Annotated in this window: 99 protein-coding genes and 1 tRNA gene (2 of these 100 only partly in view); 74 read left to right on the forward strand and 26 right to left on the reverse strand. The window is 66.2% G+C overall.

Translation table 11 applies throughout. From position 1 onward, the window contains the following. From guaB to F8O07_RS04110, 7 genes are all read left to right on the forward strand, one after another. On the forward strand, positions 1–1,234 hold the 3' portion of the coding sequence (gene guaB, locus F8O07_RS04080; RefSeq protein ID WP_158030860.1) for an IMP dehydrogenase. 269 nt of this gene lie to the left of the window's left edge; only the last 1,234 of its 1,503 coding nucleotides appear in the window; the start codon falls outside the window, past its left edge; it ends in the stop codon at positions 1,232–1,234. 48 nt (positions 1,235–1,282) lie between these two features. Further along, complete coding sequence (locus tag F8O07_RS04085; RefSeq protein WP_158030861.1) at positions 1,283–2,404, forward strand: GuaB3 family IMP dehydrogenase-related protein; 1,122 nt, start codon at positions 1,283–1,285, stop codon at positions 2,402–2,404. A gap of 7 nt (positions 2,405–2,411) precedes the next feature. Next, complete coding sequence (locus F8O07_RS04090; protein WP_158030862.1) at positions 2,412–3,473, forward strand: SURF1 family cytochrome oxidase biogenesis protein; 1,062 nt, start codon at positions 2,412–2,414, stop codon at positions 3,471–3,473. Between the two features lie 23 nt (positions 3,474–3,496). Continuing rightward, positions 3,497–4,162 carry a DUF3817 domain-containing protein gene (locus F8O07_RS04095; protein WP_158030863.1) on the forward strand — a complete coding sequence of 222 codons (666 nt, stop codon included), beginning with the start codon at positions 3,497–3,499 and terminating at the stop codon, positions 4,160–4,162. A gap of 65 nt (positions 4,163–4,227) precedes the next feature. Beyond that, positions 4,228–5,775 carry a glutamine-hydrolyzing GMP synthase gene (gene guaA, locus F8O07_RS04100; protein WP_225733249.1) on the forward strand — a complete coding sequence of 516 codons (1,548 nt, stop codon included), beginning with the start codon at positions 4,228–4,230 and terminating at the stop codon, positions 5,773–5,775. 1,052 nt (positions 5,776–6,827) lie between these two features. Continuing rightward, complete coding sequence (locus F8O07_RS04105; RefSeq protein ID WP_158030865.1) at positions 6,828–7,430, forward strand: hypothetical protein; 603 nt, start codon at positions 6,828–6,830, stop codon at positions 7,428–7,430. Between the two features lie 565 nt (positions 7,431–7,995). Next, positions 7,996–9,618, forward strand: coding sequence for an MFS transporter (locus F8O07_RS04110; protein ID WP_158030866.1), 1,623 nt, complete (start codon positions 7,996–7,998; stop codon positions 9,616–9,618). A 29-nt stretch (positions 9,619–9,647) separates the two neighbouring features. On the opposite strand, the gene F8O07_RS04115 is transcribed toward F8O07_RS04110, so the two are convergent. The 4 genes from F8O07_RS04115 to F8O07_RS04130 form a co-directional block, all read right to left on the reverse strand. Continuing rightward, positions 9,648–10,934, reverse strand: coding sequence for an MFS transporter (locus F8O07_RS04115; protein ID WP_158030867.1), 1,287 nt, complete (start codon positions 10,932–10,934; stop codon positions 9,648–9,650). Between the two features lie 210 nt (positions 10,935–11,144). Beyond that, entirely contained in the window at positions 11,145–11,774 is a 630-nt protein-coding gene (locus F8O07_RS04120) for a GntR family transcriptional regulator (RefSeq protein WP_192496628.1), read from the reverse strand. A gap of 112 nt (positions 11,775–11,886) precedes the next feature. Next, positions 11,887–12,753, reverse strand: a complete 867-nt coding sequence (locus tag F8O07_RS04125; protein WP_158031780.1) for a Bax inhibitor-1/YccA family membrane protein — start codon at positions 12,751–12,753, stop codon at positions 11,887–11,889. Positions 12,754–12,865: 112 nt separating this feature from the next. After that, a complete protein-coding gene (locus tag F8O07_RS04130; protein WP_158030869.1) occupies positions 12,866–13,777 on the reverse strand; it encodes a TIGR01777 family oxidoreductase in 912 nt (303 codons plus the stop codon). 108 nt (positions 13,778–13,885) lie between these two features. On the opposite strand from F8O07_RS04130, the gene F8O07_RS04135 reads away from it, so the two are divergent. Beyond that, positions 13,886–16,135, forward strand: a complete 2,250-nt coding sequence (locus F8O07_RS04135) for an MMPL family transporter (RefSeq protein ID WP_158030870.1) — start codon at positions 13,886–13,888, stop codon at positions 16,133–16,135. A 56-nt stretch (positions 16,136–16,191) separates the two neighbouring features. Beyond that, positions 16,192–16,479: a YciI family protein gene (locus tag F8O07_RS04140; protein ID WP_158030871.1), complete on the forward strand. Its 288-nt coding sequence runs from the start codon at positions 16,192–16,194 to the stop codon at positions 16,477–16,479. On the opposite strand, the gene F8O07_RS04145 is transcribed toward F8O07_RS04140, so the two are convergent. Then, positions 16,471–18,054, reverse strand: coding sequence for a PLP-dependent aminotransferase family protein (locus F8O07_RS04145; RefSeq protein ID WP_158030872.1), 1,584 nt, complete (start codon positions 18,052–18,054; stop codon positions 16,471–16,473). The two genes, F8O07_RS04140 and F8O07_RS04145, sit on opposite strands and share 9 nt — an antisense overlap. Positions 18,055–18,150: 96 nt before the next feature. On the opposite strand from F8O07_RS04145, the gene pdxS reads away from it, so the two are divergent. Together pdxS and pdxT are read left to right on the forward strand one after the other, a co-directional pair. After that, positions 18,151–19,098 carry a pyridoxal 5'-phosphate synthase lyase subunit PdxS gene (gene pdxS, locus F8O07_RS04150; RefSeq protein WP_158030873.1) on the forward strand — a complete coding sequence of 316 codons (948 nt, stop codon included), beginning with the start codon at positions 18,151–18,153 and terminating at the stop codon, positions 19,096–19,098. 2 nt (positions 19,099–19,100) lie between these two features. Further along, positions 19,101–19,808 (forward strand): pyridoxal 5'-phosphate synthase glutaminase subunit PdxT, encoded by a 708-nt coding sequence (pdxT, locus tag F8O07_RS04155; protein WP_158030874.1) that lies wholly within the window; start codon positions 19,101–19,103, stop codon positions 19,806–19,808. Between the two features lie 191 nt (positions 19,809–19,999). Here the strand turns inward: pdxT and F8O07_RS04165 are convergent, their stop codons facing one another. From F8O07_RS04165 to F8O07_RS04175, 3 genes are read right to left on the reverse strand one after another with little or no spacing between them, the layout of a single operon-like run. Continuing rightward, entirely contained in the window at positions 20,000–20,803 is an 804-nt protein-coding gene (locus F8O07_RS04165) for a hypothetical protein (RefSeq protein WP_225733171.1), read from the reverse strand. Positions 20,804–20,812: 9 nt separating this feature from the next. Continuing rightward, on the reverse strand, positions 20,813–21,748 hold the full coding sequence (locus tag F8O07_RS04170; protein ID WP_158030875.1) for an ABC transporter ATP-binding protein: 936 nt from the start codon (positions 21,746–21,748) through the stop codon (positions 20,813–20,815). After that, entirely contained in the window at positions 21,745–22,164 is a 420-nt protein-coding gene (locus F8O07_RS04175) for a GntR family transcriptional regulator (RefSeq protein WP_225733172.1), read from the reverse strand. Before F8O07_RS04175 ends, F8O07_RS04170 begins: the two co-directional genes overlap by 4 nt. Positions 22,165–22,474: 310 nt before the next feature. On the opposite strand from F8O07_RS04175, the gene pip reads away from it, so the two are divergent. Beyond that, positions 22,475–23,524: a prolyl aminopeptidase gene (pip, locus tag F8O07_RS04180; protein WP_158030876.1), complete on the forward strand. Its 1,050-nt coding sequence runs from the start codon at positions 22,475–22,477 to the stop codon at positions 23,522–23,524. Between the two features lie 17 nt (positions 23,525–23,541). Here pip and F8O07_RS04185 read toward each other — a convergent pair whose 3' ends face one another. The 4 genes from F8O07_RS04185 to F8O07_RS04200 form a co-directional block, all read right to left on the reverse strand. After that, positions 23,542–24,354, reverse strand: a complete 813-nt coding sequence (locus F8O07_RS04185) for an NAD(P)H-hydrate epimerase (protein ID WP_158030877.1) — start codon at positions 24,352–24,354, stop codon at positions 23,542–23,544. A gap of 146 nt (positions 24,355–24,500) precedes the next feature. After that, positions 24,501–25,112: a methylated-DNA--[protein]-cysteine S-methyltransferase gene (locus F8O07_RS04190; protein WP_225733173.1), complete on the reverse strand. Its 612-nt coding sequence runs from the start codon at positions 25,110–25,112 to the stop codon at positions 24,501–24,503. A 104-nt stretch (positions 25,113–25,216) separates the two neighbouring features. After that, positions 25,217–25,876 carry a DsbA family protein gene (locus tag F8O07_RS04195; RefSeq protein ID WP_225733174.1) on the reverse strand — a complete coding sequence of 220 codons (660 nt, stop codon included), beginning with the start codon at positions 25,874–25,876 and terminating at the stop codon, positions 25,217–25,219. A 71-nt stretch (positions 25,877–25,947) separates the two neighbouring features. Next, positions 25,948–26,505, reverse strand: coding sequence for a MarR family winged helix-turn-helix transcriptional regulator (locus F8O07_RS04200; protein ID WP_158030878.1), 558 nt, complete (start codon positions 26,503–26,505; stop codon positions 25,948–25,950). Between the two features lie 151 nt (positions 26,506–26,656). Between F8O07_RS04200 and F8O07_RS04205 the strand changes: the two genes are divergently transcribed. From F8O07_RS04205 to F8O07_RS04225, 5 genes are read left to right on the forward strand one after another with little or no spacing between them, the layout of a single operon-like run. Beyond that, on the forward strand, positions 26,657–27,910 hold the full coding sequence (locus tag F8O07_RS04205; protein ID WP_158030879.1) for a polyprenyl synthetase family protein: 1,254 nt from the start codon (positions 26,657–26,659) through the stop codon (positions 27,908–27,910). Then, positions 27,907–28,929 carry a phytoene/squalene synthase family protein gene (locus F8O07_RS04210; protein ID WP_158030880.1) on the forward strand — a complete coding sequence of 341 codons (1,023 nt, stop codon included), beginning with the start codon at positions 27,907–27,909 and terminating at the stop codon, positions 28,927–28,929. Before F8O07_RS04205 ends, F8O07_RS04210 begins: the two co-directional genes overlap by 4 nt. Continuing rightward, entirely contained in the window at positions 28,926–30,581 is a 1,656-nt protein-coding gene (crtI, locus tag F8O07_RS04215) for a phytoene desaturase family protein (protein WP_158030881.1), read from the forward strand. The genes F8O07_RS04210 and crtI overlap by 4 nt, the downstream gene beginning before the upstream one ends. Next, on the forward strand, positions 30,578–30,898 hold the full coding sequence (locus F8O07_RS04220; RefSeq protein ID WP_158030882.1) for a lycopene cyclase domain-containing protein: 321 nt from the start codon (positions 30,578–30,580) through the stop codon (positions 30,896–30,898). The genes crtI and F8O07_RS04220 overlap by 4 nt, the downstream gene beginning before the upstream one ends. Continuing rightward, positions 30,895–32,187, forward strand: coding sequence for a prenyltransferase (locus tag F8O07_RS04225; protein WP_318655790.1), 1,293 nt, complete (start codon positions 30,895–30,897; stop codon positions 32,185–32,187). The genes F8O07_RS04220 and F8O07_RS04225 overlap by 4 nt, the downstream gene beginning before the upstream one ends. A 12-nt stretch (positions 32,188–32,199) precedes the next feature. Here the strand turns inward: F8O07_RS04225 and F8O07_RS04230 are convergent, their stop codons facing one another. The 3 genes from F8O07_RS04230 to F8O07_RS04240 form a co-directional block, all read right to left on the reverse strand. Then, positions 32,200–33,075, reverse strand: a complete 876-nt coding sequence (locus F8O07_RS04230) for a ribonuclease H family protein (protein WP_158030883.1) — start codon at positions 33,073–33,075, stop codon at positions 32,200–32,202. 66 nt (positions 33,076–33,141) lie between these two features. After that, entirely contained in the window at positions 33,142–34,359 is a 1,218-nt protein-coding gene (locus F8O07_RS04235) for an MFS transporter (RefSeq protein WP_192496629.1), read from the reverse strand. Between the two features lie 199 nt (positions 34,360–34,558). Next, the gene (locus F8O07_RS04240) at positions 34,559–38,956 is read right to left on the reverse strand and encodes a non-ribosomal peptide synthetase (protein WP_192496630.1); all 4,398 of its coding nucleotides are present in this window, start codon (positions 38,954–38,956) and stop codon (positions 34,559–34,561) included. Between the two features lie 99 nt (positions 38,957–39,055). On the opposite strand from F8O07_RS04240, the gene F8O07_RS04245 reads away from it, so the two are divergent. Both F8O07_RS04245 and F8O07_RS04250 read left to right on the forward strand, forming a co-directional pair. Continuing rightward, positions 39,056–39,310 carry a phosphopantetheine-binding protein gene (locus tag F8O07_RS04245; protein ID WP_192496631.1) on the forward strand — a complete coding sequence of 85 codons (255 nt, stop codon included), beginning with the start codon at positions 39,056–39,058 and terminating at the stop codon, positions 39,308–39,310. A gap of 2 nt (positions 39,311–39,312) precedes the next feature. Beyond that, the gene (locus F8O07_RS04250) at positions 39,313–41,040 is read left to right on the forward strand and encodes a (2,3-dihydroxybenzoyl)adenylate synthase (protein WP_158030887.1); all 1,728 of its coding nucleotides are present in this window, start codon (positions 39,313–39,315) and stop codon (positions 41,038–41,040) included. Positions 41,041–41,158: 118 nt separating this feature from the next. On the opposite strand, the gene F8O07_RS04255 is transcribed toward F8O07_RS04250, so the two are convergent. Further along, positions 41,159–42,022: a 4'-phosphopantetheinyl transferase family protein gene (locus F8O07_RS04255; RefSeq protein WP_158030888.1), complete on the reverse strand. Its 864-nt coding sequence runs from the start codon at positions 42,020–42,022 to the stop codon at positions 41,159–41,161. Next, the gene (locus tag F8O07_RS04260) at positions 42,019–43,413 is read right to left on the reverse strand and encodes an Nramp family divalent metal transporter (RefSeq protein WP_158030889.1); all 1,395 of its coding nucleotides are present in this window, start codon (positions 43,411–43,413) and stop codon (positions 42,019–42,021) included. Before F8O07_RS04260 ends, F8O07_RS04255 begins: the two co-directional genes overlap by 4 nt. A gap of 220 nt (positions 43,414–43,633) precedes the next feature. Here F8O07_RS04260 and F8O07_RS04265 point away from each other — a divergent pair, with 220 nt between their 5' ends. The 4 genes from F8O07_RS04265 to nrdI all read left to right on the forward strand — a co-directional run bounded on the left by F8O07_RS04265 (position 43,634) and on the right by nrdI (position 47,003). Next, on the forward strand, positions 43,634–44,596 hold the full coding sequence (locus F8O07_RS04265; protein WP_158030890.1) for a metal ABC transporter substrate-binding protein: 963 nt from the start codon (positions 43,634–43,636) through the stop codon (positions 44,594–44,596). Then, the gene (locus F8O07_RS04270; RefSeq protein ID WP_225733175.1) at positions 44,593–45,351 is read left to right on the forward strand and encodes a metal ABC transporter ATP-binding protein; all 759 of its coding nucleotides are present in this window, start codon (positions 44,593–44,595) and stop codon (positions 45,349–45,351) included. The genes F8O07_RS04265 and F8O07_RS04270 overlap by 4 nt, the downstream gene beginning before the upstream one ends. After that, positions 45,348–46,262, forward strand: a complete 915-nt coding sequence (locus F8O07_RS04275) for a metal ABC transporter permease (protein WP_158030891.1) — start codon at positions 45,348–45,350, stop codon at positions 46,260–46,262. Before F8O07_RS04270 ends, F8O07_RS04275 begins: the two co-directional genes overlap by 4 nt. A gap of 228 nt (positions 46,263–46,490) precedes the next feature. Next, positions 46,491–47,003: a class Ib ribonucleoside-diphosphate reductase assembly flavoprotein NrdI gene (gene nrdI / locus F8O07_RS04280; protein ID WP_158030892.1), complete on the forward strand. Its 513-nt coding sequence runs from the start codon at positions 46,491–46,493 to the stop codon at positions 47,001–47,003. A gap of 1 nt (position 47,004) precedes the next feature. Here the strand turns inward: nrdI and F8O07_RS04285 are convergent, their stop codons facing one another. Further along, positions 47,005–47,763, reverse strand: a complete 759-nt coding sequence (locus tag F8O07_RS04285) for a MerR family transcriptional regulator (protein WP_158030893.1) — start codon at positions 47,761–47,763, stop codon at positions 47,005–47,007. A gap of 302 nt (positions 47,764–48,065) precedes the next feature. Between F8O07_RS04285 and F8O07_RS04290 the strand changes: the two genes are divergently transcribed. Next, a complete protein-coding gene (locus F8O07_RS04290; protein WP_158030894.1) occupies positions 48,066–49,376 on the forward strand; it encodes an alpha-hydroxy acid oxidase in 1,311 nt (436 codons plus the stop codon). Between the two features lie 306 nt (positions 49,377–49,682). Next, positions 49,683–50,603, forward strand: coding sequence for an FKBP-type peptidyl-prolyl cis-trans isomerase (locus F8O07_RS04295; RefSeq protein WP_192496632.1), 921 nt, complete (start codon positions 49,683–49,685; stop codon positions 50,601–50,603). A gap of 101 nt (positions 50,604–50,704) precedes the next feature. On the opposite strand, the gene F8O07_RS04300 is transcribed toward F8O07_RS04295, so the two are convergent. Next, a tRNA-Arg gene (locus F8O07_RS04300) sits at positions 50,705–50,778 on the reverse strand. A 107-nt stretch (positions 50,779–50,885) separates the two neighbouring features. Between F8O07_RS04300 and argS the strand changes: the two genes are divergently transcribed. The 19 genes from argS (at position 50,886) to F8O07_RS04395 (ending at position 72,081) form a co-directional block, all read left to right on the forward strand. Continuing rightward, positions 50,886–52,628, forward strand: coding sequence for an arginine--tRNA ligase (gene argS, locus F8O07_RS04305; RefSeq protein ID WP_158030896.1), 1,743 nt, complete (start codon positions 50,886–50,888; stop codon positions 52,626–52,628). Positions 52,629–53,175: 547 nt separating this feature from the next. Next, the gene (locus F8O07_RS04310) at positions 53,176–54,672 is read left to right on the forward strand and encodes a diaminopimelate decarboxylase family protein (RefSeq protein ID WP_412973606.1); all 1,497 of its coding nucleotides are present in this window, start codon (positions 53,176–53,178) and stop codon (positions 54,670–54,672) included. After that, positions 54,669–55,976: a homoserine dehydrogenase gene (locus F8O07_RS04315; RefSeq protein WP_158030898.1), complete on the forward strand. Its 1,308-nt coding sequence runs from the start codon at positions 54,669–54,671 to the stop codon at positions 55,974–55,976. The genes F8O07_RS04310 and F8O07_RS04315 overlap by 4 nt, the downstream gene beginning before the upstream one ends. A 1-nt stretch (position 55,977) precedes the next feature. Continuing rightward, positions 55,978–56,895 (forward strand): homoserine kinase, encoded by a 918-nt coding sequence (gene thrB, locus F8O07_RS04320; RefSeq protein ID WP_158030899.1) that lies wholly within the window; start codon positions 55,978–55,980, stop codon positions 56,893–56,895. Between the two features lie 93 nt (positions 56,896–56,988). Next, positions 56,989–59,235 carry a transcription termination factor Rho gene (gene rho / locus F8O07_RS04325; protein ID WP_158030900.1) on the forward strand — a complete coding sequence of 749 codons (2,247 nt, stop codon included), beginning with the start codon at positions 56,989–56,991 and terminating at the stop codon, positions 59,233–59,235. A gap of 23 nt (positions 59,236–59,258) precedes the next feature. Next, positions 59,259–60,332 (forward strand): peptide chain release factor 1, encoded by a 1,074-nt coding sequence (prfA, locus tag F8O07_RS04330; protein ID WP_158030901.1) that lies wholly within the window; start codon positions 59,259–59,261, stop codon positions 60,330–60,332. After that, positions 60,329–61,411, forward strand: a complete 1,083-nt coding sequence (locus F8O07_RS04335) for a N5-glutamine methyltransferase family protein (RefSeq protein ID WP_158030902.1) — start codon at positions 60,329–60,331, stop codon at positions 61,409–61,411. Before prfA ends, F8O07_RS04335 begins: the two co-directional genes overlap by 4 nt. Before the next feature lie 89 nt (positions 61,412–61,500). After that, positions 61,501–62,163, forward strand: a complete 663-nt coding sequence (locus F8O07_RS04340) for an L-threonylcarbamoyladenylate synthase (RefSeq protein ID WP_158030903.1) — start codon at positions 61,501–61,503, stop codon at positions 62,161–62,163. Next, the gene (locus F8O07_RS04345; RefSeq protein WP_158030904.1) at positions 62,160–63,311 is read left to right on the forward strand and encodes an MraY family glycosyltransferase; all 1,152 of its coding nucleotides are present in this window, start codon (positions 62,160–62,162) and stop codon (positions 63,309–63,311) included. Before F8O07_RS04340 ends, F8O07_RS04345 begins: the two co-directional genes overlap by 4 nt. Then, the gene (locus F8O07_RS04350) at positions 63,308–63,823 is read left to right on the forward strand and encodes a hypothetical protein (RefSeq protein WP_158030905.1); all 516 of its coding nucleotides are present in this window, start codon (positions 63,308–63,310) and stop codon (positions 63,821–63,823) included. Before F8O07_RS04345 ends, F8O07_RS04350 begins: the two co-directional genes overlap by 4 nt. A 117-nt stretch (positions 63,824–63,940) precedes the next feature. After that, complete coding sequence (gene atpB, locus F8O07_RS04355) at positions 63,941–64,792, forward strand: F0F1 ATP synthase subunit A (RefSeq protein ID WP_412973466.1); 852 nt, start codon at positions 63,941–63,943, stop codon at positions 64,790–64,792. A 45-nt stretch (positions 64,793–64,837) separates the two neighbouring features. Beyond that, positions 64,838–65,068 carry an ATP synthase F0 subunit C gene (gene atpE, locus F8O07_RS04360; protein WP_158030906.1) on the forward strand — a complete coding sequence of 77 codons (231 nt, stop codon included), beginning with the start codon at positions 64,838–64,840 and terminating at the stop codon, positions 65,066–65,068. A gap of 32 nt (positions 65,069–65,100) precedes the next feature. After that, complete coding sequence (locus F8O07_RS04365) at positions 65,101–65,652, forward strand: F0F1 ATP synthase subunit B (protein ID WP_158030907.1); 552 nt, start codon at positions 65,101–65,103, stop codon at positions 65,650–65,652. Between the two features lie 2 nt (positions 65,653–65,654). Next, a complete protein-coding gene (locus tag F8O07_RS04370; RefSeq protein WP_158030908.1) occupies positions 65,655–66,458 on the forward strand; it encodes a F0F1 ATP synthase subunit delta in 804 nt (267 codons plus the stop codon). Between the two features lie 67 nt (positions 66,459–66,525). Beyond that, positions 66,526–68,163, forward strand: a complete 1,638-nt coding sequence (gene atpA / locus F8O07_RS04375; protein ID WP_158030909.1) for a F0F1 ATP synthase subunit alpha — start codon at positions 66,526–66,528, stop codon at positions 68,161–68,163. Positions 68,164–68,185: 22 nt separating this feature from the next. After that, positions 68,186–69,082: a F0F1 ATP synthase subunit gamma gene (locus F8O07_RS04380; protein WP_158030910.1), complete on the forward strand. Its 897-nt coding sequence runs from the start codon at positions 68,186–68,188 to the stop codon at positions 69,080–69,082. 26 nt (positions 69,083–69,108) lie between these two features. Continuing rightward, positions 69,109–70,575 carry a F0F1 ATP synthase subunit beta gene (gene atpD, locus F8O07_RS04385; RefSeq protein ID WP_158030911.1) on the forward strand — a complete coding sequence of 489 codons (1,467 nt, stop codon included), beginning with the start codon at positions 69,109–69,111 and terminating at the stop codon, positions 70,573–70,575. Positions 70,576–70,578: 3 nt separating this feature from the next. Then, entirely contained in the window at positions 70,579–70,845 is a 267-nt protein-coding gene (locus F8O07_RS04390; protein ID WP_158030912.1) for a F0F1 ATP synthase subunit epsilon, read from the forward strand. A 345-nt stretch (positions 70,846–71,190) separates the two neighbouring features. Further along, positions 71,191–72,081, forward strand: a complete 891-nt coding sequence (locus F8O07_RS04395; protein WP_192496633.1) for a YaaA family protein — start codon at positions 71,191–71,193, stop codon at positions 72,079–72,081. A 90-nt stretch (positions 72,082–72,171) separates the two neighbouring features. Here the strand turns inward: F8O07_RS04395 and F8O07_RS04400 are convergent, their stop codons facing one another. Further along, on the reverse strand, positions 72,172–72,564 hold the full coding sequence (locus F8O07_RS04400; protein ID WP_158030914.1) for an SIP domain-containing protein: 393 nt from the start codon (positions 72,562–72,564) through the stop codon (positions 72,172–72,174). A 247-nt stretch (positions 72,565–72,811) separates the two neighbouring features. Here F8O07_RS04400 and F8O07_RS04405 point away from each other — a divergent pair, with 247 nt between their 5' ends. The 9 genes from F8O07_RS04405 (at position 72,812) to rbfA (ending at position 84,514) form a co-directional block, all read left to right on the forward strand. After that, positions 72,812–73,723 (forward strand): PP2C family protein-serine/threonine phosphatase, encoded by a 912-nt coding sequence (locus F8O07_RS04405; protein ID WP_158030915.1) that lies wholly within the window; start codon positions 72,812–72,814, stop codon positions 73,721–73,723. Continuing rightward, complete coding sequence (gene dxr / locus F8O07_RS04410; RefSeq protein ID WP_158030916.1) at positions 73,720–74,892, forward strand: 1-deoxy-D-xylulose-5-phosphate reductoisomerase; 1,173 nt, start codon at positions 73,720–73,722, stop codon at positions 74,890–74,892. Before F8O07_RS04405 ends, dxr begins: the two co-directional genes overlap by 4 nt. Positions 74,893–74,946: 54 nt before the next feature. Beyond that, positions 74,947–76,284: a M50 family metallopeptidase gene (locus F8O07_RS04415; RefSeq protein ID WP_158030917.1), complete on the forward strand. Its 1,338-nt coding sequence runs from the start codon at positions 74,947–74,949 to the stop codon at positions 76,282–76,284. Positions 76,285–76,407: 123 nt separating this feature from the next. After that, positions 76,408–77,538: a flavodoxin-dependent (E)-4-hydroxy-3-methylbut-2-enyl-diphosphate synthase gene (gene ispG / locus F8O07_RS04420; RefSeq protein ID WP_158031788.1), complete on the forward strand. Its 1,131-nt coding sequence runs from the start codon at positions 76,408–76,410 to the stop codon at positions 77,536–77,538. Further along, positions 77,535–77,909, forward strand: a complete 375-nt coding sequence (locus tag F8O07_RS04425) for a hypothetical protein (protein WP_158030918.1) — start codon at positions 77,535–77,537, stop codon at positions 77,907–77,909. The genes ispG and F8O07_RS04425 overlap by 4 nt, the downstream gene beginning before the upstream one ends. A gap of 81 nt (positions 77,910–77,990) precedes the next feature. Further along, positions 77,991–79,778 (forward strand): proline--tRNA ligase, encoded by a 1,788-nt coding sequence (locus F8O07_RS04430; RefSeq protein WP_192496634.1) that lies wholly within the window; start codon positions 77,991–77,993, stop codon positions 79,776–79,778. Positions 79,779–79,867: 89 nt separating this feature from the next. After that, on the forward strand, positions 79,868–80,830 hold the full coding sequence (nusA, locus tag F8O07_RS04435) for a transcription termination factor NusA (protein WP_158030919.1): 963 nt from the start codon (positions 79,868–79,870) through the stop codon (positions 80,828–80,830). A 233-nt stretch (positions 80,831–81,063) separates the two neighbouring features. After that, on the forward strand, positions 81,064–83,865 hold the full coding sequence (gene infB / locus F8O07_RS04440; protein ID WP_158030920.1) for a translation initiation factor IF-2: 2,802 nt from the start codon (positions 81,064–81,066) through the stop codon (positions 83,863–83,865). A gap of 193 nt (positions 83,866–84,058) precedes the next feature. Further along, a complete protein-coding gene (gene rbfA / locus F8O07_RS04445) occupies positions 84,059–84,514 on the forward strand; it encodes a 30S ribosome-binding factor RbfA (RefSeq protein ID WP_158030921.1) in 456 nt (151 codons plus the stop codon). 11 nt (positions 84,515–84,525) lie between these two features. On the opposite strand, the gene F8O07_RS04450 is transcribed toward rbfA, so the two are convergent. Further along, positions 84,526–85,644, reverse strand: a complete 1,119-nt coding sequence (locus F8O07_RS04450; protein ID WP_158030922.1) for a ketopantoate reductase family protein — start codon at positions 85,642–85,644, stop codon at positions 84,526–84,528. Between the two features lie 70 nt (positions 85,645–85,714). Between F8O07_RS04450 and truB the strand changes: the two genes are divergently transcribed. The 13 genes from truB (at position 85,715) to F8O07_RS04515 (ending at position 102,791) form a co-directional block, all read left to right on the forward strand. Beyond that, complete coding sequence (gene truB / locus F8O07_RS04455) at positions 85,715–86,722, forward strand: tRNA pseudouridine(55) synthase TruB (RefSeq protein ID WP_158030923.1); 1,008 nt, start codon at positions 85,715–85,717, stop codon at positions 86,720–86,722. Then, positions 86,719–87,120 (forward strand): hypothetical protein, encoded by a 402-nt coding sequence (locus tag F8O07_RS04460; protein ID WP_158030924.1) that lies wholly within the window; start codon positions 86,719–86,721, stop codon positions 87,118–87,120. The genes truB and F8O07_RS04460 overlap by 4 nt, the downstream gene beginning before the upstream one ends. Before the next feature lie 45 nt (positions 87,121–87,165). After that, positions 87,166–87,705, forward strand: a complete 540-nt coding sequence (locus F8O07_RS04465; protein ID WP_225733177.1) for a hypothetical protein — start codon at positions 87,166–87,168, stop codon at positions 87,703–87,705. After that, on the forward strand, positions 87,705–88,754 hold the full coding sequence (locus tag F8O07_RS04470; RefSeq protein WP_158030925.1) for a bifunctional riboflavin kinase/FAD synthetase: 1,050 nt from the start codon (positions 87,705–87,707) through the stop codon (positions 88,752–88,754). The genes F8O07_RS04465 and F8O07_RS04470 overlap by 1 nt, the downstream gene beginning before the upstream one ends. 43 nt (positions 88,755–88,797) lie before the next feature. After that, positions 88,798–89,067 (forward strand): 30S ribosomal protein S15, encoded by a 270-nt coding sequence (gene rpsO, locus F8O07_RS04475; protein ID WP_158030926.1) that lies wholly within the window; start codon positions 88,798–88,800, stop codon positions 89,065–89,067. Between the two features lie 370 nt (positions 89,068–89,437). After that, a complete protein-coding gene (locus F8O07_RS04480) occupies positions 89,438–91,657 on the forward strand; it encodes a polyribonucleotide nucleotidyltransferase (protein ID WP_158030927.1) in 2,220 nt (739 codons plus the stop codon). A gap of 1,007 nt (positions 91,658–92,664) precedes the next feature. Then, a complete protein-coding gene (locus F8O07_RS04485) occupies positions 92,665–93,699 on the forward strand; it encodes a heme/hemin ABC transporter substrate-binding protein (RefSeq protein WP_225733178.1) in 1,035 nt (344 codons plus the stop codon). Positions 93,700–93,773: 74 nt separating this feature from the next. Continuing rightward, the gene (locus F8O07_RS04490) at positions 93,774–94,841 is read left to right on the forward strand and encodes a FecCD family ABC transporter permease (RefSeq protein WP_412973611.1); all 1,068 of its coding nucleotides are present in this window, start codon (positions 93,774–93,776) and stop codon (positions 94,839–94,841) included. Beyond that, positions 94,838–95,698: a heme ABC transporter ATP-binding protein gene (locus F8O07_RS04495; RefSeq protein WP_158030928.1), complete on the forward strand. Its 861-nt coding sequence runs from the start codon at positions 94,838–94,840 to the stop codon at positions 95,696–95,698. Before F8O07_RS04490 ends, F8O07_RS04495 begins: the two co-directional genes overlap by 4 nt. After that, positions 95,695–96,909 carry a hypothetical protein gene (locus F8O07_RS04500; RefSeq protein ID WP_158030929.1) on the forward strand — a complete coding sequence of 405 codons (1,215 nt, stop codon included), beginning with the start codon at positions 95,695–95,697 and terminating at the stop codon, positions 96,907–96,909. The genes F8O07_RS04495 and F8O07_RS04500 overlap by 4 nt, the downstream gene beginning before the upstream one ends. Before the next feature lie 42 nt (positions 96,910–96,951). After that, a complete protein-coding gene (locus F8O07_RS04505) occupies positions 96,952–100,143 on the forward strand; it encodes an immunoglobulin domain-containing protein (protein ID WP_192496636.1) in 3,192 nt (1,063 codons plus the stop codon). 130 nt (positions 100,144–100,273) lie between these two features. Beyond that, positions 100,274–102,025, forward strand: coding sequence for a hypothetical protein (locus F8O07_RS04510; protein ID WP_158030931.1), 1,752 nt, complete (start codon positions 100,274–100,276; stop codon positions 102,023–102,025). A gap of 112 nt (positions 102,026–102,137) precedes the next feature. Beyond that, positions 102,138–102,791, forward strand: a complete 654-nt coding sequence (locus tag F8O07_RS04515) for a heme oxygenase (biliverdin-producing) (protein ID WP_192496637.1) — start codon at positions 102,138–102,140, stop codon at positions 102,789–102,791. 9 nt (positions 102,792–102,800) lie between these two features. Here F8O07_RS04515 and F8O07_RS04520 read toward each other — a convergent pair whose 3' ends face one another. Both F8O07_RS04520 and F8O07_RS04525 read right to left on the reverse strand, forming a co-directional pair. Continuing rightward, positions 102,801–103,520 carry a TetR/AcrR family transcriptional regulator gene (locus F8O07_RS04520; RefSeq protein WP_158030933.1) on the reverse strand — a complete coding sequence of 240 codons (720 nt, stop codon included), beginning with the start codon at positions 103,518–103,520 and terminating at the stop codon, positions 102,801–102,803. A gap of 82 nt (positions 103,521–103,602) precedes the next feature. Then, the gene (locus tag F8O07_RS04525) at positions 103,603–104,763 is read right to left on the reverse strand and encodes an FAD-dependent oxidoreductase (protein ID WP_225733179.1); all 1,161 of its coding nucleotides are present in this window, start codon (positions 104,761–104,763) and stop codon (positions 103,603–103,605) included. A gap of 86 nt (positions 104,764–104,849) precedes the next feature. Between F8O07_RS04525 and F8O07_RS04530 the strand changes: the two genes are divergently transcribed. Next, a complete protein-coding gene (locus F8O07_RS04530) occupies positions 104,850–106,226 on the forward strand; it encodes a M16 family metallopeptidase (RefSeq protein WP_158030934.1) in 1,377 nt (458 codons plus the stop codon). A 2-nt stretch (positions 106,227–106,228) separates the two neighbouring features. Further along, a complete protein-coding gene (locus F8O07_RS04535) occupies positions 106,229–107,728 on the forward strand; it encodes a multicopper oxidase family protein (protein ID WP_158030935.1) in 1,500 nt (499 codons plus the stop codon). Positions 107,729–107,763: 35 nt separating this feature from the next. Here the strand turns inward: F8O07_RS04535 and F8O07_RS04540 are convergent, their stop codons facing one another. Beyond that, on the reverse strand, positions 107,764–108,129 hold the full coding sequence (locus F8O07_RS04540; protein WP_225732851.1) for a TM2 domain-containing protein: 366 nt from the start codon (positions 108,127–108,129) through the stop codon (positions 107,764–107,766). Positions 108,130–108,164: 35 nt separating this feature from the next. Next, positions 108,165–108,887, reverse strand: a complete 723-nt coding sequence (locus F8O07_RS04545; RefSeq protein ID WP_192496638.1) for a GntR family transcriptional regulator — start codon at positions 108,885–108,887, stop codon at positions 108,165–108,167. Positions 108,888–108,946: 59 nt separating this feature from the next. On the opposite strand from F8O07_RS04545, the gene deoC reads away from it, so the two are divergent. From deoC to F8O07_RS04560, 3 genes are read left to right on the forward strand one after another with little or no spacing between them, the layout of a single operon-like run. Beyond that, positions 108,947–109,906 carry a deoxyribose-phosphate aldolase gene (deoC, locus tag F8O07_RS04550; RefSeq protein ID WP_192496639.1) on the forward strand — a complete coding sequence of 320 codons (960 nt, stop codon included), beginning with the start codon at positions 108,947–108,949 and terminating at the stop codon, positions 109,904–109,906. 42 nt (positions 109,907–109,948) lie between these two features. Further along, positions 109,949–110,659, forward strand: coding sequence for a 4-hydroxy-tetrahydrodipicolinate reductase (gene dapB, locus F8O07_RS04555; protein WP_158030939.1), 711 nt, complete (start codon positions 109,949–109,951; stop codon positions 110,657–110,659). 1 nt (position 110,660) lies between these two features. Continuing rightward, positions 110,661–111,152 (forward strand): hypothetical protein, encoded by a 492-nt coding sequence (locus F8O07_RS04560; protein WP_158030940.1) that lies wholly within the window; start codon positions 110,661–110,663, stop codon positions 111,150–111,152. Here the strand turns inward: F8O07_RS04560 and F8O07_RS04565 are convergent. After that, positions 111,140–111,844, reverse strand: a complete 705-nt coding sequence (locus F8O07_RS04565) for an NAD(P)H-binding protein (protein WP_158030941.1) — start codon at positions 111,842–111,844, stop codon at positions 111,140–111,142. The two genes, F8O07_RS04560 and F8O07_RS04565, sit on opposite strands and share 13 nt — an antisense overlap. Before the next feature lie 154 nt (positions 111,845–111,998). On the opposite strand from F8O07_RS04565, the gene dapA reads away from it, so the two are divergent. The 3 genes from dapA to F8O07_RS04580 all read left to right on the forward strand — a co-directional run. Beyond that, positions 111,999–112,991, forward strand: coding sequence for a 4-hydroxy-tetrahydrodipicolinate synthase (gene dapA, locus F8O07_RS04570; RefSeq protein WP_158030942.1), 993 nt, complete (start codon positions 111,999–112,001; stop codon positions 112,989–112,991). 173 nt (positions 112,992–113,164) lie between these two features. Next, on the forward strand, positions 113,165–114,886 hold the full coding sequence (locus tag F8O07_RS04575; RefSeq protein ID WP_225732850.1) for a ribonuclease J: 1,722 nt from the start codon (positions 113,165–113,167) through the stop codon (positions 114,884–114,886). 84 nt (positions 114,887–114,970) lie between these two features. Continuing rightward, positions 114,971–115,343: the 5' portion of a DNA translocase FtsK gene (locus F8O07_RS04580; RefSeq protein WP_158030943.1), read on the forward strand. The gene runs 2,501 nt beyond the window's last position; 373 of the gene's 2,874 nt are visible here — the first part of the coding sequence; the start codon lies at positions 114,971–114,973; its stop codon lies beyond the right edge, outside the window.

Raw genomic sequence — 115,343 nt, forward strand, 5'->3', positions numbered from 1 at the left:
TTCAGAGTCGGGCATGATCACCGATCCGCTGTCGACCTCTCCTGAGGCGACGGTGCAGGAGGTCGACGACATCTGCGGCCAGTTCAAGGTCTCAGGGCTGCCTGTGGTCGACGAAGACAACGTGCTCGTCGGCATCATCTCGAACCGCGACATCCGCTGGGTGCCGGTCGACGAGCGTGAGAACACCCTCGTCAAAGACGTTATGACCAAAGGCAAGCTGTTCACCGGCAAGGTGGGCATCAGCCGCGAAGAGGCCTACCGAACCTTCGCCACCCACAAGATCGAGAAGCTGCCGCTGATCGACGACGAGGGGCACCTCAAAGGCCTGATCACCGTCAAAGACTTCGACAAGGCCGAGAAGTACCCGCACGCGAGCAAAGACGGCTCCGGCCGTCTGCTCGTCGGTGCGGCCATCGGCGTGTTCGGCGATGCCTGGGAACGCGCCTGCGCACTGGTCGAGGCCGGCGTCGACGTCATCGTCACCGACACCGCCAACGGTGATTCGAAGGGCGAGCACGACATCGTCAAACGCCTGAAGACCGACCCGGCGACCAAGCACGTGCAGGTCGTGGGCGGCAACATCGCGACCCGCGAGGGTGCGCAGGCGCTGGTCGACGCCGGCGTCGATGCCGTCAAGGTCGGCGTCGGACCCGGCTCGATCTGCACCACTCGCATCGTCGCCGGTGTGGGCGTGCCGCAGGTGTCGGCAATCTACGAGGCGTCGAAGGCGACCATCCCCGCCGGTGTGCCGCTGATCGCCGACGGCGGCCTGCAGCATTCGGGCGACATCGCCAAGGCGTTGGTCGCCGGTGCCGACACCGTGATGCTCGGCTCGCTGCTCGCCGGAACCGATGAGAGCCCGGGAGAGCTCGTGTTCGAGCATGGCAAGCAGTTCAAGCAGTACCGCGGCATGGGGTCACTGGGTGCGCTGCAGACGCGCGGCCAGCGCACGAGTTACGCACGTGACCGCTACTTCCAGGCCGATGTGCCCAGCGACGACAAACTGATTCCCGAGGGCATCGAGGGGCAGGTGCCCTACCGCGGCCCGCTCGAGGCCGTCACCTATCAGCTCATCGGCGGTCTGCGCCAGTCGATGTTCTATGTGGGGGCCGAGAACATCGAGCAGCTCAAAGAGAACGGCAAGTTCGTGCGCATCACGCCGGCCGGCCTCAAAGAGAGCCACCCGCACGATGTGCAGATGGTCATCGAGGCCCCGAACTACCACGGTCGGTAGACCGAACGCCGCAGTCGCAGCAAACAGACGAGGGATGAACGAGGAATCATGAGTGAGACAGTGCAGATCGGCGTGTCGAAAACCGGTCGGCGAGGCTACGGCTTCAGTGACATCGCAGTGGTGCCCGATCGGCGCACCCGTGATGCCGGCGACGTGTCGGTGAACTGGAGCATCGACGCCTACCACTTCGATCTGCCCGTCGTCGGCGCGCCGATGGACTCGGCCGCCTCGCCTGAGACCGTCATCGCCCTCGGGCGCGCCGGCGGGCTCGGCGTGCTCGATCTCGAGGGCCTGTGGACGCGCTACGAAGACCCGACCGACGCCTACCGGCGCATTCGCGAGGCCAACGACGATCAGGCCGGGCGGGTGCTGCAGGAGGTCTACGCAGAGCCGGTCAAGGCCGAGCTGATCACCGAGCGGCTCGAGCAGATTCGTGCCGCCGGCGTGACCGTTGCCGGGGCGCTCTCGCCGCAGCGCACGCAGCAGTTCTACCAGACGGTGCTCGATGCGGGAGTCGACCTCTTCGTCATCCGCGGCACGACGGTCTCGGCAGAGCACGTGTCGGCGACCACTGAGCCGCTGAACCTCAAGAAGTTCATCTACGAACTCGACGTGCCGGTCATCGTGGGCGGTGCGGGCACCTATACGACCGCTCTGCATCTGATGCGAACCGGCGCTGCAGGCGTGCTGGCCGGATTCGGCGGAGGCGCCACGTCATCCTCATTGAAGACGCTGGGCCTGCGCACGCCGATGGCGACCACCGTGGCCGACGTCGCCGGCGCCCGCCGCGACTACCTCGACGAGTCGGGCGGTCGTTACGTGCACATCATCTGTGACGGCAGCCTGGGCTTCGGCGGTGACATTCCGAAGGCCTTCGCCTGCGGTGCCGACGCGGTCATGCTCGGCACGGCGCTCGCCCGTGCGAACGAGGCTCCCGGCGGCGGCTACCACTGGGGTGCCGAGGCGCATCACGCTGAGCTGCCACGCGGTCGCCGCGTGCAGGTCGGCAGCGTCGGACCGCTCGAGCAGGTGCTCTTCGGCCCGGCGCACGACGCCACCGGCACGACGAACCTGATCGGCTCGCTGCGCAAGTCGATGTCGACCACTGGATACACCGAGCTCAAGGAGTTCCAGAAGGTCGCAGTCACCGTCTCGCACTACGAGGCCTGAACCAGACGTGTCCGAATCTGTGCCCGACTCGAACACACGGTCGGAGTCCGCTGCGCCGGGCATCCAGACGCCGCGACGCATCGGGGCGGCCGAGGCCAATCTTCTGATCGACGAGCTCGAGGCGGAGCTCTCAGAGCCGCCGCGCTCGACGCTGTCGGTGCTGCTGACGGCGAAGTGGCTCGGCGCACTGTTCGTCGTGCTCCTGATCGTGGCCGGGTTCCTCGGGCTGGGCTGGTGGCAGGCGATGCGTGCGGTGACTCCGGGAGACGACGGCAGTCGTCAGACCGAGACTGCGCGGCCTCTCACCGATCTGCTCACGCCGGGTCAGACCATGAACGTGCAGGCCATCGAGCAGCGTGCGACCGTGTCGGGCACGGTGCTTCCGGGAACGGCCACGATCGTTGCGAACCGCACCCAGCAGAACGCGTCCGGCGAGACTGGCGAGGCCCGTGACCGCGAGGGCAATGCGCTCGGCTACTGGGTCGTGGTGGGCCTCTCGGTGGAGGCTCCCCAAGCGCCCGCCGGAGCCGTGCTGTCCGTGGCCCTCGGGTGGGCGCCCGACCTCGACCAGGCCCGATCTACACGCGACCGCGCCGAGGCTTTGGCGAATGCCGCGCCAGGCGAGGTCGGCGCAGCCGGCGCTGACGGGGATGCGATGGCCCTGAGCACAGGGACGCTGCAGCTGAGCGGGCGCATCATGCCGTTCGAAGGCGTCGAGAAACAGCAGACCACGGCCGCCGACTACCTCACGCAGGTGGTCTCAGGACCGGAGCTGATCAACGTGTGGCAGACCGACGACCGCCCATGGTTCGAGGGGTACCTGGTCGCCTCAGACGGCGTTCCCGCGGTGGTCGGCAGCAACCTGCAGACGATCTACTCGCCGCCGCCCTCGACTGAAGCGCAGATCAACTGGATGAACATCTTCTACGCCGCCGAGTGGGTGGTCTTCGCAGCCTTCTCTCTGTTCCTGTGGTGGCGCCTCGGCCGTGACGAGTACGAGCACGGTCTCGAATATGCCGCGCAGGAACGCGAACAGCTCGAGCTGCTGCGCCGTGTCGCCGTGCGATGAGCGCCCGCGTTAGGATGGAACCCATGACCCGTCAGCCGATTCTGCCGAAGCGCGATCGGCAGCGCATACCCGGTGCGATCAGGTTCTACAGCATCTTCGCCTACATCACCGGTGTGTTCCTGCTGCTGCTCTGCGCAGAGATGATCCTCAAGTACATTCCGTGGAATCACGAGCTCGGCGTCGGCTACGAGGTCTTCGCCGGCGGTGGTCACGTGCTCAACTTCGTGCCCTCGCTGCCCGAGTACATCGACAGCGCCGGCGGTCTGAACCTTTCGATCGGCGTGCTGATCGTGCACGGCTGGCTGTATGTCGTCTATCTGATCAGCGACTTCCGCCTGTGGACGCTGCTGCGGTGGCCGCTGCGGCGTTTCGTCGCGATCGCCTTGGGCGGCATCGTGCCGTTCCTCTCGTTCTTCGTCGAGCACCGCATGTCGCGCGCTGCGCGTAAAGATCTCGCCGAGCACAACGCCCGTGCCGAGGCCCACGACGAGGCCATCCTGGCACTGCGCAAGCAGGTCGCCGATGACGAGGCCCGTGCGGCAACGACCGCTGCACCTGGCGCAGCCGCTGAGAACGCGGCCGCCGCTCGTCATCCGGCGACGCAGCCGGGCGAGCACGGCATCCGTCAGACCTCAGGCGACGCCGCACAGACCACGACCGACACCGACGAAAGCAGCGAGACGAAGTGACCCAGCAGACCCCCACTGCGGCAGCGGCCTCGAACGAGGCAGGCGCTGACGCGACGACACCCACGGTGCTCGTCATCGATTTCGGCGCGCAGTACGCGCAGCTGATCGCACGGCGCGTGCGCGAGGCGCATGTGTACTCCGAGGTCGTGCCGCACACTTGGAGCGTCGAGAAGATCCTCGCGAAGAAGCCGGCGGCGATCATCCTCTCGGGCGGCCCCGCGAGCGTCTTCGAAGAGGGCGCCCCGCACGTCGACCGGGCCCTGTTCGAAGCCGGCGTGCCGGTGTTCGGCATCTGCTACGGCTTTCAGGCCATGTCGTATGCGCTCGGCGGCGTCGTCGATCAGGCGGCGGTGGGCGAGTACGGACACGCCGAGTCTGAGGTTCACGAAGCAGGCACGCTGCTCGAGGGCTCTCCTGCGAAGCAGTCGGTGTGGATGAGCCACGGCGTCGCGGTGAAGACCGCGCCCGAGGGGTTCGACGTGCTGGCGTCGACCGTGGGCGCGCCCGTGGCGGCGATCGAGGATCGCGGCCGTCGACTCTTCGGCGTGCAGTGGCACCCCGAGGTGCAGCACACTCCGCTCGGCCAGCAGGCGCTCGAGAACTTTCTGTACCACGGCGCCGGGCTGAAGCCGGAGTGGACCAGCGAGAACGTGATCGACCAGGAGGTCGCGAAGATCCGTGCCCAGGTCGGCGCGAGCAAGGTGGTCTGCGGGCTGTCGGGCGGCGTCGACTCGGCTGTCGCCGCAGCCCTGGTGCAGCGTGCGGTCGGCGATCAGCTGACCTGCATCTTCGTCGACCACGGCCTGCTGCGCAAAGACGAGGTCAAGCAGGTTCAGGAGGACTTCGTCGCCGCGACTGGCATCCGTCTGGTCACGATCGACGCGTCGGAGCAGTTCCTCACTGCGCTGAAGGGCGTCAGCGAGCCGGAGCGCAAGCGCAAGATCATCGGCCGCGAGTTCATCCGCACGTTCGAGCGTGTGGCTCGCGACCTGCAGAACGAGGCCTCGGCCGACGGCGAAGAGATCAAGTTCCTGGTGCAGGGCACGCTCTATCCCGATGTCGTCGAATCAGGCGGCGGCGAAGGTGCGGCCAACATCAAGAGCCACCACAATGTGGGCGGCCTGCCCGATGACCTGCAATTCAAACTCGTCGAGCCGCTGCGGTCGCTGTTCAAAGACGAGGTTCGCTCGATCGGTCGCGAGCTGGGCGTACCCGAGGTCATCGTCAGCCGTCAGCCGTTCCCCGGGCCCGGCCTGGGCATCCGCATCATCGGCGAGATCACGCAGGAGCGCCTCGACATTCTGCGCGAGGCCGACGCGATCGCGCGCGAGGAGCTCACCAAGGCTGGGCTCGACGATCAGATCTGGCAGTGCCCGGTGGTGCTGCTGGCCGATGTGCATTCAGTGGGCGTGCAGGGGGACGGGCGCACGTATGGGCATCCGATCGTGCTGCGCCCGGTGTCGAGCGAAGACGCGATGACGGCTGACTGGTCGCGGCTGCCGTACGACGTGCTGTCGGTGATCTCGAACCGCATCACGAACGAGGTGCGTGAGATCAACCGAGTGGTACTCGACGTCACGAGCAAGCCGCCGGGCACCATCGAGTGGGAGTAAGTCAGGCAGGCCTCGTCGCAGTGTGCGGCGGGGTCTGTTTCTGTTTTGGGCTGTTTGTCTTGGGGCTGTTGTGTCGTGTGTTTGTCTTGTGGGTGTCGTGTCCTAGGGCTGTTTTGTCTTGCGGCTGTTGTGTCGTGTGCTTGTCTTGCAGCTGTTGTGTCTGAGGGCAGTCCTGCCTTGAAGGTGTCGTGTCTCAGGACAGTCCTGCCCTGAAGGCATCGTGTTTCAGGGCAGTTCTGTCTTGAACCGGGCGAGGCGGCATGCGAGTGCGCAGAAGCCGGCTGATGCGCGGGATCGAGTGTATAGAACCTGTTGAAGACCCACCGAGTGTGTAGTTGGTGTGGGTGTTTGCTGCTGATGGTCGCGTGTTCTGTGCTTTCGGTGGGTGGAGGTACTTTGTAGATGGTGCGAGTGTGCAGAATCTGCTCATGGCTCACTGAGTGTGTAGTTGTTGTGGGTGTTTGCTGCTGATGGTCGCGTGTTCTGTGCTTTCGGTGGGTGGAGGGCCCTTGTAGATGGTGCGAGTGCGCAGAATCTGTTACGCATAGCCGTAGGTGCAGCACGAAGTTCTCCACATCGGGCAGATCGGGGAGACCCGGGGCAGGCCGATCGCTCATGCTGATGACATGTCGCCGTCCAAACCGCAGCCGCTGCCGATTCAGATCAGGCATCGACCCTTCACTGTGGCAGAAGCACGAGACCTGGGAGTCAGCCAGTCTCGACTGCGGGCCAACGACCTAGTACAGCCCTACCGAGGGGTGCGCTGCGCACGAACCGAAACGCGCACAGCAGAACCGGCGCAGAACCATGCGGGTTCACCGCCCGAGATCCCGAAATCCAAGCGTCTCTACGCAGCAGTGACGCATCGCGCGCGGCAGTATTTGCCACTGATGAAGCCAGGGCTCGCCTTCAGTCACCTGACCGCGGCGATCATATGGGGCCTGCCTCTGCCTCTCAGCATGATTGCTTCGGCGCTCGAACCCGACGGACTTGATGTCGCAGCGGCTGCGACCCTTTCGCGTCCGCGGCACCGCGGCATCCGCAGCAGGCGCATGCCCCCGACAGCTCATGTCTACACACTCGGCGATCTGCCGGTCTGCGATGTGCGGACGACTTGGAGGATGCTGGCCGATGTGCCGAATCATTCCGACGCTGATCTCGTGGCTGTCGGCGATTTTCTGGTCTGTCGCGCCGAGCTGCGTGCAGACGGCCGGCAGCCGTTCGCCGGGCCGAGGGAGCTCGTCGAGTGGGCGGGGTCGCTGTCGGGTCGAAACTGCAGAAGGATGCGCCAGGTCGCCCGTCTCGTGCGTGACGGCTCGCAGTCGCCCATGGAATCGCTCACTCGGCTGCTGCTGCTGGAGGCGGGGCTGCCGGAGCCTGAGCTCAACGCCGACATCTACGACCGGGCTGGAGGCCACTTGGCGCGGGCCGATCTGCTGTATCGGGTGCAGAGGGTGATTCCAGAATTCGACGGGGATCAGCACCGCACGTCGCGTGCGCAGCATGCTCGTGATCGGGAACGGCTGAAGGCACTTCGGAACGAAGGGTACGAGGTTGTTCAGGCCGATCTGCGCACGCTGACCGATGCACGTGCCGGGCAGGAGTTCGTGGCCGAGGTCGAGCGTGCGTTGGTGCAGAGGGGCATGCGCAGGTGAGACGAGAGATGCTGGGCGGGGGATCGGGGAGTGGTGGGGCGAGAGGTGCACAGGTGGACCGGTAAGGGGAGGCGAGGGGTGCTGGGCGGGGGATCGGGGAGTGGCGAGGTGAGAGATGTACAGACATCTGCGTGGGTGAGGCGAACGAGCGGCGAACGAGCGACGAACGAGCGACGAGCGAACGGCAAAGGAGCCGCCGCGCGCGTTGTGAACGAGCTGGTCGGGAGCGCGACACGCCGATCAAAAAAGTAGTCTGAGTAGACAGTTGCAGGGATCGGATTCTCCGCCGTAGCATCGAAATCAATTCGCCGAGAATGTGCTCGGCATCTCGATCACAACGTCAGTGGTCATCTCTTTCACAGGCAGTCAACCGCATCGTCGCGGGGTTGCGCTGTGCATCCATCAGAGCAGTAACCGGTCACACGGATGTGTTCGGTCTCGCCCTCGCTCGCCCGAAAACACCACGGGTGCGGCGCACCGAACTGAACACCACCAGAACCGAACAGCGTCACTCCCGCCGGAGTGACAGCAGCAGTCCCAACCCGAACATCCAGAAAGGAAAGCAGTGACCGAACTGACCGCCGTGACGAGCTCCATCCCCGTGCTGACCGGATCGATCCGCGTGATCGCGCCCTCAAGAAGCTCTGAGTCACGACACTCTGAGTCACGACGCCCAGAGCCACGGCATCCTGAGTCGCAACTCGCTGAGTTCGGTGCGAACGATGTCGCGCGCCCGGTCGCTGCTTCTCCCATAAGCCACGAGCGCTCGGTCGACACTCGCGCCATCGATATCACACGCATCGCCGGCCGTGCAGGCGCACCCTCGCGGCGCGTGGCGAGCGGGGTCGCTGCCACGGCATCCGCCGCACACCGCCTGTTCGACTTCGCCGTCACCACACGACACAGCACGCTCGCAGCCTGGCGCAATGCGATCTGCGTGATCTTCGCGCTCGCGGGGGTGGCGACGGCGGTCTGGGTCGCGCGCATCCCCGAAGTGAGCGCACAGCTCGGCATCGGCAGCGGCGGCGTCGCGATTCTGCTCGTCGGACTCTCGAGCGGTTCGATCACCGGGCTCGCCGTGGCACCGGGGCTGATCGGCCGCCTCGGCGCGCGACGCATGCTCACCGCCGCGATCACCGGCATCGGGCTCGGCCTCACCGCGATCGGCGTGGCAGTCGATGTGTTCGCGCAGACCGGATTCGCCTTCGCGGCGCTGATGCTCTTCGGATTCAGCCTGAGCTCGGCATCGGTCACGATGAACCTCGAAGGCACTACCGTCGAGAAGCGCGTCGGCCGCACGATTCTGCCGATGATGCACGCCTGCTACAGCGCGGGCACGATCACCGGCGCACTCGTCGGTGCGCTTGCCGCCTCGCGGGGCACGGGGCTGCTGCCGTATCTTGCTCTGGCGGCGGTGTTCCTGCTCGTCGCCGGTCTGGGCACACTGCGGTCAGTGCCGGGCGCGTCGGCTCCGCAGCGCATCCACTTCGAGGCCTCCGATGCACGTGGCTCGTCGACCGCCCATGCGGTACAGAACGGTGCCGGCAGCGCTGCGCGACTGTCTGAGGGCTCGGGCGAGAGCGAGGCATCAGCCGGCATGCGGGCACGACTGCGCGCACGTTTCGGGCTGCTGGCCGACCGACGGCTGCTGCTCATCGGCGTGATGATGGTCGGCATGTCATTCGTCGAGGGCTCGGCCAACGACTGGCTCAGCCTCGCGGCGGTCGAGGGCCACGGCCTCGACCACTCTGCTGCGGCACTGGTGTACGCGACGTTCGTCTCGGCGATGACGCTCGGCCGCCTCGTGGGAGGCCCTCTCGTCGACCGTCTGGGCACGACGCGAGTGCTTCTCGGCTGCGCCACGATCGCATCGATCGGGCTGGCCACATTCATCTTCGGTGCGGGAACGCCGCTGATCTTCGTGGCGACCGCGCTGTGGGGGCTGGGAGCATCGCTCGGGTTCCCGGTCGGCATGTCGCTGGCCGCCGACCATCCGACGGATGCGACCCGCCGGGTGAGCATGGTCTCGATCTTCGGGTACTCGGCTTCGCTCGCAGGGCCCCCTGCTTTGGGCATGCTGGCCGAGCACTTCGGGATTCTGCACGGATTCGTGCTCGTGCTCGCATTCGTGGTGATCTCGCTGGCGGTTCTGCCCGGAACGCGCAAAGCGCGAGGCGTGAGCGCCTGACGGCACGCGGGGGCGCGTATCGGGCGCAGTCAGTGCTTGCGTGTGCCGAACACGATGAGCACGACGCTCAGTGCGGCGATGATCGCACCGATCACGAACATGACGCCGTAGGTGATCATCGGCGCCAGCGCCGACAGAATGGCGGGAATGAAGAATCCCAGATACGTCAGCGAGTAGTACACGCCGACCATGCCGCCCAGGTGCTCCGGCCGGGCGTTGCGCTGAGTCTCCTGGAGTCCGGCGATCAGCAGCAGGCCGTATGCGAAGCCGAGGGCAGCGGCAGCGATGACGGTGATCACCATGCTGTGTGTGAATGCCGAGAGCGCGGCGATCAGCACACCGACGATCACGGCGCACATCGCCGAGGCGATGGCCCGCTGGCTGTGCGGCTTGATGAACTTGCGAGCCATCTGCTGGCTGAGCACGCCGAAGCTCAGCGCGACGAAGCAGAGGATGCCGGCGAAGGCCACCTCGAAGCCAGGCACCTGATCCATCACGAGCGACGGCAGCACGGCATAGGCACTCGCGGCAGCGCCGAACACCCACGGGGCCATCGGCAGCACGACGAGCAGAAAACGCGGTGAGACTGCCTCTTTGAGCTTCAGTGCCTGCCCCAGCGACTCGTGCTTGGTCGACACCTTGGTCTCGTCGCCCAGGGGCACGCCGGTGACCGTTGGGTTGGTCTCGGGTGTGCCGATCAGCATCAGCCACAGCACCGCGGTCAGCACGATGTTCACGGCATAGGGAGCGATCTCGGGAATCGGGGTGAACTGTGCCAGCAGCGCAGCAACGACGGCGCCGAGAGCGAACCCGACCGTCAGCGCCATAGTGGCTCGGCGGGCACCTGCGCCGGCATCCCCGGAATTCGAGTACGGCCTGGTCGACAGCTCTTTGATCCAGCTCGACCCGACTGCCATCACCAAGCCGAGCGCGAGGCCCGAGAAGATGCGGCCGACGAAGAGCAGCACGTGATCGTCGCCGCCCAGCATCAGCAGGATGCTGCCCGCGATCGACAGAGCAGGCGCGAGATGCATCAGCGGCCGACGGCCGCGCAGATCAGAGAGCGGCCCGCCGATCAGCAGGGCGGGAATGATGCCCACGACATATGCCCCAAGCAGTACGTTCACACTCTGCACGCTCATGTGCTCGTGGATGCGATACATCGCGAGCAGCGGGGTGAACTCGTTGCCACCCCATGCCACGGCGAAGAGCACCCCGGCGGCGGCAAGCCAGTCGGGGCGCTTCGGCTGCCAGCGTGGGTGCCGGCCCGGTACTGCGGTTGCGGCGGATGCGTTGGACGGATTGTGCTGAGACATGCGTGTGGTGTTTCTCGTTTTCACTCGACGAATCGAACTTGATGGCTGGTGGACTTCTGCGACGCTGCAGGGGGTGCTGCGTCGGCGACACTGCCGAGCGGACTGAGTTGGCGAATGCCGGTGCGGCGGATGCTGCAGTCGGCGGAGTGCGGATGTGTCGGCCCGGCATGCGGCCGAGCTGAGACGAAGCGGACTGAGTTCAGCGTGCGATCAACGGGGGCTGGCTCCATGAATGTCGCTGAAATGGTGGTCGAGCGCTTTGACGAACTGATGTGGATCGCCGGTGCGCAGCGCCTCGAGCAGATCGTGATGCTGCTTGAGCACGCGGTAGGGGCGGTCGCTGCCGGTCTTGACGGCATAGGCCGTCATACGGCGCTGGCGGTCGCTGAGCTGCTGATATACCGCAGTCAGAATACGATTGCCGGCCGACTCGACGAGAACCTGGTGAAAGTGCAGATCGGCGACGATGAACGCCTGCAGGTCGGGGTCGTCGGCGAGTGCGGCCTCTTGGCTGACCAGCGTTGCCTCGAGCTCGTCGGCCACCTTTTTGAGTAAGGCGGGAGACGCAGCGAGTCGGCTTGCCGCCCACGACTCGATCAGACGACGAGCCTCGAGAATCTCATTGCCCTCGCTGCTGTCGACGCCTTCGACGAGGGCTCCGCGCTTGGGATAGAGATGCATCCAGCCTTCGGCCTGCAGCCGAAGGAACGCCTCGCGCACCGGAGTGCGACTGACGCCGAGCTGTTCGGCGATCTCGCCTTCGCTGAGCAGTGTGTTCCCCGCAATGTCGCCGAGGATGATGCGCTCTTTGAGATCGCTGTAGACGCGTTCTGACGCCAACGCCGCCACAACCAGCCCCCTTCGGGTATACAACATAGATACAAGATGCATCTAGGAGTGTACACCCGCCGAGGGCTGGCGCAAAGTCACAGGCGCGTCGCGCTGGACTGAGTCAGTCGCGGCTGCTGGCAAGAATCGCGAACAGGCGCAGGAACTCCACGTAGAGCCAGATGACCGTGACGGCGATGCCGAAGGCGGCAGTCCAGCCGAACTTGGCCGGCGCTCCCTGCTGCACACCAGTCTTGACCATGTCGAAGTCGAGGACGAGCGAGTACGCGGCCATGATGACCACCAGAATGCCGACGATGACGCCGACCGGGATGCCGAAGATATCCATGCCCAACACGCCGAAGGGGTTCGACGTCGCGCCGAAGACCTTCATACCCACGTTGATCAGGCTGAACAGCAGGTAGCCGCCCATGGCGATCATCAGGATCTTTGCGCCCTTGGCCGACGCGCGCACCTTGCCGCTGCAGAAGAGCACCAATGTGACGGCGAACACGCTGAGCGTCGCCAGCACCGCCTGAACGACGATGCCACCGTAGTACGTCGTCGCGAACACCTGTGAGATCGCTCCGACGAAGAGCCCTTCGAAGACGCCGTAGGCGAGAATGAGCGGCACGGACGGCTGCTTCTTGAACGAGTTGACCAGGCCGAGCACCAGACCCACGATGACGCCGGGAAGCAGCAGCACAGGGAACATCCAGCCGACGACGGCACCGACGAGAATCGTGCCGAAGAGCATCGCGGTCTTCACGATGACGCCGTCGTAGGTCATGCGCTCCGAGGCGGGCAGTGCCGAGCCCGCGGCAGGGAAGGCCTGCGGCTGAGTCTGCTGAGGAAGTCCCTGCTGTGTCTGGGGTTCGGCCCCTGCCGGGCGATCGTACATCTGGCGCAGCTGATCAGCCGTTGCAGTCTCACCCACCTGCGGCGTCTTGCCGTTGAAATAGGGGTTTCTCGAGAGAACGGGGTTGTCCAGAGCCACGAAGGCCTCCTCATTGTCGTGTCGTGGTCAGCCGCGCTGTCAATGTCGCTGATCGGCAGCGGTGCCGCGGCGCATACACATTCTAGAGAACGCAGCTGTGCGCCGCCTATTCCCCGTGGGCCGCCACAGCCTCGTCCACGGCGCGAGCCAGATCGTCGTCGCCGAAGACAAAGCCGTCTTCGGTCAGCCGCTGAGGAACCACATGCTGATCGGCCAGCAGCAGGTCGTCGGCTGCGGTGCCGAGTGCCATGCGCAGTGCCCATGCCGGCGCCGGCAGCAGATGTGGGCGTCGCAGTGCCCGGGTGACCGCACGGGTGACCTGCTCGCTCGTGGCACCGCTGGGCGCTGCGATGTTGGCCGGCCCTGCGATCTCGCTCTCGGTGGCCAGATGCACATAGGCAGCCGCCTCGTCGCTCAGCGACACCCAGGGCCAGTGCTGTCGCCCCGAGCCGAGCCTGCCGGCGAGGCCGAACTTCGCAAGGGTGACCAGCGGGCCGAGAGCAGCTCGCGTCGAGAGCACGATTCCGGTGCGCGCATGCACGATGCGTGTGCTGTCTGCCGCAGCACGCGTCGCGGTCTCCCAGCGGCGTGTGACGGCGGCGAGAAAGCCTTCGCCGGAGGCGGCCTGCTCGGTGAGTCGTTCGCCGGGGCGGCTGCCGTAGAAACCGACCGCCGACGCCGAGACCCAGGCGGCCGGGGGCTCTGTCGAGGCCGCTATGGCCCGGGCGAGCGTACGAGTGCTCGAGACGCGGCTCTCAAGGATGCTGTGGCGACGCGATTTGGTCCACGGCAGTTTCGCGATGCTGGTGCCGTTCAAGGAAATGACGGCGTCGGCCCACTCGACGGACTCGGGGTCGATCTCAGCGGTCGTCGGCTGCCACTGCCATGTGGGGGTCGAACCGGAATCGCTGTGCGAGCCGGGGCGTGTGAGTATGCCGACCTCGTGACCGGTGTGGGCCAGCTGTCGACGGATTTCGGACCCGATGAGTCCACTGGCTCCCGCGATGAGCACTTTCATAGTCACTCCTCTTCACTGGTGGTGCCTGTTTCACCGGTGATGCCTGTGTTTCACCGACCATACCTGCAAGTAGCTTACTTGGTAAGTATGCGGTGCTACGATCAGCTCATGCGCACCTCGCCCGACACCTCCGACCGTACCGGCTCGCCGACTCTGCAGGGCGGACAGACCGACTCGCGTCGGCCGAGCCGTCAGCCCAGCCGCTGGCTGCGCATCGGGCTGCCCGTCGTGCTCATGCTGCTGTGGCTGGTGTTGGGAGGGCTGGGCGGGCCGACCTTCGGCAAGATCTCACAGGTCGCCTCGACCGATGCGACCACATTTCTGCCGGCCAGCTCGCAGTCGACGCAGGTGCAGCAGTGGCAGCAGCGCTTCGCGGACGACCCCGATGTGATTCCTGCGGTCGTCGTCTTCACCACGGAAGACAACCGCGAGCTCACGGCCGGCGACCTGCAGCAGATCACCGATCGCGTCGCCGCCGCCGCAGACGGCGCCACCGCCTCTCCGGTGATCCCCAGCGAAGACCGGCAGGCGGCGCAGGTCGTCATCGAGCTCGACCGCGGCGACGGGCCGAAGGCTCCCGTGCAGCAGCTGCAGCAGGCGCTCGCCGACCCCGACCCGGCATCCACCGACATCGAGGCACACGTGACCGGGCCGGCCGGCTACGCCGCAGACCTCAGCGCAGCCTTCGCCGGCATCGACGGAGTGCTGCTGATCGTGGCTCTGAGTGCCGTGCTTGTGATCCTCGTGCTGGTCTACCGGTCGCTGCTGCTGCCTCTGCTGGTGCTGCTCACCTCTGTGTTCGCTCTCTGCGCCTCGATCCTCACCGTCTTCTGGCTCGCCAAGGCGGGTGTCGTGCAGCTGAACGGGCAGTCGCAGGGCATTCTCTGCATTCTGGTGATCGGCGCGTGCACCGACTATTCGCTGCTCATCGTGCACCGATATCGCGAGCTGCTGACCACAGAGCCGAGCGTGTGGCGGGCGGTGCTCGCCGCCCTGCGCGCGAATCTCGAACCGGTGGCGGCTTCGGCCGGCACCGTCATCGCCGGGCTGCTCTGTCTGCTGCTGAGCGATCTGAACTCGAACCGCAGCCTCGGCCCCGTGACCGCGATCGGCATCGTCTGGGCGTTCCTCGCCGCGATGACGCTGCTGCCGGCACTGCTGGCGCTGGTCGGCCGAGCCGGCTTCTGGCCGAACGTGCCGCGACTGCGGGCCGCACATGTCTCGAACGAGCGCACCGGTCGGCTCTGGCCCGCGGTGGCCCGATTCGTCGACCGTCGTCATCGCACGGTGTGGATCGCGAGCGTCGTGCTGCTGGCCGCGGGCGCGACCGGGCTGTTCGGGCTGAACGCGAACGGCGTGCAGCAGCGCGACCTGGTGCTCACCGAGAATCAGTCGTCGACCGGTCAGGCGCTGCTCGAGCAGCACTTCGCAGGCGGCACAGGCAGCCCGGTCACCGTGATCGCAGACACGACGGATGCGGCGGCCGCCTTGGACGCTCTGCGTGCGGCCGACGGCATGAGCGGTGCGTACCAGGTGACGGACGGTCCGAGTGGGGCGCCTATTCCGGGGGCGCAGCCGCTTGAGGTCGACGGGCATGTGCAGCTGCGTGCGACGCTTGAGCACGGCGCCGACGACCCGAGCTCGGAGCAGGCCGTGCGCGAGCTGCGCGCCGACCTGGCCACTGCCGCTCCGAGCGCGCTGGTCGGAGGGGTCACTGCGACGGCGGTCGACACCAATGACGCCGCCATGCACGACCGCAACCTGATCATTCCGGTCGTGTTGGTGGTGATCACGATCATCCTCATGCTGCTGCTGCGTTCGATCGTGGCGCCGATCATGCTGCTGGGCGCCACGGTGCTCTCGTTCGCAGCAGCTCTCGGCGTCTCGTCGCTGGTCTTCGACCACGTGCTGCACCTGCCCGGTGCCGACCCCTCTGTGCCGCTCTACGGGTTCGTGTTCCTGGTCGCGCTCGGCGTCGACTACAACATCTTCTTGATGACGCGGGTGCGCGAAGAGACCCGGTTCTTCGCCGAGAACGGCGTGCCCGATGCAGACCTGACGAGAAGGCAGCAGCATGACGCACATCTCAGCACCCGACGGGGCATCGACGAGGGGCTGGTGCAGACCGGCTCGGTGATCACCTCGGCCGGCGTCGTGCTCGCAGCGACGTTCGCCGCACTCGGCGTGATCCCGATCCTCTTTCTGCTGCAGCTCGCCATCATCGTGAGCTTCGGCGTGCTGCTCGACACGATTCTGGTGCGGTCGCTGCTGGTGCCGGCGCTCGCGATCTCGATGCGTCGAGTGCTCTGGTGGCCGTCGCGCCTTGATCGTGCGGGTTCTTCGAAACGCGGGGCATAATGTCTTCAGGTCGGCTGCCGCAGCCGATCGGCTCACCCCATCGAACGGAGCAAGGCATGGCGCTGTACGCGATCACTTACAAGTACGTCGACGACACGGAGAAGCTCGGCGAGGTGCGTCCCTCACATCGCGCCTACCTCACCGGGCTGCTTGAGAACGGGCAGAACCTTGCCTCGGGGCCGCTGACCACAGCAGGCCCGAACACTGCGCTGCTGATCTTCCAGGCTGACAGCATCGAGCAGGCCGCCGCACTGAGCGACGACGACCCGATGGTCGCCAACGGTCTGGTCGCCGAGCGTCACGTGCAGGAGTGGAACATCGTCATCGGCGGCTTCTCACACTGATCGTTCGACCAGCACTCGCCCCAGAGCGCGCAGCGCGGCGTCCAGCTCGCGGTCGTCGAGGTGCCCGTAGCCGATGACCAGCCCGTGTCGTGACTCGCCCTGATCGCCTCCGCTCCAATAGGTCGACAGCGCTGACACGGCGATGCCTGCTGCGGTGCAGCGGCGCATGAGATCGGCTTCGCGATCGAGGGATGTCGCGTCCACGGCACCTCGCGCGCGTGCGTCGTCAGTGATGCCCGTTCGGTCTGCGCTCGTGACGCCGCCGTCAGACGTCACCTCGATGACGGCGTGCAGGCCGCCGTCCATGGGAAACACCGTGATGCCTGCGAGCCCCTGCAGCTGCGTGAGAACGCGGCTGCGTCGCTGGCGATAGATGCGACGCATCCGCGCGGTGTGTCGGCGCAGCTCGCCTGACGACAGATACTCGGCGAAGGCGGTCTGCGTCATCGCCGACACTGGTGAGCCGAGATCGCGGCGCACCTGCAGCATCCGCTCGCGCAGCCGATCGCCGGCGATCACGAAACCGGTCGCGACCTCGGGGGCGACCGTCTTCGAATACGTGCCAAGGGTGACGACCACCCCGTCGTGCGGATCGTCCAGGGCGGCGAGCGCAGGCAGCGGCTGGCCGACGTAGCGCAGCTCGGAGTCATAGTCGTCTTCGATGACGATCACCTCGTGACGGCGGGCCCAGTCGAGCAGTTCGCGGCGACGGTCGACAGGCAGCGACCCACCCAACGGATACTGGTGGCTGGGGGTCACGATCACCGCGTCTGGCATCGCCGCGGGAGGCTGCGGCAGTCGGTCGGTGAGCAGCCCCGACGTATCGACCTGCAGACGCTGGAGTTGCGCGCCCAAACGGGTCACCACGCGTCGCAGCGACGGGTAGCCCGGTGACTCCACTCCGATGACCGGGGCAGCGGTGCTGCCGAACGACGCGAGCATCAGCAGGGCCAGCCCTTCGCGTGCTCCCGCAGTCACGATGACCGCATCGGCGTCGCGCCTGACCCCGCGCATGCGGCGCAGATGCTCGACGATCTGCCTGCGCAGTTCTGGCAGTCCGGCTGGTGGCACGGGGGCCGGGACCGTCTCAGTCGCCGTTCGCCATGCCGTTCGCCAGGCCGGCGTGATCAGGTGCTCGGTCGATGGTCGATCGGGCGTGAGGTCGTGAACGATGCGTGGCGTCCGAGATGAGGTCTGTGTGTGCGCCTGTGCGTGCGCGCCGCTTGGAGGCGAGGGCGGAGTCGGCCGTTGCTGCGAGGGCAGTGACACCTGGGTGCGGTCAGACGCCGGCGGGCGCGGATGCGTCACCGCCAGGCGCGGGTTGACTCGCGTGGCCGAGCCCCGCCGAGCTTCGAGATACCCCTCGGCGCCGAGCTGTTCGAAGGCGGTCACGACCGTTCCCCGGGACACGCCCAGCTGCCTGGCCCAGGCTCGCGTCGACGGCAGCGCGTCGCCCGCATCGAGCACGCCGGTGTCGATCAGCTCTCGAACGGCCGAGGCCAGCTGCGCCGGCAGCGACTCGGCGCGCTCGGGGCGCAGATCGATCGGCAGTTCGAGAAGCTGAGCGGCGCGCATGCACTCCAGTGTGACCTATGAACGGCAAAGTGGTCCAGAGAAATCGCAGGATACTGGATCTTGTCGCATGCCACTTCTCGGGTGACAGTTGAGGCCATGACTGAGACCCAGACCCTCGCTGACCAGACCGCTGCTGCCGACACGACCATCGCATCCGCCTTCGGTACGCCCCTCGTCAAGAGCGGGCTCGCCGACATGCTCAAAGGCGGCGTCATCATGGACGTCGTGACCGCCGAGCAGGCGCGCATCGCCGAAGACGCCGGAGCCGTCGCCGTCATGGCGCTCGAACGCGTCCCGGCAGACATCCGCGCGCAGGGCGGTGTGGCGCGCATGAGCGATCCCGACCTGATCGATTCGATCATCGCGGCGGTGTCGATTCCGGTGATGGCGAAGGCGCGCATCGGGCACTTCGTCGAAGCGCAGGTGCTGCAGGAGCTCGGCGTCGACTACATCGACGAATCCGAAGTGCTGAGTCCCGCCGACTACGTGAATCACATCGACAAGCAGCGCTTCACCGTGCCCTTCGTGTGCGGTGCCACCAATCTGGGCGAGGCGCTGCGCCGTATCGCCGAAGGGGCGGCGATGATCCGGTCGAAGGGTGAGGCCGGCACGGGGGATGTGTCCGAGGCGACCAAGCACATCCGCACGATCAGGGGTGACATCGCCCGACTGCAGGCGCTCTCCGCCACAGAGCCGGAGCAGCTCTATGTTGCGGCGAAAGAGCTCGCGGCGCCGCTGCCGCTGGTGCAGTGGGTCGCGGAGCACGGCGAACTGCCGGTCGTGCTGTTCACCGCTGGCGGCATCGCCACGCCCGCAGACGCAGCGATGATGATGCAGCTCGGTGCCGACGGCGTGTTCGTCGGCTCGGGCATCTTCAAGTCGGGCGAGCCCGCAAAGCGCGCAGCCGCGATCGTACGCGCAACTGCCCAGTATGACGATCCGGCGGCGATCGCCCAGGCCTCACGCGGGCTCGGCGAGGCGATGGTCGGCATCAACGTGGCCGACCTGCCCGCGCCTCACCGTCTCGCCGAACGAGGATGGTGACAATGCCTGACCCGACCGGCAGTCACCCGACCGGCAGTCACCCGACCGGCAGTCAACCGGAGGCGCACGTGCGGCCTGAAACGAGCATCCGTCGCACGGTAGACCTGGGTGTGCGCTCGAGACCCGACCCGAGCATCCGTCGTGTGGGCGTGCTTGCGGTGCAGGGTGGCGTGCGCGAACATGTCGATCTGCTGGCATCGATGCAGGTGCTGCCCGTGCCGATTCGGCGTTCGGCCGATCTCATCGGCCCAGACGGCCCTCGGGTGGATGCCATGGTGCTGCCCGGCGGGGAATCGTCGGTGCTCGATCGGCTCACTCGCGCGCTCGGCCTCACGGATGCGCTGAGTGAAGTCATTGCCGCCGGGCTGCCGACGCTCGGCACCTGCGCGGGGCTGATCATGCTGGCTGATCGCATCGAGAACCCGGCGCCGGGGCAGCGTTCCCTCGGGGGTCTGGACGTCACGGTCGACCGCAACGCCTTCGGGGCACAGGTGGTGTCTGAAGAGGCCACGGTCGAGACGATCTGGGGGCCGGTGCGCGCGGCGTTCATCAGAGCTCCGCGGGTTGTGCAGCTCGGGGGAGCGACCGTGGCCGCGCGTCATCGGGGCGAGATCGTCGCCGTCACACAGGGGAACCTCATCGGGGTGGCGTTTCATCCCGAGCTCACGGGTGACACCACGGTGCATGAGCAGCTGCTGAAGCTGGTGTGACGGCTGCTGGTGCTGCTGGTGCTGCTGGTGGTGCCGGTGCTGGTGGGTGGTGAGGTTGTGGCTGGTGGCACACATGATGCTCGGTCCCAGGCACCGTTCGCTCCAGACCGTCGTCGTTCGCTCCAGATTCGCAGATCTCGAGCGAACGACGGCAGTGTCGAGCGAACGGTGCTGGTGAACGCGTGGTTGTGCTATCGCACCGAGGCGCGGCGCAGTGCCAGGTACTGTGACAGGCAGGTGATCACGATGATGACGCCGGTGAAGGCAGCCAGCCACCACACGCTGAAGTGTTCGCCGAGCCAGGGCCAGGCCGGGACTGACAACAGCAGTACGAGTGCGACGATCAGCGCAAGTGCGATGGCCACGATCGTCGGGCCTTTATTGCCGAATCGCACCCAGATCGCGCCGAAGGCTCCGCCGATCGACAGCGACGCGAGCGTGCCCAAGAACAAGGTCACGAGCAGCTGCCACAGCGATCCCGAGCCGAAGAGCAGCGTGTCGAAGACATAGACGCCGATGAACCAGTGGTTCGTGGCGATTTCGAGCAGCAGAAGCGCACCGCCCAGAAGTGCGACGTAGACCGCCATCAGCAGATGAAACGCCAGCGTGCCGAGCGTGAACGAGCGGCGTGTGCTGCCCAAAGCGAGCACGAACGGAAAGGTCGTCGAGACCGAGGCGACACCCAGGTAGATCAGAAATCCGGGTAGGGACCACGCCGCACCCGAGTTGTTGCGCAGCCCGCTGGCGAACTCCGGGTCGCTTGGGCTGCCACCGGTCGCACGCTGAATCGTCAGCGAGATGATCACAGAGATCACGAACACCAAGCCGAAGATGAGCGCCGGGGTGAGCACGCTGCTCGACGGAACGTTCAGCTGAAGCCGGGTGACCCGGGCGATGCGCTGCAATGGGGTCGGGCGGCTGACGGAAGGCCCGGGACGTACCGGGTCGGAGCTGACGGCGCCGTCGAGGCGGGAAGAGAAGGCTGGGGAAGTCATGATCACTCCTTAGACAGTTGTGGCGCGCGAAGCGTCGAGGTCTGTGGTCGGGCGGGCAGCACGTGCGTCTGTGAGCGAACCCGCACCGAGCGCGCTGACAATCTGCTGCAGCGACGCGGGTCGAACATCCACGCCGTCGGCACCGGCGGCTGCAACAAGTTCGCGGCCCGCCTGCCCACGCACGGTCACCGTGCTCAGGGCGCCGATCTCGTGTGAGTGCAGCACGTCTCTGCCCTCGAGGTACGGCTCGACGCGTGTGGTGACGCCGCTCAGCGTGAACGCGAAGCCCGCCAGGTCGTCAGCACTGCGGTCGAGAACGAGCCGCCCGCGGTCGAGCACCAACACGTGCTCGAACAGCGGCGCCATCTCGTCGATCAGATGCGTCGAGGCGATGATCGTGCGTGGGTGTGCCGAGTAGTCCTCGATCAGCACGTCATAGAAGTGCTGCCGGGCCGTCGCGTCGAGGCCGAGGTACGGTTCGTCGAGAAACGTGATCGGCGCTCGCGAGGCAAGACTGATGACGACGCCGAGCGCCGAGAGCTGGCCGCGGCTGTACTTCTTGACCTTGGTCTTGGCCGGCAGTCGAAACGCCTCGACGAGGCGGGCCGCCAGTGCGGCATCCCACGCCGGGTGGAACAGCGGTGCGATGCGCAGCGCATGCTTCAGCTGGTAGTCGTCGGGGTAGCGCTGGTTGTCACGGATGAAGCTGATGTCATCCTGCACGCGCGCCGACTCGAACGGGTCGCCGCCCGTGACGTGGATGCTGCCCGCAGTCGGGCGATCCTGCCCGGTGAGCAGCGCCATCAGGGTGGTCTTGCCTGCGCCGTTGCGACCGAGGAGCCCGATGATGCTGGGCTGCTCGATGGTGAACGATACGTCGTCGAGAGCTGCGACGTCACCGTATCGGCGGGTGACGCCGGCCACTGAGATGGTGGGGTTCTTCATTGGGGCCTCCTGTCGAGGTCGGGCTTGTGGATGTGTGATGCCTGGACGCTCTGCGTGGTCTGGACGGTCTGTGCGATCGCGCTGCGCACCTCATCGGGGGTGAGCCCGAGGCGCTGCGCCTCTCGCAGCATCGGCGCGACGAACTGTTCTGCGAAGTGGCTGCGGCGTTCGGCGAGCAGCTGCGCTCGGGCGCCGGTGACGACGAACATGCCGCGACCCCGGTGCTTCTCGAGCAGCTGACGGTCGACGAGCAGATTGAGCGCTTTGCCCGCTGTCGCCGGATTGATGCGGTGAAATGCAGACAGCTCGTTGGTCGACGGAACCGCTGTGCCTTCGGCGTATGCGCCGTTGGCGATGTCGTCGGCGATCTGGTCAGCGAGCTGGATGAAGATCGGCCGGTCGTTGTCGAATGCCACGGATCACCTGCTCTCTTTGCTCGGTTCTGTTCCATCAGTGTCGCGTACTTGAGTTCATTAGTCAAGTAATGAACCAAAGTACGTGTGTGATGCCTCTGCAAAAAAGTTCCAGGCGCGCATCCGTCCATGCCAAATGTCGGCCGAGGCGATCGACTCATGCCAAATGTCGGGTGAAAGCACCCATCCATGCCAAGTTCCATGTCTGGATGTTGTGGGGCGGCATTTGGGGCGGCCGGATTGCCTGCAGGGACTTGGCTCGGCACGATCCACCGGTCGCTGACGCAGGGGAGCGAACGACTAGTCTGGCTGCATGTCTGACGCAACCCCTGCATCCGCCTCAGCCCACACAGCCGCGATCGAGACGCGCAGTCTTGAAGAGATTCTGTACCCGGCGCTGGAGCCGCACCAGACCGAGCACCTCGACGTGGGCGAGGGGCAGCGCCTGTACTTGGAGCAGTCGGGCAATCCTCAGGGCACGCCGGTCGTCTTCGTGCACGGCGGGCCCGGCGGCGGCACAAGCCCATGGCAGCGACGCTTCTTCGACCCTGCCGTCTACCGCATCATTCTCTTCGACCAGCGCGGATGCGGGCAGAGCACGCCGCATGCGGCCGACGGCGCGGATCTCGGCGTCATCGACACCGCTCGACTCGTCGCCGACATGGAACGCATTCGCGAACACCTCGGCGTCGAACGCTGGCTCGTCTTCGGCGGGTCATGGGGCTCGACGCTGTCGCTGGCATACGCCGAGGCTCACCCCGAGCACGTGATCGGGCTCGTGCTGCGCGGCATCTTCCTGCTGCGCCGCTGGGAGCTCGACTGGTACTACAACCGAGGCGGTGCCCAGAACCTGTTTCCCGACCTCTTCGACGCCTATGAGTCTGTGCTGCGCGAACATGCGCCGGAAGAACTCGTCGGCGACCACATCGCGACGTTCCATCGGCTGCTCAACGGGCCAAACGAAGAGGTGGCGCTGCAGGCCGCGCTGGCGTGGTCTGACTGGGAGTCGCAGACGAGCCATCTGCTCGTTCCTGGAGAGCCCGCGCGAACCACGCTGCAGCTGGCCGAGCATCGTCGGTTCGCGCTCGCGTTCGCACGCATCGAGAACCACTTCTTCGCCAACGGCGGGTTCATGCGTGAGAACCAGCTGATCGAAGAGGCCGACCGCCTGGCCGGCATCCCCGGTGTGATCGTGCAGGGGCGCTATGACGTGGTGTGCCCGCCGCGCAGCGCCTGGGAGCTGCATCGTGCCTGGCCGCAGTCGCAGCTCACCTTCGTGCCGAACGCCGGTCACGGATCGAACGAAGTCGGGATCGCGGCGGGCCTGATCGAGGCGACTGACGGGTTTCGCGCGCTGCGGTGAACGAGACTGGGCCTTCCCTAGTCTTCGTAGGCGGGAGTCACTCCGGCAAGCTCGCCGAGCATGCCGATGTCGATCACGCTGAGTTCGCCGGCATAGGCCTTCGCCGGAGGCTGCAGCAGCCCCGCCTTGGCAGCACCGAACGTGACGGTCAGATCTGCGTGCAGCACTGTCGGGTCGGGCACCTCGCCGGTGTCTGGATTGATGCCGCTGGGAATGTCGACGGCGACGACCATCGGGCGGATGCCCTGGTCGCGATCGCCCGACGCGTCGCGTGAGCGTTGCGCCGGCACCGGTGCCTGCGTGGCGAGCGATGCGGTGTCGAGACTCTGCACTTGGAGGCCGCGGCGGTCGGCGATCACGTCGTTCACGGCCTCGACGACGGCTCGAGCTGTTCCACGCAGTGCCGCTTCGGCGCCCAGTCTTGTGCCGGTGCCCAGAATGCCGTCGATGACCACATCGCTCGTTCGTGCCGTGGCGACAGCGGCGTCGACGCACGCCTCTTCAGCGGCCCCGACAGGAACCGCCAGTCGAGCGCCCGCATCCTCGGCGGCGGCGAGGCCGGAACCATGCACGCGGTCAGCCGTCGGCACAATGCGCACGTCGGCACCCGCATCGGCGAGTCGACCGGCGGCGAAGAGCGCGTCGCCACCGTTGTTGCCTGCCCCGACGAGCACGAGCACCTGGGCATCGTCGATCGCCGTGCCGTGGTCGTCCAAGAGGCCACGAACCTCTTGGGCAAGTGCGGTCGCTGCCCGCTGCATCAACGGCAGCCCGGCGTCGAGCAGCGGCTTCTCGGCAGTGCGGATCTGTTCGGCGGTGTATCCCCTCATACCCTCTAGTATGACGGGCGCAGATTCACGAACGAGGGCGCAGGCCCAGACACAGGGGTCGCGTGATCAGACCTGAGGGCACGTCTGAAAGCGGAAAGCGAGTGCAGTGAAGGGTGCACATCGGTCGGCACAGACGCGAACCGGGCTCAGCGCAGGGCGTCAGTCTCGAGCGCCTGCAGAATCGCTTTGGCCGGTGCACCGCCTCGGTAGCCGCCCAGACTGCCGTCGGCCCGCGTCACGCGGTGGCAGGGCACGATCACGGGAATCGGATTGCCCGAGCACCCCGTGCCGACAGCGCGAACCGCCTTGGGGCGCCCGAGCCGTTCGGCCAGAGCGGTGTACGTCGTGGTGGTGCCGAACGGCACCTGGCGCAGCGCCTGCCGCACCTCGAGGTAGAACCCCGACGACAGTGCGTCGTCGATCGGCACAGTGAACGCCTGCAGCCGGCCCGCGAAATACTCGCGCAGCTGCGCTTCGGCGATGGCCAGGTGGTCGACGGCTTCGTGCTTGGTCTCGTCGTCGGCGATGAGCAAATCGGGACGCAGCCGATCGACCAGCTCGGTGACCACAGGTTCGACGCCCTCTGTGGCGAACGCGACGCGCACCACGCCTCGCTCGGTCGTCGCCACGAGCAGCGGGCCGATCGGCGTCGACACGACCGACGATGTCAGCTCATCACGGTGCAGGGCGTTGGCGGGATGCACCTCGTCGTGTGCGGTGTCAGTTGTCGGCGGTGAGGCCTTTGTCATCTCTGTCATCTGATTCATTCTCTGAGTCTGCCTGACAGAATGCTCTGTCGACAGTGCCGCACTCAGCCTGTGCACGGGTCCACGCCATCAGTGCCTCTGTGCAGAACGCCGCGTCACCGCAGAATCGGCCCCACGTCGCGTGAGCGCTTCAGCTCGAAGAATCCGTCGACGCTGGTCGCCAGCGCGAGCCCGTCGTACAGCCGCAGGGCAGCATCCCCGGTCGGAGCCGGAGACACGACCGGCCCGAAGAACGAGTGCTCGTTGATCGTCAGAACCGGCGTGCCGACATCGGTGCCCACGCGCCTGGCGACCTCCTCCTGGTTCGCGGCCAGCGCCGCGTCGCCTTCGTGCCGCTCGTCGAAGAGCGCGGCATCGAGCCCGGCCGCCGACAGACTCTCGCGTGCCACCGCCTCGACGTCGGTGCGGGCATCCAGATGGATGCGTCGGCCCAACTCGTCATACAGCGCCTTGACCGCAGCGCTGTCGAAGCGTTCGGCGACCAGAGCGACCAGCGGGCAGTACTCTTTCGACCGTCGAATGCCGTCGGCGTGTTCGGGGTCGGGCTCGGCGTTCGCCGGCAGCAGCGCGAGGCTCATCACGCGCCAGGTCACGTCGAGGTCGCGCACCTGCTGCACCTCGGCGAGCCATCGGGACGTCATCCACGCCCAAGGACAGATCGGGTCGAAGAAGAACTCGACGGGCGCGGTGCTCGTCGCGGTCACGGGCGATGACTCTGCCTGTGCAGGGCCGGGTGCTGGTGCTGCGGATGTCATGGCGGTTCCTCTCGGATTCGTGCTGGTCAGGGGGAGTCGGCTGCGTGCGTCGACGTTCGGGTCGGATCTTTTCAGCTGTGGCCGTCGGTGTGAGGGCCGCCGTCGAAGAGCTCTGCGAGCGCGTCGAGAAAGCCAATAACGGCTCGCTGCTGATCATCGTCGAGGGTGGAGGCCAGCTCGATCATGCGTGCATGCATGTCGCCCAGCGAACTGCGCACTTCACGGTGCGCTGACTCTGTCGACTGCAGCAGCTGGCCGCGTCCGTCGAGGGGATTTCGCGACCGGGTGACGAACCCTGTGGCCTCGAGGCGGCCCAGAAGCTTGGTGGTTGCCGCACTGGTGACGTCGAGGTGCGAGGTGATGTCGCCCGGAGTGGTCGCCAGGCCGCAGCGTTCGCGCGCCATGATGAGTCGCAGCGCTTCCATATCGGTCGCATTGAGCCTCATGTATCGCTCTGATCGATGGCGCATGGCCTGGTCTGCGCGGCGCAGACGACGAACCGCTTCGAGCACCTGGCGGGCACCGGTCTCAGTGTCCTCGTCATACCAGTAGGCATGCGGGCGACGATCAGTTCCCGCGATGGGATGTGGGGATGGTGCGCCTGTGGTCTGCCCAGTTCTCTCAGACATCGTGTTCTCCTCTGTGCAGCGATGCGCATCCTGTCGCGTCGCCCTGCTCTGAGCCTACTGGGCGAACGCGGTTCTGAGCTAGAACTCTAACTAAGTTAGATATAGTTTGATCAGACGGCAGCAGTCATCGCCGGATCATGAAGGAGACCATATGTCCGCCCGCCCGGCATCGACCACCGACAACCGTCATGTCGCCGAGCCGACGCGTCCGCACGCAGCGCCGATCACCTTGGCCGACGTCGACGAACGGCTGCAGCAGGGGCTGGACGCGAGTCTGCGGCAGGCGGCACAGGTCGACGATCGTTTCGTGCAGCTGTGGCAGGCACTGCGATCGGGCATCGGGGGCGGCAAACGGGTTCGTCCGGCGCTGCTGATCGACACCTTCACGGCCTTGGGTGGCCCGGAGAAGCATCGCGAGGCCTGCATCGAGGCAGCAGCGGCGCTCGAGATGCTGCACGCAGCCTTTCTTCTTCACGACGACCTCATCGACGGCGATCTGCTGCGACGTGGTCGCCCGAACGCCATCGCCGAGTTCTCCGCACGCGGAAACGCACATGCCGCAGGAGCCGGCAGCAGCTGGGGGCTTGCGGCGGGAACGCTCGGAGGCGATCTGCTCCTCAGCTCGGCCATTCGCCGTCTTGCCGGCGTGCGGGTCGAAGACGGGCTGCGAGATCAGCTCCTCGACGAGTTCGACGAGACGATTCACCTCTCTGCTGCCGGCGAGCTGGCGGATGTCACACAGTCGCTCATATCAGACGCCTCGCAGTCGACGGCCCGTCTCTCTGCGCCCGACGCTGGCGTCTCACCGCTTGAGCCGACACGCTCGACCGTGCAGCAGACCACACGCCCCCAGCCGCGGTCGACTGCCTCGGCTCAGACCTCATCGGTGCCGCCCCTGGCAGACGAGGCGCTGTGCCAGATCGAGCAGACGCTCGAGCTCAAGACGGCCCGATACAGCTTTGTCGCTCCCGTACGCATCGGCGCGATGCTGGCCGGCGCCGATGCGCGGCAGATCTCGAATCTCAGCGACATGGCTCGCCACGCGGGCATCGCCTTCCAACTGACCGACGATCTCATCGGCGTCTTCGGCGACGCCGACGTCACCGGCAAAAGCACCAAGGTCGACCTGCAGCGCGGCACACGCACGGCGCTCATCGCCGTCGCGCAGCACACAGCCGTGTGGGCCGAACTCGAAACCATGATCGGCGACCCCACACTCGATGACGCACGTGCGGCCCGAGCGCGCGACCTGCTGAACGCCTGCGGCGCCCGTGCGGCGGTCGAGCTGCGGGCGCGGGATCATCTGCGTCTCAGCCGCAGCCTGCTCGAAGACGAGTCGCTGCCGCCGCGCCTCAGAGACTGCATGCAGGCGCACCTCGACGCGATAGCAGGGCGGCAGCGATGAGAGAGAGCGACGCACAGCGATACCAGCGCACGGCGATGCACGCCGCCGCACTCGTAGTCGCGCGGTACTCGACGTCGTTCGGGCTCGCCTGTCGCTTACTCACACCTGCGCTGCGGCCCGAGATCAGGGCTCTCTATGCGCTGGTGCGCATTGCCGACGAAACGGTTGACGGGGCCGCGGAGCAGGCGGGGATGTCCACTGCGCAGCAGGCGAATGCGCTCGACGCGCTCGAAGACACAGTCTATGAGGCGATTCGTGACGGCCACAGCACGAATCCCATCGTGCACGCCTTCGCCAGCGTGGCGCGTCGCCGCGGCATCGACGCCGAGCTGATCGCGCCGTTCTTCGCCTCGATGCGGCGTGACCTCGATCCCGCCCCGTTCACTGCGGCAGAGATGCCAGCCTACATTCACGGTTCTGCCGAGGTCGTCGGGCTGATGTGCCTGGCCTGCTTCGTCGAAGATCCCGTCGATCGAGCACGGCTGCGCGATGGGGCACGTGCTCTGGGCTCCGCCTTTCAGAAGGTGAACTTCCTGCGTGACCTGGGCGACGATGTGCACCTGCGCGGTCGCAACTATTTTCCGGACGCCGTCGTGGTCGTCGAAGATCGTCAGCCGGTGCGGCCCGACACAGATGAGTCGCCGGCTGCGCAGACGACCCTGCGGGCGACGGATGCGACAGCACGCCCGCATCGCAGCATCCGCCTGACCGAGACCGATCGAGATCGCATTCTCGACGACATCGACGCCGAGCTCGCCCAGGCCGGCGAGGCGATCGAAGACCTTCCAGCGGGCAGCAGACTGGCGGTCGCCACTGCGCATGCGCTGTTCTTTGAGCTGTCCCGGCGCCTTCGACAGACGCCGGTCGAGATGCTCGTGACCAGCCGTACTCGGGTGCCCGGATGGCGTAAGGCGCAGATCGTGGCGCGCTGCATGCTGCACGAGCGCGTTGCCAGGCGACGCGGCCGCGAGGCTGACAGATCGAAGGCGCCGATGCCACTCGACGGGAGCAGACGATGAGGAAGCACCAGCGACCACCACAGAACCAGCGGCAGCGTGCCGTGGTGATCGGCGGAGGCATCGCCGGTCTGGCGTCGGCCGCGCTCCTGGCGCGCGATGGGCACGCCGTCACGCTGCTCGAGGGGCAGGATGCGCTCGGCGGCCGCGCGGGCACCTGGCAGCATGAGGGGTTTCGCTTCGACACCGGGCCGAGCTGGTACCTGATGCCAGAGGTGTTCGACCATTTCTTCAGACTGTTCGGCACCAGCGCTGCGGAACAGCTCGAACTGACGACGCTCGATCCCGGCTACCGGGTGTTCTTCGAACCGTCTGCGTCAGGCGAGTCTGCCTCGCGGCTCGACATCGCCCGGTCGCGCAGCGCGAACCAGGCCGCGTTCGAAGCCGTCGAGACCGGCGCAGGAAAGGCGCTCGGCCGATATCTGGATTCATCGGCGGCGACCTACCGCAGCGCCAAGGAGCACTTTCTCTACACATCGTGGCAGCGGCTGACGCCACTGCTGCGGCCATCGGTGCTGCGTGACATCCGGCGTCTTCCGGGTCTGCTGACACAGACGCTGGAGGCCTTCGTGGGGGCGCGGTTCACTGACCGCAGGCTGCGCCAAGTGCTCGGCTACCCGGCGGTCTTTCTCGGCACGTCGCCCGAGCGCACACCTGCGCTCTATCACCTGATGAGCCATCTCGACCTCGACGACGGCGTGCTCTACCCCCAGGGAGGCTTCACCGCTCTGATCGCGGCCGTCGAGCGCGTCGCCCGAGACGCGGGAGTGACCATCGTCACTGATCGTCGGGCGATCTCGATCGACACAAAGGGCGGCCGCAGCCAGGGCGGCAGACGGCGTCAGCGTGCTCAGGCGACGGGCGTGACCACCGTCGATCACACCGGTCGTCGTCGTCGACACCTCGCCGAGATTGTGGTGTCGGCGGCAGACCTGCACCACACCGAGACAGAGCTGCTGCCGTCGCCGCTGCGCACCTACCCGTCATCGTGGTGGCAGCGCCGTGACCCGGGGCCGGGCGCGGTGCTGGCGATGCTCGGGGTGCGCGGCGGGCTGCCGCAGCTCGAACACCATTCCCTCTTCTTCACCGCAGACTGGAAGGCGAACTTCGACACCATCTTCGCCGATCGTGCTGGCATCCCCGATCCCGCATCCTGTTACGTCTGCCGACCGAGTGCCACAGACGCAGCCGTGGCACCGGCGGGCTATGAGAATCTGTTCGTGCTGATTCCCGTTGCGGCAGACACCCGCATCGGCACCGGAGGGCTCGACGGCACCGGAGACCAAGCCGTGGAGGCCGCCGTCGACCGCGCGATCGCACAGATCTCTGAGTGGGCAGACATCCCCGACCTCGCCGAGCGCATCGTCGTGCGTCGCACCGTCGCTCCCGCCGACTTCGCGAGAGATCTCAACGCCTGGCAGGGAGGCGCACTGGGGCCAGCACACACACTGCGGCAGAGTGCGCTGCTGCGTGCCAGAAACTCCTCGCGCAAGGTGGCGGGGCTGTACTATGCCGGCACATCGAGCATTCCAGGGGTCGGCCTGCCGATGTGTCTGATCAGCGCCGAGATCATGCTGAAGCGCGTGCGCGGCGACTCCTCGCTGGGGCCGCTGCCCGAACCCTCACCCAGCCCGACGGCAGGCAGCGACCGATGAGCGCCGCGTATCTGATTCTGCTGCTGCTCTCACTGCTCGGCGTCGCGCTGCTCGACCGACGGTGGCGACTCTTCGTCTGGCGGGCGCCGGTCACGGCGGTCATGGTGCTCGTCAGCGGTGTCGTCTTCTTTGTGCTCTGGGACCTGCTCGGCATCGCAAACGGCCACTTTCGGCAGGCAGACGGGCCCTGGCAGCTCGGGGTGCTGCTCGCGCCAGAGCTGCCGATCGAAGAGCCGGTGTTCCTGCTGCTGCTCTGCTGGTGTGCGATGCTGCTGTGGTGTGCTGCCGCGCGGCTGCTCGAACGGCGGCAGCGATGACCTACCCGCAGCTCAACCTCGTCATGCTCGCCGTCGCCGCCGGAGCCGCGGTGCTCTGCCTGCTGGCACGTCGCATCCGCGCTCGACGCGCTTCGGAGCCTCCGCAGCATGCGCCGGGCTCAGGAGCGCTGCCCTCGTCGGGGCCGCGCATCACCCGAGTGCTGAGCGCATTCGCGATCACACTGACGGGGCTCGTGCTGCTCACAGCGGTCTTCGACAACGTGATGATCTCGGCAGGGCTCTTCTCCTACGCCGACCAGGGGCGCACCGGCTGGCAGATCGGCCGAGCTCCGATCGAAGACTTCGCCTACCCGCTCGCCGCGCTGCTGCTGCTGCCGGCACTGTGGGTCTTCGTGCGTGATCATGAGCGCACCGCTCGTACGGTGCTTCTCTCGTCACGACCCCTGAGCTGGATCAACACGGCGTTTCCGTTCGCCGCCGCATTCGCACTCGGCGTCGGCGGCGGCGACCCACAACTGAGCGCCGTGTCGGCTGCCGGCCCCTGGTCGACTCTGGGCCTGGTGGCTGGCACGCTGTTCTTTCTGGTGCCGTACAACCTGCTCATGTACGGCATCAACGACGTGTTCGACTACGAGAGCGATCTGCGCAACGCTCGCAAGGGCGGGGCGGAAGGCGCCCTGCTGGAGCCCCGGCTGCATCGCACTGTGGTGCTCAGCGGCGTGATCTCGGCAGCGCCGTTCGTCTCGCTCATGCTGGTTGCCTCCTGGCATCTGGGCACCATGGTCGCCGGCGCGATCACGTTGGCCGTCTGCCTGTTTCTCGTGGTCGCCTACTCGGTGCCAGGGCTGCGGTTCAAAGAGCGGCCCGTCGTCGACTCGATCACCTCGAGCCTGCACTTCGTCACCCCGGCGCTATGCGGGCTCGCCTTCGCCGGCGTCGAGCTCACCTGGCCGCTGATCGCGCTGCTGGTGGCCTTTGGCCTCTGGGGCATGGCCAGCCATGCGTTCGGTGCGGTGCAGGATGTCATTCCTGATCGCGAGGGCGGCATCTCGTCGATCGCGACGGTGCTGGGGGCGGGGCGAACGGTGCGGCTGGCCATCTGGCTCTGGTCGGCGGCCGGCGTGCTGACGCTCTTCACGTCTTGGCCCGGACCGCTGGGGGCGCTGTTGGTCGTACCGTACATCGTCGCGGTGTGGCCGTTTCGCTCGATCAGCGACGAGCGCTCGGCTCAGGCCAACGTCGGTTGGCGGCGTTTTCTGGCGATCAACTATGCCTGCGGGTTCTGCGTCACGATGCTGCTGATCTGGTGGGCTTCGCTGAATCTGTGACCCGAGGCAGACTCACGCGAGCCCGCCGGACGAGACATGGTGCAGGCTCAGCAGCCAGCGTCCCTCGCGCCGAACCCAGACCGACGAATGGGCGGCCACCGCCGGTGACTGGGTTTCGTAGGTGACGATGGTGACGTCGTCGGTGACGGCGGATGCCGCAGCCGACCTGAGCTGATCGCCTGCGGCCGGCAGCAGGGCGCGTGAGCCGATGATGCGGCATCCCTCGTCGAGCAGGCTGCGGCCGGTGGCGATGTCGCGGGCGCCACGTGCGTCAGCGAGCAGCCGTTCGGCTGCGAGTGCGTCTGAGGCAGCCGAGCTCGATGGGGTGGGGTCTGCTGGGGGGTCTGCCGGGGTGTCCGCCGGGGTGTCTGCCAGGGTATCTGCGGTCGACGCGGCCGCGGTATCTGCGAACGACGGGGCAGTCGATGCGGCGAAACCGGGACCGGCATCCACCGCACGCCCCGCCTGGATGGCGAGGGCGGCACCGTGCGCTCGTTCGTCGGCGGCCTCGTTCATGTGATGCCCGGCGTGCCCCTTGACCCACTCGAAATGCACGTCTCGTCCCTGCAGCGCCGCATCGATCTGCTCGAGCTGGTCACGGTTGAGCACCGGCTTGCCGTCGGATTTCTTCCAGCCCTTGCGCTTCCAGCCGGGCATCCACTTCGTGACCGAGTTGATCACGTACTGGCTGTCACAGAGGATGCGCAGCGGCTCGTCGCGGTCTGCCGTCGCGTTCAGCAGCTCGAGCACGGCCTGCAGCTCGCCGCGGTTGTTGGTGCTGTGCTCCCAGCCCCCGGCCGCCCAGTGGTCGTCGTCGACGTACCAGGCCCAGCCGGCGGGGCCTGGGTTGCCGAGAGCTGATCCGTCTGCAGAGGCGATGATGGTCATTCGAACATTCTGCCACTGGGCGCCGACATCAGGCTCGGCCCCGGCCGCGCACCCGCGCCACGCGCATCACCTCGCCGCGAGGCTGCGCTCGACTCGCTCGGGCGTGAACCAGATCAGCAGCACGGCACCGAGCAGCGCGGCCGAGGCGAACGCGACCAGCACCCATGCCGGCCCGAGACCCGCTGCGAGAGTTTGCCCGCCGATGATCGGTGCGACGACAGCGCCAAGGCGTCCCAGCCCGAGCGTGCAGCCGAGCGCGGTTGTGCGCAGCCGCACCGGGAATGCGTCGGCGACCAACGAGTTGATCAGATTCTGCGCGCTGATCGCGCCGGCACCGAGCACCGCTGCGTAGCCGGCGAGCAGCCACCCCGGGCCTATCTGCCCGGCGATGAGCAGAAGCGCCACGGCGGCCAAGACGCCGGATGCGGCGGCGATGCGCCGGGTGCCGAGTCGCTTCGCGAGCAGCGCGATGCCGACCGACCCGACGACTGCGCCGAGGTTCAGCACCAGCATGAGCTGCAGCGCCCCCTGCAGCGGGATGCTGAACTCGCGCATCAGCTGAGTCAGCCACGTGCTCACGCCGTACCAGGTCAGCAGATCTGCGAAGGTGACCAGCACCCCGAGCGCGAGCAGGGTGCGATGTCTGGGTGCGACCAGCTCGCGAACGGATGCGCGACTCGCCCCCGTATCCGCCTGAGCGACGTTGCGGTGATGCGTTTCGATGCGGCGCAGCGCCGGTATGGTGATGGCTGCCAACAGGATGCCGACGATGCCGCCGCTCAGGAAGAGCGTGCGCCAGCCGCCCAGGTGCAGCACGCTCTGCGCGGTGAGCGTCGAGGCGACCGCTCCGATGGCGATGCCGCCCATGACGATGGTGATGGTCAGCGAGCCGTCGGCGTTGTGCGTCGCATTGCGCGCGGCGGTCAGGGCTGCAGGCAGCACGACGCCGAGACAGAGGCCGGCGAGCAGGCGGGCTGCTCCGATGTGCCAGGCGTCGCTGGCAGCGGCGACGGCGACGGTGCAGACGGTGAAGCCGATGATGCCGATCAGGATCGTGCGTGAGGGGCCGAGCGCCCGGACGACAGGCCCCGCGGCGACGCCGCCGCCGAGCATGCCTAAGAAGATCATGCTGCCGATCAGGCCTGCGGCCGACTGGTCGACGCCGATGGTCGGGTCGGCCAGCAGCACCGGGATGGCGTTGCTGTAGAGCAGCAGGTCGTAGCCTTCGACGATCATGATCGCGGTGCAGGCGATCACGACCAGCCAGTCGGTGGTCGTGCGCACTGCTGCGCGGCCGGCGGGGTCACCTGCGGCGATTGCTTCAGACCGACCGGGATTGGACGAAATCGGCCGATCCCGCGTGATCCCGGTAGAGTCCGCGCAATCCGCGCTGGAGCGTTCCGTGCTGCCATCGGTCATCATCGGGTGAAACTCCTTTGTCTGCTTTGTCTGCTTTGTCTGCGTATCTGCTCTGTCTGCTCTGTCAACGTGTCTGTTCGTACGCCACCAGCAGGTCGGCCTCGGCGATCGTCTCGGCGATGCGCGCGGCGTACGGCTCGATCACCAGCTGTTCGTGCCCGACCGGCAGCTGCTGCAGGTCTACCGGCCCCGCGAGCCACGGCTGCCATGCTGTGGGATCCTGCCAGAGCTGATGTCCGGGTCCAGAGGCTTCGACGAAAATCGTGGGGGCATGCGAGATGCGATGCTCCGCGGTGTGCAGCATCTGCGAGTGCGCCTGCACCAGCTCACGCATGGTGTGCAGGCGTTCGGCGCCGAGCTGGCCCAGCGGATGCCGACGCTGCTGCAGCACGCGCACGACCTCGTCGATGTCGAGCGAGGCATCATCCTTCTGTTCGATCTCCTGCGGCGTGAGGCCGGCCATGCGCACCAAGGCGAGTGCGGCATCCGCCTCACCGGGTGCCGGCTGATCTCGCCACACCGGGCAGGGGTAGCTGTCGAGGAGCACCAACAGCTCGACCTCGTGACCGGCGGCTTCGAGCGCTGCGCAGACGTCTTGGGCGATCACCCCTCCGACCGACCAGCCGAGCAGCCGGATCGGGCGCCCGGCGGCCACCTCGATCACGCGCAGCGCATACTCGTCAGCGGTCGCTCGCAGCGACGTCGACGGCTCAGCGCCGAGGTAGGCGGCAGCCTGCAGCCCGATCGCCGGGGCGTCGAGATGCTGTGCCAGACGGCGATACGGCCAGGCGAGCCCACCCGCGGGATGCACCATGATCCACAGCGGCGACTCGGCGCCACTGCTGACACCGCTGCTGGGGCCGTCAGTGGCACCGGCGCCGCAGCCGGCATCAGCATCAGCATCGGCACTGGCGCCGGTCAGCCGCAGCACGGGCTCATAACCTCGTGACCCCGCCGCAGATCCCGCCTTCCTGCTGCGCACGACCTGGGCCAGCGCGCGCACTGTCGGCGTCGCGAAGACGTCGCCGAGCTCGATCGGCAGGCTCGTGCGTCGCAGTTCGGCCAGCAGTGTGACGCTGCTGATCGATGTGCCGCCCCAGGCGAAGAAGTCGTCGGTCACCCCGAAAGCGGCATCTGCTGCGTCGCCCGCCCCATCCTCAGTCGCCACGCCAGCGGCATCGGCGCCGAGCACGCTGACGAACGCCCGCAGGATGCCCCTCTCGAGATCATCTGCGGCTCGCAGCCCGGCTGATGTCTGCGTGGGCGCAGGCAGTGCCCGACGATCGAGCTTGCCCGACGGCGACAGCGGCAGCCGATCGAGCGGCATCATCGTCGCCGGAACCATGAACGTCGGCAGCACGGAGCGACACCGTTCGAGCGCCTCGGCGACGGTCTGTTCGTCGCCCACCACATAGCCGACCAACATGTGGTCGCCGTTCGCGGTCTCGTGCAGTCGCGCCGCGCTCTCAATGAGATGCGGTCCAGAGATCGCCCGTTCGACCTCTGCGAGTTCGAGTCGCTGCCCGTGCAGTTTGACCTGGCCGTCGCGTCGGCCCAGAAAGTGCAGTCGCGCGGGGCGGCCGGTCTGTGGCGACGTGTGCGCGAGCGCTGCGGCAGACGCTGAATCGGGCGCTGCACCCGGTGCCGAAACGAGCGGTGCGTCAGTCATTCCTGCGGATGCCCCGCTCGGCTCCGCCCATCTCAGCGGCTCCCAGCGTGCTCGGTCTCCGGTCGCGTAGCAGCGGCCGATGTCCGGCGACAGCGTGATGAACCGCTGCTCGGTCAGGTCTGGGCGGCCGATGTAGCCGTGGGCGACCTGCACACCGCCCAGATACAGTTCGCCGGGTGCGCCCGGAGGCACCTCGCGACCGAACGGATCGAGCACGTGCAACGTCGTGTTCCACACCGGCGCACCGATCGGCAGGTCAGTCGCCGTGCGCAGCTGGTCGTCGCTCAGCTCGGTGCAGTCGAACGCGGTGACGTCGATCGTCGCCTCGGTCGGGCCGTAGAGGTTCAGCAGACGCGCATCGCTGACCGCGCGCAGTCGCAGCGCGAGATCGGGAGGCAGAGCCTCGCCGCTGCACACGACGACCCGCAGCGAGGCGAGCGCCTCGCGCAGCTGGGCATCGTCGAGCACCGCAAGCAGTGTCTGCAGCATGGTCGGCACGAAGTGTGCCACGGTGACGCCAGAACGTTCGATGACGCGTGCCAGCTGCTCGGGGTCGCGGTGCGCACCCGGGGCGGCCACCTGCAGACGGGCCCCGCAGACGAACGGCAGCGTCAGCTCCCAGAGCGACACATCGAAGCCGATCGGCGTCTTGTGCAGCACCACGTCGGTCTCGGTTACGTCGCAGAAGTCGCGCATCCAGAGCAGTCGGCTGGCCAGTGACCGGTGTGAGATCTGCACACCCTTGGGTCGGCCGGTCGAGCCTGAGGTGAACAGCACGTAGGCGAGAGCGTCGGGGGTCACTGCGGGCGCCCCCGAACCGTGCGCAGATGCGCCTTGCCCAGACGAACCGTGCCCAGACGTACTGTACGCAGATGTGCTTTGCCCAGACGCATCGTGCGACTCGGTCGTGTCTGTGCCGGGCTGCGTCGTGTCGGCGATGTCGCGGCCGCTCGCAGCAGCAGTTCCTGCCGCACCCGCCAGCAGATCGTCTGCGAGCAGCACCCGTGGGGCCGGCCCTTTCGTGGGCTGCGGCGCTGCGTCTCCGCGCAGCGCGATCACCGCAGTCGCGCAAGCGTCTTCGAGCATGTTCGCCAGCCGCTTCGGCGGATACTCCACGTCGAGCGGCAGATACACGGCCCCGCAGCGCATCACCGCGTGCACGGCGACCAACAGTCGCACCGATCGTGGCAGGTGCACGCCGACGACCTCGCCCTGCCGCACACCGAGCGCTCGCAGGCGGGCGGCAGCGGCATCCACCGCCTGGTCGAAGGCCTTGAAGGTGAGGCTGTGCTCGTCGTCGGCCACCGCGATGCGCTGTGGATGCTCCGCCGCGCACTCTGTCACCAGACGCGGCAGCGTGGTCGCCGGGGTTTCGTGGCCAGTGCTGTTCCAGCGTGCGAGCTGTGCGCGCTCGTCGTCGAGCAGCAGCGAGGTGGCCCGCGCCTCAGGCGTTCGGGCGTCGATCAGCGGGGCGGCGGGTGACTGCGCCGCCAGCTGGGTCAGCCGTTGCACCAACCGGGCGAGCAGCCGCTCGACCTCGACCGCAGTGTGCCGATTCGGGTTGCCGTCGACGTCGATGTGCAGACCGCCCTGCAGTGGATACACGCTGATCGTCAGATCGTCGACCGGCCCCGCTGACAGGTCGATCATGCGGGTCGGCGCCCCGGCAACGCGCAGGTCGTCGTGAAACGGCTTCACGTTGAGCTGTGGGCCGAAGAGTCGGTCGTCGGGACGCAGCCCGGCCTCGGCGCGCAGATCTTCGCCGAGTAGCTGCTGGTGCCGGCTCGCCTCACGCACCAGATGTCTGGTGTGCGCGATGGTGTCACACAGGCTCAGGCAGCCCGTCTTCGCCGCTTCGCCGAGCGTCACGTGCAGCGGCAGCACGGTCACCCTGGGCGCCGGTGTGTGCCGCCAGAGCGACGACGTGCGTCGCATCAGCGGAAAACCCAGCGTGGCATCGTCTGCGTCGGTCAGACCTGCCGTGAGATCTGCAGCGGCGACGGTCACCGCGTCGACCCACGACCCGCCGCAGTCCTCCGCCGTCGCCTCGAGCCGTTCGAATGCCTCCGGAGACAGCAGATCCGACCGGCGCACGTGGCTCGGTGCGGGTGCGACTGGTGCAGGTCCGACGCCTGACGTCGTCGAGGTCGGTGTCGACAGCTGCGGCGAGGCCGGGGCATCGCCCCGCTGCGATCGCCAGAAGCTCAGTGCGTCGTCGTCGGCTGCCTCGGCCTGTTCTGCCTCGACCAGCTGCTGCAGCGACGGCCCGGGCTTCGGGGCGCGGCCGTCATAGGCGCGGGCGATCTGCGAGAAGAGCAGCGAATGTCCCACACCGTCAGTCAGGATGTGATGCGCTCGCTGGTACCAGAGTGAGCGGCCCGGCTCGACTCCTGCCGGCGTCAGCTGAAACAGCACCTCTGAGACCAGGTCGTCGGGCTCACCCACGACACCTCTGAGGCTGCGGGTACGACCCATGTCGTCGCGCATGTGCGTCAGCGCGGCGGCGAGGGGATCGGGCTGGTCTGAGAGGTCGACGACCTGCGGATGCCAGGGAGCGTGGTCGAGCACCTGCTGCGCCGGCTGGCCGTCGACCTCGGTGAGTCGCACGCGCAGAACGTCATGGCAGGCGGCGATCGATTCGACCGCAGCCACGAAGCGCTCCGCGTCGAGTCGCACGGGAAGGTCAAGGTAGCGCCCGGTGTTGTACGCGGCAGAGTTCGGGTCTCGGGCCTGCGCCATCCAAATTCCGCGCTGAGTGCCCAGCAGCGGCAGCGCTGCCAAAGATCTGAACATGGTGAGCAAGTGTATAGTCAGTGACCGCCGAGAGAAAGAGCCTCGGCTCTCATGGCGTGTATCCGACGCCATATTCGCAGAGCCGGTGAGAGGAGTCCCATGTTCCCCCGTGACCCAGACATTTCAGCACTCCAGCAGGTCGTCGCGACCGCGCTGAAGAACGACGATCCGTCGAGCATCGATCCTGCCGAAGACGTCTTCGACCAGGGGCTCGACTCGCTCAGCACCATGGAGATCGTGCAGCGGGCGCGCGACGCAGGCTACACCGTCACCTATATGGATCTGCTCGAGGCTTCGACCCTCGGAGAGTGGGTCGAGGTGCTGCGCGAACATGCGCCGAGCAGTGGGGTCTGAGAATGCTCGATGGCGTTACGCCCTTTCCGCCAGAACGCGCGGCGACCTACCGGGCAGCCGGCTACTGGACCGGCGCGACCTTTCCCGACCTGCTGCAGCACAGCATCCGCCAGCGAGGTGACGCGCTCGCCGTCGCAGACGACCGCGGCCACGAGCTGACCTACCACGAGCTGGGCGCGGCCGTCGAGGCCGCGGCCGCACGCCTGCACGCGCTCGGCATTCGCGACCGTGATCGCGTGGTGGTGCAGTTTCCGAACGTGATCAGCTACCTGCCCACCGTGTTCGCGCTCTTTCGTCTCGGCGCGCTGCCGATCTTCGCACTGCCCGGGCACCGTGAGCGCGAGCTCACACACTTCGTGCAGCACGCCGACGCCGTCGCGATCATCACTGTCAGACGACACGGCCGCGACCGGCTGGGCGAGACCGCCGCGCACGTCGCCGAACAGGTGGCGGCGGCCCGTGCCGAAGCCGGTCGTGCTGATGCGGAGCTGATCGTGATCACTGATCCGGATGCTCTGGTCGCGCCCGCCGAGCCGGGTCTCGCATCGGCGCCGGCGGTTTCGATCGATCCTGAAGACACGGCGTTTCTGCAGCTCTCGGGCGGGACCACGGGTGTGCCGAAGATGATTCCGCGCTCGTCAGACGCCTACATCTACACGCTGCGGCGCAGCAACGAGCTGTGCGGCGTCACTGAGCGCTCGGTGTATCTGGCGGCACTGCCGGTGCCGCACAACTTCACCATGAGTTCGCCCGGCGTACTGGGCGTGCTGCTGGCGGGCGGCACCGTCGTTCTCGCCAGTGCGCCGGCACCTGATACCTGCTTCGACCTGATCGCACGGCGACATGTCACGATCACGGCGCTCGTGCCGCCGCTGGCGCTGCTCTGGGCCGATCACGTGGGGTCGGCGGCTTCGCTTGAGAGCCTCGAGGTGCTGCAGATCGGGGGCGCGAAGCTGACCCCGACGGCTGCTCGGCGCATCGTGGACGCATTCGACTGCACGCTGCAGCAGGTCTTCGGCATGGCCGAGGGGCTGGTGAACTACACCGCGCTCGATGCGCCGCTTGACGAGATCGTCGAGACGCAGGGGCGCCCGATGTCGCCGGCTGACGAGCTGCGCATCGTCGACGACAGCGATCAGCCGCTGCCGCAGGGCACCGCCGGAAATCTTGTGACGCGCGGGCCCTACACGATCAACGGCTACTACAGGGCGGCCGAGACGAACCGTTCGAGCTTCACGCACGACGGCTTCTACCGCACCGGTGACATCGTGCGCATCGACGACACCGGCAGTCTGATCGTCGAGGGGCGCAGCAAAGACCTGATCAATCGCGGGGGAGAGAAAGTCGTCGCAGCTCAGGTCGAAGACGCCCTGCTACAGCATCCGCGTGTGTTCGACGCGGTGGTGGTGCCGAAGCCAGACGACCGTCTCGGCGAGACGATTGCGGCGTTCGTGCAGCTGCGCAGTGCGACAGGGGCTGGTGCTGCTGCCGGTGCTGTTGCAGACGCAGCTGCTGCTAACGATGCCGATGCCGTTACCGCTGATGCTGATGCCTGGAACGACCCGGTCGCAATGAGTCGTGAGCTGCGCGCGTTTCTGCGCGACGTAGGTCTCGCCTCGTTCTGCGTGCCTGACGAGTTCCATGTGATCGACGAGATGCCGGTGACGGCAGTGGGCAAGTCGTCTCGTCGCGATCTGCGGAATGTGCTCGCCGCTCGTCTCACTGACTGATGCAGGCGGGCTGTTCCGCAGTCCGCCGAGTACCGATGGAGTGAGCCGGCGAAGCGCCGTTTCGCCGGGACCGTGTAGCGAAATTCGTGGGGTACTGACGGTTTCGCCTCACATATCGCTACACGGCCAAGGCGACATGTGCGACTGGCTGACGGTTCGAGGTCTCAGCCTTCTGCAGCGCTGAGGCATCGGGCAGCAGCACCGCAGCGTTATGGAGTATCAGAACGTCGTGTGGCACCGGAGCATCGGCGATGACGAGAGCCCGGTCGGGCACCGAGGCGGCAGCGGGCACGGTCCTTTCGTCCACGAGGCCGTCAACGGCCGGTCTCGGCCGGTCGCAGAGTCCGCACCCCAAGGCTTTGAGTCGTGCTTCGGCACGAACCCATGCGCGAGTCAGCTTATGTGCAGCATCTTCTGAAGACCCCGCTTCAGCAGCAGATTCGATCGACACCGCTGAACTCTGCAGCGCGCCGATGAATTCGTGACCGAGGTGCTGCGGCAGCGCCCCGTTCAGCAGCATCTCACGCAGACGCTGAGCGGTCTGCTCATCAAAGGTGTGCTCGACGTCGACGCCCACCGGGCGAGAACTCAGAGCGATCACCGCCAGATCTTCGGCATACGAGACAGAGAACCAGGGCGTGTCTTTGACCGGCCTCGCAACGTGGGGCTTCGACGAAGAGACGCTGGCCCATGAGCCGCCCGCGACCACCGGCCGGCCGTGAGCCGAACTGCCGCAGCGCGAGCAGGGCATCCGTGCGAGAGGCACCTCAGCGGGCGAACAGTCGAGACGTGCACCGACCTCTCGACGCAGCCGAGCGTGCGCAGCGACGAACAGACCACGCCGAGCGGGAGAGCGCAGCAGATCGGCTCGGCGCCGTTCGTCTGCATCGAGCAGGGCCCAGTCGCGGCGCAGCACTCCGGCTTCGCGCGCAACGGTGACGGCGAACATATCGATCTGCGCGCCGGCAAGGGTCAGAATCACGCCCCGAACATATCACCGACGGTCTCGAAGATGAGTTTGATGTTCAGCACGGTCAGCACGCCGGTCGCGAGCCATCCGAGCACCACGGCCCACCGCGGGTTCGCGAAGCTGCCCATGATCCTCTTCGACGAGGTGAACCAGACCAGCGGCACCATCGACACGGGCAGCGCGATGCAGAGAAACACCTGAGAGTTGACCAGCAGGTTGTCGAGGGCCTGCTCGTCGCCTCCGTACATCACCGTGCAGATGATCACCGGAATCACCGCGATCGTTCGGGTGATCACGCGGCGGGCCCACAGCGGCATCCGCATCTTGATGAAGCCCTCCATCACGACCTGACCGGTCAGCGTGCCGGTGATCGTCGAGTTCTGGCCCGAGGCGAGAAGGGCGACGGCGAAGAGCGTGCTGAGCACAGGGCTGGCGACGGCACCGGCGAGGCTGGAGTCCTTGAGCGCGTCGTACAGCGCGCCGAACGTGCCTAAGTCGCTCTCGACGCCGAAGAACAGGGCGGCACCGAGCAGCAGCAGCAGACAGTTGATGATGAACGCGGCCGACAGCTGGATGTTGGAATCCCACGTCGCGAAGCGCACCGCACGCCTTTTCTCGACGTCGTCTTCGCGTGCGTAGTCGCGCGACTGCACGATGGCAGAGTGCAGGTACAGGTTGTGCGGCATGACGGTGGCGCCGACGATGCCAAGGGCGAGAGTCAGCTGCTCAGGTTTGAGGATGTCGGCCTTCGGCACGAAGCCGGCGAACACCTGTGGCAGATCAGGCTGGGCGATGACGACCTCGTAGATGAAGACGACCATGATCGTGAGGATGAGCGTGACGACGATGGCCTCGATCTTGCGAAAGCCGATCTGCAGCAGCAGGAGCAGCAGAAACACGTCGAGCACCGTGAGAATGACGCCCACCACGAGAGGCATGCCGAAGAGCAGGTGCAGAGCGATGGCCGCACCGATCACTTCGGCCACGTCGGTGGCCATGATGGCCAGCTCGGTCACGATCCAGAGCACGAAGCCCGTCTTTCGCCCCGTGTGCGCCCGCGTCGCCTGGGCGAGATCCATGCCCGTGACGATGCCCAGCTTCGCGGCCATGTACTGCAGCAGCATCGCGGTGAGGCTCGAGATCAGGATCACACTGAGCAGCAGATAGCCGAACTGCGAGCCGCCGCCGATCGAGGTCACCCAGTTGCCGGGATCCATATACCCGACCGCGACGAGCGCACCGGGGCCGCTGTAGGCGGCGAGCGTTCGCCAGAACCCGGCATGGGCGGGCGGTGTGCGCACGGTCGAGTTGATCTCTTGCAGCGACGGCCCGTTCGCCGGCTGAATCAGTCGCCTGCGCGACCCGTCTGCCCGTTTCGGACGTGTCTCAGATTCGATGGACATATCGCGTGCTCCTCTACATGCACTCCCGGTGATCACGAGCCGCAGGCTCGCGCATGGTGGGCGAGCCTTGCACGTCCATCTGCAATTAGTTCTAGCACATTGAAATAAAAGTTCGGGTAACCGAACAGTTTGGGTTACGGTGGATGCTGTCGCTGCAATCCCTGCTGGGTGCGCTGGCATGAAAGCGAATACTCGATCGTCTGTGAAAGGACACCTGTATATGTGGGCAAAATCAAGACTCCTGCGCGTTGTGACCGCGACTGCCGCCGCGACGGTGGTGGTCGCATCTCTGAGCGCCTGCACCTCGAACGGCGGCAGTGAGCAGAAGTCGGCTGACGGCGACGGCAAGCCTCTCGTGCTCACCACGTTCACCGTGCTTGACGACATGGCCGAGAACGTGGCCGGCGACCATCTGAAAGTCGAGTCGATCACGAAGCCCGGCGCTGAGATCCACGACTACGAACCGACCCCGAGCGATATCAAAGAGGCCTCGAAGGCAGATCTGATTCTGAACAACGGCTTGGGCCTGGAACGCTGGTTCGAGAAGTTCACCTCTGACTCGAAGGCCAAGCGCGCCGACCTCTCTGAGGGCGTTGACCCGATCGACATCAGCGAGGGCGAGTACAGCGGCAAACCGAACCCCCATGCATGGATGTCGCCGAAGAACGGGCAGATCTACGTCGACAACATCGTCAAGGCCTTCAGCGACCTCGACCCCGACAACGCCGCCGACTACAGACAGAACGGCGAGAACTACAAAAAGCAGCTCCAGGGCGTCTCGGACAGTCTGGAGCAGCGCCTGTCGAGCGTTCCCGAGGGGCAGCGCACTCTGGTGAGCTGCGAAGGAGCCTTCTCGTACCTGACCCGTGACTCGGGGCTGAACGAGATCTACATGTGGCCGGTCAACGCCGAGTCAGAGGGCACGCCGCAGCAGAAGGCCGACGTCGAGAACAAGGTGAAGGCCGCAAACGTGCCTGTGGTGTTCTGCGAGTCGACCGTCAACACCTCGGCGATGGAACAGGTGGCCGAGGCCACCGGCGCTCGCTTCGAGACTGATCCCGAACACCTGCTCTACGTCGACTCGCTGTCTGAGAAAGACGGTCCGGTGCCCACATACGTCGACCTGCTCAAGCACGACGCCGACACCATCGCCGACGGTCTGACCGGAGCCAGCGTCCAGTGAGCATCGACTCCGCTGTCGACGGCATCTCCGTCGACGATCTGAACGTCTCGTATGGCGCAGTGCGTGCCCTGCGAGACGTCTCGGTGCATATCAAGCCCGGCCGCATCTGCGGTCTGGTCGGCATGAACGGTGCCGGCAAGTCGACGCTCTTCAAATCGCTGATGGGCGTCATTCCGATTCACAGCGGCAGGCTCTCGTTTCTCGGGGAGCCGTCTGTCAAGGCGCGCCGCGCCGGCATGATCGGATACGTACCGCAGCATGACGACATCGACACGACGTTTCCTCTGAGCGTGCAGGACGTCGTCATGCTCGGCCGCTACGGCTACCAGAACTGGGTGCGCCACCCGCGCGCGGTCGACCGTGAGGCGGTCGCCGAGGCGATCGAACGCGTCGAACTCACCGGTCTCGCCAAAAGACAGATCGGGCAGCTCTCAGGCGGTCAGCGCAAACGCGTTTTCGTCGCCCGGGCCCTGGCCCAGCATGCACGTGTGCTGCTGCTCGACGAGCCCTTCGCCGGCGTCGACAAGCGGTCTGAGGCCACGATCGTCAGCGTGCTGCACGATCTCGTCGCCGATGGCGCGACGATTCTGGTCGCCACGCATGACCTGCACTCGCTGCCTGCGCTCTGCGCCGAATCGGTGCTGATCAACCGCACGGTGCTCATGCATGGCGAGACCAAGACGGTGCTGGAGCCGCAGAACCTGGCCCGCGCGTTCGACCTGAGCGCCGACGAGGCCAGAGAGGTGATCCGATGAACGACCTGATCTCGCTGCTGGTCGACCCCTGGCAGTACGCCTTCATGCAGCGCGCGCTGATCGTCGGCATGGTCACCGCCCTCGTCTGCGGCGTGATCAGCTGCTGGCTCGTGCTGATCGGCTGGTCGCTGATGGGTGACGCGATCTCGCACGCGGTGCTGCCCGGCGTGGTGCTCGCCTACATCTGGGGAGTTCCCTTCGCCGTCGGCGCGCTGCTCTTCGCTGCGATCGCCGTGACCCTGATCGGAGGCATGCGCGGGCAGCGGCTGGTGAAAGAGGATGCCGCGATCGGCATCGTGTTCACGACGCTGTTCGCCTTCGGCACTGTGCTGATATCGATCACTCCCAGCCAGACCGATCTGAATCACATCCTCTTCGGCAACCTGCTGGGCATCACCAAGACAGACATGTGGCAGGTGATCGTCCTCGGCGCGATCACCGTCGTCGTCGTGCTGCTGAAGCGCCGTGACCTCACACTGTTCGCCTTCGACCCCACTCACGCCCGTTCGCTGGGACTGTCGACGCGCGTGCTGAGCAGCCTGCTGCTCGGTGCGCTGGCGGTGACCGTCGTCGTGTCGTTCCAAGCGGTCGGGGTGATCCTTGCGGTGTCGATGCTGATCGTGCCCGGTGCGACCGCCCGTCTGCTCACGTCGAGCATCTGGCGGATGCTCTGGCTGGCACCGCTGATCGCTGCCGTCTGCGTGTTGGTCGGCATCCTGCTCAGCTATGCGTTCGACACCTCGTCGGGCGGCATGATCGGTGTGGTACTGGGTGTCGCGTTCGGCATCGTGTACCTGTTCGGGCCGTCGAGTGCGCTGTTCACGATGCTGCGTCGTCATCACAGCGAAGAGGAGGCCGAAGCCGCCCTTCGTGAGAAGAACGAAGACGCGCGGCTCGGATCGACGCGCTGAGTCACCGAGGCGACAGCGCGCATCCCAGACCACAGGCCGATGCCGACGATCCCACAGAGTCGTCGTCATCGGCCTGTTCTTCCCGCACGAAGTGTGGCATTCCAAATCGTTCTCTTCGGAGTGCCTGATCTGTTTCGCAGAGAAACGGCGGATACTACATGTTGTGGGTTACGAGAGCCTGAGACACTACATATGGAGGTTGGGCAGACGGATGAGGTTGGACAAGTGATGCAGTCGACGACCGCCGCGACGGTACGAGAGCTTCGGGCAGACGAGTCACCCGAGGTGGTCTACTTCTCGAGCGTCTCTGAGAACACCCGTCGTTTCGTGGAGCGTGTGGGCCACGACGCTGTGCGCATCCCGCTGCGCCCACGCACCGAGGGCATGCTGCGCGTCTCACGTCCCTTCGTGCTGGTGCTGCCGACCTATGGCGGCGGCGTGCGCAATGGCGCCGTGCCCAAACAGGTGATCCGCTTTCTCAACGACCCGGTCAATCGAGGCCTGCTGCGCGGCGTGATCACCGCGGGCAACACGAACTTCGGCGAGTACTACTGCTATGCCGGGCCGATCATCGCGACCAAGTGCCAGGTGCCCGAACTGTATCGGTTCGAGCTGCTGGGCACTGAACGAGATGTCGAGCAGGTCGACAACGGCCTGACCCAGTTCTGGAGGCAGACCCACCAGGGTGACTCCCGCATCCCTGTCATGCACCGCGACGCGTCGACGTGTTCAGCTCGCTGACTCAGTCCGCCGACTCAGGCCGTTGCGCGATCCAGGTCTGCATGGCGGTCCGGATGACCTCTGCGTTCTTTCTGCCGCCGTACACCGCGGCGAATCGGTCGGCGGCGACATAGAGCTCTGAGAGGCCGATGTAGGCGGCCTGATCCGGGACTCGGCCGTCCCAGAAGTCGGTGACCCAACGGTGGTGCGCGGCCACGAGCGCTTGGAACGGTTCTCCTGCCGGATCATCGCCTGCTTCGGCTGCGCGACGAAGGGCCCCGTTGATCTCGAGGCTGCGTGCGTCGTCAGCGCGTCGCTCCTGAGCGTTCAGGCGCTGCCGGCGCTTCGCGCTCCGGTCCCAAGCCTTGTCGCCCCAGCGTTGCCGAACTTCGGTCTCGTGCTCACTCTGGTCGAAGCCGGCGAACATCTGTCTGATGGTCATATTCTCTCCCTCTGTGATCGCCCTGAGTGTCTGTTCGACAGCAGTGATCTGTCGCTCAACTCGTGCTCTCTTGTCTTCAAGCAGTGAGAGATGAGATCGCACCACGTCGGCGAGTGCCGTTTCGTCGTCGAGAGCGATCCGAATGCTGGAAAGCGGCAGCTCGAGCGCGCGCAGCGAGAGAATCCTGTACAGACGGGACAGCTCGGGCTCGCCATAGAAGCGATAGCCGTTTGGGGCCACCCGTGCGGGCCGAAGCAGCCCGATCTGCTCGTAGTGTCGAAGGGTTCTGCTGGTGAGCCCAGTAGCTCGGGCGACATCTCTGATCGGCCACTCGCGCATGTCACTGCTCCTGACGGCTCGGCGTTCGTGTTCATGGTTACCACTTTGTCGGTTGACGTCGCGGCAGAGTCAAGCGGCAGCAGACAGCCCGTCTGCTCTTTCTTGGCATTCCGTCGTTCTCGAAGACGACGCGAACTTCTGACCGCCGGCTGCAGAGTGCGAACCAACTCATACCGTGATGAGTGAGGCGAGGCAACCCTTTCTTTCGTCGTTGCCACTCATTAGGCTGACCGAAACGAACTGGTGGCCCGACCACATTGGCGTGTGGGCCGCTGACAGCGATTCATAGGAGAGTGGCGAACATGGTGACGAGGCAGTTTCCCAAGCCTAGCGAGATCTTCGATCTGCTGCATTTCAAACCTATCGATCTGAACGGTCGCCGCCGGCGGCTCAACTCGGCTCTGACCATTTGGGATCTGCGCCGCATCGCAGCGCGGCGCACCCCACGAGCCGCCTTCGACTACACCGATGGCGCGGCCGAAGACGAGATCTCGCTGCGTCGTGCCCGGCAGGCGTTCCGCGATATCGAGCTGCATCCGTCTGTGCTGCACCCAGCGACGGATGTCGACACGAGCTGCGAGATCTTCGGCGGTTCGTCTGCGCTTCCGTTCGGCATCGCGCCGACGGGGTTCACCCGCCTGATGCAGACTGAGGGCGAGGTCGCCGGTGCCGGCGCCGCCGGCGCCGCGGGCATCCCGTTCACTCTGTCGACTCTGGGCACCACGTCGATCGAAGACGTCAAAGCGGCCAACCCCAACGGGCGCAACTGGTTCCAGCTCTATGTGATGCGTGACCGTGAGATCAGCTACGAGCTCACTCGTCGCGCGGCCAAAGCCGGGTTCGACACACTGTTCTTCACCGTCGACACCCCGGTCGCCGGGCAGCGCCTGCGAGACAAGCGCAACGGCTTCTCGATTCCGCCGCAGATCTCGCTCGGCACCGTCATCAATGCGATTCCGCGGCCATGGTGGTGGTGGGACTTCCTCACCACTCCTGAGCTGGAGTTCGCTTCGCTGAGCTCGACCGGCGGTACGGTCGGCGAGCTGCTCGACAGCGCCATGGATCCCACCATCAGCTTCGACGACCTCGACGTCATTCGTGAGATGTGGCCCGGCAAACTCGTGATCAAGGGCGTGCAGAACGTCGAAGACGCGAAGAACCTGGTCGCTGCGGGGGTCGACGGAATCGTGCTCTCGAACCACGGCGGCCGTCAGCTCGACCGTGCCCCGGTGCCGTTCCAGCTGCTGCCCGACGTGGTCAAAGCCGTCGGCGATCGCACCGAGATCGGCGTCGACACCGGCATCATGTCTGGAGCCGACGTGGTCGCGGCGATCGCTAAGGGCGCGAACTTCACGCTCATCGGCCGCGCCTACCTGTATGGACTGATGGCCGGTGGCCGTCAGGGCGTCGATCGCACGATCCAGATTCTGCGCGACGAGATCATCCGCACCATGAAGCTGCTCGGCGTCTCGTCGCTTGACGAACTGAACCCCGGTCACGTCACGCAGCTGCGCCGCCTGACACGCGACGAACGCGAGGCGTACGGTGCCCAGGCTGCTGCCAGCGAGCTCAAGGCGAAAGCCGAGCGCGAGGCCGCCGGCGCCAAGAAGTGAGCCCGAGTTTCGTTCGTTGAGGCAGAAGGGGGCGTCGGCTTTCGCCGGCGCCCCTTTTTGCTGCCGTGCCGAGGCGGCGTGCTTCGGACGGCACTCTGCGCACAGACGCTCAGCGAATTCACAGTGCAGTCATGAGTCACCGGAATGCGCAGCGATCAGGATTGATCGAACACCTCAGACATACTGGCCCACGCCAGCCGAAAGGCCGGGGGCTCCATGGCATCCGCCGAATGGAGCGATCGAAGCAGAATCTGAGACGATGACGAGGCCATGCTGCGACATGGCCAGAGACAGGAGAGTGATAGCGTGCGCAAGTTGCTCACAGCCGGAGTGATCGCGGCGACGATGGTGGGATTGGCCGGATGCTCAAACGGGTCGAACGGCGTCGACGTCACGGGTGACTTCGGCACGGCGGCGGCCGTCAGCGTCTCGGGTGACGTCGACACCTCGAAGGTGCAGGTCAAGACGCTGATCGACGGAGACGGCGACACCGTCGGCAAAGACGACAACGTCGAGATCGGGCTGGCACTCTACGACCCGACCAATCAGAAAGATCTCTCGCCCTACAACACGACGTCGAGCCTGGCGTCGTGGAAGCAGTACTTCAGCTCGCTGCCCGATCAGATCGACGGCAAGAAGATCGGAACTCGCCTGAGCATCACCGGCAGTGCCTCCGACCTTCTCGGCGCAGGCAATGCAAGCAGCTACTTCGGTCTCGACGACTCCGACCCGTTGGCGATGGTGGTCGACGTCATCGGGCTCGTGCAGTCGAGCGACCCCGAGCTCTCTGACACGTTCGGCGATGCCGACTTTCCGACTGTGACACTCGACGACTCCGGAAACCCCACGACCACGATCACGACCGGTGTCACGCCGAAGACCACACAGGTCAAGGTCATCAAGCAGGGTGACGGCGAGACGGTGGCGGCGGGCAACAGCGTGTCGTTCCACTACCAGCTCACCAAGCTGCGCGACGGCAAGCAGGTCGAGAGCAACTACGGCGGCGACGCCGCATCGAGCACTGCAGACGAAGCGGGGCTGATTCCCGGATTCGTGAAGGCGCTGGTCGGGCAGAAGGTCGGCTCGACGGTGGTGGCGGTCGTGCCGCCGTCAGAGGCGTATGGCAGCAGCGACGGAGCAGTGATGCAGCATGAGGCTCTGGTGTTCGTGCTCACGATCGATTCGACCGGGCCGGCCAGCGACGCCTCGACCTCGACAGGGGAATGAGGCGCTAGGAACAGAAGTGCCGAGCCGGTATCGGGCTGACCGAGCACCGGCTCGGCTGCACCTTGGGCACACCGCCGGGTACACCTTCTATCAGTATTCGGTGCGCCCAAGGGGATTCGAACCCCTGACCTTTGGTACCGGAAACCAACGCTCTATCCAGCTGAGCTATGGGCGCAGACCGCACGCACCCACATCGCAGGCGCACACAGACGCCCATCAGAATAGCATCCATCGCAGCCCATGCAGGGCGCGGCGCGCTCGCAGTCGCTAGAATAGGCCCTCGTGACCCCTGAAGATCTTTCGCAGACCATCGTCGACATCCTGCACGGCCTCGCCGAGTCAGGCGACGTGCCGGCCGAGCTCACCTCGGTGCCGGCCCCGCGCATCGACCGGCCGAAGAGCCGCGACCACGGTGACTGGGCGACCAACGTCGCGCTGCAGCACGCCAAGCGCGTCGGGCTGGTTCCGCGTGCGCTCGCCGAGACGATCGCCGGGCGTCTGCGCGACGTCGACGGCATCGCAGAGGTCGACGTCGCAGGCCCGGGGTTCATCAACGTGACGCTCGACGCTGCCGCAGGAGCCAGCATCCTGCCGACGGTCATCGACCAGGGCGACCATTTCGGAGACAACGAGGCGCTCGCCGGTCACTCGATCGACCTCGAGTTCGTCTCGGCCAACCCGACCGGCCCGCTGCACATCGGGCACACCCGGTGGGCGGCGCTGGGCGATTCGATCGCTCGGCTGCTCAGGGCATCCGGCGCGAAGGTCGTCAGCGAGTACTACATCAACGACGCCGGCAGTCAGATGAATCGGTTCGCCGACTCAGTGCTCGCCGCGATCAAGGGTGAGCCCACCCCCGAGGGCGGCTACCCGGGGCAGTACATCCAGGACCTCGCCGCCTACGTCAAAGGCGAGCGGCCCGACATTCTCGATCTGCCGGCCGACGAGCAGCTCTCGACCGCACGTGAGCTCGCCTACGCGAAGCAGCTCGCCGAGATCAAGCACTCGCTCGACACGTTCAACGTGCACTTCGACGTGTGGTTCAGCGAGCGTCGCCTGCACGCGATCAACCCCGAGACCGGTACGAGCCTGATTCAGGATGCGGTGCAGCACCTGCGAGATCAGGGTCGCGTCTTCGAGCAGGAGGGCGCGACTTGGGTGCGCACCTCTGACTTCGGCGACGACAAAGACCGCGTGGTCGTGCGCTCCAACGGAGAAGAGACGTATTTCGCCGCCGATGCCGCGTACTATCTCGACAAGCGCCGCCGTGGGTACGAGCAGGCCATTTACTTCTTGGGCGCCGATCATCACGGGTACGTGAACCGGCTGAAGGCGATCGTGGCCGCGGCGGGCGACGATCCCGAGACGAACATCAGCGTGCTGATCGGGCAGCTGGTGAACCTCAACGGAGCCAAGCTCTCGAAGCGCGCCGGCAACATCATCGAGCTCGACGATCTGCTTTCCTGGATCGGCAGCGACGCGATGCGCTACTGGCTGGCGCGGTACCCCGCAGACTCTCCGCTGAATCTCGACGGCGAGAAGCTGCGCAGCCGCACCAACGACAACCCGGTGTTCTATGTGCAGTACGCGCATGCCCGCACGCACAACGTGGGGCTGAACGCCGCTGCCGCGGGCATCGCCGTGGCACTGCCCGGGCAGGACGTCGAACAGGTGCGCACCGCGGCTGCGAAGTCGGCGGCTGCCGGGGTGACCGTCTCGGCCTTCGACTTCGACCCGTCGACGCTCACGCACGCCACCGAGACCGAGCTGATCGCGAAGATCGCGCAGTTCCCGGCCGTGGTGGCGAAGGCTGCGGAGTTCCGCGAGCCGCACCGCGTGGCCCGCTATCTCGAAGAGCTCGCAAGCGACTTCCACCGCTGGTACGACAACTGCCGCGTGATTCCGCTCAGCAACGGGGCGGTCGAGCCGGTGCATGCTGCGCGCCTGGCGCTCAACGATGCCGCGGGACAGGTTCTGCGCAACGGTCTGAACCTGTTGGGCGTCTCTGCCCCAGAGCGCATGTGAGCCTGCGGGGGAGTCTCTGCCCCCCCCCCCCGAGCTCCCGAGCGCATGCGAGTCTGCCTGGTTTTGTCTTTGTCTTTGGTCTTCACCTTCGTCTTCGGTTTTGCGTCGAGTTGGCAGAATCTGTGACTATCAGTCGCTGACGGTCGCACCTTCTGTACTTTCGGCATCGCCTCCGCTCTGATTCATCGCAAACACCACATCTCCTGTACTCTCGGTGTCTCCTTGGCGCTGGCTCATCGCTGAACGCCGCACTTTCTGCACTTTCGGCGGTGCAACCTCGGGCTCGGGTCAGTGTCGTCCGCGGTTCTGTTCGGTTTCGCGTCGAGTTGGCAGAATCTGTGACTATCAGCCGCTGATGGTCGCACCTTCTGTACTTTCGGCATCGCCTCCGCTCTGATTCATCGCAAACATCACATCTCCTGTACTCTCGGTGCCTCCTTGGCGCCGGCTCATCGCTGAACGCCGCACTTTCTGCACTCTCGGCGGCAAGGTCGTAGGTTTGCTCCTGCTGGGGCAGGCCGCCGTGTCGACCACGTAGAATATGCGGGTGCCCTCACACTCAGATCACATCGAACCGCTGGCTCCTGAATGGCTCGCCATTCCCGAAGACCTGAACGCCCTCGACCCTTCCATCTGGCCAGACACCGCGACCCGAAATGCCGCTGGGGTGGTCGAGATTGGGGGAGTGTCGGTCGTCGAGCTCGCTGAGACCTTCGGCACGCCGCTCTACGTGGTCGATCGGGCCACCGCCGTCGCGCAGGCCACTCGCATCCGTGACGCATTCGCGAACGCACTCGCCACGATCGGCACCGACGTCACCGTCTACTACGCTTCGAAGGCCCTGCTCACCTCAGATGTCGTGCGCTGGATGCGCGACGCCGGGCTCAACGTCGACGTCTCGAGCGGGGGAGAGCTCGCGATCGCCGTCGCCGCAGGCATGCCGCCGCAGAGCATCGGCCTGCACGGCAACAACAAGTCGTATGCCGAGCTGCGCGCCGCGGTCGGCATCGGCCTGGGTACGATCGTGGTCGACTCGCTCGACGAGATCGATCTGCTGCAGGCTGTGATCGAAGACGCGGTCGCCGAGACGGCGGCGGATGCGGCAGCCGGTTCGCCTACTGCGTCCAGCCCGCTGGCCGACCCGTCGTATCGACAGCGCGTGCGACTGCGCGTGACGACGGGCGTGCACGCGTCGACGCATGAGTTCCTGGCCACCGCGCGCGAAGACCAGAAGTTCGGGGTGGCGCTCGCCGATGTCGACGAAGCGGTGCGCCGTCTGCGCGCGATCGACCGCGTCGAATTCGTGGGCATGCATTCGCACATTGGATCGCAGATCTTCGACGCGCTCGGGTTCGACGAAGCGATCACGCGTCTCATCGAGGTGCAGAAGCGACTGCTCGAAGGTGGGCCGGTTCCTGAACTCAACCTGGGCGGCGGCTTTGGCATCGCCTACACCGAGGCCGACCAGCCGCGACCGATCGAGCAGATGGCCGAGAACATCGCATCGACCCTGCAGCGTGCCTGCTTCGCTCAGGGCGTCCAAGTGCCGCACATCGCAATCGAGCCGGGTCGCTCGATCGTGGGGCGTGCCGGTGTGACGCTCTACGAGACCGGCACGATCAAAGACGTGCAGGTCGATCATCTTGCCGGCAATACGCGTCGGTACATCGCCGTCGACGGGGGAATGAGCGACAACCCGCGCCCCGAGCTGTACGACGCCGACTATCAGGCCGCACTCGCCTCGCGTACCAGCGACGCCGAGCCGGTGCTCGTGCGCGTGGTGGGCAAACACTGCGAGAGCGGCGACATCGTGGTGCAGGCCGACTACCTGCCCGAAGACGTGCGGCGGGGCGACCTGCTCGCCGTGCCCGACACCGGAGCGTACTGCTTCTCGCTGTCGTCGAACTACAACATGCTTCCGCGCCCGGCAGTCGTGGGCGTCTGGGACGGAGCCGCGCACCTGTTGGTGCACGGTGAGAGCATCGAGACGCTGCTGCGCCGTGACGCCGGTCTCGAGATCACGAACAAGACGGAGGACAGATGACTCACCGCACGCTGAAAGTGGCCCTGCTCGGTGCCGGCTCGGTCGGCGCTCAGACGGCCCGCCAGCTGATCGAGCGGCGTGCCGAGCTCGCGCAGCGCATCGGTGCCGACTTCGAGCTGATCGGCATCGCGGTCCGAAACCTGCACGGTCACCGCGACGTCGAGCTGCCACAGCAGCTGTTCACCACCGACGCAGACCGCCTCATCGACGAGGCCGACATCGTGATCGAGCTGATCGGCGGCATCGAGCCCGCACGCACGTACATCGAGCGCGCGCTCAGCGACGGCAAAGACGTCATCACCGCGAACAAGGCTCTGCTGGCTGCGCATCAGGTCGACATCTTCGAGGCCGGGCGACGCGGCGGCGCCGAAACCTGGTACGAGGCGGCCGCGGCGGCCGCGATCCCGATCATCCGGCCGCTGCAGGACTCTCTCGTGGGCGACCGCATCAACCGCGTGCTCGGCATCGTCAACGGCAGCACGAACTACATCCTCGACCGCATCGACACCGCAGGCATCACGCTCGAAGAGGCTCTTGACGAGGCCAGCCGTCTGGGCTATCTCGAAGCCGACCCGAGTGCCGACGTCGAGGGGCATGACGCAGCAGCCAAGGCGACGATTCTGGCCGGTCTCGCGTTCCACACGCACGTGCCTCGGTCTGCGGTGCACACTGAGGGCATCACGCAGCTCACCACCGAACAGCTGGTCGCCGCGAAACGCGACGGCTACGTGGTGAAGCTGCTGGCGATCGCCGAGCGGCTGCCTGCGAAACCGGGCGAACGCGATGCGGTCAACGTGCGTGTCTATCCGGCGATGGTGCCGGCAGATCACCCGCTCGCCGCGGTGCACGGCGGCAAGAACGCGATCTTCGTCGAGGCTCTCGATGCCGGAGATCTGATGTTCTATGGGGCAGGAGCCGGCGGTGTCGAGACGTCATCGACCGTGCTCAGCGACTTCGTGCTCGCCGCCAAGCGCATCGTGCGCGGTGCTCCGGCGGAGTTCGTCTCTTTCGACGCGAACCTGCGCATCGCCGACATCTCAGAGGTCGAGTCGAGCTGGCACATCACCCTGCACGTCGCCGACGAGCCAGGCGTGCTCGAACAGATCTCGGCTGTCTTCGCCGGCAACGAGATCTCGGTTCGTGCACTGCATCAGGAGCAGCTGGCCGACTCTGCCGCAGACGCCAGCCTCGTCGTGGTCACGCACCGTGCCACAGAAGGCCGACTGCAGCGCACCGTCGAGCAGCTGGCCGAGGCCTCTGCCGTACGCGCCGTGATCGGCGTCATGCGCGTCGAGGGAGACTGAGATGTCCGTGCGCGTCCGCGTTCCGGGCACCAGCGCCAATCTGGGCCCAGGTTTCGACTCGCTCGGCATCGCCGTCGACCTGTGGAACGAAGTCGAGGTCGTCCCGAACGACTCCGGCCGGTTCACGGTCGACGTGCAGGGCGCGGGGGCGAAGTGGCTGCCGCGCGACCGTCGCAACCTGCTCGTGCGCATTCTGCTGCAGACCACTGCGCAGCTCGGGGGCAGCCTCTCTGGGGCGCATCTGCGTGCTGTGAACGGTGTGCCGCAGTCGGGAGGGCTCGGATCGTCGGCATCGGCCGTGGTTGCCGGAGTCGCCGCGGCGCTCGCGCTGCACACCGGCGGGCAGCCCGACCGCGACGAGGTCTTCCGGCTGGCCAGCGCCTGCGAGGGGCACCCGGACAACGCGGCTCCGGCCGTCTACGGTGGTGCGACCATCGCCTACACCGATGCCGAGGGGCTCCCTCGCTGCGCCTCCATGACGGTCGACGAGAGCATCCATGCGGTACTGCTGGTGCCTGACTACACGACCAAGACGAGCGTCATGCGCATGCTCCAGCCAGAGAGCGTGCCGGTCGCCGACGCCGTGTTCAACCTGTCGCGTTCGGCGCTGCTGGTTCATGCTCTCGGCGAAGACCCGAGCCTGCTCTTCGAGGCGACCGAAGACCGCCTGCATCAGCCGTACCGTGCTCAGGCGATGCCGGCGACCGATCGCATGATCACCGATCTGCGCACGCAGGGGCATGCGGCTGCGCTGAGCGGGGCGGGGCCGACCGTGCTCGTGCTCGCGACCAGCTCGGCTGAGGCCGACGCCGTGGCAGCGGCGGATGGCCTGGTCGATTCCGCCTCGAATGACACGCCCGTGCGATGGAAGTCGCATCGGGTGGCGATCGCCGCTGAGGGTGCTACAGTAGAGCTGTGACTTTGAGAGCTGTGCTCTCGGTCATGATCCAGCGGCACCTCACGTTTTCTCAGATGTGTGCCCTTCTGTAATGACGATCGGGACCACCGATCGATGAATCTCCTTGGCCGAAACGGCAAGGCGAGAGGAAAACCTCCTGTGACTGATGTCAAGAACACCACCCAGACGCCGAAGCTGACCACCCTGCGCGTGGCAGAGCTGCAGAGCATCGCCGCAGAGCTGGGGCTCTCAGGCGTGAAGCTCCGCAAGAGCGAACTGATCTCAGCGATCACCGATCGCCGTGCCGAGCTGGCCGGCGCATCGACCGCTGAGCCGACCAACACCAGAGATACCGAGCCGGCCGCCGCAGCGAGCACGACCGAGCAGCCCGCAGCGGCCGCCGCCACAGCTGAGGCCGAGCCGGCCACCGCGGCCGCCGAGGCGCCGCAGACACGCCGTGCCAGCACGGGTCGCCGCTCGCGTCGGGCGACGCTGCCCACGACCGATGTGGCTGACGGCGTCAACGCCGAGGTCACCGTCGAGGTGCTCGACGCACCCGGCGCTCAGGCCGAGCAGAGCACGGCCGAGACACCGCGCACCGAGGCGCGCGCCCCGCGTCGTGCCAGCTCGAAGCAGACCGCCGCTCGACATGCCGACAGCGGCCAGAGCAGCGCCGCGCGCGACGAGGTCGCCGCAGATGCGACGGCTCAGAGTGACGAGCCGGCTGAGAACGCACAGACCGAGACACCGCAGGCAGGTGAGCAGCGCGAATCGAAGCGCGGTCGCCGCAGCGAGCAGCGCACTGACGCAGAGAACACCTCAGCAGAGTCGAACGGCGAGAGCGCTGATGGCGAGACCGAGGGCCACGAGGGCCGTAATGAGCACCGCGAAGGGCGTCGCAGCCGTGGGCGCGGGCGTGGCCGTGGGCGTGACAACGACCGTCAGAACGACACCGAGTCGGCTGAGGGCAAAGACGCCAAAGACGAGAACAACGATCGCAGCGACAAGAACGATCGCAGCGACAAGAACGACAAGAATGACAAGCACGACCGCCACGAGAAGGGCGACCGTCGCGAACGCGGTGAGAAGGGCGACGACAACTCGCGTCGCGACGATCACGACAACGACGAGCGTCGTGGCCGCAACCGCAACCGCAACCGCAACCGTGACCGCAAGCGTCGCGGCCGTGAAGACGAGCCCGAGTACACCGAGAACGACACCTTGATCCCGATCGCAGGTGTGCTCGAGGTGCTCGACAACTACGCGTTCGTGCGCACCAGCGGCTACCTGCCCGGCCCGAACGACGTGTACGTCTCGCTCGGACAGGTCAAGCGCTACGGTCTGCGCAAGGGCGACGCGGTCGTCGGCGCGATCAAAGAGCCTCGTGAGAACGAGAACAGCAGCCGTCAGAAGTACAACGCACTGGTCAAGCTCGACACCGTCAACGGTGCCACGGTCGAAGAGGCGCGTCAGCGCGTCGAGTTCTCGAAGCTCACGCCGCTGTACCCCCAAGAGCGTCTGCGCCTCGAGACCGAGCCGCAGAAGCTCACCGGTCGAGTCATCGATCTGGTCGCACCGATCGGCAAGGGTCAGCGTGGTCTGATCGTCGCACCGCCGAAGGCCGGCAAGACGATCATCATGCAGCAGATCGCCAACGCGATCACGGTGAACAACCCAGAGGTGCACCTCATGGTCGTGCTCGTCGACGAGCGCCCCGAAGAGGTCACCGACATGCAGCGCACGGTCAAGGGCGAGGTCATCGCCTCGACGTTCGACCGCCCCGCCGACGACCACACCACGGTCGCCGAGCTGGCCATCGAGCGGGCAAAGCGCCTGGTCGAGCTGGGTCATGACGTGGTCGTGCTGCTCGACTCGATCACCCGTCTGGGTCGTGCCTACAACCTGTCGACGCCGGCCTCGGGTCGCATCCTCTCTGGTGGTGTCGACGCGTCGGCGCTCTACCCGCCCAAGCGCTTCTTCGGTGCCGCGCGCAACATCGAGAACGGCGGCTCGCTGACGATCATCGCCTCGGCTCTGGTCGAGACCGGTTCGAAGATGGACGAAGTGATCTTCGAGGAGTTCAAGGGCACCGGCAACATGGAGCTTCGCCTGTCGCGTCAGCTGGCCGACAAGCGCATCTTCCCGGCCGTCGACGTCAACGCGTCGGGTACCCGTCGTGAAGAGCTGCTGCTGCCGGCCGACGAGCTCAAAATCGTCTGGAAGCTGCGTCGCGCACTGGGCGGCCTCGAACCGCAGCAGGCCATCGAGATCGTGTTCAACGGTCTGAAAGAGACCAAGTCGAACGTCGAGTTCCTGATGCGCATGCAGGCACATGACGTGCCCGGCCTGCGCCAGCGTTGAGCGAGGCCTCGACTGTGAGCTCGATGTTCGACTCCGTCGACAAACTGCTCGCCGAGCACGCTGATCTGCAGGTGCAGCTGGCCGACCCGGTGGTGCACACCAAGCCGGCGCTGGCCAAAAAGCTCAGCCGTCGGTACAACGAGCTCAATGCGATCAAGGTCGCCTACGAGCACTGGCGGCAGACTGACGAAGACCTCGAGGCCGCGCGTGAGCTGGCCAAAGAAGACGATTCGTTCGCCGAGGAGGTGCCCGGTCTTGAGACCGAGCTCACCGCGTCGGCCGAACGCCTGCGTCGACTGCTGATCCCGCGCGATCCCGATGACGGCCGTGACGTGATCATGGAGATCAAAGGCGGTGAGGGCGGCGAGGAGTCCGCCCTCTTCGCCGGCGACCTGCTGCGCATGTACATGCACTACGCCGAGAAAAAGGGGTGGAAGGTCGAGATGCTCGACTCCACCGAATCCGACCTCGGCGGGTACAAAGACGTCTCGGTGGCTATCAAGGGTCGTTCGAACAACCCGGCTGAGGGCGTCTGGGCGCACCTCAAGTACGAAGGCGGCGTGCACCGCGTGCAGCGTGTGCCGGTCACCGAGAGCCAGGGGCGCATCCACACCTCGACCACCGGTGTGCTGGTGTTTCCCGAGGTCGACGAGCCCGAAGAGGTGCAGATCAATCAGAACGATCTGCGCATCGACGTCTACCGTTCGTCCGGCCCTGGCGGTCAGTCGGTCAACACGACCGACTCGGCGGTGCGCATCACCCACCTGCCGACCGGCATCGTGGTGTCGATGCAGAACGAGAAGAGCCAGATTCAGAACCGTGACGCCGCCATGCGCGTGCTGCGGGCCCGCCTGCTCGCCAAACAGCAGGAAGAGCTCGACGCCGCAGCCAGCGAGCAGCGCCACAGCCAGATTCGCTCGATGGACCGTTCGGAGCGCATCCGCACCTACAACTTTCCAGAGAACCGCATTGCCGACCACCGCACCGGGTTCAAGGCCTACAACCTCGATCAGGTGATGAACGGCGAGCTCGATCCCGTGATCGAGTCAGCTGTGGCCGCCGACGAGACGCACCGTCTCGAGGCACTGGGGCAGTGACCGATCCGGCTGGCGGCAGCGAGGTGGGGCCGGTCGTCCTGCGGATGCTGCAGCGGCTGGCCGAGGCCGGTATCGGTCCGGCTCGGGCAGAGTCCCGACAGATCGTCGCGCACGTGCTCGATGTGAGTCTCGGCGACCTCAGCCTGGCCGAGCTCACCGGTCGACTCCGGGTGAGCGCCGAGCAGATGCACACCATCGAGACGCTGACCGAACGACGCGCGCGGCGCATCCCACTGCAGCATGTGCTCGGCAGGGCGCCCTTTCGCGCGCTCGATCTGTCAGTTGGGGAGGGCGTGTTCGTGCCGCGCCCAGAGACCGAGCTGCTGGTCGAACGCGCACTCGAGCTGCTGAGCGAGCGTCGTGCCGCCGAGCAGACATCCGACTCCGACGGTGACGACGCAGCCGCTGTCGACCCGGCCCTGACAGACGGCACTCGACGCGACGTCGCACCACGACGCCTCCGAGTCTTCGAAGCGGGCACCGGTTCGGCCGCGATCAGCCTCGCGATCGCCACTGAGCTGCCGCATACGCAGGTGCGCACCGTCGAACTCGAGACCGCCGCCGAAGCGTGGGCGCGGCGCAACATCGTCGCCTACACCGATGCCCTGGCAGCGGCCGACAGCGCCGTCGAACTCGTCGCCGGTGATGCGATCGCTGACCTCGCCGTCGCCTCCTCATCGCTCCTGCCAGCGCAGCCGCACCCACGGTCACGGGCACAGGCGGCAGCGCAGATGACGCCTGGCCAGCCCGTGGCAGAGTCAGCAGGCACGTTCGATCTGATCGTGTCGAACCCGCCGTACGTGCCGATGGGAGACATCCCGCTCGAGCCCGAGGCAAGAGCCGACCCCGACACGGCGCTCTACTCCGGCGCCGACGGTCTCGACTTCATCCGTGAGCTGGTCGCGCCCGCGTTCGCCGCGCTGCAGGCCGGAGGGAGCATCCTCTTGGAGCACACCGAGCAGCAGGGCTCGGACGTGCGCACGCTGCTCGAAACGGCGGGGTTCGAGGCAGCACAGACGCATCGTGACCTGACCGGTCGTGACCGATTCACCGAAGCCCGACACCCGTCGCGCCACTGAGCCGCTGATCGCACTCGGTCGCGAGTCGACACAGGGCACACGCAGACTCGGCGACTAGACTGCTACAGACACCCCGAGGAGATTTCGACATGAGCAGCGTGTTCGACTGCAACGACACTGAGCAGCTACTGACCGGAACGAGAGAGGCCCGCCGAGCCATCGGGCGCGGCCGACTGGTCGTGATGCCCACCGACACGGTCTACGGCATCGCCGCCGACGCCTTCTCTCCAGACGCGGTCAACGCGCTGCTCGAGGCGAAGGGGCGCACACGTCAGTCGCCGCCGCCGGTGCTGATTCCGAGCCTGAACAGCCTGCATGCTCTGGCCGAAGACGTGCCCGAGCCCATCGAACGGGCAGCTGAGAAGTTCTGGCCGGGCGCGCTCACCATCATTCTCAACGCACGCAGCAGCCTGAACTGGGATCTCGGCGACACGCAGGGCACGGTTGCGCTGCGCATTCCCGACGAGCCGGTTGCACTCGCCGTGCTCGAAGAGACGGGGCCCCTCGCGGTGTCCTCGGCGAATCGGCACAGCCAGCCGGCCGCGACCACGATCGACGACGCACAGCAGCAGCTCGGCGACAGCGTCGAGGTCTACCTCGACCATGGCACCAGTCACAGCGGACTCTCGTCGACCATCATCGATGCGACGCTCTTCGAGGTGAACGGCGCGGTGCGGATCGTGCGGCAGGGCGGCGTCACCCCTGAGCAGCTCGCCGAGGTGATCGGCGACGGCAAGGTGCTGACCGAGTGAAGGGCTATGCGCTGGTCGCGTTCGTCGCCGCCGTCGCGACGTGGGGGCTGACTTGGGCCGTGCTGCGCTTTGCGCTCCGCTTTCACATCTATCCCGCCATCAGAGCGCGAGATGTGCACACCCGCCCGACGCCCAGACTCGGGGGAGTGGCCATCTTCATCGGCATCATGCTGGGGCTGTTCACGGCGAGCCGCATTGAGTGGTTCAGCGAGGTGTTCAGACACCCGGGGCAGATGGTCGCCCTGGCGGCGGCCAGCCTGCTGATCGTCTTCATCGGGGTCTTCGACGATCTCTATGACATGGTCTGGTACGCCAAGCTGGCCGGGCAGTTTCTTGCGGCCGGCATCCTCACCTGGCAGGGGTTTCAGATCGTGTCGCTGCCGATCGGAGGCACGCTGATCGGCTCGGGAGCCGTCAGCGCGCTGCTCACCACGATTCTCATCGTGCTCACGATGAACGCCGTCAACTTCATCGACGGGCTCGACGGGCTGGTCGCCGGCGTCATCCTGCTCGCCTCAGGCGTGTTCTTCCTCTACGTCTATCTGCTGACGGTGCGCACCTCGCCGACCGACTACTTCAACCTCGCGACGCTGGTCGCCGCGCTGCTGATCGGCGGATGCGTCGGCTTTCTGCCCTGGAACTGGCACCCGGCCAAGATCTTCATGGGCGACTCCGGTGCGATGCTGCTGGGGATGCTGCTGGCGGTGAGCGCGATCTCGGTCACCGGTCAGATCGATCCGCAGACGCTCTCGGACTCAAGCGTCTGGCTGCCGCTGCTGGTGCCCGTCGTCGTGCTCTCACTGCCCTTCGTCGACTTCGCTCTGGCGGTCATCAGACGCGTGGGCGCGGGAAAGAGCCCGTTCAGCCCGGATCGCAAGCATCTGCACCATCGTCTGCTCGGTCTCGGTCACAACACGTACACTGCAGTGGCGGTGTTCTACAGCTGGACGATCGTGCTGTCCCTCTCATGCTTCCTGTTCATGGTGTGGCCCTGGCCGTTCGTCGTGGTCTTCGCCGTGATCGGCATCCTCTGCTGCATCGTGCTCACGTTCTGGCCGGTGCTGCAGCCCCAGCTGGGGTGGGGGCCGCCGATACCGAACGAACTGCAGCTGACGGCCAGACGCATCCGCAAGAAGGAGATCGCATGACCACCCCTGAAGACCGCGACGAGCAGATCGACCAGCAGAACGCATCCGCATTCGACGAGCATTTCATCGAAGACGGTGAAGAGCAGCCGGTGAAGCGACAGGCCGCACCCGGTCTGGTCAGCGTGCTTCGACTCTCGCTGCTGCTCACTGCGGTGCTCGCCGTGCTCGTCGCCATCGTCGGAGGCCTCATCGGGTGGTCGGTCGCCGGCTGGAACGGCGTGCTCAGCGCACTTGTCGGAGCTGCGCTCACCCTCGCCTTCGCCGCGATCACGGCCGGCAGCCTGTGGCTCGGATCCCGCCAGGGAGGCATCTCGTTTCTGGCCATCGTGCTCGGCGGCTGGATCGTCAAGATCATCGTGTTCATCGGGCTGCTCGCTCTGATCACCTCGGCACCGTTCATCGTGAAGGGCGTGCTCTTCGGATCGATCGTCGCCGCTGTGCTCGGCTCTCTCGCCGCAGACTCCTTCGCCGCAATGCGTGCAAAGGTGCCGTATGTCGACGATCCGCAGTGAGCCAGCCCCGCCCGAACTCACCCCAATCGCACAGTCGGTTCCGCACTCGCGGCCAGATGTTGCTAGTATGTCCCCTGGTGGTCTTGTCACTGGCCACCGAATCACTCAATACGCGCCGTGGCGAAGACTGCGGACATCGCTCAGGAGAATGATCTTTTGATTCACGCGCTGACCCAGCTGACAACGCCGACTCTCGCCGCTGACGGCGAGTTCCATGCACCGAGCATCAGCGAGTTCTTCCCCGAACCGATCTTCTTCGCGGGCACGCCGTTCGAGCTCAACCGCATCGCACTGATCCGCATCCTGGTGATGCTCGTGATCATCGCGCTGCTGTGGTTCGGAACTCGCAAGCTGAAGCTCGTTCCCGGTCGCGGTCAGGGCATGCTCGAGTTCGCATATGACTTCGTGCGGGTCAACATCGCCGAAGAGATGCTCGGCAAGAAAGACGGCAAGCGGTTCGTGCCGCTGCTGTTCACCATCTTCATCGTGGTGCTCGGCTTCAACATCACCGGCATCGTTCCCGGCCTGAACCTCGCGGCTTCGGCGACCATCGGCTTTCCGCTGGTCTTGGCCCTCGTCGCCTACATCGTCTTCATCTACGCAGGCATCAAGAAGCATGGCGCCGGGTATTTCAAGAACGCGCTGTTCCCGGCCGGAGTGCCCAAGGTGATGTACCTTCTGGTCACCCCGATCGAGTTTCTCTCGACTTTCGTCATCCGTCCGGTCTCACTGACCCTTCGACTTCTGATGAACATGGTCGCCGGCCACCTCATCCTGGTGCTGTGCTTCAGCGCCACCTGGTTCTTCCTGTTCAGCGCTGACGGCATTCTCAAGAGCTTCAGCGTCGTCACATTCGCCTTCGGCTTCGCGTTCACCCTCTTCGAGATCCTGGTCGCAGCCCTGCAGGCATACATCTTCACTCTTCTGACAACGGCCTACATTCAGTCGTCGCTGGCAGAAGAGCACTAAGCGGCCGGAAACCTCCGGCCACACTATGGAAGGAAACGAAAACCCGTGGATATCAACACACTCGCTGAGATTTCGGGCAACATCAACAGCGTCGGCTACGGCCTGGCAGCCATCGGCCCCGGTATCGGTATCGGCATCGCCGGCGGCAAGACCGTCGAGGCGATTGCTCGTCAGCCCGAACTCGCTGGCAAGCTGCAGACCACCTTCTTCCTGGCGGTGGCATTCACCGAGGCGCTGGCCCTCATCGGCCTCGCTGCGGGCTTCATCTTCCAGTAAGTCGACACCCACCTCAGACGTAAGGCACTAATATGGCTCAATTCGCGCTGACAGCAGGCGTACAGGCCGCCGAGGAAGAGCACAACATTCTTTTCCCCGCCGTCTACGACTGGTCGCTGTCGCTCATCATCTTCCTCGTCCTGCTCATCTTCGTGTGGAAGGTCATCGTACCCAAGCTGCAGAAGACGCTGGACGAGCGCTCAGAGAAGATCGAGGGTGGCATCCAGCAGGCGCAGAAGGCTCAGGAAGAGGCCGCGGCCGCACTGAACGCCTACAACGCGCAGCTGGCCGAAGCACGCGTCGAGGCTCAGAAGATTCGGGACGCCGCCCGATCAGAGGGTGCGCAGATCGTCGCCGAGCTCAAAGAGCAGGCGACGACCGAGGCTCAGCGAATCAGCGATCAGGCTCACGCTCAGATCGCTGCAGATCGCAAGACGGCCTTCGACCAGCTGAAGAGTGAGATCGGCGTGCTGTCGGTCGACCTCGCATCACAGGTCGTCGGTCAGTCGCTCGAAGACGACCAGAAGTCGAAGGCCGTCGTCGATCACTTCCTCGCTGACCTCGAGAAGTCGGAGGCCAAGTAGGCATGGGAAGCGCCACCGTACACTCACTCGAGCGGGCCGGAGAGATTCTGACCGTCGACACCCAGGTTCGTGGCCTGGACGCCGCAGAAGGAATCTTCGAGGTCGCCGACGCGCTGGGCGAGAGCGCTCAGCTTCGCGGACTCATCGCCGACCCCTCGACTGACGAACAGCTGCGTGTCGGTCTGATCACCCGGCTGTTCACCGGCAAAGTGGCGGATGTCGTGGTCGCATTCGTCGAGAAGACCGCCGCACTGCGCTGGTCGAGTGACGACGAGTTCGTCTCCTCGATCGAGGCTCTCGGCGAGACGGCGGTGGCGCTGACGGCTCAGCAGGAGGGCAATCTGGAACGCCTGGAAGACGAGCTCTTCCAGGTCGCCCAGGTGTTCGAAGGCAGCCGTGAGCTGCAGCTGAGTCTCTCACACCCGGGAGAGCACCCACAGGCTGAGCGCCAGCTCGTGGATCGGCTCTTCGGGCAGCAGACTCTGCCGGAGACGACGCTCTTGGTGACCCGTGCGGTCAGCAGCGTGCGCGGCAGCAAGGTCGCACGTCGACTTCATGAGATCGCCGAGCGGGTCTCAGCGGTCGCCGGCCGACAGGTCGCAGACGTGACCTCGGCGCGCCCGCTTTCCGAGCCGCAGCGAGCCGCTCTGGCTCAGGCGTTGCAGAACGAGGCGGGCGGCCCCGTTCACGTCAACGTGTCAGTCGACCCCGCCCTCGTCGGCGGCGTCGTCGTTCGTCTCGGCGACACCCTCATTGACTCATCGGCTCGCACGAAGCTGACACAGCTTCGACAGGCCATCGCGTAGTCGATTTCGACAGGTACTGAACAGGTGTAGATCGGGGCCGGCGGCCCCACCGAATGTAAGGAAGATGATGGCAGAAGTAGCAATCAGCCCCGAAGAGATCCGGGGTGCTCTCAAGGAATTCGCCGAGGGGTACCAGCCAGCCTCCTCGACGAAGGCCGAGGTGGGCTACGTACTCAGTGCCGCCGACGGCATCGCCCACGTCGAGGGCCTGCCGAGCGTGCAGGCCAACGAGCTGGTGCGCTTCGAGAACGGCGTGCTGGGCCTCGCCCAGAACCTCGACGAGCATGAGATCGGCGTCGTCGTGCTCGGCGAGTTCGTCGGCATCGCCGAAGGCCAGCGCGTCGAGCGCACCGGCGAGGTGCTCTCCGTGCCGGTCGGCGACGAGTTCCTCGGGCGAGTCATCGACCCGCTCGGCAACCCGATCGACGGTCTCGGCGAGATCAAGGCAGAGACCCGCCGCGAACTCGAGCTGCAGGCTCCGAACGTGATGAGCCGCAAGAGCGTCGACGAGCCGCTGCAGACCGGCATCAAGGCGATCGACGCCATGATCCCGATCGGTCGAGGCCAGCGTCAGCTGATCATCGGCGACCGCCAGACCGGCAAGACCGCGATCGCGATCGACACCATCATCAACCAGCGTAAGAACTGGGAGTCGGGCGATCCCAAGCAGCAGGTGCGCGCGATCTACGTCGCCATCGGCCAGAAGGGCTCGACCATCGCGAGCGTGAAGGCTGCGCTCGAGAAGGCCGGCGCGATGGAGTACACCACCATCGTCGCTTCGCCCGCGTCAGACCCGGCAGGCTTCAAGTACCTCTCGGCATACACCGGTTCTGCACTGAGCCAGCACTGGATGTACCAGGGCAAGCACACCGTCATCGTCTATGACGATCTGTCAAAGCAGGCTGAGGCCTACCGTGCCGTTTCGCTGCTGCTGCGTCGTCCGCCGGGCCGCGAGGCATACCCCGGCGACGTGTTCTACTTACACTCCCGCCTGCTGGAGCGTGCGGCCAAGCTCTCTGACGAACTTGGCGGCGGCTCGGTGACCGCACTGCCGATCATCGAGACCAAGGCGAACGACGTGTCGGCCTACATCCCGACGAACGTGATCTCGATCACCGACGGCCAGATCTTCCTCCAGTCCGACCTCTTCAACGCCAACCAGCGTCCTGCCATCGACGTCGGCATCTCGGTGTCTCGAGTCGGCGGCGACGCTCAGCGCAAGCACATCAAGAAGGTCTCGGGAACGCTCAAGCTCGAGCTCGCCTCGTACCGTGACCTCGAGGCCTTCGCGATGTTCGCGTCAGACCTCGACGCCGCGTCGAAGCAGCAGCTGAATCGTGGTGCGCGCCTGACGGAGCTTCTCAAGCAGCCGCAGTACTCGCCGTACCCGGTCGAAGACCAGGTCGTGTCGATCTGGCTGGGCACCACCGGCAAGCTCGACGACGTTTCAGTCGAGAACGTGCTGCGCTTCGAGGGCGAGTTCCTCGACTACCTGAAGCGCAACACTGACGTTCTCGACGTGCTGCGCGAGTCGGGCAAGCTCGAAGACGAGACCAAGGCGAAGCTCGAGTCGGCTGTGACGGAGTTCAAGAAGAACTTCGTCGAGTCAGATGTGCAGGGGCTCTCGGCTCCGGGCGCAGAAGACGACGCCGCGCTTGACGCGAGCAAGGTCGGTCAGGCCAAGCTCGTCAAGCAGAGCAAGTAGTCGAGAGACGAGGGAGTAACACATGGGAGCGCAGCTTCGCGTCTACAAGCAGAAGATCAAGTCTGCTCAGACGACTAAGAAGATCACCCGCGCCATGGAGCTCATCGCAGCCTCCCGCATTCAGAAGGCTCAGCAGCGCACCGACGCCGCCCGACCGTACGACGAGGCAATCACTCGCGCGGTCGGTGCGGTGGCGGCGCTGTCGGGAGACATCGATCATCCGCTGCTGCGCGAGCGGGAGCAGATCCGCCGCAGCGCGGTCGTCGTGTTCACTTCTGACCGCGGTCTGGCCGGTGCCTTCTCCTCAGCGATCCTGAAAGAGACAGACCGTCTCGCCAACATGCTTCGGCAGAACGGGCGTGAGGTCGACTTCTACCTGATCGGGCGCAAGGCGGTCGGCTACTTCCAGTTCCGTGATCGCGAGTTCGTGCGCAGCTGGACGGGTGACACCGACAAGCCGAGCACCGAGGTCGCTCATGAGATCGGCACCGCAGTGGTCGACTCCTACCTCAAGGGTGGGGCAGAGGGCGGCGTGGACGAGATTCATCTGGTCTACACGAAGTTCCTCAACCGGGTCTCGCAGACTCCAGACGTGCTGCGGCTGCTGCCGCTCGAGCTCGTCGACGCGGGTGCGGATCCAGCCGAGAAGCGCGAAGAGCCGCTCTACGAGTTCGAGCCGGATCCCGACGAGGTGCTCAGCCTGCTGCTGCCGCGCTACATCGGATCACGTATCTACCATGCGCGACTTGAATCCGCAGCTAGCGAGCACGCCAGTCGCCAGAAGGCCATGAAGTCGGCCTCTGACAACGCTGACAAGCTCATCCGCACCTACTCGACGTTGATGAACAACGCTCGACAGGCCGAGATCACCCAGCAGATCAGTGAGATCGTCGGTGGCGCCGACGCCCTCGCCAACTAGACGACGACACAGAAGAGAAGAGAGACATGGCAACTGCATCAAGCACCCAGACGCCGGCGGCCGAGGCCACCGGTAACGTCGGGCGCATCGTGCGAGTGACCGGCCCGGTGGTCGACATCGAGTTCGCTCACGACGCGCTGCCCCCGATCAACAACGCTCTGAGCACCGAGGTCACCGTCGGCGCCGAGACGTACACGATCACCTTCGAGGTTGCTCAGCACCTCGGCGACGATCTCGTGCGCGCCATCGCGCTGAAGCCGACTGACGGCCTCGTGCGCGGCCAGGTCGTGTTCGACTCCGGTTCACCGATCACGGTGCCGGTCGGCGACGCGACCAAGGGCCACGTGTTCAACGTGACCGGCGACGTGCTCAACGCAGCCGAGGGCGAAGACATCACCTTCGAGAAGCGTTGGTCAATCCACCGCGAGCCCCCGCGTTTCGACCAGCTCGAGTCGAAGACCCAGATGTTCCAGACGGGCATCAAGGTCATCGACCTGCTGACTCCCTACGTGCAGGGCGGCAAGATCGGTCTGTTCGGTGGTGCCGGTGTCGGCAAGACCGTGCTGATCCAGGAGATGATCGCTCGTGTGGCCAAAGACCACGACGGCGTTTCGGTCTTCGCCGGTGTCGGCGAGCGTACCCGTGAGGGCAACGACCTGATCCACGAGATGGACGACGCAGGGGTGCTCGACAAGACCGCCCTCGTCTTCGGCCAGATGGATGAGCCGCCGGGCGTGCGTCTTCGCGTCGCGCTTTCTGCCCTGACCATGGCGGAGTACTTCCGCGATGAGCAGGCCCAGGACGTCCTGCTGTTCATCGACAACATCTTCCGTTTCACTCAGGCCGGTTCCGAGGTCTCGACCCTGCTGGGTCGCATGCCTTCGGCCGTGGGCTACCAGCCCAACCTGGCTGACGAGATGGGTCTGCTGCAGGAGCGCATCACCTCGACGCGTGGTCACTCGATCACGTCGCTGCAGGCGATCTACGTTCCCGCAGACGACTACACCGACCCGGCCCCGGCGACGACGTTCGCGCACCTCGATGCGACGACGAATCTGACCCGTGACCTGGCCAGCCGTGGTCTGTACCCCGCTGTCGATCCGCTCGCTTCGACCTCGCGCATCCTCGATGCGCAGTATGTCGGTCAGGAGCACTACGACGTGGCCATCCGCGTCAAGCAGATCCTGCAGAAGAACAAGGAACTCCAGGAGATCATCGCCATCCTCGGTGTCGACGAGCTCTCTGAAGAAGACAAGATCGTGGTCGAGCGCGCACGTCGCATCGAGCAGTTCCTGTCGCAGAACACCTACACCGCCGTGAAGTTCACGGGCGTCGAGGGTTCGACCGTGCCGATCAAAGACACGATCGAGGGCTTCCGCGCCATCGCCGACGGCGAGGTGGACAACATCCCGGTGCAGGCCTTCTACAACGTCGGCCCGCTCGACGATGTGTTCCGCAAGTGGGATCAGATCAAGAAGGAACTCGGAGAGTAAACCATGGCTCAGTCATTCGACGTCGAGATCGTCTCGGCAGAGCAGCTCATCTGGTCTGGCCGTGCCACGCAGATCACCGCCCGCACCATCGAGGGCGAGATCGGCGTTCTGGCTGGCCACGAGCCTCTGCTGGCCGTGCTGGGCGATGGCCCCGTTCGAGTGACCTTGGAAGACGGCAAGACGGTCGAGGCGACCGCCGCTGACGGCTTCCTCTCGGTCGAGCGCCACGCTGTGCGAGTCGTCGCTCGCGTGGCCGAGCTCGCTGCCTGAGCTCACCGGCCGGAGCCGAGTGCTCTGCTCTGATGTGTCTGAAGGGCGTCCACCTCTGGGTGGGCGCCCTTCTTGCTGCTGTGTTGCAGGTGCCGGGCTGCGGCCACGGACTGCACCGTGGCCATAGCTGATCCGCGCCCAGCCGCCGAGTGCACCTGCCGCACGGTTCGCTGGGCCGGCACGGCTCATTCGGGACGGCACGGTTCGCTCGGGCCGGCACGGCTCGCTCGGGACTGCCACGGTTCGCTCGAAATCAAGCGAATCCGAGCGAACCGTAGTCATCTGGAGCGAACCGTGTTGCTCACCCAGAAATTTGCACCGACGAGGAGACCACGAGGCATGTCGATGAGGCAAGACGCAGCACCCAGCATTCCGTCTGTCGGCCAGGCCGACGCAGAGCTTCCCGAAGCCCACACTGCTGCCTCTCAGAGGCGCAGAGCCGGCATCATGCTGCTGCTGCCGCCGAGCGAGACCAAGTCCACGGGCGGCAGCGGGCTCGCGCTCGACACGGCACGACTCTCGTTCGCGTCAGAACTCACGGCTGCACGCAGACAGACGATCGGCTGGCTGACTCAGCTCTGCCGAGATCCCGATGCGGCGGCGCAGGCGCTGCGCCTGACTGCGCGCCAGGCCCGCTCACTCGAAGACGATCGCGACCTTGCCGAGGCAGCCACGAAACCTGCCCTGCAGCGCTACACCGGCGTGCTCTATGACGCGATCGGTGAGCAGACGCTGACCCCACAGATGCGCGCTTGGCTCAGTGACCACGTCTTGGTGCAGTCCGCGCTTTTCGGGCTGATCTCGCTCGGTGACGAGATCCCGGCCTACCGGCTTTCCGCCGGCACTCGAAAGTCGGTCTACGACTTGAGCGCCGTCTGGCACGAGCCGTGCGCGGCCGTGCTGCACCGCCTGCTCGCAGACGGTGCGACTGTAATCGACCTGCGCTCCAAGGCCTACGCGGCGCTCGCACCTCTGCCGAAGCATCCGCGCGCCCACGTCGTCGAGGTCGTGGTGCGCGACGAAGACGGGCGGCATCGGCCGCTGAATCACTTCAACAAGAAGTCGAAGGGCGCGTTCACCCGGGCTCTGGCCGAGTGCGCCGAAGAGCGTGCGGCGGAGGCGATGGGAGCCGAGAGCGATCAGTCACTGCTGGTCTCGGCGGCCGATCGTATCGGGGCGCGACTCATCTGTGGCGGTGAGGGCGCAGACTGGCTGCTGGAGATCAGGGAAGAGTGAGACCGGCCCAGCATCGTCTGAGGACGACCTGTGGAGCGCCTCTCACCGAAAGATCGCGAAACTGTATGCGCCGCCAGGCCGAACGTGCGCTCAGAGCGGCTGGATCTGCGATTCGATCTGGCGATTCAGCTCGGCGACGATCGGGCAGCTGGCGCAGCCGATCCAGACCTTGAACTCGCTCGGGTCGTCGAAGTCGGGCGCGGTCAGGAACTCGCTGCGCCACAGATCGATGGCCTGCGCGAGGGCTTCGCCATGCGCGTCGTCGCGAGTGGGAATCCAGTGCACGCTCACGCGTGTCGGCCCGTGCAGAACGACGGGCTCGGAGTGTTCGGGCGAGTATTCGATGAAGACCTGGCCATGGGCACGCTGGGGCAGAGCTGACAGCATGAGCTGGATCACAGCGAGGTCGCTGTCGTCTCCGGCGATCATGAAGCGCCGTGACTGCGAAGGATGCCACGCTGACGCTGAATACTCGATACTCATAACGACCACAGTCTAGGTTAGGTGACCCTCAAAAGGGAAGACTCGCTGTGAAGAGAGCGTGTTGAGCGGGATCCATGCATGATCAGGGGTGATCATCTGCTGAATATCAGCGTCGGTTCGCGTGCGACTGCGCCCGTCGACAGGCTGATCTGGGCGATCACCCGTAGACTGAGACAGGTGTCTGTCTTCGCCGGAGGCTTGGCCGCCGCGCCTGAGACATCTCTAATCCCACTGGGAAAGGCAATCGATGACCCTGATTGGCGCTGCACAAGGCAGCTTCGAGACGAGACTGTCAGACGGCAGCCGGCTGCGTGCCCGCTGGGGGGCGCTGACCGACACGGGCCTGCTGCGTCAGCGGAACGAAGACAGTGTGGTCGCGACCGAAGCGGTGCTCGCCGTCGCCGACGGCATGGGCGGGCACGAAGCCGGCGACCGGGCATCGGCAGCCATCGTCGAAGAGCTTTCGCAGCTCGAGCGTGATCCTCAGCCACAAGACATCTATGCGGCGCTGCGACGCGCCAGCGAAGACGTCGAGCAGATCTCGGCCGCATCGGGTGGGCAGTCAGGTTCGACGGTCACCGGTGTGGCGTTCGACGTGGTCAAAGACGAGCCCGGCTGGCTCGTCTTCAACATCGGCGACTCGCGCACCTACGGCTTCTACGAAGGGCAGCTGCGTCAGGTCACGCATGACCATTCGGTCGTGCAGGGGCTGGTCGACAGCGGGCAGATCAGCGAGAAAGACGCCGAACGCCACCCGGCGCGCAACTCGATCACGCGCGCCATCGGCTTCGGCATGGATCCGCGGCCCGACTTCTGGCATCTCAACCTCGTGCCTCAGGTGCGGCTGTTGGTGTGCTCCGACGGCCTCACGAAAGAGGTCTCGAACGAACGCATCGAAGAGATTCTGCGTGACAACGACGAAGCGTTCGTCGCCGCAGAGCGGCTCGTCGAGCAGGCCCTCGAGAACGGCGGGCGCGACAACGTCTCGGTGATCGTCGTCGACTCCACTGTCACCGCGCCGTCTGCGGCATCGGACGAGGATCAGACGACAGAGCCGACATCGGGTGCCGAGCCTCAGGCACAGCCTGAGACGCCACAGGCAACGGAGGAAGTCTCACTGGCCGAGAGCGTCGAGAGGCGAGGCGACGGCGCCGAATGAGCCGCAGAGTCATCATTCTGGGCGCGACCGGGTCGATCGGCAGACAGGCGTCGGAGCTGATCGCTGCTACTGATCGGTTCGAGGTCGTCGGCCTTGCCGCAGGCCATGACACCACAGCTCTTCGCGACCTGGCCCGGCGTCACGGCTGTCGTGATCTCGCCGTCGCCGAACCGAGCGTCGACGAGCGCGAAGCCGGTCGCGTCGACCCGTCGGTCACGATTCGCCATGGTGCGGATGCCGCCGTGCGGCTGGTGCGCGAGGTGACGGCCGACGTGGTGCTGAACGCCATCGACGGCGCAGCGGGTCTGGCGGCGACACTGGCCGTGCTGCGCTGCGGCGCGACGCTGGCGTTGGCCAACAAGGAGAGCCTGGTCATCGGCGGCGACCTGGTCGCGGCGGCGGCCGCACCCGGGCAGATCGTGCCCGTCGACTCCGAACACTCCGCGATCGCCCAGTGCCTGCGCGCCGGCAGCCGTCGCGAGGTCTCGCGACTCGTGCTCACCGCATCCGGCGGCCCGTTCCGGGGGCGCAGCAGAGCCGAACTCGAAGACGTGACGCCGCAGCAGGCACTGCGGCACCCCACCTGGAACATGGGATCGCTGGTGACCGTCAACTCGGCGACGATGGTGAACAAAGGCCTCGAGATCATCGAGGCCCACTACCTCTTCGACATGCCGTACGAACGCATCGACGCCGTGGTGCATCCACAGTCGATCGTGCACTCGATGGTGCAGTTCGTCGACGGTGCGACGGTCGCACAGCTCTCGCCGCCAGACATGCGACTGCCGATCAGCATGGCGCTCGACTGGCCGCACCGGCTTGCCGACGCAGTGCCCGCCGTCGACTGGTCGCAGGTGCAGCAGTGGTCGTTCGAGCCGATCGATCACGACGCGTTTCCGGCGGTACGCGTCGCGAAGCAGGTGGGGGAGCGCGCCGGCACCTGGCCGGCGGTCTTCAACGCCGCCAACGAGGTCATGGTGGCCGAGTTCCTCGCCGGTCGCATCGGCTTCGCCACGATCGTCGACGGCATCTCCCGGGTGCTCGAACAGTGGCGTCAGCCGGATGCCGAGCTCACGGTCGAGGCCGTGCTCGCCGCGGATCGGTGGGCACGACGGGCAGCGCATGCCGTCGCCGCCGGCGTCGGTGCACCCACCTTCGGCGAGGTCTGAGCACGTCTCGAATCGTCAGCTCGCTCACAGCAATCAGGTCTAGGCTCGGTCATCATGCAGGTTCTCTGGTACATCATCGGCATCGTCGCGATCGCCTTCGTCGTGGCAGCGTCGATCGCCCTGCATGAGCTGGGGCACCTCTTCTGGGCCAAGCGTTTCGGCATTCGCGTCAACCAGTACATGATCGGCTTCGGGCCGACGCTCTTCTCGTGGCGGCGCGGCGAGACCGAGTACGGCTTCAAAGCGATTCCCCTCGGCGGCTACATCTCGATGATCGGCATGTACCCGCCGGCCCCAGACGCGCGGCCGGACGGCGAGCCGGTGCGGGTCTCCCGGGGGCGACTGGCCGAGATGGTGCGCGGAGCACGGCGTGCCAGCGCAGAGACCATCCCGCCCGGCGAAGAGCATCGGGCGTTCTACCGACAGGCGGTCTGGAAGCGACTGCTGATCATGTTCGGCGGGCCGCTGATGAACCTGATCATCGCTCTGGTCTGTTACGCCGTGCTGGTCAGCGCCTTCGGCACGGTGCAGTCGACGACGTCGCTGTCGAGCGTCAGCCAGTGCGTGCTGCCGACGACCGAGCAGCGCAGCGACTGCCGACCCGACGACCCGGCGGCACCCGGTGCCGAAGCCGGTCTGAAGCCGGGAGACCAGCTGCTCGTCATCAACGGCGACGACGTCGAACGGTGGAGCGACGTGCAGTCGATCGTGCAGCCGCTCGCCGGACAGACGGTCAGCGTGACCCTGCTTCGCGACGGGCAGGTGCAGACGGTGAGCCTGACGCCGCAGCCGGTTGAGCGATTCGTCTACGACAAGTTCGGACGAGTCGAACGCGACGCCGACGGGCAGAAAAAGACTGAGACGGTCGGCTTCATCGGCATCACACCCACGTCAGAACGCGTGCGTCAGCCGGTGACCGCAGCCGTCCCAGCAATGCGGGACAACCTGCAGCTGGCGTGGGAGGGCATCATCTCGATGCCGCAGAAGCTGGTCGGAGCCGCCCAGGCCGCCTTCGGCAGCGAAGCCCGCGACCCCGACGGGCCGATGAGCATCGTCGGCGTCGGCCGGGTCGCCGGTGAGCTCACCTCGAGCGACCAGATCGGCGTGACCGACAAGGTGGCCAGCCTGGTCGGTCTGGCCGCATCGCTCAACGTGGCGCTCTTCGCGTTCAACATGATTCCGCTGATGCCGCTCGACGGCGGGCACATCGTCGGGGCGCTCTACGAGGGGCTGCGTCGCCGCCTCGCGCGACTGTTCGGGCGTCGAGACCCAGGGCCGTTCGACACCGCCCGCCTGATGCCGCTCACCCTGGTCGTCTTCGGCGCGCTCACCCTGATGGGTGTGCTGCTGATCTACGCCGACCTCGTGAAACCCATCCAGGTGCTTGGCTGACGAGGCTGACACCCATCAGCCCGACCTCAGCAGATCGAATCGGTCGGGCGTTCTAGACTTGCAGAGCATCGGCGCATCGCGCGCCGAATGAAGGAGGCCATCGTGACCGCTGTCGATCTCGGGATGCCCAAGGGGCCGGCCCGCGTGCTGGCGCCCCGACGCAAGACCCGTCAGATCCAGGTCGGAAAGGTCGCCGTCGGCGGTGACGCTCCGATCAGCGTGCAGTCGATGTGCACCACCAAGACCACCGACATCGGAGGCACACTTCAGCAGATCGCCGAGCTCACCGCAGCGGGCTGCGACATCGTGCGCGTCGCCGTGCCCAGTCAGGACGACGCCGACGCGCTGCCGATCATCGCGCAGCAGTCGAACATCCCCGTGGTCGCCGACATCCACTTTCAGCCTCGCTACGTCTTTCAGGCGATCGAGGCGGGCTGCGCCGCGGTGCGCGTGAATCCCGGCAACATCCGCAAATTCGACGACAAGATCGCCGACATCGCCAAGGCGGCGTCAGATGCCGGGGTCGCGCTGCGCATCGGCGTCAACGCCGGCTCGCTCGACAAACGACTGATGCAGAAGTACGGCAAGGCCACTCCGGAGGCCATGGTCGAGTCTGCCGTGTGGGAGGCGTCGCTTTTCGAAGAGGTGGGCTTTCACGACTTCGCGATCTCGGTCAAGCATCACGACCCCGTCGTGATGATCGAGACCTATCGCATGCTCTCCGAACAGGGCGACTGGCCGCTCCACCTCGGTGTGACCGAGGCAGGGCCGGCGTTCCAGGGCACGATCAAGTCGTCGGTCGCGTTCGGCGTGCTGCTGGCACAGGGCATCGGCGATACGATCCGTGTGTCGCTCTCGGCTCCGCCGATCGAGGAGGTGCGCGTGGGCCTGAAGATTCTGGAGTCGCTGAACCTCAGAGAGCGCAAGCTCGAGATCGTCTCGTGCCCGTCGTGCGGCCGCGCCCAGGTCGATGTCTACACGCTGGCCGAACGCGTCACCGAGGGCCTCGAAGGCATGAAGGTGCCGCTGCGCGTGGCCGTCATGGGCTGTGTGGTCAACGGCCCGGGCGAAGCTCGCGACGCCGATCTCGGAGTGGCCAGCGGCAACGGCAAAGGGCAGATCTTCGTCAAGGGCGAGGTCGTCAAGACGGTGCCCGAGGCCGACATCGTCGAGACGCTCATCGCCGAGGCGAATCGTCTTGCCGAGGGCATGACGCCCAGTGAAGGATCCGGAGTGGAAGTGGTGACGGCATGAGTGATCAGAGTCATGTTCCCGACGGCATGCGAGGCTTTCGGCCGATGGGCATCGTGTCGGCGGCCATCGGCATCGTGCTCGTCTTCGTGCAGCTCGACGGTCAGGCGGTGCTGCTGCACCGCATCTTCGGCATGGCCGTGGTGGTCATGTCGATCATCATGGCCTCGCTGATGTATCGCACACAGCATCGGGCATGGGGCGTCGCCCTGAGCTTCGTGGCGCTGGTCTTTCTGCCGCTCTGGCAGATGCAGATGTGGCTGTGGTGGATTCTCGACGGTCTCTGCATCGTGATCCTGCTCGCCGCAGCGATTCGTTTCAAAGGGCCGCCTCCTGAGAAAGACCCGGAGAACCTGCCCGACCGCTTCATGTGAGACGACTGGGCCGACGCGGTACGATGAGAGCTGGCTGCTCACAGCGAACAGCCCAGACCGTTCAGAGAAAGACCCAGCCCAGTGCCCACACGCCTGTCGAACCTGTTCCTGCGCACCCTGCGCGAAGACCCCAACGATGCCGAGGTGGCCGGCCACAAACTGCTCGTGCGCGCCGGCTACATCCGACGCGAGGCGCCGGGCATCTTCGCATGGCTGCCGCTGGGACTGCGCGCGCTGCGCAAGGTCGAGGCCGTGGTGCGCGCCGAGATGGAGGCCGCCGGCTCGCAGGAGGTGCACTTTCCTGGCCTGCTGCCGCGTGAGCCCTACCAGGTCACCGGACGCTGGGACGAATACGGCGACAACATCTTCACGCTCAAAGACCGCAAAGAGGCCGACTATCTGCTGGCCCCCACGCACGAAGAGGTCTTCACGCTGCTGGTGAAAGATCTCTACTCGTCGTACAAAGACCTGCCGGTCAGCCTCTTCCAGATTCAGACCAAGTATCGCGATGAGGCGCGCCCTCGCGCTGGCCTGCTGCGCGGCCGAGAGTTCGTCATGAAAGACGCCTACTCGTTTGACGTCGACGACGCGGGGCTCGATGAGAGCTACCAGATCATGCGCGACGCCTACGAGCGCATTTTCACCCGACTGGGCGTCGAATACGTCGCGGTCAAGGCCGACGCGGGGCCCATGGGCGGTTCGAAGAGCGAGGAGTTCCTCTCGCCGTCGCCGATCGGCGAAGACACCTTCGTCTACACCGACGCCGGCTACGCCGCCAACGTCGAGGCCGTCAGCGTGCATCCGGCAGACCCGGTCGACGCCAGCCACGTGCCTGAGGCACAGACGGTCGACACCCCTGACGCCCCGACGATCGAGTCGCTGGTCGCACTGCTGAACGACCGCTATGCAGACGAACACGACGGGCAGTGGCAGGCGGGCGACACTCTGAAGAACGTCGTGCTCGCTCTCACACACCCTGACGGCAAGCGCGAGCTCGTGGTCGTCGGCCTGCCCGGTGACCGCGACGTCGATCTGAAACGTGCCGAGATCGCCTTCGCTCCGGCAGAGGTCGAACCCGCTGTCGAAGCCGACTTCGAGCACCATCCGGGCCTGGTGCGCGGCTACATCGGTCCGCAGGCCGATGAGACCGGCACCTACGCGCTGGGGGAGCGTTCGGTCGACGGCATCCGCTATCTGGTCGATCCTCGCGTCTCAGCCGGCACCGAGTGGGTCACCGGCGCGAATGCCGAGCGCCGCCATGCGCTGCACGTCGTGGCCGGTCGCGACTTCGTCGCCGACGGCATCGCAGATGTGGCGAACGTGCGCGACGGCGACCCTGCTCCCGACGGGTCAGGCCCGCTGCGGGCTGCGCGCGGCGTCGAGATCGGGCATGTCTTCCAGCTCGGTCGTAAGTATGCCGAGGCCCTCGGGCTGCAGGTGCTCGATCGCAACGGCAAGCTCGTCACTGTGACCATGGGGTCGTACGGCATCGGGGTCACACGTCTGCTCGCCGTTCTCGCCGAGGCGAATCGCGACGAGAAAGGGCTGGTCTGGCCAGAGGCGGTCGCTCCGTTCCAGGTGCACATCGTCTCGACCGGCAAGGGCGACGATGTCTACCGCGTCGGCTCCGATCTGGCCGACGAGCTGGAGCGCGTCGGCATCGAGGTGCTCTTCGATGATCGGCCCAAGGTCTCGCCCGGAGCGAAGTTCAAAGACGCCGAGCTGCTGGGCATGCCGCACGTGCTCGTGGTGGGCAAAGGTCTCGCCGACGGTCAGCTCGAGCTCTGGGACCGTCGCGCCGGCACGAAGCAGCCGATCGCGCTCGAGGATGCCGTGGCTGAGCTGCGTCGTCGTCTCGGTCGCGACTGAGCTGCCGGCGCACATGGAGCGGCAGGTCTGACGACCCGCTAAGATAGGGTGTTCGACACTGAACATCTCAGCTGAATAGAGGAGGCGGTATGAATATCGATCTGAGTGCACTTCGTCTTCTCGAGAGCGAACAGGGTATTCCCCTGAACGAACTGCTGGAGATTCTCGAGCAGGCGATTCTCACGGCATACCAGAAGCACACCGGCCACACGTCTGCGGCCCGAGTCGAGATCAATCGCAAGACCGGGCAGGTCGCCGTTCTCGAACGGCAGACCGATGAAGACGGCAACGACATCGGTGAGACCGATGTCACCCCGCACGACTTCGGGCGCGTCGCCGCGCTCGCCGCCCGGCAGGAGATCAACCAGCGCCTGCGCGCGCTGGCCGACGACAGTCTGCTCGGCGAGTACAAAGACCGCGAGGGCACCATCGCCGCCGGCGTGGTGCAGCAGGGACAGAATCCTCGTCTGATACCGATCGACTTGGGGTCGGCCGAAGGCGTGCTTCCTCCCGAGGAACAGGTGCCCGGCGAGCACTACCGCCACGGTGATCGCCTGCGCGTGTTCATCGCGCAGGTCGCACGCACGGCCAAGGGGCCGACCATCACCGTCAGCCGCACCCATCCAGGGTTGGTTCGCGGGCTCTTCGAGCTTGAGGTGCCCGAGATCCACGCCGGTGCCGTTGAGATCACCTCGCTCGCACGTGAGGCGGGTCACCGCACCAAGATCGCGGTTCGTGCGACCGAGCCCGGCATCAACGCCAAAGGCGCCTGCATTGGCGAGCTGGGGCAGCGTGTGCGCGCGGTGACCGCAGAGCTGAACGGCGAGAAGATCGACATCGTCGACTCCAACGACGACCTGGGTGCATTCGTGGCCAGTGCGCTCTCGCCCGCCAAGGTGACCCGAACCGAGGTGCTCGACGCCGATCAGCGGGCCGTGCGGGCCTTCGTGCCAGAGAGCCAGCTTTCCCTGGCCATCGGAAAAGAGGGGCAGAACGCCCGTCTCGCGGCCAAGCTCACCGGAGCCAAGATCGACATCCAAGCCGACAACTGATTCGGTTTCGCGAGGCGCCGGCGTGTCCGTCTTCACGAGACGGCACGCCGGTGCTGTGCGTCTGAGCCAGAACACGCTAGGATGACGTACTGGACATGTGCCCGATGTGCATGTCGGAATCCACACAGAACAGGCTGATTCGGCTTATGGACGCATAATGAACGGCTCGAAATGAGACGTCAGAGGTAATTGTCTGCTCCCGCTCTCGGGTGCAGACCTGAGACAGGAGAATTGTGGCAAAACCACGCGTACACGAGATTGCGAAGCAACTCGGCGTCACGAGCAAAGAGCTGCTGGCCAAGCTCAACGACATGGGAGAGTTCGTCAAGGGCCCCTCGTCGAGCCTGGAACCACCAGTCGTGCGCAAACTGAAGGCTGCCTTCCCGCAGCAGAAATCCGCAGACGACAAGAAGCCCGCCGCGGCCAAGAAGCCTGCTGCTCGCAGCACGGCGTCGAAGAGTTCGACGCCGAAACCCGGCGCCCGCACCGCCGCTGCGAAGTCAGCAGACGAGGCCGATACGGCACCTGCTCCGGCCAAGACGCCCAGCCCGGCTCCCAGAGCCGCTCGTCCCGGGCGCTCGGCTCAGCCGGCTCCGTCTGCACCGGCATCTCATCCGGTGGCGCCGAAGCCCGCTGCCGAGAAGCGCACCCCTGCCGTTCCGGCACCGGCTCGTCCGGCCCCGCAGGCCGCAGAGGCAGGCGCGTCTGACTCCGACGGGCAGAAGCCGCATTCGCCGATCCCGCGGCCTTCGCCCGGTTCGATTCCGCGCCCGCGCGCACCACGACCGGCGAACAACCCGTTCTCGCCCAAGCACAGCGGCGGTCCCCGTCCGGGTCCTCGTCCGCACGCCCCGCGTCCCGGTGCCGGCGGCGGTCCTCGTCCGCACGCTCCGCGTCCGGGGCAGGGCTTCGGTCCGCGTCGCGGCGCTGGCAGCGGCAGCGGTCCGCACCGCGTCGGCCAGGGCGGCGGCGCTCGGCCGCGTCCCGGTCAGGGCGGCTTCGGCGGTGGGCCGCATCGCCCTGGTCAGGGTGGCGGTCCCGGTTCCGGCTTCGCGAATCGCGGCGGTGGCGGCGGTCGTCCCGGCCCCGGCGGTCGCGGTCGTGGCGGCACAGCTGGTGCGTTCGGACGCGGCGGAGGCCGCTCGGGCAAGTCTCGCAAGTCGAAGCGCACGAAACGGCAAGAGTTCGAGCAGATGGAGGCCCCGACGCTTGGCGGCGTCAAGGTGCCACGTGGCAACGGCGAGCAGATCATTCGTCTGCGTCGCGGTGCCTCGCTGACCGACTTCGCCGACAAGATCGGTGCGAACCCGGCATCGTTGGTCACCGTGCTCTTCCACTTGGGCGAGATGGCCACGGCCACCGAGTCGCTCGACGAAGACACGTTCCAGCTGCTTGGAGCCGAGCTCGGCTTCAAGATCCAGATCGTCAGCCCTGAAGACGAAGACAAAGAGCTGCTCGAGCAGTTCGACATCGACCTCGAAGACGCCGACGATCCCGAAGATCTCGTGGAGCGTCCTCCGGTGGTGACCGTCATGGGGCACGTCGATCACGGTAAGACGCGACTGCTCGATGCGATCCGGCATACCAAGGTGCTCGCAGGCGAGGCCGGCGGCATCACCCAGCACATCGGTGCCTACCAGGTCGAGACCGAGCATGAGGGTCACGAACGTGCCATCACCTTCATCGACACCCCTGGTCACGAGGCGTTCACCGCCATGCGTGCCCGCGGTGCCAAGGTGACAGACATCGCCGTGCTGGTGGTTGCCGCTGACGACGGCGTGATGCCGCAGACGGTCGAGGCGCTGAACCACGCCCAGGCCGCTGACGTGCCGATCGTGGTCGCCGTCAACAAGATCGACAAGCCCGATGCGAATCCGGCGAAGATCCGCCAGCAGCTGACCGAGTTCGGCCTGGTCGCCGAAGAGTACGGCGGCGACACGATGTTCGTCGACGTCTCGGCCAAGAGCAACATCGGCATCGACGATCTGCTCGACGCGATTCTGCTGACGGCGGATGCCGGGCTCGATCTGGTCGCGAACCCCGAGCGTGAAGCGCGCGGCGTGGCGATCGAGGCGAACCTCGACAAGGGTCGCGGTGCGGTCGCCACCGTGCTGGTGCAGAACGGCACCCTGCACGTCGGAGACGCCATCGTTGCGGGCACCGCCTACGGTCGTGTGCGCGCCATGTTCGATGAGAACGGCGAGAACATGCAGGATGCCGGGCCATCGCGTCCGGTGCAGGTGCTGGGGCTCACCTCGGTGCCCCGCGCCGGCGACAACATCCTGGTGACCGAAGACGACCGCACGGCCCGTCAGATCGCCGAGAAGCGTGAAGCCGCCCAGCGCAACGCCCTGCTCGCCAAGAGCCGCAAGCGCATCAGCCTGGAAGACTTCACCAAGGCTCTCGAAGAAGGCAAGGTCGAGACCCTCAACCTCATCATCAAGGGCGATGTCTCCGGTGCCGTCGAGGCGTTGGAGGAGTCGCTGCTCAAGATCGAGGTCGACGACTCGGTGCAGCTGCGCATCATCCACCGTGGTGTCGGCGCGATCACCGAGAGCGACGTCAACCTGGCCACGGTCGACAACGCGATCGTCATCGGCTTCAACGTGCGTCCTGACGGCAAGGCTCGCGAGGCCGCGCACAAAGAGGGCGTCGACATCCGGTTCTACTCGGTCATCTACGATGCGATCGACGACATCGAGGGGGCACTCAAGGGCCTGCTCAAGCCGGAGTTCGAAGAGGTGCACACCGGTACGGCCGAGATCCGCGAGGTCTTCCGTTCGTCGAAGTTCGGCAACATCGCCGGTACGCTCGTGCAGACCGGCAAGGTCACGCGCAATTCGAAGGCGCGCGTGCTGCGCGACGGCGTCGTGCACGGCGACAACCTCACGATCGAATCGCTGCGTCGTTTCAAAGACGACGTCACCGAGGTGATCAAGGGCGTCGAGTGCGGCATCGGGCTCGGCAGCTTCAACGACATCCAGGTCGGCGACGAGATCGAGACCTACGAGATGCGCGAGAAGCCGCGAGACTGAACCCCGCCTGAGCGGCTGAGGCTCTGACCGAAGCGCCCGCACCACCGGAATCCGGCGGTGCGGGCGCTTCTCTGTCACCGGCCGCACCCCGCGACCACCGTTCTGCGCACAGTTCACGGCGAGACCGGGAGTGAACTACCATCGACACGGGGCCGACACCATCGCCCCGACAGACCGAACCGAGGAGAACATCATGGCTCAGACCGCTGGCCGCGCAGAACGAGTCGCCGACCGCATCAAGGTCGTCGTCGCTCAGACGCTTGATCGCGGAGTCAAAGACCCTCGACTCGGCTTCGTGACGGTGACCGACGTGAAGGTGACCGGCGATCTGCAGCACGCGAGCATCTTCTACACGGTGCTCGGCACAGACGAGGAGCGCGCTGACACCGAGGCCGCGCTGCGCAGCGCGACCGGCATGATCCGCACTGAGATCGGGCGCAACATCAAGCTGCGACTGACCCCGTCGATCGAGTTCATCCTCGACGCCATTCCCGAGAACGCCGCACACATCGAAGCGCTGCTGCAGACTGCGCACGAGCGCGACGATGCGGCACGCAAGGCCTCAGAGGGGTCGAGCTTCGCAGGCGAGGCCGACCCCTACCGCAAGCCGGGCGAAGAGTCTGAGGACGAATCGGCAGGTCAGGCCTGAACAAGCCTCGGTCAGAGCAGGCCTTCGACCTCGGCCCAGACCTGGTCGATCGTGCGGAACGCCGGCCTGCCGTCAACGCTCCGGGCGGCGTTCTCGACCTCGTGCACGAGCCGCACCAACAGTGCGTTGACGGGCGCACGCCGGCCGATCTGCTCGGCTGCGCGCACCACCGCCCCGTGCAGGTGATCGATCTCGGTGGGGCGGCCGCTGACGACTGACTGCAGCGTCGAGCCGGTGTTCGGCACGTCGCCCATGCGCTGAGCCAGCAGCAGCGGAACGAATTCGGCCGTGACCGCCGGTGCCTCGGCCAGCACGGTCAGCATGCTGTCGTCGAGCCCCTGAGCGCCGCCGAAGCGAATGCCTGAGTCGTGCGCGATCCGCACGGCCTCGCGCATCGAGGCGACCAGCACTCGGCGCAGTCGGTCGTCGGCGATCGTCTGCTGAATGCTCAGCCCCGTGATCGCAGGCAGTGCGTTGACCTGGTTGACGACCAGCTTCGTCCAGAGCACGCCGTCGGTGTTCTCGACCGCACGTGCGGGCAGCGCCGACTGCAGCAGCGCGACGACCCGTCGAGCCTCGGTCAGATCGCTGCCGGGGCCGGGGCACACCACTGTCGGGCCCGGCGTGGTGACGTCCACGACGCCCGGGCGAGGCACATTGGCACCGATCGACGAGGTGCCGCTCAGCACGCTCGCCCCGTCGACCACCTCGTGGGCGGTGGTGGGGCCCTCGACTCCGTTCTGCACCACCAGCAGCGTCACACCGCGCAGCCACGCGGCGTTGTCGGCCAACGCCGCTGCCGCATCCTGCGCCTTCGTGGTGAGGATGGCGAGATCGGGAGTCGCATCGAGCACCGGCACCGCCTGCACGTGCGCCACATGTTCGCCGAACGCTCCGGTCATTCGCAGCCCGTCGCGCTGAATCGCCGCCAGGTGCGCACCGCGAGCGGTCACGGTGATCTGGAAGCCTGCCCGATCGAGAGCCGCAGCCATCGCACCCCCGATCGATCCGCAGCCGATGACCGCGATGCGTGCCGGTGAAGCCGAACCGGGAGAGGACGCCGAGCCAGGAGAGGCGTCGCTGGAGCGATGGGGAGCGTGCGTCTGTGCGGGGGTGACTTCGTCGTTCATGGGGCGATTCTACGGCGCAGAGACCGCTGTATGCGAAAGCCGGGTGAAACCCTGTGGCAGACTGGAGACCATGCCCGATGCCATCGTTCTCGTCGACAAGCCGCAGGGCTGGACCAGCCACGACGTGGTCGCCCGAGGCCGGCGCATCTTCGCCACGCGACGCGTGGGGCACGCGGGCACACTCGATCCGATGGCCACCGGGCTGCTGATACTGGGCGTCGACCGCGGCACGAAGCTGCTCACCTATCTGGTCGGGCTCGACAAAGTCTACGAGGCGACCATTCGACTCGGCCAGGCGACCGTCACCGATGACGCCGAGGGCGACATTACCGAGCAGGCCGACGCCGCGATGCTGCGCACGGTGACCGAGAGCGGCATTCGCGAGATCGTTGCGACGCAGCTGAGCGGCGCCATCGACCAGGTGCCCTCCTCGGTCAGCGCGATCAAGGTGAACGGCGTGCGCTCGTATGCACGGGTGCGAGCGGGCGAGGGCGTCGAACTCGAACCTCGGCCGGTCATGATCCACGAGTTCGCCGTGACCGACGTGCGCAGCGGCGAAGGGGGATTCGTCGACGTCGATGCGCGGGTGCACTGCAGCTCGGGCACGTACATTCGTGCGCTCGCCCGCGACCTCGGTCGTGCGCTGGGCGTGGGCGGGCACCTGACCGCGTTGCGGCGTGTGCGCGTGGGGTCGTTCGATGTGGCGGATGCCGCGGTTCTGCCCGGCCGTGAGGTGCCGATCGAGCAGGTCGAGACGCCGCCCACGCTCACGCTCGGCCAGGCGGCGAGCGCGGTCTTCCCGACCCGGTTGCTGACCAGTCAGGAGGCCGTCGACCTCGGCCACGGCAAACGACTGGCACCGAGTGTCGAGCCGACCGGGGCGCCGCAGCAGGTCACTGCCAGCGCGGCACGGCATCCGTCGACCGCCAAGGTGCTCACCGCAGCCCTCGACGACGTCGGCGGGCTGCGAGGCATCCTGGAGAATCGCGGGGGTCGGGCGCGGGCGGTGCTCGTCGTACCGCAGGCCACAGAGCGCGCGAAGCGCGAAGACGTCCAGAAAGAAAGCCGAGACCATTGACCGACTGGTTCACGTGGACCCAGATCATCGTGAGCTGCGGGGTCGGCGTTCTGTGCCTCGTACTCGGGCTCGTCGGGCGAGCTCCCAGCGACCTGACGCTCGGGTGCCTCGCACTGGTCGAGCTGCTGTTGGTGGCACAGATCGTCGTCACGGTCGTGGTGTGGAACACAGGACCCGGCCCGACCGGCAGCGGAGTCGAGTTCGTCGGCTACTTGGTGACTGCGCTGATCATTCCGCCGGCCGCGGTGTTCTGGGGGCTCATCGAGCGCACAAAGTGGTCGAACGTCGTGCTCGCGATCGCGGCCCTCACCATCGCGGTGATGATCTGGCGTATGGACCAGATCTGGTTTCTGCAGGGTGCGACCGGCCTGGCGCCCACGGCGCTCGGCGTCGGCTGAAGCGGCTGCTGCGACACCTCGAACGCTGACTAGAATGAGTGACCGATGACTGCTTTCACCCCACACACCCCGTTGAGCGGCGAAGACGCACGCAGCGACGCCGACGAATCGCCACGGCTGAGCGGAGCCGGCCGACTGCTGGTCGTGGTCTACGCGATTCTCGCGCTCGCGGCCACCGCACGGTCACTGGTGCAGATTCTCACGAAGTTCAATCACGCTCCGCTTGCGTACTCGCTGAGCGCAGTCGCCGCTCTCGTGTACATCCTGGCCACCGTCGCGCTGGCTCGCCATCACAGGCCGGGCTGGCACCGCATCGCGCTGCTCACCATCGGCTTCGAGCTGGTCGGCGTGCTCGTCGTGGGTGCGCTGACGACCTGGGCGCCGCAGCTGTTCATCTCTCCTGATGCTCCGAACGGACGCATCGAGAGCACGGTCTGGTCGTGGTTCGGCATGGGCTACGGCTTCATCCCGCTGGTGCTGCCGCTGCTGGGCCTCTGGTGGCTGGCCAGACACCGCCCGGGTACGCAGAGCGTCGCCGGCTCTGCCGACACTGCGGCGAAGACCGACACAGAGCACAACGGCTGATGCGCGTTCTGCACCTCGACCGAGAGGCGTCGGATCTCGGCCCCAGTGCCGTCACGATCGGCAAGTTCAGCGGTCTGCATCGTGGTCATCAGGCGATCATCGCGCAGCTGACCGAACTGGCCCGACAGCGCGGCCTGGCCTCGATCGTCGCGACGTTCGATCGGCATCCGCTCGCAGTGATCGCACCGGACAAATGCCCGCAGCCTCTGGCTGACGAACGCCGACAGACACAGCTGATCGCCGAGACCGGTGTTGACGCGCTCGCCATCATGACCTTCGACCGTGCGTTCGCGTCGCTGACGCCGGAGGAGTTCATCCAGCAGGTGATCGTCGAGCGGCTCGAGGCCAGGCTGGTGCTGGTGGGCGAGGACTTCCGATTCGGACACTTCGGCGCAGGCGATGTCGACACGCTGCGCGAGGCAGGCGTGCGACTGGGATTCGACGTGATCGCCGCCGACGTGCTGCGACCGCAGCCGGGCGAGCCGAAGTTCTCGTCGTCGAGCGTGCGTGCGGCGCTGAGCGCGGGCGACGTCGACACGGCGGCCTCTGTGCTCGGGCGGTCGCCCAGCGTCGGCGGCTTCGTGGTGCACGGGGCGAAGCGCGGTCGCGAGCTCGGGTTCCCGACGGCGAACCTGGGGTCGGGGGAGGACCCAGCCACCCACGAGCAGCGTGGCGTCGAGGGGGTCGTTCCCGCTGACGGCGTGTACGCCGGCTGGCTGGACGTCTCGGCCGGCGGGCCGGACGGCGCCGACACAGGTGAGGTGCATCGCTACCCGGCGGCCGTCTCGGTGGGCACGAACCCGACCTTCGACGACGTGCCGCGAACCGTCGAGGCGCATGTCATCGACCGTGACGACGAACACGTGGGCGACTTCGATCTCTACGGACGCTGGGCTCGCGTGGTCTTCGTGGCTCGGCTGCGCGGTATGGTCGCGTTCACGGGCCTCGAACCGCTGATCGAGCAGATGCATCGGGACTGCGACGAGACGCGGGCTGTGCTACAGTCGAGTGTTCGCCGTATATCGGCCGCGGAACCAGAGCGCCACTGAGAATTCCCTCAGCGGCACCGCGCAGCGAGTGAGAGGAATCACCATGGCACTGGCACTTGATGTCAAGCAGCAGATCATCAGCGAGTACGCGACGCACGAGGGTGACACAGGCTCACCCGAGGTGCAGGTTGCGCTGCTGAGCCGTCGCATCACCGACCTCACCGAGCACCTGAAAGAGCACAAGCACGACCACCACTCACGTCGTGGCCTGCTGCTGCTCGTCGGCCAGCGCCGTCGCATGCTCGGCTACCTGCAGAAGGTCGACATCGACCGTTACCGCAAGCTGATCGAGCGCCTCGGCCTGCGCCGCTGAGACTCAGCTGACTTCTGCCCAAGCACGCAGCGACCCTGCGATTCGGCTCGAAAGCCTCGGACGAACCCTCCGGTTCGCTCGGGGCTTTCGTCGTTCGTCGGGCGGCAGGTCGCTTCGACCGGTGCACCGAACGCCCCGGTATCGCGGCAGAGAAGTCCTGCTCCGTTCGTCTTCGGTGCGCTCTGCTAGACTGGAAAGCGGCTCGGTGAGAGCCACTCACAAATCAAAACCGTGCAGGTGAGCCGTTCAGGCGCTGATCTTCGGTGGTGAGTTTCGGAACGTCCGTCCGAGGTTTTCTACTGTTGATCAGCACCATACGTTGCTCGTGCCAGTCCTGCCTGCCTGCACGTATCAGGTAAAGGAGCACCCCTTGGAGGGTCCAGAAATCACGTACGCCGAGACCGTCATCGACAACGGCAAGTTCGGCAAGCGCACCATCCGTTTCGAGACGGGTCGTCTCGCTCAGCAGGCCGCCGGCGCCGTGCTCGTCACGTTCGACGACGAGACCACGCTGCTGTCGACGACCGCCGTGTCGAAGAAGCCGAAAGAGGGCTTCGACTTCTTCCCGCTGACGGTCGACGTGGAAGAGCGCATGTATGCTGCTGGTCGCATTCCCGGCTCGTTCTTCCGTCGTGAGGGCCGCCCCACGACCGACGCCATTCTCGTCGCCCGTCTGTGCGACCGCCCGCTGCGCCCCTCGTTCGCCGAGGGTCTGCGCAACGAGGTGCAGGTCGTCATCACGGTGCTGACCATCGCTCCCGACGAGCGCTACGACACGCTCGCGATCAACGCAGCCAGCGCATCCACCCAGATCGGCGGACTGCCCTTCTCAGGCCCGATCGGCGGCGTTCGCATCGCTCTGATCGACGGCCAGTGGGTCGCGTTCCCGAAGCAGTCACAGCTTGACCAGGCCGTGTTCGACATGGCTGTCGCCGGCCGCAAGGTCGTCACCGAAGACGGCAGCGAAGACGTCGCCATCATGATGGTCGAGGCCGAGGCCGGCGAGAACTCGTGGGATCTCATCGAGGCCGGCGCGCAGAAGCCGACCGAAGAGGTCGTCGCCCAGGGGCTCGAGGCCGCGAAGCCGTTCATCCGCCAGCTGGTCGAGGCTCAGGAGGAGCTCGCCCGTCAGGCCGCCAAACCGGTCGCCGAGTTCACGCTCTTCCCGCCCTACAGCGCAAGCCTGTACGAGAAGGTCGAGAAGCTGGCTCACGACGAGCTCGCCAAGATCTACCAGATCGCCGACAAGCTCGAGCGTCAGGATGCTGACGACGCGCTGAAGGCGAGCATCAAGGAGCGCCTGGCTCCTGAGGTCGACGAAGCCGAGTACGAGCAGATCGGTGCGGCGTACAAGGCCGTGACCAAGAAGATCGTGCGCGGGCGCATCATCAACGAGGGCGTGCGCATCGACGGCCGCGGGCTGCGCGACATCCGCGCGCTCGATGCCGAGGTGGCCGTGCTGCCTCGCGTGCACGGCTCGGCGCTGTTCCAGCGCGGCGAGACTCAGATCTTGGGTGTGACCACGCTGAACACGCTCAAGATGGAGCAGCAGATCGACTCGCTGTCGCCCGTCACGCACAAACGCTACATGCACCACTACAACTTCCCGCCCTACTCGACTGGTGAGACCGGTCGTGTCGGCAGCCCGAAGCGTCGCGAGATCGGCCACGGCATGCTCGCCGAGCGCGCTCTGGTGCCCGTGCTGCCCAGTGTCGAGGAGTTCCCCTACGCGATTCGCGAGGTTTCTGAGGCGCTCGGGTCGAACGGCTCGACCTCGATGGGCTCGGTCTGCGCGTCGACGCTGGCTCTGCAGAACGCCGGTGTGCCGCTGCGCGCCCCGGTCGCAGGCATTGCCTCGGGGCTGATCAGCCACGAAGAGAACGGCCACACCGAGTACGCCGTGCTCACCGACATCCTGGGTGCCGAAGACGCGCTCGGCGACATGGACTTCAAGGTCGCCGGCACCGCTGACTTCATCACCGCGATCCAGCTCGACACGAAGCTCGACGGCATTCCTGCCTCGGTGCTCGCCGGTGCGCTGACGCAGGCCAAAGAGGCTCGTCTGACGATTCTCAAAGTGCTCAACTCGGCGATCTCCGAGCCGGACGAACTGGCTCCGACCGCGCCGCGCATCATCACTGTGCAGGTTCCCGTCGCCAAGATCGGTGAGGTCATCGGCCCGAAGGGCAAGATCATCAACCAGATCCAGGAAGACACCGGCGCTGACATCTCGATTGAAGACGACGGCACGGTCTACATCGCCAGCGCTGACGGACCTTCGGCTGACGCCGCTCGTGCCGCGGTCAACGCGATCGCGAACCCGACCATCCCTGAGGTGGGGGAGCGCTACCTGGGCACCGTTGTGAAACTCGCCGACTTCGGCGCGTTCATCTCGCTGATGCCCGGCCGCGACGGACTGCTGCACATCTCGGAGCTGCGCAAGCTCAACGACGGCAAGCGCGTCAACCAGGTCGGCGACGTGGTGCAGGTCGGTCAGAAGGTTCAGGTCGAGATCTCGAAGGTCGACGATCGCGGCAAGCTGTCGCTGATCCCCGTGGTCGAAGAGGATGCTGCGGCCGACGCTGAGTAGTAGTAGTAGTAGTAGCAGCAGTCGTAGTCGTTGAACTCTCGACTGCTGACGTTGTCGTTGACCTCTTGACCGCTGACGTTGGCGTTCCTGTAGGAGCATAACGGCTCGCTACCGCAAGTGGTTGCGGCAAAGTTGTGTCGAGTACGACTCGGAGCCCCACCAGACATTGTCTGGTGGGGCTCTTTTGCGTCTCTGCATTGTGCCGCGTGACCGGGATGAGCGAGCTGTCGCCGAATGCCGCTGTCGCCGAATGCAGCCGTAGCCGGGCGCAGCCGTCAGCGGGGAACTTCTGCTTGAATGCCCAGGCATCGGCTCTGAGAACGCGGCCTCTCACTGATCGAGTCATGGGAATTGCTGCCCCAACCGATCGAGTCATGGAACTTGGCATGCCTCGACCGGCCTGGGCCGCATTTGGCATGTGTGGATGCGGATGGCCGTGGTTTGGGGCGGTGGGTCTGGACACGGCCGCGGACGCGAATGCAAGTTGTCGGGGTGGCGGTACCTCTGGACTTTGTCTTCCGTTGAGACGCCCCCTGACCGTCAGCGGCTTGTGGCGTCAGATGTGCAGACCGCACATGGGCAGAACGACACAGAGCCTGGAAGCACGCGATCGTCAGGGACTCGCACTGCTGCTCACACTGCTGCTCTCGCAGCGACTCACACTGCGACACACATTGGACCACGCGACTGTTGACGAAAGCTACGATCGTTGCCTAAACTCCAAAGGTGCATCTGAGGTAAGCCTTAGATATGTTCTGCGCGTCCGACCTGGTGATTCTCTGGGCCGTCGTGCGCGCCTGACGAGTGTCGAACCGGAGAGAGAGACGGCGATGTGCCCTCAAGAACTGTGTGAGAAACCGCCTGTGAAGGTCGGATTTCGACGTCATGGTGCGGGCGCTGTCGGGCCACTCATGCGCGTGATAGGGGCAACGGTCGTTGCTCTCACGCTGGCGCTCTCGGGCTGCTCTGTCGGGAGTAAGGCGACGACCGGTGAGCAGAAGGCAGGTGTGGCTAACCTTCAGCCGCTTTCGTCACTCGACACCCTCAGCAATCCGCGTAACCACTTCGGCGAGTCCACCGCCACGACGGCTCAGACTTCGATCACCCCGATCGAGAACGACACGCAGCAGCAGCTGCCGGCGACCGTGACCGACACACAGGGCGCATCCGTCACGGTCACAGACACGAGCCGCATTCTGGCACTCGACCTCTATGGTTCGCTGGCGGCGACGGTCTTCGGCCTTGGCCTCGGCGACAGGGTCGTGGGCAGAGACGTCTCGACGGGATTCCCCGAAGCCGCAGATCTTCCGCTGGTGACGCAGAACGGCCACGAGCTCAACGGCGAGGCCATCCTCGATCTCGCTCCCACCGTGATCGTCACCGACACCACGCTCGGGCCGTGGGACACCCTCATGCAGATGAAAGACGCCGGCATCCCTGTCGTCTTCGTCGACTCCGAGCGCAACATGGGCAACGTCAGCGAGATCGTGATGCAGGTGGCCTCTGCCCTGGGTGTGCCCGAGACCGGGCACCGTCTCTCAGATCGCCTGTCTGCCGAGATCGCAGCGAAGACGCAGGAGGTCGCCGCGATTCGCCCGCAGAACGAGGCCGACCGTGTGCGCATGGTCTTTCTGTATGTGCGCGGGAACGCCGGCATCTACTACATGTTCGGCGAAGGATCCGGTGTCGACTCGCTCATCGATGCTCTCGGCGGGGTCGACGTCGCGCGCGAGGTCGGCTGGAAGGGCATGAAGCCGATCAACGCCGAAGCGCTGGTCCAGATGAAGCCCGACCTCATCCTCATGATGACCAAAGGCCTGGAATCGGTCGGCGGCGTCGACGGGCTGTTGGAGCGCGTGCCTGCGGTGGCCAACACTCCGGCAGGACAGAACCGCCGGGTCGTCGACATGTCCGACACCGAGATCATGAGCTACGGGCCGCGCACCGCAGACGTTCTCGACGCCTTGGCCCGCGCGGTGTACGCACCGGATGCCAGCCCGGCTGCGGGGGCCTCAGACGGTCCAAGTCGCAGGGACGGCTGATGAAAGCCTCACCTTCTGCGCCCAGTGCGAAGCTCGAACAGACGTCACGGGCAGATCTGCCGGCCCACTCAGGGCTGACCGCCGAACCACTCGCAGCCACTTTGCCGCACAAGGCTCGCACCACCGTCGCCATCGTGGTGCTGAGCGCCCTGCTTGCTGTCTTCGGTGTCATCTCCGTCGGCTCCGGGCAGCTGCATATCCCGGCAGGAGAGGTCATCCAGATTCTGCTGCAGGGGGTCGGCATCGACATCGGGCACGGCACGACGCATCCCAATGCCGCAGCCGCACTCTGGAGCATCCGTCTGCCGCGTGTCGTGATGGCGCTGCTCGTGGGCGCCGCGCTCGCCGTCGCCGGTCTCATCATGCAGGCGATCTTCGGCAATCCGCTGGCAGACCCGGGCGTCGTCGGGGTCTCGAGCGGTGCTGCGGTCGGCGCATGCACAGCAATCGTGTTCAACATCGCTCTGCTGGGCGAGTGGACCGTTCCGGTCATGGCGTTCGTGTCCGGTCTGGCGACGACGCTGATCGTGTACGCCTTCTCTCGATCGGGCGGCCGCACCGAAGTGGTCACCCTGATTCTGACCGGCGTCGCAGTCAACGCGTTCGCCGGTGCCGCACTCGCCTTTCTGACGTTCGTCAGCGACCAGTCTGCGCGCGAGCAGATCGTGTTCTGGCAGCTGGGCAGCCTGAACGGCAGCCGGTGGGTGCAGGTGGCGGCAGTGGCCCCGCTGGTCGTGATCGGCATCGCCTGCACGTTTCTCTTCACCCGCCGACTCGATCTGCTCTCGCTCGGCGAGCGTTCGGCACGACACCTCGGTGTGAACGTCGAGGCGCTGCGCGTGATCGGCATCGTGGTCGTCGCCGTCCTGACCGCTGCCGCAGTCTCATTCGCAGGCATCATCGCATTCGTCGGGCTGGTCATCCCGCATCTCATGCGCATGCTGTTGGGGCCGGCGCACCGCCCGCTGCTGATCACCAGCATCCTCGGTGGCGCGCTGCTGCTCGAAGTCGCAGACCTGGTCGCACGTACTGCGGTGACGTATGCGGATCTGCCCATCGGCATGCTCACCTCGCTGGTGGGCGGTCCGTTCTTCTTCTGGCTGCTGCGGCGCACGCGGCGCACGTCAGGAGGGTGGGGATGAGCGGTCTGATGAGTGCGCGGATGATCGCTCTGCCGAAGCGCACGCCGATCGGGGAGACCGCTCTCGAAGCCTGTGATCTCTCGGTCGAGTTGGGCGGTCGCACCATTCTCGATCATGTGGATGCGGTGGTGCGCGCCGGTGAGGTGCTCGCGCTGGTCGGGCCGAACGGCGCCGGCAAGTCCACGCTGCTCGGAGCGCTGAGCGGCGACATCCCGTCGACCGGGGTGGTGCGCCTCGACGGACGCAGCCTCAGCGAGTGGCCGCTCAGCGAACAGGCCCGCGCGCGAGCCGTGCTCACCCAGCACAACTCGCTGGCGTTCCCGTTCACCGTGCTGGAGGTCATCGAGATGGGGCGTGCGCCGTGGCAGCGCACGCCTCGCGAGGTCGAAGACGAGGCCGCCGTCGCCGAGGCGATGGAGCGCACTGAGACGTCGGCCTTCGGTGCACGGGCCTTTCCCTCGCTTTCGGGAGGAGAGAGCGCACGGGTCTCACTCGCACGAGTGCTGGCCCAGCGTACCGGTGTGCTGCTGCTCGACGAGCCCACCGCAGCACTCGACATCCGCCATCAGGAAGAAGTGCTCGGCATCGCACGCGAGCGCGCACAAGCGGGTGACGCCGTCGTCATCGTGCTGCACGATCTGAACCTCGCCGCCGCCTATGCCGATCGGATCGCGCTGCTCGAGCACGGCACGGTGACGGCAGTGGGAAGCCCGAGCGAAGTGCTCACGACCGAACGCATCAGTCGTGTCTACCGGTACCCGGTCGACGTGATCGAGCATCCTCACACGGGTCAGCCGCTGGTGCTGCCCAGCCGCGGGGGCAAAGCATCCGAACACACACGAGAGGAATCAGCGTGAAGAACTCAGCGCGTCCAGCGACACGACATCGACAGCGTCATGCCGGCCGCATCCTGCGGGGTCTCGCTCTTGCCGTCGTCGGTCTGATCGCAGCGGGCGCCGCAGCGACACAGTCGACGGCAGAGCCCGCCCAGGCAGCCGGTCCGACCGTCGTCGCCACGGTCGAGGGGCGACCCGATCTGGTCAACGTCGCAGACAACCAGTATCTGACGACGCTCGACGTGTCGGGCAGCGGCTTCGTGTCGAAGAAGAACGGATTCGGCGGAATCTACGTGCTCTTCGGCTGGGCCGGGCAGAACTGGAAGCCCAGCAGCGGCGGAGTCGACGGCCTCGACCGCAAGTACGTCTATGACGACGAGTCCAACCCGACCGGCTATATGCTCTTCGTGAGCTTTCCCGGCAGCGAGACGCAGTACGCGGCCAACGGTGGCCTGCTGAATGCCGATGGCACGTGGCATGCGAAGCTCATGGTTCCTGGCCCCACGTTCGAGTACAGCGATCGTGACGGCAACAAAGGCAGTGTGAACTGTCTGGAGACGCAGTGCGGCATCATGACCGTCGGCGCCCACGGGGTCAAAGAGCCGTCGAACGAGTCGTTCACTCCCATCAACTTCCGGCATATCTCCGATTCGGGAACGAAGGTCGACGCGCAGGCTGGGACGACCGGCCAGACCTCGGCGCAGGGCAAGGCGCTCGAGCAGCAGGCCTCGGGCGGCGCAGCCGGTGTGGCAGCACCTGACGCGGCCGATGCTCGGCCGGCAACCGTGCCTGGAAGCCCGGACCCCGCGGCTCTGACCGATGACAAACGGGGCAGTCTTCAGGTCACCGTCGGAGACACACAGCTGAAAGTCACCGATGCTGCGGCCGACCCTGCATCGTGGACGGGATTCTTCGTGATGTCCGACCCCCAGTTCACGGGATGGTCCAAGCCGAACTCCGCCGGAGAGTTCGACGTGCGACTGCCCGACGACATCACTGACGGAGAGCACCATCTTGTCGCCGTCAACGCACAGGGTGATGTGACCGGATGGACGACCTTCGACACATCGGGCCAGACGCCCAAAACCGAGACGTCCGCCGACCAGAGCGGTTCGAACGGGGCGCTGGTCGCCGCGGCGGTCGCCGTCGGTGCCGTCGCAGTGCTGGCGATCATCGTCTTGATCTTCGTGATTCTGCGCAGACGGCGAAACCTGCAGTCGAAGGAGGCCTGAACAGCCATGACCCCGAGCACCCACAGAGAAAAGAGAGCACACATGTACAGAACAGGACGACCACGCCGTGTGCGTGGCGCGTTGGCAGTCGGCCTTGCGGCCGTTCTCGCCGTCGGCGGCACCATCGCCGGCACCACGTTCGCCTCGGCGGCGGATGACTCCAAGACCGTGTCCGATGCGACGTTCGCATGGGGGATGAACCACGAGTCGGGCAACGGCGGGTTCATGCCCGGCAGCTGCAACTATCTGGTCAAGGGCAAGATCCCAGACCCGGGGAAGGGGAACACCCAGCTCACCAAGGCCGGCTATGACGCCGCGACCGACGCCGGAAACGCCAGCGTGCTGAAGCCTGATCTGCAGGGAAGCCTGACTGCGGCGACGTGGGAGAACAGCTGCCTTTCGGTCAAAGGAGCGAAGGTCAAACCTGGCGCGCACAAGGACGTGAACGATTTCAGCCTGAACGAGGTGCAGATCGGCAAAGGCACTGGCGAGATCGACTCGGCCAAGAACACCGCAGACATCAGCTGGAAGGGGTCGTGGACGGTCGTCTACTACAGCGGCCTCACATTCTGGTACGCAAGCGACCCACACCTGACCGTCAGCAGCGACGGCAGCGCGAAGATCACCGCCACGGCCAGCGGGTTCGGGTCGTCGATGGAGGACATGAGCCAGTGGACGGGCATTCCCGCCCAGCAGATCACCCTCGCCGACTTTCCCGCAGGCGCGGTGAAAGTCACCGACACGGGTGTGACGACGAATGACGGCAAGCCGATCACGCCACAGTACGAAGGCGTGCAGGTCAAAGATGCCGAAGGGCAGGTGCTCAACCCCACCGGCAATCCCCAGGGATCGTTCCCGCAGAGTTTCGTCGACTTCCAGAAGCTTACGGGGCAGAGCTCCTACTGGTATTCGTCAGGAGGCAGCGCTGACCCGAACAAACCCGCGACGCCAGTGAGCATCGGCTACACCGCGCAGTCCAAAGGCGTCGCTCCGACGTTCACCGCACAGCCCGCTGACGCGACCGTGACCGAGGGCGGCGATGCGACGTTCACCATTGCAGCAGCGGGCACTCCGCAGCCGACCGTGCAGTGGCAGTCCAAGGCAGTCAACGCGGACTGGGCCGACGTCCCCGGAGCCACGGCCACAACGCTGACGGTCAACGCCGCCAAGCTCTCAGCCACTGGAACGCAGTACCGTGCCATCGTGTCCAACGCGATCGGAACAGCGACGAGCACCGCGGCAACGCTCACGGTGCGGCAGGCGGCCACGCCGGTCACCACAGTCACGGTCGACTCAACCGATACGACTGGGCTCGGAATCACCGTCGCAGGCACGAACTACACGAATCTGCCTGACTCGTCAGTCGGTTCCTTCCTGAACAACGGCGTCTATGCCGCCGTCATCGACTCGGCCACTGACCTGGCGGCGATCGATCAGAACAATGGGTTCATTGGCGAGGCGAAATGGGTCGCGCAGAAAGACATTGTCGACGGGGCGTTCACAGCCAAGCTGAAAGCTCCCGCAGACAAACTGGATCGGACGCATACCTACCAGGTCGTGGTCTGGCGTGCACATGGCATGCCCACCGGCAACGCCGTGATCGCTCGCCAGGACATCTCGATGACCGACGACCAGTGGGACCAAGTCCTCCCCGAGCCCGTGCAGATCACCGGACAGCCAGAGGCCGTGTCCACGCGAGCCGGGCAGGCAGTGACCTTCGCGGCGACGGCTACCGGGCTCCCCCTGCCGGCGGCGAAGTGGCAGAGCAAGACGGGCGACGCCGACTGGACCGACGTTCCGGAGACTTCGGTCGCCACGACGTCGCAGCGTCCGTCGGTCACCACTCATCTGAAGATCGACGCGGCGACCATCTCGCAGAACGACACAGAGTACCGGGCGGTCTTCACGAATCTCGCCAGCGCTGATGGCGTGGCCACTGACCCGGCGAAGCTCCTCGTCAACGACGTGCCCGCTGCTGTCGCCAAGCCAGCTGCGACGAAGTCGAAGACCTCGGTCATCGAGGTCACCTGGCAGAAGCCCGCTGAGAACAACTCGGCCGTCACCGGCTATGCGGTCACGCTGACGCCGTCCGACGGCGGCAGTCCGAAGACGGTCACCGCAGCCGCTGACGCTACGAGCAGTGTGTTCGACGGCCTTGTCGCTCCCGGAGTGGCATACACCGCAACGGTCACGGCGAACAACGCCATCGGTGCGTCGGCAGCATCCGCCGCCTCTGACCCCGTCATCGCGACCCCGAAGCTCGCCGCCAGCGTGACCGGCAGCGTCTCGACCGCGTCGGCGCAGAACATGCTGGAGGTCAAGGTGGACGGCACCGGCTTCGTCCCGACCGATCTTCCTCAGTACTGGAGTGACGGCAGCCAGGCGTGGAAAGACTCGGCAGGCGTCTACGCTGCGCTGGTTCCTGCAGACGTCGACCTGAGCGCGATCACCGCGACTGACGGCACCTTCGGCGTGCAGTACGTGACCAAGTACGGCCCCGGCGCTCTGGCCGACGGCACGTTCTCGACGACACTGCAGGTGACGACGAAGGACGACCAGGGCAAGCCCAGGCTGTCGCGTGACCAGTCGTACAAGGTCATCGTCTGGAACGCTCACGGTCTGCCGCAGGCACCGAACCAGCCTCTGATTCTGGCCGAGACTCCGGTCAGCATCACGACGGCGCAGTTCGATGCGCTCTACCCCGAGAAGCCCTCGGTGAAGACGCAGCCGACCGACCAGAAGGTCGTCGAGGGGCAGGATGCCACCTTCAGCGCCGAGCTCACCGGGGCCCCGGCACCGAAGCTGCAGTGGCAGCGTTCGACTGACGGCCAGACCTGGACCGATGTCGAGGGAGCCACCGAATCGAGCCTGACGCTCAAATCGGTGACTCTCAGCCAGAACGGCGAGAGCTATCGCCTCGTCGCGACGAACGACAGCGGCACGGTGTCGTCCGATCCGGTCACACTCACAGTCGAGGCCAAGAAGAGCGACGAGACCCCGGCACCGTCAGAGCCGGCAGCCCCGTCAGAGCCGGCAGCCGACGGGACGAGCGGCAAGGAGTCAGCCGAGAACGGTCAGCAGACCGGCGCCCAGACGAACGCCCAGACCTCGGAGCAGCAGCTGGCACGAACCGGTCAGGGAATCGCCGGGATCGCACTGGCGGCCGCGCTGCTGGCAGGCGGCCTGCTGCTGACACGGGCTCGCCGTCGTGACGATCAGGCGTCTCAGCGCTGATCGCAGCGGTCTCTGATCTGAGACCGGACAGATGAACGAGGCGGGGTGCGATCTGCGCTGCGGATCGCACCCCGCTCCTGGTGACCGGGGCGGCGGCACTGGTCGCGCTTTCGAAGGAACAGAACGGCTGATGGGCAGGCAGATGATTGAGTCGACGGGTAAGAAGTCAGAGACGAGCGGCCTCAGACGTCACAGACGCGGCGCGGGAGCGCGGCCGACCATGGGCACCGGGCGCCGTGGGCGTCGTGTCGCCGCCGTGCTGGCGCTGCTGGCTGTCGGAGTCGGCGGCGGCGCGTTTGCCCAGGCTGCGGTGACGGCGGCGACACCCGCGAGCAATCTGGTCGAGATCAAGGATGCGAGCTTCGCATGGGAGATGAACAATGAGTCCGGCAACGGTGCGTTCATGCCCGGCAGCTGCAACTTCCTCGTTGCCGGAAAGGTGCCCGATCCCGGACGCGGCAGTCAGCAGATCGATGAGGCCGCCTACACTGCGGCTCGCCAGAACGACGTCGGCAATGTGCGTGTGACCCGACCATCGGAGGATCGCACCACACGCGTCGACTCGACGTTCGCCGATCGCTGTCAGTCTGCGAACGGCGCGAAGCTCGTCTCCGGCGTGCACAAGGACGACGGAGACTATAGCCACAACCGCATCGACATCTCAGGCGGGACCGGCAGCATCGACTGGCGCACTGGTGCAGGAACGATTCAATGGCAGGGCGCGTGGACCGTCGCCTACTACAACGGGCTGACCTTCTGGTACGCAGAGAATCCCAAACTCACCGTCAACGCCGACGGCAGTGCGAAGATCACTGCAACCGGGAGCGGGTTCTCGTCGTCGATGGAGGATATGACGCAATGGGGCCCCGTCGAGCCAAGAGAGATCACCTTGGCCACGTTCGACAAGGCGAAAGGACGCACAGCGCTCGCGGAGGGGGCGTTGCGCCGGGCAGACACGACTGATCAAGAAGCCAAGGGATTCGACATTCGCCCAGACTACGAAGGCGTCAGCGTGAAGGACGACTCCGGCGCGGTGCTGAACGAGGCGGGCAATCCCCAGGGCTCGTTCCCTCAGGACTTCGTGAGCTTTCAGCAGGCCACCGGTCAAGGCGCGTACTGGTATTCATCGAACGGCGCGGCCGACCCGAACAAAGTGGCCGCCCCCGTCACGGTTCGCTATGGCAACGCCCCAGTCACTCAGCAGGTGACGGTGAACAGCGTGACCGGAGGCAGCGAGGGCGGGAACACTGCCGCACGGCAGGCACCAGCACAGACCGCTGACACGCAGCGCCAGCCCGCGACGACGCCTCGTCGAACCGAGTCTTTGGCTGCCGCCGCGGCACCGATGGCAGACGCGCCGCAGGCGGCGACGCCGACGGAGCTGAAGACGATCGACGACCTCAGAGCGGCGATTCAGGACGGCCGAGTGCAGCAGATCGAAGGCACTGACGCCGGGCTCGCGGAGTCGTTCGCCTGGGGCGATCGGCTCGACATCGGCTTCGCCTGGCCAGAGGACGACGCGGATGCCACCGGGGGAACCGTCATGGCGTATCCGGATGCCCAGTATGTGGGGGCGTTCACCGTCACCGACGGGCAGGTTCGCCTGGCCATCGACTCGTCCGTGCTGCAGCAGGGCGACGATGGAGAGCGGTACTTCGTCTTCTTCGGCGACACCGGCAGGACGATCGCCGTGCACACGACACAGAGCGGAACAGCTGCTGAGTCATCGCCGCGGCGTGCCGAAGCAGAAGAACCGCCTGCTGCCTCAGAGCGGCGCAGCAACGACTCGCTGTGGACCACACTGCTCATCATCGCCGGGGGAGTGATCGTGGTCGCCGGCGGAACCAGTCTGCTGATGCTCAGACGCAGTGATGGAAGATGACCACATTGCGACTAAGGTAGAACACACACACGAGCGTTGCTCAATAGAGCGGGCAGGTGCTCGCGGTGCGAGCAGCCACACCACACAAAGAGACAGACGAGGTGCCATGATCATGACAGCGACGAGCAGGGAACGACCGGCGGCTGCGACTCCTTCAGCGCGACTGCGTGAGGCGACGGTCGCCGAGCATTCCGCAGCCGAGACGAAGACCTTCATCGCCGACCTGATCGAAGGCCGTCTCACCCTCGCCGACTACACGAGGTATCTGGCTCAGATCGCCTACGTCTACGAGGCGCTGGAGAACCGTCCGCCGAGGCCGGAGGAACCTGAGTTTCTGCACGATCCCCGTCTGGCCAGATTCGCGGCAGCCAGGCACGATCTCACAGAGCTGGGCGTTCAGGACTGGCGCGCTGAGCATCCCGCGCTCGCGGCCACTCGTCGATACGTCGAACATCTGCGCACCGTTGCGGCAGACGAAGACATGGTCTCCTACCTGGCCCAGCACTACACCCGCTACCTCGGCGATCTCTCAGGCGGGCAGGTCATCGCCACGATGATCTCGCGGCACTACGGCGCCACCGAAGACCAGCTCACGTTCTACCGCTTCGACCAGATCGACAAACTGGTGGGCTACAAACGGGCCTACCGTGAGCACATCGACCATCTCGGTCTTGACGCTGCCCAGATCGCCCAGCTCATCGCAGAGTCGAAGCGTGCATACCAGCTGAACGCAGATCTGTTCGACGAGCTCGCTCGCACACGCTGAACGCTGCGGTCACAGCAGACGCTTCGTCTCGATGTCGTGCGGCGGTAGTGCGATGGCTCGATACTTCTCGAGCAGCGCGTGCGGGCGCTTGACGCCCAACCCCATGAGCGACCAGCTCCAGATCGATTCGGCCTTGTCTTCGAGGTCGACCATCGGCTCGAGCCGGTAGCGCAGCACGACACCGAGCGTGGCGTCGACGATGCCTTCGCTCGCCGTCTGCACCTCGATCGCACTGTCGATCTCGCGGTCTTCGAGGGCCTCGATCAGATACTCGGCCACGAGCTGTCGCGCGCTGAACGGCGGGGTGGGCAGCGTCACATCGAGCACCGGCGCGTCGAGCAGCAGTGAGATGGCGGCCCGCTGATACGGGCCGGTGCCGTGGTCTGCGAGAAAAGTGCGCATCATCGTGATGAGACCGGCGAGTCCGGTGCGGTTGGTGTCATCGACGAGCTCGTGCATCGTCTCCCACCGCTCGAACTCGGTCTCGAGCAGTGCGGTCGCGATGTCTGCCTTCGTGTCGAAGTGATAGCGCAGTGCGGTCTTCGGCTTGTGCAGCACTGCCGTGATGTCGGCCAGAGAGGTTGCCTCGTAGCCGCGCTCTCCGATGGCAGTGGCAGCGGCGTGCAGCAGCTCGGCACGCGTTCGAGCAGCTTGGACGCTGCGGTGTGAGGCAGCGGCGGTGGGGCGGGCGCTGTGCGTTTCGACCCGTCGATAGGTGCGAGGTGTCATCTCATGCCTTCCGGATTCGAGCTGCCCCTATTGTAAAGGACTGACCTTTCCGGACGCGTGCGCGGTCAGCCTCGTGGCCGCCTCAGCTGCGGAGGATGCCGCCCAGCGCATCCAGCGCATCCAGCGTCGATCGCGCATTGAGCCGCCCCGCTCGCTCCGCCGTGATGGTACTGGCCTGCGGGCCGTACCCCGCCAGAATCAGGGCTGGGTCACGCTGTGCGACGCCGTCGATCACGCGGATGCCGCCGGCCTCCTCGCGCAGCCCCAGACCCGCGAGGTGTCTGAGCTCGGCGCGAAACCCGGTGTCCCAGATGATGGCGTCCAGGACGACGTGCGTGCCGTCGGCCAGTACCGCGCCCTGCTCGTCGAGCCTGCGGAACATCGGCTGTCGGCGCAGCCCGCCCCGCTCGTGCAGGTCGCTCATATACGGCGTGATCGGCACATCGGTCGTGCTCACGATGCTGGGCAGCGCTCGGCCGGCGCGTGCGGCCGCATCGGCGGCGGCGACGGATGCTCGGCCGGCCTGGTCGGTGAGACCTCGCGTGGGCACGATGCGAACCGGGCGTCTGGTGAACCAGTGCGTCTGGGCTGCGACGCCGTCGAGTTCGGCGAGATGCTCGACCGCAGAGGTGCCCCCGCCGACGACGCCGACTCGCTGGCCGCGAAACTCCTCGGCTGAGCGGTAGCCGTGGGTGTGCAGCTGTCGCCCTGCGAAGACGTTCTGCCCCGGATACCACGGCAGAAACGGCGCACCCCACGTGCCCGTCGCGCTCACGACGACCTGCGCGCGGATGCTGAACCCTCCCGTCGCGCTCGTGCCGACGACCTCGAAGCGATCGGTCCCGAATCCTTCGGCAGGGGACGGGCGCACGACGTGGTCGACCCCGTGCCCGTGATGCACCTGCAGGCCGAAGTGTGCTTCGTAGGCGCGGTAGTACTCGACGACGATCTCGTATGCGGGGCGATGACGTTCGGCGGTCTCGAAGCTCAGCCCGAGGTCATGCATGCCCGGCAGATCGTGCACCCGATGTGCGTCGCCGAGGCGCATGGCCGGCCAGCGATGCTGCCAGGCTCCGCCGGCATCCGCATCACGATCGACGATCACCATGTCGACGTTCGGGCGCAGCCCACGACGCAGCAGCCAGTAGGCGGTCGAGAGCCCGGCCTGACCGGCCCCGATGATCACGACCGGCGCGCGCGAGGGCAGATGAGTCGGCGGTGCGGAGGAAGCGAAGTCGGACACAGTTCATCTCAGCGACGAAGGCCGCCGTTTCATTCCGCGCCGGATCGTCGAGCCGGGAGACCGGACGACCAACTAGACTCAGCCAGATGGCTACTACCTCTCCTTTCCCTCTTCCACTTGACGTGGACGACTCCTCGTTCGAACTCGACGGCGGCGCGACCGTTCGCCGAACGGTGCTGCCCAACGGTGTGCGTGTGCTCACCGAGAACATGCCCGGTGCGCACTCGGTGACTTTGGGAATCTGGGTGCCGGTCGGCTCACGTGACGAGCACGAAGGCCAGTTCGGCTCGACGCATTTTCTCGAGCATCTGCTGTTCAAAGGCACGCCCACGCGCACGGCGATGGACATCGCCGTGGCCTTCGACGAGATCGGCGGCGAGTCGAATGCGCTGACCGGCAAAGAGCACACCTGTTACTACGCGAAGGTGCGCGACGCCGACCTGGGTGTGGCCGTCGACGTGCTCACCGACATGGTGATCAGCTCTGTCATCGACCCTGACGAGTTCGAACGCGAACGTAAGGTCATTCTCGAAGAGCTCGCGATGAGCGAAGACGACCCCACCGACGTCGCACACGAGCTCTTCTCGTCGCTGGTGTACCGCGGCGAGAGTCTGGGGCGCCCGATCGGCGGCACACCCGAGTCGATCAACGCCGTCGGTCGTGACGCCGTCTGGGCGCACTACCGTGCGAACTATCGCCCTGAAGACATCGTCGTCACCGCAGCAGGGGCCATCGATCACGGCGATCTGCTCGCCCGACTCGGCGAGGCGCTCGCAGCCGGAGGCATGGGCGCATCCACGCACGGTGCGCTGCACCCGCGGCGCACCCGCGGCGCGCTGCCGGCACTCGTCGAGCCGAGCTTCGAGGTGCGTCAGCGTGACGCCGAGCAGGTCAACCTGATCATGGGCACACGCGGCATCCCCGGGTGGGACGAGCGCCGGTTCACGCTCAGCGTGCTCAACGGCGTGCTCGGCGGCGGCATGAGCTCGCGCCTCTTTCAGGAGGTGCGCGAGCAGCGCGGCCTTGCCTATTCGGTCTATTCGTTCTCGGGCACATACGCCGACGCCGGTTCGTTCGGCGTGTATGCCGGCACCCGCCCGGACTCGGCTCCCGAAGTCGCACATCTGATGCAGGATGTCGTGGCCAGGTTCGCCGAGGAAGGGCCGACCGCGACGGAGCTCGCGCGAGTCAAAGGCCAGCTCTCGGGCGGCATCACGCTCGGATTCGAAGACAGCTCGCATCATATGACGCGCCTGGGCAAATCGGAGATCGGGCTCGGAGAGCTCTGGGATCTGCCTGCGACGATCGCTCGCATTCGCGACGTCACGGCCGAACAGGTGCGCGATCTCGCCGCAGAACTCGTCGCCGGGCCGCTGCAGATCGCCGCGGTCGGTCCGATCGACGCCGATCGACTGCGGGTGAGTGAGCTCCAGTCGACGGTCTCGGCGGCACAGGCGCACTGACGATGACAGAAGTCAGCCGTCGAGGCTTTCTCGAGCGCACCGGTCTGATCGCCGTCGGTGCGTTGGGCATTGGTGCCACGGGGTCGACTCTCGCCGGCTGCTCGCAGAGCGTGTCGACGGCCGACGCCGAAGCCTTCGTCAATGCGCTGCACATCCCGGCAGAGGCGCCGGCGACCGTCGATGCGGCAGGCATCCGTCGATTTGCCCTGCAGGCCCAACCCGGCAGCACAGAGTTCGTCTCGGGAAAGACCGCGCAGACCGCTGGCTACAACGGCGACTACTTGGGGCCGACGCTGCGAGCGAAGCCGGGTGAGCACGTCGCCGTCGACTTCGTCAACGGCCTCGACGAGGCGACGACCGTGCACTGGCACGGCATGATGCTGCCGGCTCGGATGGACGGCGGCCCGCACCAGATGGTCGACGCAGGCGGCGAATGGCACCCCGACTGGACGATCGCTCAGCCTGCAGCGACACTGTGGTACCACCCGCACCCGCATGGCGAGACCGCACAGCAGGTGTACCGGGGGCTGGCGGGGCTCTTCCTGATCGACGACCCCGCCGTGAGTCGGGCCGGCGTGCCGAGCACCTATGGCGTCGACGACGTCCCGGTGATTCTGCAGGATCGCTCGTTCACGAGAGACGGGGATCTCTCGACCTCCGGCGCCGACTCCGCGTTCGGCCTGCTCGGCGACAGCATCCTGGTCAATGGAACGCTGCTGCCGCAGTTCACCGCTACGACCACGCTCGTGCGCCTGCGCGTCGTCAACGGGTCGAACGCACGCGTCTATCACGTCGAATGCGACGACCAGCGCCCGTTCTCTGTGATCGCCACAGACACCGGGCTGCTCGAGCACCCGGTGAGCACGACGCAGGTGCTGCTCAGCCCGGCAGAGCGCGTCGAGATCGTCGTCGAGCTGCAGCCCGGCGAACGGGTGATGCTGCGCAGCGCCAAAGGCACCAACGACGTGCTCGACAACGCCGAGTTCAACCTGCTGCGTCTCGACGCCGCCGAGCAGCTGCTGCCCTCGCCACCTCTCGCGGCGGATCTTCCCGGTGCCCGAGTCGCCGCGACTCCGGCCGCCGGCAGCAAGGCGCGCGACTTCTCGTTCGACAATGCCAACCGCATCAACGGGCTGTCGATGGACATGAACCGCATCGACGAAGTCGTGCCTGCGTCAGCGCTCGAGGAATGGCGGGTGGCGAACACCGTCGACCCGCACAACTTTCACATCCACGCCTGTTCGTTCCGCATCGTCGAATATGACGGCGCCGAACCGCCCGAATGGATGCGCGGGCCGAAAGACACGGTCTTCGTGCCGCACGCCACCAAAGTGCGCCTGGCCGTGCAGTTCGGCTCCGACACCGACCCTGTGACTCCCTACATGTATCACTGCCACCTGCTGCGGCATGAGGACGAGGGCATGATGGGACAGTTCGTCGTCGTCGAACCGGGAACCGAAGGGGGCGTCTCACCGCGCCTGCCCGCCGCTCACCAGCACTGATGTGCGGCGGGAGGCCAGCGTGAGTCTTCGGTCATTCAGTCTTCGGTCATATAGTCGTGCAGCGGCTGGCCGGTGCCGTCGGTGCGGTAGTTCGGTGCCTTCGCCAGGATGAGAATGCCCTCGACCAGACCCCAGATCGAGGAGACGATGGCCAGCATGCCGAGCGACAGCACCGTGATCAGCAGCTGTGCGACGCCGAGGCCCGTCTTGCCGAGGTAGAAGTTGTGCACGCCCACAGTCCCGAAGAAGATGCCGAACAGGCCGGCGGCGATGCGACTCTTGTACGGGGTGACCTGCTGGTAGGGCTGATACGGGGCCTGTCCCTGGCCTCCGTAAGGCGGGGGAGTCGGCGTCGGCGGGTAGGCGGGCGGGGCGAATTTGGGCAGATCCGGATTGGTCATGCCTCTAGCGTAGGAGAGCACGCAGCCGTGGTGCGTCAGAAAGTCAGATGCAGGCGAAAATAGTCTGGATCCATCAGAGACTCGGCATACTCGACCAGCGTGCCGTCGACTGCGCGAGTGACGCATCGTGACACCAGAACGCTTGAACCCGCAGTGCGTTCGAACAGCTGAGCGTCGCGCTCGCCGAGTGTGCCGACGTCGACCCACTGCTCTCCAGAGGCCGCGACCAACCCTGCCTCGCGCAGCGTCGCGATGATCGAGTCGTCGACCAAGCCCTGCTCGGGCAGCCCGTCGAGCTCGGCGACGGCCGGAACCAGCGAACGTTCCAGCGAGATCGTGCGCGCCCCGACCACCTGCCTTACGCGTTCGATGCGCAGCAGCCGCTCGGCCGGTGCCACAATCGAACCGAGCAGGCCGGTCGGCAGCTCTGCGGCCGCCACTTCTCGAATCGAGAGCGTTCGTACGTGACCGACCGCACCCTTCTGCTGAATCGCGCTCGCCCAGCCCAGCGCGGGCTCGGCATCCACCGGATGGAACGTCACGAACGAGCCGACGCCCGGCCGCGTCATGATCAGACCCTGCTCGGTGAGCGCGGCCAGCGCCTGACGCACGGTGTTGCGACTCGCCGCAAAACGCCGACCGAGGGCGGCCTCGCTGGGCAGCGGCTCGTCTGCAGCGAAGGTCCCGGCCTGGATGTCGGCTGCGAGCGCGTCTGCGATGCGCTCGTGTTTCAGCGGAACGGTACGGGGTCTCTGCATGCCCATCATCGTACCCGGCGACGTCTCTCACGCCGCGCCGCCCGCTTAGAATGAGGTGCATGTCAGACTTCGATCGCATCCTGGAGCGCTCGGCGCAGCTGCTCGACGGGCCGGCCACCGACGCGCGCATCACGACGCTGCTGCGTTCGCTGCCGCATATCGATCCTGCCCAGCTCACGCCGTGGGTGGGGCAGCAGACTCAGATCGCGACGCGCGATGCGGCGACCCCCGACGACCTGCGGCTGATCACGTCGCTCATCGATCTGACCAGTCTGTCTGCTGACGACACCCCAGAGAGCGTCGCGGCGTTGGTACGGCGAGCACTCGCACCCGAATCGGATCTCATGCACCCGGCAGTGCTGCCCGCGACGGCTGCGGTCTGTGTGCACGCAGACCTCGTCGTGCCGGCTCGGGTCGCGCTCGACGAGGCGGCGGATGCTCCGGTCGCGCTCGCCGCGGTGGCAGGCGGCTTTCCGCATGGTCGGTCGCCGTTCGCTGCGAAGGCCGCCGAGATCGAATACGCCGTGGCTGCCGGAGCAGACGAGATCGACATCGTCATCGACCGCGGTGCGCTGCTCGGCGAACGCTACGCGCAGGTCTATGACTGGGTGCTGGCCGCGCGGCGCCTGGTGGAACGAGGCGACGGCACCCGCGCACACCTCAAGGTCATTCTCGAGACGGGGGAGCTGCCCGACTACGACGCCATGTTCCATGCCGCGATCATCGCGTTGCTCGCCGGTGCCGACTTCGTCAAGACGTCGACGGGCAAGGGGCGCGCAGGTGCGACTCCCGAGGCCGCGGCCGTGCTGCTGCAGGCCAGCGCACACTGGCGTGAAGAGACCGGTGAGACCATCGGGGTGAAGGTCGCCGGAGGCGTGCGCACCGTGGATCAGGCCATGGGTTATCTGCGTCTGGCGCGCGTGATCTGCGGCGACTCGTTCGTGGCCCCGGCGTCGATGCGCTTCGGCGCATCGGCACTGCTCGACGACGTGCTGCGCACCTTCGAGCCGCTTCGCTGACCTCATCGCCGGGTCGTAGACCGCCCGCACTACACTGAACGCATGACTCTCAACATCTCTGTCACCGGCGCCACCGGGCGCATGGGGCGGCTCGTCGAAGACATCATCGAACACGACGACCGTTTCGCGCTGCACTCGACACTCGATTCGCACAGCTCGCTGAGCAAGATGGAGGGAGCCGACGTCGTGGTCGACTTCACGATCTATGACGCCAGCCGAAAGATCGTCGACCACGCGCTCGCCCACGGCATCGACGTGGTCGTCGGCACGTCGGGCTGGAACGCCGAGCGCATCGCCGAGGTCGCCGATCGGGCAGATCGCAGCTCTCTGGTGATCGTGCCGAACTTCTCGGTCAGCTCAGCACTGGCCACTAAACTCGCGCAGCTCGCCGCACCGCTCTACGATTCGGTCGAGGTGGTCGAGGCGCACCCTGCTCGCAAGAAGGATTCCCCTTCGGGCACCGCGGTGCGCACGGCCGAGCTCATTTCGGCCGCACACGGTCCCTACGCACAGCCGAACACCGACCAGACCGCTCGCGGCCAGCTGGTCGAGGGCATTCCGGTGCACTCGCTGCGTCTGCAGGGAGTCGACGCCGTGCAGCAGGTCATCTTCGGCGGCACCGCTGAGACGCTGACGCTTCGGCATGACACCCTGAGCATCGACGCCTACCGAGACGGCATCGCACGCAGCATCGTCTTCGCACACGAGCAGACCGGTACGACCGTCGGGCTCGCCGACGTCATCGGGCTCTGAGATGGACCGCCGCGCTCAGTCTCGGGCACTGACCCTGGCGATCGTCATGATCGTCTTTCTGGCCCTGTACATCTTCACCGTGTTCGAGCGCGCCTTCGTGCTGATCGGCCTGCATGATCCGATTGCGAAGACGATGGGCGCGTTCCTGCTGATCTTTCCGCTGCTCGGCGTCTATGTGATCTATGCCGAGATGCGATTCGCCGTGCGTGCCAACCGACTCATCGCGAGGCTGTCGCGAGAGGGCGCCTTGCCCACCGACGACCTGCCGCTGCGACCGAGCGGAAAGGCCGATCGCGAGGTCGCCACGCAGCGCGTCGACGACCTGGCTGCGGCAGTCGAACAGGCAGGGGGCCGGGCGACCTGGCAGGATCTTCTGCGTCTGGGGCTCATGCAGGATGCCGCAGGGCGTCGATCCGACGGCCGACGCACCATCGTGCAGGCGATTCGCGTCGAGCGCAAGGCGCCGCAGGCAGAATCGGCTCAGCGAGACTGAGGCACGCCGAAGAGCTGGGCGACGGCTGCTGCGATCGCTGCGGTTCCCTCGAGCGCGTCGATCGCACGGCCGACGGTGCCCGGCTCGTCGAGCACCGCCTGCAGCAGCGCCGCGACATCGGCGCGTGCGATGCTGTCGGACGCACCGCCCTCGGCCGTTCGCCGGGCGAACCCGGTGCCGAGAGCAACCGAACCGCAGGCCGGGTCGTCGGTCAGGCGGCCGGGTCGCACGATCGTCCAGTCCAGGTCGTCGCGGCTCTGCAGCGCACGATCCGCGTCTCGTTTGGCGTGGTGGTAAGCGGTGAAGACCTCGTCATCGAGGCCGAGCTCGTCCTGCTCGGCGCCGATGAACGAGATCTGGACGAAGCGGCGCACCCCGGCCGCGACGGCTGCGTCCGCACTGCGAACAGAACCGAGGTAGTCGACGGTGTGCTTGCGAGCCACACCGGAACCGCCGCCCGCCCCAGCGGCGAAGACCACGGCATCCGCATTCTGAAACCTCTCGGTGAGATGTTCGACGGCGTTCGCCGCTTCGAGGTCGGCGAGCAGCGGGGTTCCGCCGCGCTCCAGCACGTCGGGCTCATGGCGGGCGTCGCGAACGACGTTGAGCACCGTGTGCCCGGCCGAGGAGAGACGCTCCGTGAGCAGCAGCGCGATCTTGCCGTGCCCTCCGACGATGGCGATGGTCGACATGGTGGCTCCTTCGGTCTGGCTCTGCTCCGGTCGCATTGCGTTCGCCCATTCTGTCAGCAGAGACGCCGCCGCGCAGCAGAGGCCTGCGGCATGCTTCGGCACCGGGCACGCGCGAAATGTGGCCAGCCGCCTGCCTGCGGGGTAAACTGAGGTGATGCCAGAGACAGAGATCATCAAGCAGCTCGGCCAGGTGCTGGTCGCAGTCGTCACTCCCATGCGCGCCGACGGTGAAGTCGACTGGGCCGGAGTCGAAGCGCTGATCGATGACTGCGTCACTCAAGGCGCCGATGGAATCGTCGTCAGCGGCACGACCGGTGAGACCTCGACGCTCACCGACGCCGAGAAGATCCAGCTGGTTCGCACTGCGAAACAGGTGGCCTCAGGCCGTGCCCGCATCATCTCAGGCGGACCCTCCAACGAGACGGCACACGCCATCCAGCTGGCCCGCGAATCCGAGGCCGCAGGGGCCGACGGCATTCTGCTCGTGACCCCGTACTACCTGAAGCCGACGCAGGCGGGCGTGCTCACACACATCCGCATGGTCGCAGACGCCACCGATCTTCCAGTGATCCTCTATGACATCCCTGGTCGTGCTGGCATTCCGCTGACGTACGAGACCATCTCGCGCGCCGCGAAGCATCCCAACGTGGTCGCGGTCAAAGACGCCAAGGGCGACTTCGCACAGGTTTCGCGGGTGCTGAACGAGACCGGCCTGGCCTACTACTCCGGTGACGACACGCATGCGCTGGCGCACGCCGCGCTCGGTGCGGTCGGCGTGGTGAGCGTGACCGCCAACATCGTGTCGGCCGCATACCGCAAGATGTTCGACGCCGTCAACGCCAACGATTTCGCGACGGCGCTCGACGTGCACCGTCAGCTCGAACCACTGGTGCGGGCGACCATGACGCACATTCCTGGCACGGTGTCGACGAAGTACATCCTGCACGGCCTCGGCCGCATCGGCAGCCCGCGCGTGCGACTGCCGCTGGTCGGTCCGGAAGACGCCGAAGCCGCGCTCATCGAGTCCGACATCGACGCGGTCGAGAGCATTCCCGGCGTCGACTTCACAGATTTCCGCCCCGACCGCAACGCTGCGGCCGGAGGAGCACTGCCGCGCATCCCCGGCGCGGCACGGCGCAACGCCTGAGCGGCACGCCGTCCGCGCAGCGCGACCAGCGCAGGCTGATCGCGCGACGTTCGCCTGCTCCGGTGACGAGAAGAGATGTACATGTCGTGCACGAGGCACGGCCATGAAGACGCGAGTCTCCACGTTGGAGCCGCACGAAGCACGGGCACGAGTGTGCCCACGGAAGGTCGGATTTGTCCGCTGTAGTAATCAATCAGCCACCGAAACTGCGCAAAGACACTCTGCGCATCATCCCACTGGGCGGCCTCGGCGAGGTCGGACGCAACATGACGGCGTTCGAGCTCAACGGACGTCTGCTCATCGTCGACTGCGGCGTGCTCTTCCCCGAAGACTCACAGCCCGGCGTCGATCTCATCCTGCCTGACTTCGCACCGATCGCCGATCGTCTCGACGACATCGACGCGCTCGTGCTCACTCACGGCCACGAAGACCACATCGGTGCCGTGCCGTACCTGCTCAAACTGCGCGACGACATTCCTCTGATCGGCTCACGTCTGACGCTGGGGCTCACCGAGGCGAAGCTCAAAGAGCACCACATCACACCCGAGTCGATCGTCGTCGAGGCACGAGACAAACTGACGGTCGGCGAGTTCGTGCTCGAGTTCTTCACGGTGACCCATTCGATTCCCGACTGCCTCGCCGTCGCCATGCACACACCGGCGGGCACGCTGCTGCACACCGGTGACATCAAGGTCGACCAGACCCCCATCGACGGCCGTGTCACCGACTTCCAGGGCCTGGGGCGTCTCGGCGCCGAAGGCGTCGATCTGCTGCTGATGGACTCGACCAACGCCGAGGTGCCGGGGCACTCCGACTCTGAGCGCAGCGTCGGCCCGGCGATCCGCCGTGTGATCAGCGAGGCGAAGCAGCAGGTGATCGTGTCGACGTTCTCGTCGCATGTGCACCGCGTGCAGCAGATCGCCGACGCCGCCATCAAGGCGAGACGCAAGATCGTGCTGGTCGGCCGTTCCATGCTGCGCAACCTGACGATCGCCCGCGAACTGGGATACCTTAACATTCCCGACAACGCCCTGGTCGATCTGAAGAAGGCCGGCAAGATGCCGCGCGAGAAGCTGGTCTACATCTGCACCGGCTCGCAGGGCGAATCGCTGGCCGCGCTGTCTCGCATCGCCAACGGCTCACACCCCTCGATCACTGTCGAGAAGGGCGATACCGTTCTGCTGGCCTCGTCGCTGATCCCGGGCAACGAGACTGCGGTCTCGGGTCTGATCAACAACTTGATCGAGAAGGGCGCCGACGTCATCCACAAGGGCAACGCCAAGGTGCACGTCTCGGGCCACGGCAACTCGGGCGAGCTGCTGCAGTGGTACAACGTGGTGCGTCCCCACATGGCGATGCCGGTTCACGGCGAGGTCCGCCATCTGCACGCCAACGCTGGGCTGGCGGCTTCGACCGGTGTGAACCCCAAGGGCATCGTCGTCGCGCACTCGGGGTCGGTCATCGATCTGGCAAAGGGACGAGCGAAGATCACCGGTCAGTACCGCAACGACCACATCTTCGTCGACGGCTCGTCGGTGGGAGAGATCACCGAGGCCGACCTGCGGGATCGGCGCACGCTGAGCGCCGAGGGCTTCATCACGGTGATCATCGGCATCAACATGAACGACGGCCACCTGGTCGTCGGGCCTGAGATTCAAGCGCGCGGTCTTGCCGAAGACGACAAGGTCTTCGACGACGTCGTGCCACGCGTCGAGCGTGCGATCGCAGACGTCTACGCAGAGGGCGAGCGCAACCCGCACGTCATGCAGCAGGTCGTGCGCCGCACTGTCGGCCGGTGGGTCAGCCAGAGGCTTCGCCGCAAGCCGATGATCGTACCGATCGTGCTCCCGGCCGAGTCGATCGACGACGTCGAGATCGTCACAGAGAGCGACTGATCTCGGCTTTGCAGCTCGGACTCTTCCCGGTGCCGCCAGCGTGTATGCGTGCAAGCGTCTGCGGCTGGCGGTACCGTTGAGGCCATGGCTCGACAACCCCGAACGAAACCCGCCGCGAAGACGGCGAAGACCCGCGTGCTCCAAGACGCGCAGAAGGGCCAGGCCAAGCGCGTGCAGACCGAAGGCGAGGGGTTCGGGCCGTTTGTGAGGCGTGCCTACATGGCGTGCGCGCATGGCGTGGGCGCCGCCGCACGCGCATTCGCTCCAGACAAGGTGCCAGCAGACGAACGCCGCGACGGGTTTCCCTTCGCTCTCTTCGTGCTGGCGGTTCTCGGTGTCGTCGTCGAGTGGTTCCTGCCCACCTCAGCCGTCGGGCACGCGCTGCACACCGCAACGTTCGGGGCGCTCTTCGGGGGGTCTGCCACGCTGCTGCCAGTGCTTTTCTTTCTACTGTGTC

Source organism: Pseudoclavibacter sp. CFCC 13796 (assembly GCF_008831185.1).
GTDB lineage: Bacteria > Actinomycetota > Actinomycetes > Actinomycetales > Microbacteriaceae > Pseudoclavibacter_A.

Excerpts from the sequence above, each read along its gene's own strand:
- F8O07_RS04085 (WP_158030861.1), top strand. The coding sequence starts at position 1,283 with ATGAGTGAGACAGTGCAGATCGGCGTGTCGAAAACCGGTCGGCGAGGC.
- F8O07_RS04095 (WP_158030863.1), top strand. The coding sequence starts at position 3,497 with ATGACCCGTCAGCCGATTCTGCCGAAGCGCGATCGGCAGCGCATACCC.
- F8O07_RS04105 (WP_158030865.1), top strand. The coding sequence starts at position 6,828 with ATGCCCCCGACAGCTCATGTCTACACACTCGGCGATCTGCCGGTCTGC.
- F8O07_RS04115 (WP_158030867.1), bottom strand. The coding sequence starts at position 10,934 with ATGTCTCAGCACAATCCGTCCAACGCATCCGCCGCAACCGCAGTACCG.
- F8O07_RS04130 (WP_158030869.1), bottom strand. The coding sequence starts at position 13,777 with ATGAAAGTGCTCATCGCGGGAGCCAGTGGACTCATCGGGTCCGAAATC.
- F8O07_RS04135 (WP_158030870.1), top strand. The coding sequence starts at position 13,886 with ATGCGCACCTCGCCCGACACCTCCGACCGTACCGGCTCGCCGACTCTG.
- F8O07_RS04140 (WP_158030871.1), top strand. The coding sequence starts at position 16,192 with ATGGCGCTGTACGCGATCACTTACAAGTACGTCGACGACACGGAGAAG.
- F8O07_RS04145 (WP_158030872.1), bottom strand. The coding sequence starts at position 18,054 with ATGCGCGCCGCTCAGCTTCTCGAACTGCCGATCGATCTGCGCCCCGAG.
- pdxS (WP_158030873.1), top strand. The coding sequence starts at position 18,151 with ATGACTGAGACCCAGACCCTCGCTGACCAGACCGCTGCTGCCGACACG.
- pdxT (WP_158030874.1), top strand. The coding sequence starts at position 19,101 with ATGCCTGACCCGACCGGCAGTCACCCGACCGGCAGTCACCCGACCGGC.
- F8O07_RS04165 (WP_225733171.1), bottom strand. The coding sequence starts at position 20,803 with ATGACTTCCCCAGCCTTCTCTTCCCGCCTCGACGGCGCCGTCAGCTCC.
- F8O07_RS04170 (WP_158030875.1), bottom strand. The coding sequence starts at position 21,748 with ATGAAGAACCCCACCATCTCAGTGGCCGGCGTCACCCGCCGATACGGT.
- pip (WP_158030876.1), top strand. The coding sequence starts at position 22,475 with ATGTCTGACGCAACCCCTGCATCCGCCTCAGCCCACACAGCCGCGATC.
- F8O07_RS04185 (WP_158030877.1), bottom strand. The coding sequence starts at position 24,354 with ATGAGGGGATACACCGCCGAACAGATCCGCACTGCCGAGAAGCCGCTG.
- F8O07_RS04190 (WP_225733173.1), bottom strand. The coding sequence starts at position 25,112 with ATGACAGAGATGACAAAGGCCTCACCGCCGACAACTGACACCGCACAC.
- F8O07_RS04195 (WP_225733174.1), bottom strand. The coding sequence starts at position 25,876 with ATGACATCCGCAGCACCAGCACCCGGCCCTGCACAGGCAGAGTCATCG.
- F8O07_RS04200 (WP_158030878.1), bottom strand. The coding sequence starts at position 26,505 with ATGTCTGAGAGAACTGGGCAGACCACAGGCGCACCATCCCCACATCCC.
- F8O07_RS04205 (WP_158030879.1), top strand. The coding sequence starts at position 26,657 with ATGTCCGCCCGCCCGGCATCGACCACCGACAACCGTCATGTCGCCGAG.
- F8O07_RS04210 (WP_158030880.1), top strand. The coding sequence starts at position 27,907 with ATGAGAGAGAGCGACGCACAGCGATACCAGCGCACGGCGATGCACGCC.
- crtI (WP_158030881.1), top strand. The coding sequence starts at position 28,926 with ATGAGGAAGCACCAGCGACCACCACAGAACCAGCGGCAGCGTGCCGTG.
- F8O07_RS04220 (WP_158030882.1), top strand. The coding sequence starts at position 30,578 with ATGAGCGCCGCGTATCTGATTCTGCTGCTGCTCTCACTGCTCGGCGTC.
- F8O07_RS04225 (WP_318655790.1), top strand. The coding sequence starts at position 30,895 with ATGACCTACCCGCAGCTCAACCTCGTCATGCTCGCCGTCGCCGCCGGA.
- F8O07_RS04230 (WP_158030883.1), bottom strand. The coding sequence starts at position 33,075 with ATGACCATCATCGCCTCTGCAGACGGATCAGCTCTCGGCAACCCAGGC.
- F8O07_RS04240 (WP_192496630.1), bottom strand. The coding sequence starts at position 38,956 with ATGTTCAGATCTTTGGCAGCGCTGCCGCTGCTGGGCACTCAGCGCGGA.
- F8O07_RS04245 (WP_192496631.1), top strand. The coding sequence starts at position 39,056 with ATGTTCCCCCGTGACCCAGACATTTCAGCACTCCAGCAGGTCGTCGCG.
- F8O07_RS04250 (WP_158030887.1), top strand. The coding sequence starts at position 39,313 with ATGCTCGATGGCGTTACGCCCTTTCCGCCAGAACGCGCGGCGACCTAC.
- F8O07_RS04260 (WP_158030889.1), bottom strand. The coding sequence starts at position 43,413 with ATGTCCATCGAATCTGAGACACGTCCGAAACGGGCAGACGGGTCGCGC.
- F8O07_RS04265 (WP_158030890.1), top strand. The coding sequence starts at position 43,634 with ATGTGGGCAAAATCAAGACTCCTGCGCGTTGTGACCGCGACTGCCGCC.
- F8O07_RS04275 (WP_158030891.1), top strand. The coding sequence starts at position 45,348 with ATGAACGACCTGATCTCGCTGCTGGTCGACCCCTGGCAGTACGCCTTC.
- nrdI (WP_158030892.1), top strand. The coding sequence starts at position 46,491 with ATGCAGTCGACGACCGCCGCGACGGTACGAGAGCTTCGGGCAGACGAG.
- F8O07_RS04285 (WP_158030893.1), bottom strand. The coding sequence starts at position 47,763 with ATGCGCGAGTGGCCGATCAGAGATGTCGCCCGAGCTACTGGGCTCACC.
- F8O07_RS04290 (WP_158030894.1), top strand. The coding sequence starts at position 48,066 with ATGGTGACGAGGCAGTTTCCCAAGCCTAGCGAGATCTTCGATCTGCTG.
- F8O07_RS04315 (WP_158030898.1), top strand. The coding sequence starts at position 54,669 with ATGACTCACCGCACGCTGAAAGTGGCCCTGCTCGGTGCCGGCTCGGTC.
- thrB (WP_158030899.1), top strand. The coding sequence starts at position 55,978 with ATGTCCGTGCGCGTCCGCGTTCCGGGCACCAGCGCCAATCTGGGCCCA.
- rho (WP_158030900.1), top strand. The coding sequence starts at position 56,989 with ATGAATCTCCTTGGCCGAAACGGCAAGGCGAGAGGAAAACCTCCTGTG.
- prfA (WP_158030901.1), top strand. The coding sequence starts at position 59,259 with ATGTTCGACTCCGTCGACAAACTGCTCGCCGAGCACGCTGATCTGCAG.
- F8O07_RS04340 (WP_158030903.1), top strand. The coding sequence starts at position 61,501 with ATGAGCAGCGTGTTCGACTGCAACGACACTGAGCAGCTACTGACCGGA.
- F8O07_RS04350 (WP_158030905.1), top strand. The coding sequence starts at position 63,308 with ATGACCACCCCTGAAGACCGCGACGAGCAGATCGACCAGCAGAACGCA.
- F8O07_RS04365 (WP_158030907.1), top strand. The coding sequence starts at position 65,101 with ATGGCTCAATTCGCGCTGACAGCAGGCGTACAGGCCGCCGAGGAAGAG.
- F8O07_RS04370 (WP_158030908.1), top strand. The coding sequence starts at position 65,655 with ATGGGAAGCGCCACCGTACACTCACTCGAGCGGGCCGGAGAGATTCTG.
- atpA (WP_158030909.1), top strand. The coding sequence starts at position 66,526 with ATGGCAGAAGTAGCAATCAGCCCCGAAGAGATCCGGGGTGCTCTCAAG.
- F8O07_RS04380 (WP_158030910.1), top strand. The coding sequence starts at position 68,186 with ATGGGAGCGCAGCTTCGCGTCTACAAGCAGAAGATCAAGTCTGCTCAG.
- atpD (WP_158030911.1), top strand. The coding sequence starts at position 69,109 with ATGGCAACTGCATCAAGCACCCAGACGCCGGCGGCCGAGGCCACCGGT.
- F8O07_RS04390 (WP_158030912.1), top strand. The coding sequence starts at position 70,579 with ATGGCTCAGTCATTCGACGTCGAGATCGTCTCGGCAGAGCAGCTCATC.
- F8O07_RS04395 (WP_192496633.1), top strand. The coding sequence starts at position 71,191 with ATGAGGCAAGACGCAGCACCCAGCATTCCGTCTGTCGGCCAGGCCGAC.
- F8O07_RS04400 (WP_158030914.1), bottom strand. The coding sequence starts at position 72,564 with ATGAGTATCGAGTATTCAGCGTCAGCGTGGCATCCTTCGCAGTCACGG.
- F8O07_RS04405 (WP_158030915.1), top strand. The coding sequence starts at position 72,812 with ATGACCCTGATTGGCGCTGCACAAGGCAGCTTCGAGACGAGACTGTCA.
- dxr (WP_158030916.1), top strand. The coding sequence starts at position 73,720 with ATGAGCCGCAGAGTCATCATTCTGGGCGCGACCGGGTCGATCGGCAGA.
- F8O07_RS04415 (WP_158030917.1), top strand. The coding sequence starts at position 74,947 with ATGCAGGTTCTCTGGTACATCATCGGCATCGTCGCGATCGCCTTCGTC.
- ispG (WP_158031788.1), top strand. The coding sequence starts at position 76,408 with ATGCCCAAGGGGCCGGCCCGCGTGCTGGCGCCCCGACGCAAGACCCGT.
- F8O07_RS04425 (WP_158030918.1), top strand. The coding sequence starts at position 77,535 with ATGAGTGATCAGAGTCATGTTCCCGACGGCATGCGAGGCTTTCGGCCG.
- nusA (WP_158030919.1), top strand. The coding sequence starts at position 79,868 with ATGAATATCGATCTGAGTGCACTTCGTCTTCTCGAGAGCGAACAGGGT.
- rbfA (WP_158030921.1), top strand. The coding sequence starts at position 84,059 with ATGGCTCAGACCGCTGGCCGCGCAGAACGAGTCGCCGACCGCATCAAG.
- F8O07_RS04450 (WP_158030922.1), bottom strand. The coding sequence starts at position 85,644 with ATGAACGACGAAGTCACCCCCGCACAGACGCACGCTCCCCATCGCTCC.
- truB (WP_158030923.1), top strand. The coding sequence starts at position 85,715 with ATGCCCGATGCCATCGTTCTCGTCGACAAGCCGCAGGGCTGGACCAGC.
- F8O07_RS04465 (WP_225733177.1), top strand. The coding sequence starts at position 87,166 with ATGACTGCTTTCACCCCACACACCCCGTTGAGCGGCGAAGACGCACGC.
- F8O07_RS04470 (WP_158030925.1), top strand. The coding sequence starts at position 87,705 with ATGCGCGTTCTGCACCTCGACCGAGAGGCGTCGGATCTCGGCCCCAGT.
- rpsO (WP_158030926.1), top strand. The coding sequence starts at position 88,798 with ATGGCACTGGCACTTGATGTCAAGCAGCAGATCATCAGCGAGTACGCG.
- F8O07_RS04495 (WP_158030928.1), top strand. The coding sequence starts at position 94,838 with ATGAGCGGTCTGATGAGTGCGCGGATGATCGCTCTGCCGAAGCGCACG.
- F8O07_RS04505 (WP_192496636.1), top strand. The coding sequence starts at position 96,952 with ATGTACAGAACAGGACGACCACGCCGTGTGCGTGGCGCGTTGGCAGTC.
- F8O07_RS04510 (WP_158030931.1), top strand. The coding sequence starts at position 100,274 with ATGGGCAGGCAGATGATTGAGTCGACGGGTAAGAAGTCAGAGACGAGC.
- F8O07_RS04515 (WP_192496637.1), top strand. The coding sequence starts at position 102,138 with ATGACAGCGACGAGCAGGGAACGACCGGCGGCTGCGACTCCTTCAGCG.
- F8O07_RS04520 (WP_158030933.1), bottom strand. The coding sequence starts at position 103,520 with ATGACACCTCGCACCTATCGACGGGTCGAAACGCACAGCGCCCGCCCC.
- F8O07_RS04530 (WP_158030934.1), top strand. The coding sequence starts at position 104,850 with ATGGCTACTACCTCTCCTTTCCCTCTTCCACTTGACGTGGACGACTCC.
- F8O07_RS04535 (WP_158030935.1), top strand. The coding sequence starts at position 106,229 with ATGACAGAAGTCAGCCGTCGAGGCTTTCTCGAGCGCACCGGTCTGATC.
- F8O07_RS04540 (WP_225732851.1), bottom strand. The coding sequence starts at position 108,129 with ATGACCAATCCGGATCTGCCCAAATTCGCCCCGCCCGCCTACCCGCCG.
- F8O07_RS04545 (WP_192496638.1), bottom strand. The coding sequence starts at position 108,887 with ATGCAGAGACCCCGTACCGTTCCGCTGAAACACGAGCGCATCGCAGAC.
- deoC (WP_192496639.1), top strand. The coding sequence starts at position 108,947 with ATGTCAGACTTCGATCGCATCCTGGAGCGCTCGGCGCAGCTGCTCGAC.
- dapB (WP_158030939.1), top strand. The coding sequence starts at position 109,949 with ATGACTCTCAACATCTCTGTCACCGGCGCCACCGGGCGCATGGGGCGG.
- F8O07_RS04560 (WP_158030940.1), top strand. The coding sequence starts at position 110,661 with ATGGACCGCCGCGCTCAGTCTCGGGCACTGACCCTGGCGATCGTCATG.
- F8O07_RS04565 (WP_158030941.1), bottom strand. The coding sequence starts at position 111,844 with ATGTCGACCATCGCCATCGTCGGAGGGCACGGCAAGATCGCGCTGCTG.
- dapA (WP_158030942.1), top strand. The coding sequence starts at position 111,999 with ATGCCAGAGACAGAGATCATCAAGCAGCTCGGCCAGGTGCTGGTCGCA.